The sequence below is a fragment of the Rhodococcus sp. JVH1 genome, assembly GCF_000280725.2.
Taxonomy (GTDB): Bacteria; Actinomycetota; Actinomycetes; order Mycobacteriales; family Mycobacteriaceae; genus Rhodococcus_F; species Rhodococcus_F jostii_A.
The window spans coordinates 7,345,357-7,455,274 of sequence record NZ_CP166289.1 but is presented as its reverse complement, the minus strand read 5'-3'; the positions used below and the strand labels follow the sequence as shown (position 1 = coordinate 7,455,274).

The 109,918-nt window shown below is 66.1% G+C and carries 116 protein-coding genes and 4 pseudogenes (1 of these 120 cut by a window edge); 63 read left to right on the top strand and 57 right to left on the bottom strand.

Annotated elements, in window-relative coordinates; genetic code table 11:
• The first annotated feature begins 44 nt into the window (after positions 1-44).
• Together JVH1_RS35060 and JVH1_RS35055 are read left to right on the top strand one after the other, a co-directional pair.
• Positions 45-1,520: an MFS transporter gene (locus JVH1_RS35060; RefSeq protein ID WP_009473172.1), complete on the top strand. Its 1,476-nt coding sequence runs from the start codon at positions 45-47 to the stop codon at positions 1,518-1,520.
• Complete coding sequence (locus JVH1_RS35055; protein WP_009473173.1) at positions 1,517-2,161, top strand: TetR/AcrR family transcriptional regulator; 645 nt, start codon at positions 1,517-1,519, stop codon at positions 2,159-2,161. Before JVH1_RS35060 ends, JVH1_RS35055 begins: the two co-directional genes overlap by 4 nt.
• 24 nt (positions 2,162-2,185) lie before the next feature.
• Here JVH1_RS35055 and JVH1_RS35050 read toward each other — a convergent pair whose 3' ends face one another.
• The 4 genes from JVH1_RS35050 to JVH1_RS35035 all read right to left on the bottom strand — a co-directional run bounded on the left by JVH1_RS35050 (position 2,186) and on the right by JVH1_RS35035 (position 6,019).
• On the bottom strand, positions 2,186-2,587 hold the full coding sequence (locus JVH1_RS35050) for a cupin domain-containing protein (protein ID WP_009473174.1): 402 nt from the start codon (positions 2,585-2,587) through the stop codon (positions 2,186-2,188).
• Between the two features lie 11 nt (positions 2,588-2,598).
• Positions 2,599-3,483, bottom strand: coding sequence for an aldo/keto reductase (locus tag JVH1_RS35045; RefSeq protein ID WP_009473175.1), 885 nt, complete (start codon positions 3,481-3,483; stop codon positions 2,599-2,601).
• Positions 3,484-3,566: 83 nt separating this feature from the next.
• Positions 3,567-4,973, bottom strand: coding sequence for an MFS transporter (locus JVH1_RS35040; RefSeq protein ID WP_009473176.1), 1,407 nt, complete (start codon positions 4,971-4,973; stop codon positions 3,567-3,569).
• Complete coding sequence (locus tag JVH1_RS35035) at positions 4,970-6,019, bottom strand: alcohol dehydrogenase catalytic domain-containing protein (RefSeq protein ID WP_043777786.1); 1,050 nt, start codon at positions 6,017-6,019, stop codon at positions 4,970-4,972. The genes JVH1_RS35040 and JVH1_RS35035 overlap by 4 nt, the downstream gene beginning before the upstream one ends.
• A gap of 101 nt (positions 6,020-6,120) precedes the next feature.
• Here JVH1_RS35035 and JVH1_RS35030 point away from each other — a divergent pair, with 101 nt between their 5' ends.
• Positions 6,121-7,020, top strand: coding sequence for a helix-turn-helix transcriptional regulator (locus JVH1_RS35030; RefSeq protein ID WP_009473178.1), 900 nt, complete (start codon positions 6,121-6,123; stop codon positions 7,018-7,020).
• Positions 7,021-7,102: 82 nt separating this feature from the next.
• Here the strand turns inward: JVH1_RS35030 and JVH1_RS35025 are convergent, their stop codons facing one another.
• Entirely contained in the window at positions 7,103-7,918 is an 816-nt protein-coding gene (locus JVH1_RS35025; protein ID WP_043777789.1) for a bifunctional allantoicase/(S)-ureidoglycine aminohydrolase, read from the bottom strand.
• 705 nt (positions 7,919-8,623) lie between these two features.
• Between JVH1_RS35025 and JVH1_RS35020 the strand changes: the two genes are divergently transcribed.
• The 14 genes from JVH1_RS35020 to JVH1_RS34955 all read left to right on the top strand — a co-directional run bounded on the left by JVH1_RS35020 (position 8,624) and on the right by JVH1_RS34955 (position 24,070).
• Positions 8,624-10,054 (top strand): aldehyde dehydrogenase family protein, encoded by a 1,431-nt coding sequence (locus JVH1_RS35020; protein WP_009473180.1) that lies wholly within the window; start codon positions 8,624-8,626, stop codon positions 10,052-10,054.
• Between the two features lie 23 nt (positions 10,055-10,077).
• Positions 10,078-12,054, top strand: a complete 1,977-nt coding sequence (iolD, locus tag JVH1_RS35015; protein ID WP_371113066.1) for a 3D-(3,5/4)-trihydroxycyclohexane-1,2-dione acylhydrolase (decyclizing) — start codon at positions 10,078-10,080, stop codon at positions 12,052-12,054.
• Entirely contained in the window at positions 12,051-12,836 is a 786-nt protein-coding gene (locus JVH1_RS35010; RefSeq protein ID WP_009473182.1) for an HpcH/HpaI aldolase/citrate lyase family protein, read from the top strand. The genes iolD and JVH1_RS35010 overlap by 4 nt, the downstream gene beginning before the upstream one ends.
• A gap of 55 nt (positions 12,837-12,891) precedes the next feature.
• A complete protein-coding gene (locus JVH1_RS35005) occupies positions 12,892-14,148 on the top strand; it encodes a Gfo/Idh/MocA family protein (protein WP_009473183.1) in 1,257 nt (418 codons plus the stop codon).
• Positions 14,149-14,184: 36 nt separating this feature from the next.
• Positions 14,185-15,117 (top strand): NAD(P)-dependent oxidoreductase, encoded by a 933-nt coding sequence (locus JVH1_RS35000; protein ID WP_009473184.1) that lies wholly within the window; start codon positions 14,185-14,187, stop codon positions 15,115-15,117.
• Complete coding sequence (locus tag JVH1_RS34995; RefSeq protein ID WP_009473185.1) at positions 15,114-16,112, top strand: Gfo/Idh/MocA family protein; 999 nt, start codon at positions 15,114-15,116, stop codon at positions 16,110-16,112. Before JVH1_RS35000 ends, JVH1_RS34995 begins: the two co-directional genes overlap by 4 nt.
• Before the next feature lie 61 nt (positions 16,113-16,173).
• Complete coding sequence (locus tag JVH1_RS34990) at positions 16,174-17,073, top strand: sugar phosphate isomerase/epimerase (RefSeq protein ID WP_043777792.1); 900 nt, start codon at positions 16,174-16,176, stop codon at positions 17,071-17,073.
• Positions 17,074-17,332: 259 nt separating this feature from the next.
• Positions 17,333-18,112, top strand: a complete 780-nt coding sequence (locus JVH1_RS34985) for an SDR family oxidoreductase (RefSeq protein WP_009473187.1) — start codon at positions 17,333-17,335, stop codon at positions 18,110-18,112.
• Positions 18,112-19,119, top strand: a complete 1,008-nt coding sequence (locus JVH1_RS34980; protein WP_009473188.1) for a Gfo/Idh/MocA family oxidoreductase — start codon at positions 18,112-18,114, stop codon at positions 19,117-19,119. Before JVH1_RS34985 ends, JVH1_RS34980 begins: the two co-directional genes overlap by 1 nt.
• Positions 19,116-19,979, top strand: coding sequence for a sugar phosphate isomerase/epimerase (locus tag JVH1_RS34975; RefSeq protein ID WP_009473189.1), 864 nt, complete (start codon positions 19,116-19,118; stop codon positions 19,977-19,979). The genes JVH1_RS34980 and JVH1_RS34975 overlap by 4 nt, the downstream gene beginning before the upstream one ends.
• Positions 19,976-20,956 (top strand): Gfo/Idh/MocA family protein, encoded by a 981-nt coding sequence (locus tag JVH1_RS34970; RefSeq protein WP_009473190.1) that lies wholly within the window; start codon positions 19,976-19,978, stop codon positions 20,954-20,956. Before JVH1_RS34975 ends, JVH1_RS34970 begins: the two co-directional genes overlap by 4 nt.
• Before the next feature lie 144 nt (positions 20,957-21,100).
• Positions 21,101-22,129, top strand: a complete 1,029-nt coding sequence (locus JVH1_RS34965) for a substrate-binding domain-containing protein (protein WP_009473191.1) — start codon at positions 21,101-21,103, stop codon at positions 22,127-22,129.
• A gap of 61 nt (positions 22,130-22,190) precedes the next feature.
• Positions 22,191-23,249 carry an ABC transporter permease gene (locus JVH1_RS34960; protein WP_011594394.1) on the top strand — a complete coding sequence of 353 codons (1,059 nt, stop codon included), beginning with the start codon at positions 22,191-22,193 and terminating at the stop codon, positions 23,247-23,249.
• Positions 23,250-23,254: 5 nt separating this feature from the next.
• Positions 23,255-24,070 (top strand): ATP-binding cassette domain-containing protein, encoded by an 816-nt coding sequence (locus JVH1_RS34955; protein WP_011594393.1) that lies wholly within the window; start codon positions 23,255-23,257, stop codon positions 24,068-24,070.
• An 88-nt stretch (positions 24,071-24,158) separates the two neighbouring features.
• On the opposite strand, the gene JVH1_RS34950 is transcribed toward JVH1_RS34955, so the two are convergent.
• Positions 24,159-25,193 carry a LacI family DNA-binding transcriptional regulator gene (locus tag JVH1_RS34950; protein WP_009473192.1) on the bottom strand — a complete coding sequence of 345 codons (1,035 nt, stop codon included), beginning with the start codon at positions 25,191-25,193 and terminating at the stop codon, positions 24,159-24,161.
• Positions 25,194-25,358: 165 nt separating this feature from the next.
• On the opposite strand from JVH1_RS34950, the gene JVH1_RS34945 reads away from it, so the two are divergent.
• Positions 25,359-25,670 (top strand): hypothetical protein, encoded by a 312-nt coding sequence (locus JVH1_RS34945; protein ID WP_009473193.1) that lies wholly within the window; start codon positions 25,359-25,361, stop codon positions 25,668-25,670.
• Between the two features lie 149 nt (positions 25,671-25,819).
• Here JVH1_RS34945 and lexA read toward each other — a convergent pair whose 3' ends face one another.
• Together lexA and JVH1_RS34935 are read right to left on the bottom strand one after the other, a co-directional pair.
• Positions 25,820-26,482, bottom strand: coding sequence for a transcriptional repressor LexA (lexA, locus tag JVH1_RS34940; RefSeq protein WP_043777822.1), 663 nt, complete (start codon positions 26,480-26,482; stop codon positions 25,820-25,822).
• Between the two features lie 64 nt (positions 26,483-26,546).
• On the bottom strand, positions 26,547-27,836 hold the full coding sequence (locus JVH1_RS34935) for a glutamate dehydrogenase (protein WP_009473195.1): 1,290 nt from the start codon (positions 27,834-27,836) through the stop codon (positions 26,547-26,549).
• 185 nt (positions 27,837-28,021) lie between these two features.
• Between JVH1_RS34935 and JVH1_RS34930 the strand changes: the two genes are divergently transcribed.
• On the top strand, positions 28,022-28,945 hold the full coding sequence (locus tag JVH1_RS34930; protein WP_011593833.1) for a LysR family transcriptional regulator: 924 nt from the start codon (positions 28,022-28,024) through the stop codon (positions 28,943-28,945).
• A 28-nt stretch (positions 28,946-28,973) separates the two neighbouring features.
• Here JVH1_RS34930 and JVH1_RS34925 read toward each other — a convergent pair whose 3' ends face one another.
• Complete coding sequence (locus JVH1_RS34925; RefSeq protein WP_009473197.1) at positions 28,974-29,744, bottom strand: LLM class flavin-dependent oxidoreductase; 771 nt, start codon at positions 29,742-29,744, stop codon at positions 28,974-28,976.
• Here JVH1_RS34925 and JVH1_RS34920 point away from each other — a divergent pair.
• On the top strand, positions 29,735-30,490 hold the full coding sequence (locus JVH1_RS34920; protein WP_009473198.1) for an NAD(P)/FAD-dependent oxidoreductase: 756 nt from the start codon (positions 29,735-29,737) through the stop codon (positions 30,488-30,490). The genes JVH1_RS34925 and JVH1_RS34920 overlap by 10 nt on opposite strands.
• Before the next feature lie 60 nt (positions 30,491-30,550).
• Positions 30,551-32,095: a YdiU family protein gene (locus JVH1_RS34915; RefSeq protein ID WP_009473199.1), complete on the top strand. Its 1,545-nt coding sequence runs from the start codon at positions 30,551-30,553 to the stop codon at positions 32,093-32,095.
• Between the two features lie 162 nt (positions 32,096-32,257).
• Here JVH1_RS34915 and JVH1_RS34910 read toward each other — a convergent pair whose 3' ends face one another.
• Positions 32,258-32,599 (bottom strand): YciI family protein, encoded by a 342-nt coding sequence (locus JVH1_RS34910; RefSeq protein WP_009473200.1) that lies wholly within the window; start codon positions 32,597-32,599, stop codon positions 32,258-32,260.
• A 442-nt stretch (positions 32,600-33,041) separates the two neighbouring features.
• Positions 33,042-33,518, bottom strand: a complete 477-nt coding sequence (locus JVH1_RS34905) for a hypothetical protein (protein WP_009473202.1) — start codon at positions 33,516-33,518, stop codon at positions 33,042-33,044.
• Between the two features lie 183 nt (positions 33,519-33,701).
• On the opposite strand from JVH1_RS34905, the gene JVH1_RS34900 reads away from it, so the two are divergent.
• The 3 genes from JVH1_RS34900 to JVH1_RS34890 all read left to right on the top strand — a co-directional run bounded on the left by JVH1_RS34900 (position 33,702) and on the right by JVH1_RS34890 (position 35,745).
• Positions 33,702-33,968, top strand: a complete 267-nt coding sequence (locus JVH1_RS34900; protein WP_083849701.1) for a YdeI/OmpD-associated family protein — start codon at positions 33,702-33,704, stop codon at positions 33,966-33,968.
• A 197-nt stretch (positions 33,969-34,165) separates the two neighbouring features.
• Entirely contained in the window at positions 34,166-35,122 is a 957-nt protein-coding gene (locus tag JVH1_RS34895) for an NADP-dependent oxidoreductase (RefSeq protein ID WP_009473203.1), read from the top strand.
• Positions 35,123-35,301: 179 nt separating this feature from the next.
• Positions 35,302-35,745, top strand: coding sequence for a DoxX family protein (locus tag JVH1_RS34890; protein ID WP_009473204.1), 444 nt, complete (start codon positions 35,302-35,304; stop codon positions 35,743-35,745).
• Between the two features lie 52 nt (positions 35,746-35,797).
• On the opposite strand, the gene JVH1_RS34885 is transcribed toward JVH1_RS34890, so the two are convergent.
• Together JVH1_RS34885 and JVH1_RS34880 are read right to left on the bottom strand one after the other, a co-directional pair.
• The gene (locus JVH1_RS34885) at positions 35,798-37,090 is read right to left on the bottom strand and encodes a wax ester/triacylglycerol synthase domain-containing protein (protein WP_009473205.1); all 1,293 of its coding nucleotides are present in this window, start codon (positions 37,088-37,090) and stop codon (positions 35,798-35,800) included.
• 118 nt (positions 37,091-37,208) lie between these two features.
• Positions 37,209-38,855 carry an alpha/beta fold hydrolase gene (locus JVH1_RS34880; protein WP_009473206.1) on the bottom strand — a complete coding sequence of 549 codons (1,647 nt, stop codon included), beginning with the start codon at positions 38,853-38,855 and terminating at the stop codon, positions 37,209-37,211.
• Between the two features lie 263 nt (positions 38,856-39,118).
• On the opposite strand from JVH1_RS34880, the gene JVH1_RS34875 reads away from it, so the two are divergent.
• A complete protein-coding gene (locus JVH1_RS34875; RefSeq protein WP_009473208.1) occupies positions 39,119-39,490 on the top strand; it encodes a thioesterase family protein in 372 nt (123 codons plus the stop codon).
• Between the two features lie 80 nt (positions 39,491-39,570).
• On the opposite strand, the gene JVH1_RS34870 is transcribed toward JVH1_RS34875, so the two are convergent.
• Complete coding sequence (locus JVH1_RS34870) at positions 39,571-39,729, bottom strand: hypothetical protein (protein ID WP_009473209.1); 159 nt, start codon at positions 39,727-39,729, stop codon at positions 39,571-39,573.
• A gap of 535 nt (positions 39,730-40,264) precedes the next feature.
• On the opposite strand from JVH1_RS34870, the gene JVH1_RS34865 reads away from it, so the two are divergent.
• On the top strand, positions 40,265-41,608 hold the full coding sequence (locus tag JVH1_RS34865; RefSeq protein ID WP_009473210.1) for an NAD-dependent succinate-semialdehyde dehydrogenase: 1,344 nt from the start codon (positions 40,265-40,267) through the stop codon (positions 41,606-41,608).
• A gap of 124 nt (positions 41,609-41,732) precedes the next feature.
• Here JVH1_RS34865 and JVH1_RS34860 read toward each other — a convergent pair whose 3' ends face one another.
• From JVH1_RS34860 to JVH1_RS34850, 3 genes are all read right to left on the bottom strand, one after another.
• Entirely contained in the window at positions 41,733-41,936 is a 204-nt protein-coding gene (locus JVH1_RS34860) for a cold-shock protein (RefSeq protein WP_005242781.1), read from the bottom strand.
• A 156-nt stretch (positions 41,937-42,092) separates the two neighbouring features.
• The gene (locus tag JVH1_RS34855; RefSeq protein ID WP_043777806.1) at positions 42,093-42,500 is read right to left on the bottom strand and encodes an SAM-dependent methyltransferase; all 408 of its coding nucleotides are present in this window, start codon (positions 42,498-42,500) and stop codon (positions 42,093-42,095) included.
• Positions 42,497-42,778 (bottom strand): methyltransferase, encoded by a 282-nt coding sequence (locus JVH1_RS34850; RefSeq protein ID WP_237735092.1) that lies wholly within the window; start codon positions 42,776-42,778, stop codon positions 42,497-42,499. Before JVH1_RS34850 ends, JVH1_RS34855 begins: the two co-directional genes overlap by 4 nt.
• 329 nt (positions 42,779-43,107) lie before the next feature.
• On the opposite strand from JVH1_RS34850, the gene JVH1_RS34845 reads away from it, so the two are divergent.
• Positions 43,108-44,139, top strand: a complete 1,032-nt coding sequence (locus JVH1_RS34845) for an aldo/keto reductase (RefSeq protein ID WP_041810984.1) — start codon at positions 43,108-43,110, stop codon at positions 44,137-44,139.
• 95 nt (positions 44,140-44,234) lie between these two features.
• On the opposite strand, the gene JVH1_RS34840 is transcribed toward JVH1_RS34845, so the two are convergent.
• Complete coding sequence (locus JVH1_RS34840) at positions 44,235-45,299, bottom strand: LLM class flavin-dependent oxidoreductase (protein ID WP_043777829.1); 1,065 nt, start codon at positions 45,297-45,299, stop codon at positions 44,235-44,237.
• 538 nt (positions 45,300-45,837) lie between these two features.
• Here JVH1_RS34840 and JVH1_RS34835 point away from each other — a divergent pair.
• Positions 45,838-46,347, top strand: coding sequence for a GNAT family N-acetyltransferase (locus JVH1_RS34835; RefSeq protein WP_009473216.1), 510 nt, complete (start codon positions 45,838-45,840; stop codon positions 46,345-46,347).
• A gap of 14 nt (positions 46,348-46,361) precedes the next feature.
• On the opposite strand, the gene JVH1_RS34830 is transcribed toward JVH1_RS34835, so the two are convergent.
• Positions 46,362-47,786, bottom strand: coding sequence for a PLP-dependent cysteine synthase family protein (locus JVH1_RS34830; protein WP_009473217.1), 1,425 nt, complete (start codon positions 47,784-47,786; stop codon positions 46,362-46,364).
• A 230-nt stretch (positions 47,787-48,016) separates the two neighbouring features.
• Between JVH1_RS34830 and JVH1_RS34825 the strand changes: the two genes are divergently transcribed.
• A complete protein-coding gene (locus tag JVH1_RS34825) occupies positions 48,017-48,280 on the top strand; it encodes a WhiB family transcriptional regulator (protein ID WP_272942749.1) in 264 nt (87 codons plus the stop codon).
• Between the two features lie 180 nt (positions 48,281-48,460).
• On the opposite strand, the gene JVH1_RS34820 is transcribed toward JVH1_RS34825, so the two are convergent.
• Positions 48,461-49,156 (bottom strand): GntR family transcriptional regulator, encoded by a 696-nt coding sequence (locus JVH1_RS34820; RefSeq protein ID WP_009473220.1) that lies wholly within the window; start codon positions 49,154-49,156, stop codon positions 48,461-48,463.
• A 193-nt stretch (positions 49,157-49,349) separates the two neighbouring features.
• Between JVH1_RS34820 and JVH1_RS34815 the strand changes: the two genes are divergently transcribed.
• The 3 genes and pseudogenes from JVH1_RS34815 (at position 49,350) to JVH1_RS34805 (ending at position 53,301) form a co-directional block, all read left to right on the top strand.
• Positions 49,350-50,621, top strand: a complete 1,272-nt coding sequence (locus tag JVH1_RS34815) for an amidohydrolase family protein (protein ID WP_009473221.1) — start codon at positions 49,350-49,352, stop codon at positions 50,619-50,621.
• A pseudogene (locus JVH1_RS34810) lies at positions 50,611-52,096 on the top strand (APC family permease). Before JVH1_RS34815 ends, JVH1_RS34810 begins: the two are co-directional and overlap by 11 nt.
• Positions 52,093-53,301 (top strand): amidohydrolase family protein, encoded by a 1,209-nt coding sequence (locus JVH1_RS34805; RefSeq protein WP_009473224.1) that lies wholly within the window; start codon positions 52,093-52,095, stop codon positions 53,299-53,301. Before JVH1_RS34810 ends, JVH1_RS34805 begins: the two are co-directional and overlap by 4 nt.
• Before the next feature lie 24 nt (positions 53,302-53,325).
• Here JVH1_RS34805 and JVH1_RS34800 read toward each other — a convergent pair whose 3' ends face one another.
• Positions 53,326-53,994 carry an anti-sigma factor domain-containing protein gene (locus tag JVH1_RS34800; protein WP_043777814.1) on the bottom strand — a complete coding sequence of 223 codons (669 nt, stop codon included), beginning with the start codon at positions 53,992-53,994 and terminating at the stop codon, positions 53,326-53,328.
• Positions 53,981-54,538, bottom strand: a complete 558-nt coding sequence (locus JVH1_RS34795) for a sigma-70 family RNA polymerase sigma factor (RefSeq protein WP_009473226.1) — start codon at positions 54,536-54,538, stop codon at positions 53,981-53,983. The genes JVH1_RS34800 and JVH1_RS34795 overlap by 14 nt, the downstream gene beginning before the upstream one ends.
• Positions 54,539-54,746: 208 nt before the next feature.
• Between JVH1_RS34795 and JVH1_RS34790 the strand changes: the two genes are divergently transcribed.
• Genes JVH1_RS34790 through JVH1_RS34780 form a run of 3 tightly spaced genes read left to right on the top strand, consistent with a single transcriptional unit; the run spans position 54,747 to position 56,914 of the window.
• On the top strand, positions 54,747-55,205 hold the full coding sequence (locus tag JVH1_RS34790) for a hypothetical protein (protein ID WP_009473227.1): 459 nt from the start codon (positions 54,747-54,749) through the stop codon (positions 55,203-55,205).
• Positions 55,198-56,301, top strand: a complete 1,104-nt coding sequence (locus JVH1_RS34785) for a catalase family peroxidase (protein ID WP_009473228.1) — start codon at positions 55,198-55,200, stop codon at positions 56,299-56,301. The genes JVH1_RS34790 and JVH1_RS34785 overlap by 8 nt, the downstream gene beginning before the upstream one ends.
• Entirely contained in the window at positions 56,291-56,914 is a 624-nt protein-coding gene (locus JVH1_RS34780) for a cytochrome b (RefSeq protein WP_009473229.1), read from the top strand. Before JVH1_RS34785 ends, JVH1_RS34780 begins: the two co-directional genes overlap by 11 nt.
• Before the next feature lie 274 nt (positions 56,915-57,188).
• Here the strand turns inward: JVH1_RS34780 and JVH1_RS34775 are convergent, their stop codons facing one another.
• Positions 57,189-58,073 (bottom strand): class I SAM-dependent methyltransferase, encoded by an 885-nt coding sequence (locus JVH1_RS34775; protein WP_043777819.1) that lies wholly within the window; start codon positions 58,071-58,073, stop codon positions 57,189-57,191.
• A gap of 326 nt (positions 58,074-58,399) precedes the next feature.
• Here JVH1_RS34775 and JVH1_RS34770 point away from each other — a divergent pair, with 326 nt between their 5' ends.
• Positions 58,400-58,549, top strand: coding sequence for a hypothetical protein (locus JVH1_RS34770; RefSeq protein WP_009473232.1), 150 nt, complete (start codon positions 58,400-58,402; stop codon positions 58,547-58,549).
• A gap of 391 nt (positions 58,550-58,940) precedes the next feature.
• Here the strand turns inward: JVH1_RS34770 and JVH1_RS34765 are convergent, their stop codons facing one another.
• Positions 58,941-60,746 carry a zinc ribbon domain-containing protein gene (locus JVH1_RS34765; RefSeq protein WP_371113065.1) on the bottom strand — a complete coding sequence of 602 codons (1,806 nt, stop codon included), beginning with the start codon at positions 60,744-60,746 and terminating at the stop codon, positions 58,941-58,943.
• Between the two features lie 266 nt (positions 60,747-61,012).
• On the opposite strand from JVH1_RS34765, the gene JVH1_RS34760 reads away from it, so the two are divergent.
• The 4 genes from JVH1_RS34760 to JVH1_RS34745 all read left to right on the top strand — a co-directional run bounded on the left by JVH1_RS34760 (position 61,013) and on the right by JVH1_RS34745 (position 63,719).
• Positions 61,013-61,513 carry an NAD(P)/FAD-dependent oxidoreductase gene (locus JVH1_RS34760; RefSeq protein WP_371113101.1) on the top strand — a complete coding sequence of 167 codons (501 nt, stop codon included), beginning with the start codon at positions 61,013-61,015 and terminating at the stop codon, positions 61,511-61,513.
• 96 nt (positions 61,514-61,609) lie between these two features.
• Positions 61,610-62,314, top strand: coding sequence for a hypothetical protein (locus JVH1_RS34755; RefSeq protein WP_009473238.1), 705 nt, complete (start codon positions 61,610-61,612; stop codon positions 62,312-62,314).
• A gap of 177 nt (positions 62,315-62,491) precedes the next feature.
• Positions 62,492-62,899 carry a YciI family protein gene (locus tag JVH1_RS34750; RefSeq protein WP_009473239.1) on the top strand — a complete coding sequence of 136 codons (408 nt, stop codon included), beginning with the start codon at positions 62,492-62,494 and terminating at the stop codon, positions 62,897-62,899.
• A 187-nt stretch (positions 62,900-63,086) separates the two neighbouring features.
• Positions 63,087-63,719: a GyrI-like domain-containing protein gene (locus JVH1_RS34745; RefSeq protein ID WP_009473240.1), complete on the top strand. Its 633-nt coding sequence runs from the start codon at positions 63,087-63,089 to the stop codon at positions 63,717-63,719.
• Positions 63,720-63,761: 42 nt separating this feature from the next.
• Here JVH1_RS34745 and dapA read toward each other — a convergent pair whose 3' ends face one another.
• The gene (dapA, locus tag JVH1_RS34740) at positions 63,762-64,667 is read right to left on the bottom strand and encodes a 4-hydroxy-tetrahydrodipicolinate synthase (RefSeq protein WP_009473241.1); all 906 of its coding nucleotides are present in this window, start codon (positions 64,665-64,667) and stop codon (positions 63,762-63,764) included.
• A 236-nt stretch (positions 64,668-64,903) separates the two neighbouring features.
• Positions 64,904-65,056, bottom strand: coding sequence for a hypothetical protein (locus tag JVH1_RS34735; RefSeq protein WP_009473242.1), 153 nt, complete (start codon positions 65,054-65,056; stop codon positions 64,904-64,906).
• A 259-nt stretch (positions 65,057-65,315) separates the two neighbouring features.
• On the opposite strand from JVH1_RS34735, the gene JVH1_RS34730 reads away from it, so the two are divergent.
• Positions 65,316-65,948 carry a hypothetical protein gene (locus JVH1_RS34730; protein WP_043777836.1) on the top strand — a complete coding sequence of 211 codons (633 nt, stop codon included), beginning with the start codon at positions 65,316-65,318 and terminating at the stop codon, positions 65,946-65,948.
• A gap of 80 nt (positions 65,949-66,028) precedes the next feature.
• Here JVH1_RS34730 and JVH1_RS34725 read toward each other — a convergent pair whose 3' ends face one another.
• Together JVH1_RS34725 and JVH1_RS34720 are read right to left on the bottom strand one after the other, a co-directional pair.
• Positions 66,029-68,269, bottom strand: a complete 2,241-nt coding sequence (locus JVH1_RS34725) for an NADP-dependent isocitrate dehydrogenase (protein WP_009473244.1) — start codon at positions 68,267-68,269, stop codon at positions 66,029-66,031.
• Between the two features lie 306 nt (positions 68,270-68,575).
• Positions 68,576-69,448: an LLM class F420-dependent oxidoreductase gene (locus JVH1_RS34720; protein WP_009473245.1), complete on the bottom strand. Its 873-nt coding sequence runs from the start codon at positions 69,446-69,448 to the stop codon at positions 68,576-68,578.
• Positions 69,449-70,484: 1,036 nt separating this feature from the next.
• Between JVH1_RS34720 and JVH1_RS34715 the strand changes: the two genes are divergently transcribed.
• Complete coding sequence (locus tag JVH1_RS34715; protein WP_009473248.1) at positions 70,485-71,012, top strand: hypothetical protein; 528 nt, start codon at positions 70,485-70,487, stop codon at positions 71,010-71,012.
• 385 nt (positions 71,013-71,397) lie between these two features.
• Here JVH1_RS34715 and JVH1_RS34710 read toward each other — a convergent pair whose 3' ends face one another.
• The 5 genes and pseudogenes from JVH1_RS34710 to JVH1_RS34690 all read right to left on the bottom strand — a co-directional run bounded on the left by JVH1_RS34710 (position 71,398) and on the right by JVH1_RS34690 (position 74,717).
• A complete protein-coding gene (locus tag JVH1_RS34710) occupies positions 71,398-73,464 on the bottom strand; it encodes an FUSC family protein (protein WP_009473250.1) in 2,067 nt (688 codons plus the stop codon).
• A 293-nt stretch (positions 73,465-73,757) separates the two neighbouring features.
• Complete coding sequence (locus tag JVH1_RS34705) at positions 73,758-74,003, bottom strand: hypothetical protein (RefSeq protein WP_009473251.1); 246 nt, start codon at positions 74,001-74,003, stop codon at positions 73,758-73,760.
• Positions 73,994-74,170 (bottom strand): hypothetical protein, encoded by a 177-nt coding sequence (locus JVH1_RS34700; protein WP_009473252.1) that lies wholly within the window; start codon positions 74,168-74,170, stop codon positions 73,994-73,996. The genes JVH1_RS34705 and JVH1_RS34700 overlap by 10 nt, the downstream gene beginning before the upstream one ends.
• A 73-nt stretch (positions 74,171-74,243) precedes the next feature.
• Positions 74,244-74,351 (bottom strand): annotated as a pseudogene (locus JVH1_RS34695) (transcriptional regulator); the annotation flags it as partial.
• Positions 74,352-74,387: 36 nt separating this feature from the next.
• Positions 74,388-74,717 (bottom strand): helix-turn-helix transcriptional regulator, encoded by a 330-nt coding sequence (locus JVH1_RS34690; RefSeq protein WP_337460141.1) that lies wholly within the window; start codon positions 74,715-74,717, stop codon positions 74,388-74,390.
• A 231-nt stretch (positions 74,718-74,948) separates the two neighbouring features.
• Between JVH1_RS34690 and JVH1_RS34685 the strand changes: the two genes are divergently transcribed.
• Both JVH1_RS34685 and JVH1_RS34680 read left to right on the top strand, forming a co-directional pair.
• On the top strand, positions 74,949-75,194 hold the full coding sequence (locus JVH1_RS34685; protein ID WP_009473254.1) for a nuclear transport factor 2 family protein: 246 nt from the start codon (positions 74,949-74,951) through the stop codon (positions 75,192-75,194).
• 167 nt (positions 75,195-75,361) lie between these two features.
• Positions 75,362-75,510: pseudogene (locus JVH1_RS34680) on the top strand (acyl-CoA desaturase); the annotation flags it as partial.
• Between the two features lie 107 nt (positions 75,511-75,617).
• Here JVH1_RS34680 and JVH1_RS34675 read toward each other — a convergent pair.
• Positions 75,618-76,361 carry a cutinase family protein gene (locus JVH1_RS34675; protein ID WP_009473257.1) on the bottom strand — a complete coding sequence of 248 codons (744 nt, stop codon included), beginning with the start codon at positions 76,359-76,361 and terminating at the stop codon, positions 75,618-75,620.
• Positions 76,362-76,852: 491 nt separating this feature from the next.
• On the opposite strand from JVH1_RS34675, the gene JVH1_RS34670 reads away from it, so the two are divergent.
• Positions 76,853-77,143, top strand: coding sequence for a DUF4193 domain-containing protein (locus JVH1_RS34670; protein WP_009473259.1), 291 nt, complete (start codon positions 76,853-76,855; stop codon positions 77,141-77,143).
• A gap of 106 nt (positions 77,144-77,249) precedes the next feature.
• Here JVH1_RS34670 and JVH1_RS34665 read toward each other — a convergent pair whose 3' ends face one another.
• Positions 77,250-77,798 (bottom strand): RES domain-containing protein, encoded by a 549-nt coding sequence (locus tag JVH1_RS34665; RefSeq protein ID WP_237735095.1) that lies wholly within the window; start codon positions 77,796-77,798, stop codon positions 77,250-77,252.
• 65 nt (positions 77,799-77,863) lie between these two features.
• Positions 77,864-78,388 (bottom strand): hypothetical protein, encoded by a 525-nt coding sequence (locus JVH1_RS34660; protein WP_192817810.1) that lies wholly within the window; start codon positions 78,386-78,388, stop codon positions 77,864-77,866.
• 369 nt (positions 78,389-78,757) lie between these two features.
• Here JVH1_RS34660 and JVH1_RS34655 point away from each other — a divergent pair, with 369 nt between their 5' ends.
• The 4 genes from JVH1_RS34655 (at position 78,758) to JVH1_RS34640 (ending at position 81,611) form a co-directional block, all read left to right on the top strand.
• Positions 78,758-79,768 carry a zinc-dependent alcohol dehydrogenase family protein gene (locus JVH1_RS34655; protein WP_043777835.1) on the top strand — a complete coding sequence of 337 codons (1,011 nt, stop codon included), beginning with the start codon at positions 78,758-78,760 and terminating at the stop codon, positions 79,766-79,768.
• A 664-nt stretch (positions 79,769-80,432) separates the two neighbouring features.
• The gene (locus JVH1_RS34650; RefSeq protein ID WP_009473265.1) at positions 80,433-80,753 is read left to right on the top strand and encodes a hypothetical protein; all 321 of its coding nucleotides are present in this window, start codon (positions 80,433-80,435) and stop codon (positions 80,751-80,753) included.
• A 120-nt stretch (positions 80,754-80,873) separates the two neighbouring features.
• Positions 80,874-81,083, top strand: a complete 210-nt coding sequence (locus JVH1_RS34645; protein WP_009473266.1) for a hypothetical protein — start codon at positions 80,874-80,876, stop codon at positions 81,081-81,083.
• A 60-nt stretch (positions 81,084-81,143) separates the two neighbouring features.
• Positions 81,144-81,611, top strand: a complete 468-nt coding sequence (locus JVH1_RS34640; protein ID WP_009473267.1) for a hypothetical protein — start codon at positions 81,144-81,146, stop codon at positions 81,609-81,611.
• A gap of 419 nt (positions 81,612-82,030) precedes the next feature.
• On the opposite strand, the gene JVH1_RS34635 is transcribed toward JVH1_RS34640, so the two are convergent.
• Both JVH1_RS34635 and JVH1_RS34630 read right to left on the bottom strand, forming a co-directional pair.
• Positions 82,031-82,480 carry a nuclear transport factor 2 family protein gene (locus tag JVH1_RS34635; RefSeq protein WP_009473268.1) on the bottom strand — a complete coding sequence of 150 codons (450 nt, stop codon included), beginning with the start codon at positions 82,478-82,480 and terminating at the stop codon, positions 82,031-82,033.
• A 360-nt stretch (positions 82,481-82,840) separates the two neighbouring features.
• Complete coding sequence (locus JVH1_RS34630; RefSeq protein WP_009473269.1) at positions 82,841-83,239, bottom strand: hypothetical protein; 399 nt, start codon at positions 83,237-83,239, stop codon at positions 82,841-82,843.
• Positions 83,240-83,405: 166 nt separating this feature from the next.
• Here JVH1_RS34630 and JVH1_RS34625 point away from each other — a divergent pair, with 166 nt between their 5' ends.
• From JVH1_RS34625 to JVH1_RS34615, 3 genes are all read left to right on the top strand, one after another.
• Entirely contained in the window at positions 83,406-83,567 is a 162-nt protein-coding gene (locus JVH1_RS34625; RefSeq protein WP_009473270.1) for a hypothetical protein, read from the top strand.
• On the top strand, positions 83,548-83,787 hold the full coding sequence (locus JVH1_RS34620; RefSeq protein ID WP_009473271.1) for a citrate lyase subunit beta: 240 nt from the start codon (positions 83,548-83,550) through the stop codon (positions 83,785-83,787). The genes JVH1_RS34625 and JVH1_RS34620 overlap by 20 nt, the downstream gene beginning before the upstream one ends.
• 805 nt (positions 83,788-84,592) lie before the next feature.
• Complete coding sequence (locus JVH1_RS34615; RefSeq protein ID WP_009473273.1) at positions 84,593-85,192, top strand: glyoxalase; 600 nt, start codon at positions 84,593-84,595, stop codon at positions 85,190-85,192.
• A gap of 526 nt (positions 85,193-85,718) precedes the next feature.
• On the opposite strand, the gene JVH1_RS34610 is transcribed toward JVH1_RS34615, so the two are convergent.
• Both JVH1_RS34610 and JVH1_RS34605 read right to left on the bottom strand, forming a co-directional pair.
• Positions 85,719-85,997, bottom strand: a complete 279-nt coding sequence (locus JVH1_RS34610) for a hypothetical protein (RefSeq protein ID WP_009473274.1) — start codon at positions 85,995-85,997, stop codon at positions 85,719-85,721.
• A 164-nt stretch (positions 85,998-86,161) separates the two neighbouring features.
• Positions 86,162-86,305 (bottom strand): hypothetical protein, encoded by a 144-nt coding sequence (locus JVH1_RS34605; protein WP_009473275.1) that lies wholly within the window; start codon positions 86,303-86,305, stop codon positions 86,162-86,164.
• Between the two features lie 852 nt (positions 86,306-87,157).
• Between JVH1_RS34605 and JVH1_RS34600 the strand changes: the two genes are divergently transcribed.
• The 3 genes and pseudogenes from JVH1_RS34600 to JVH1_RS34590 all read left to right on the top strand — a co-directional run bounded on the left by JVH1_RS34600 (position 87,158) and on the right by JVH1_RS34590 (position 89,549).
• Complete coding sequence (locus JVH1_RS34600; protein ID WP_009473277.1) at positions 87,158-88,105, top strand: hypothetical protein; 948 nt, start codon at positions 87,158-87,160, stop codon at positions 88,103-88,105.
• 285 nt (positions 88,106-88,390) lie between these two features.
• Positions 88,391-88,936 (top strand): annotated as a pseudogene (locus JVH1_RS34595) (aldehyde dehydrogenase family protein); the annotation flags it as partial.
• Between the two features lie 220 nt (positions 88,937-89,156).
• Complete coding sequence (locus JVH1_RS34590) at positions 89,157-89,549, top strand: hypothetical protein (RefSeq protein ID WP_237735096.1); 393 nt, start codon at positions 89,157-89,159, stop codon at positions 89,547-89,549.
• A 33-nt stretch (positions 89,550-89,582) separates the two neighbouring features.
• Here the strand turns inward: JVH1_RS34590 and JVH1_RS34585 are convergent, their stop codons facing one another.
• Positions 89,583-90,503 (bottom strand): S1C family serine protease, encoded by a 921-nt coding sequence (locus tag JVH1_RS34585; protein ID WP_009473280.1) that lies wholly within the window; start codon positions 90,501-90,503, stop codon positions 89,583-89,585.
• A 132-nt stretch (positions 90,504-90,635) separates the two neighbouring features.
• Here JVH1_RS34585 and JVH1_RS34580 point away from each other — a divergent pair, with 132 nt between their 5' ends.
• The gene (locus JVH1_RS34580) at positions 90,636-90,965 is read left to right on the top strand and encodes a hypothetical protein (RefSeq protein ID WP_029538206.1); all 330 of its coding nucleotides are present in this window, start codon (positions 90,636-90,638) and stop codon (positions 90,963-90,965) included.
• 23 nt (positions 90,966-90,988) lie between these two features.
• Here the strand turns inward: JVH1_RS34580 and JVH1_RS34575 are convergent, their stop codons facing one another.
• Entirely contained in the window at positions 90,989-91,294 is a 306-nt protein-coding gene (locus tag JVH1_RS34575) for a hypothetical protein (protein WP_009473282.1), read from the bottom strand.
• 232 nt (positions 91,295-91,526) lie between these two features.
• Between JVH1_RS34575 and JVH1_RS34570 the strand changes: the two genes are divergently transcribed.
• Together JVH1_RS34570 and JVH1_RS34565 are read left to right on the top strand one after the other, a co-directional pair.
• Positions 91,527-92,519 (top strand): TrkA family potassium uptake protein, encoded by a 993-nt coding sequence (locus JVH1_RS34570; RefSeq protein ID WP_009473283.1) that lies wholly within the window; start codon positions 91,527-91,529, stop codon positions 92,517-92,519.
• Positions 92,520-92,636: 117 nt separating this feature from the next.
• Positions 92,637-93,326 carry a ZIP family metal transporter gene (locus JVH1_RS34565; RefSeq protein WP_009473285.1) on the top strand — a complete coding sequence of 230 codons (690 nt, stop codon included), beginning with the start codon at positions 92,637-92,639 and terminating at the stop codon, positions 93,324-93,326.
• 511 nt (positions 93,327-93,837) lie between these two features.
• Here JVH1_RS34565 and JVH1_RS34560 read toward each other — a convergent pair.
• Together JVH1_RS34560 and JVH1_RS34555 are read right to left on the bottom strand one after the other, a co-directional pair.
• The gene (locus tag JVH1_RS34560; RefSeq protein ID WP_009473287.1) at positions 93,838-95,811 is read right to left on the bottom strand and encodes a potassium transporter Kup; all 1,974 of its coding nucleotides are present in this window, start codon (positions 95,809-95,811) and stop codon (positions 93,838-93,840) included.
• Positions 95,812-96,246: 435 nt separating this feature from the next.
• Positions 96,247-96,651 (bottom strand): YciI family protein, encoded by a 405-nt coding sequence (locus JVH1_RS34555; protein WP_009473289.1) that lies wholly within the window; start codon positions 96,649-96,651, stop codon positions 96,247-96,249.
• A gap of 273 nt (positions 96,652-96,924) precedes the next feature.
• Here JVH1_RS34555 and JVH1_RS34550 point away from each other — a divergent pair, with 273 nt between their 5' ends.
• Positions 96,925-97,386 (top strand): ubiquinol-cytochrome c reductase iron-sulfur subunit, encoded by a 462-nt coding sequence (locus JVH1_RS34550; protein WP_051033647.1) that lies wholly within the window; start codon positions 96,925-96,927, stop codon positions 97,384-97,386.
• Between the two features lie 259 nt (positions 97,387-97,645).
• On the opposite strand, the gene JVH1_RS34545 is transcribed toward JVH1_RS34550, so the two are convergent.
• The 3 genes from JVH1_RS34545 to JVH1_RS34535 form a co-directional block, all read right to left on the bottom strand.
• The gene (locus tag JVH1_RS34545) at positions 97,646-97,978 is read right to left on the bottom strand and encodes a toxin-antitoxin system HicB family antitoxin (RefSeq protein WP_009473292.1); all 333 of its coding nucleotides are present in this window, start codon (positions 97,976-97,978) and stop codon (positions 97,646-97,648) included.
• A gap of 1,096 nt (positions 97,979-99,074) precedes the next feature.
• Positions 99,075-100,061 carry a DUF916 domain-containing protein gene (locus tag JVH1_RS34540; RefSeq protein ID WP_237735097.1) on the bottom strand — a complete coding sequence of 329 codons (987 nt, stop codon included), beginning with the start codon at positions 100,059-100,061 and terminating at the stop codon, positions 99,075-99,077.
• Positions 100,062-100,160: 99 nt separating this feature from the next.
• A complete protein-coding gene (locus tag JVH1_RS34535; RefSeq protein ID WP_009473295.1) occupies positions 100,161-100,691 on the bottom strand; it encodes a hypothetical protein in 531 nt (176 codons plus the stop codon).
• Between the two features lie 333 nt (positions 100,692-101,024).
• On the opposite strand from JVH1_RS34535, the gene JVH1_RS34530 reads away from it, so the two are divergent.
• The gene (locus JVH1_RS34530) at positions 101,025-101,171 is read left to right on the top strand and encodes an acyl-CoA synthetase (RefSeq protein WP_237724011.1); all 147 of its coding nucleotides are present in this window, start codon (positions 101,025-101,027) and stop codon (positions 101,169-101,171) included.
• A 78-nt stretch (positions 101,172-101,249) separates the two neighbouring features.
• On the opposite strand, the gene JVH1_RS34525 is transcribed toward JVH1_RS34530, so the two are convergent.
• Positions 101,250-101,516: a hypothetical protein gene (locus JVH1_RS34525; protein ID WP_009473298.1), complete on the bottom strand. Its 267-nt coding sequence runs from the start codon at positions 101,514-101,516 to the stop codon at positions 101,250-101,252.
• Positions 101,517-101,831: 315 nt separating this feature from the next.
• The gene (locus JVH1_RS34520) at positions 101,832-102,005 is read right to left on the bottom strand and encodes a hypothetical protein (RefSeq protein WP_009473299.1); all 174 of its coding nucleotides are present in this window, start codon (positions 102,003-102,005) and stop codon (positions 101,832-101,834) included.
• Between the two features lie 127 nt (positions 102,006-102,132).
• Here JVH1_RS34520 and JVH1_RS34515 point away from each other — a divergent pair, with 127 nt between their 5' ends.
• On the top strand, positions 102,133-102,492 hold the full coding sequence (locus JVH1_RS34515; RefSeq protein WP_237726843.1) for a hypothetical protein: 360 nt from the start codon (positions 102,133-102,135) through the stop codon (positions 102,490-102,492).
• A gap of 143 nt (positions 102,493-102,635) precedes the next feature.
• Here the strand turns inward: JVH1_RS34515 and JVH1_RS34510 are convergent, their stop codons facing one another.
• The gene (locus JVH1_RS34510; protein WP_009473302.1) at positions 102,636-102,893 is read right to left on the bottom strand and encodes a hypothetical protein; all 258 of its coding nucleotides are present in this window, start codon (positions 102,891-102,893) and stop codon (positions 102,636-102,638) included.
• 211 nt (positions 102,894-103,104) lie between these two features.
• Here JVH1_RS34510 and JVH1_RS34505 point away from each other — a divergent pair, with 211 nt between their 5' ends.
• Entirely contained in the window at positions 103,105-103,362 is a 258-nt protein-coding gene (locus JVH1_RS34505) for a three-helix bundle dimerization domain-containing protein (RefSeq protein ID WP_009473303.1), read from the top strand.
• Here the strand turns inward: JVH1_RS34505 and JVH1_RS34500 are convergent.
• The 3 genes from JVH1_RS34500 to JVH1_RS34490 form a co-directional block, all read right to left on the bottom strand.
• Positions 103,359-104,450: an IS630 family transposase gene (locus JVH1_RS34500; RefSeq protein ID WP_043783116.1), complete on the bottom strand. Its 1,092-nt coding sequence runs from the start codon at positions 104,448-104,450 to the stop codon at positions 103,359-103,361. The genes JVH1_RS34505 and JVH1_RS34500 overlap by 4 nt on opposite strands.
• Before the next feature lie 143 nt (positions 104,451-104,593).
• Positions 104,594-104,881 (bottom strand): hypothetical protein, encoded by a 288-nt coding sequence (locus tag JVH1_RS34495; protein ID WP_009473304.1) that lies wholly within the window; start codon positions 104,879-104,881, stop codon positions 104,594-104,596.
• Between the two features lie 18 nt (positions 104,882-104,899).
• Positions 104,900-105,154, bottom strand: coding sequence for a hypothetical protein (locus JVH1_RS34490; protein ID WP_009473305.1), 255 nt, complete (start codon positions 105,152-105,154; stop codon positions 104,900-104,902).
• A 284-nt stretch (positions 105,155-105,438) separates the two neighbouring features.
• Here JVH1_RS34490 and JVH1_RS34485 point away from each other — a divergent pair, with 284 nt between their 5' ends.
• Entirely contained in the window at positions 105,439-106,092 is a 654-nt protein-coding gene (locus JVH1_RS34485; RefSeq protein ID WP_043777845.1) for a PAS and ANTAR domain-containing protein, read from the top strand.
• Positions 106,093-106,203: 111 nt separating this feature from the next.
• Here JVH1_RS34485 and JVH1_RS34480 read toward each other — a convergent pair whose 3' ends face one another.
• The 4 genes in view from JVH1_RS34480 to JVH1_RS34465 are tightly spaced (each overlapping or abutting the next) and all read right to left on the bottom strand, a layout consistent with a single transcriptional unit that may run on beyond the window.
• Positions 106,204-106,980: a GvpL/GvpF family gas vesicle protein gene (locus JVH1_RS34480; RefSeq protein WP_043777846.1), complete on the bottom strand. Its 777-nt coding sequence runs from the start codon at positions 106,978-106,980 to the stop codon at positions 106,204-106,206.
• Positions 106,980-107,366, bottom strand: coding sequence for a gas vesicle protein GvpJ (gene gvpJ, locus JVH1_RS34475; protein WP_009473308.1), 387 nt, complete (start codon positions 107,364-107,366; stop codon positions 106,980-106,982). Before gvpJ ends, JVH1_RS34480 begins: the two co-directional genes overlap by 1 nt.
• The gene (locus tag JVH1_RS34470) at positions 107,363-109,594 is read right to left on the bottom strand and encodes an SRPBCC family protein (RefSeq protein ID WP_371113064.1); all 2,232 of its coding nucleotides are present in this window, start codon (positions 109,592-109,594) and stop codon (positions 107,363-107,365) included. Before JVH1_RS34470 ends, gvpJ begins: the two co-directional genes overlap by 4 nt.
• Positions 109,591-109,918: the 3' portion of a hypothetical protein gene (locus tag JVH1_RS34465; protein ID WP_043777852.1), read on the bottom strand. It continues 305 nt past the right edge of the window; the window shows 328 of its 633 coding nt (coding positions 306-633); its start codon lies off the right edge, out of view — the gene reads right to left on this strand; it ends in the stop codon at positions 109,591-109,593. The genes JVH1_RS34470 and JVH1_RS34465 overlap by 4 nt, the downstream gene beginning before the upstream one ends.

Below are 109,918 nucleotides of genomic sequence, written 5' to 3'. Positions count from 1 at the left end.
TTCTCCGCATGCGGAGTGAACGCTCCGCTTTGTTGGGAGAATCTATGAAAACCGCTTCACGGCGGACGCACCATCAGTTGACGTTCGCCGTTCTCACCGTGGGCGTCGGCGCCTATGCCCTGCTGCAGTCCCTGGTGATGCCGGTGTTGCCCACCCTCGAGTCCGCGCTGGGCACGACACAGACCGATATCACCTGGGTGTTGACCGCCTACCTTCTGTCGGCGTCGATCTTCACCCCGGTCATGGGACGCCTCGGGGACATGCACGGCAAGAAACGGGTGTTCGTGATCGCGCTCGTCGCACTGGCCGCGGGGTCGCTGCTCGCGGCCCTGGCCACCTCGCTGTCCGTGATGATCGCCGCCCGGGTGATCCAGGGCATCGGTGGCGGTGTGCTGCCGTTGGCGTTCGGCATCATCCGCGACGAGTTCCCCGAGGAGAAGGTGGTCGGAGCGGTCGGCATCATCGCCGCGCTCACCGCCGTCGGCGCCGGTCTGGGCATCGTCCTGGCCGGACCTATCGTGACCGTGCTGGGCTTTCACTGGCTGTTCTGGATTCCGCTGATCATGGTCGTCCTGGCCGGGTTGGCCGCGCAGATCCTGGTCCCCGAGTCGCGTGTTCGCACCGCCGGGAAGATCAACTGGCTCACCGCACTGCTGCTGTCCGGCTGGCTCGTCGCGTTGCTGCTCGGGGTCAGTCAGGCACCGACCTGGGGCTGGGGCTCTCCGATCGTCATCGGACTGCTGGTCGCCGCCGCCGTCCTCGCCGCGACCTGGGTGGCCGCCGAAGCGCGATCCGCCAACCCGCTGATCGACATGAGAATGATGCGGATCCGCAGCGTCTGGGCCGCCAACCTGGTGGCCCTGCTGATGGGAGTCGGGATGTACGCCGCGTTCGGCTTCCTCCCGCAGTTTCTGCAGACACCCCCCTCGGCCGGATTCGGCTTCGGCGCCTCGGTCACCGAATCGGGCCTGATGCTGCTGCCGTTGAGCGTGGGAATGTTCCTGCTCGGACTCGCCTCCGGCCGCCTGGCGACTCGACTGGGGTCGAGAAACCTGGTGATCGCCGGCTCGATCGTCAGTGCGATCGGCTACTTCGTGGTGGCATTCCTCCACGAGACCGAGACGGACATCTACCTCGCCACGGCCTTGACCGGAATCGGTTTCGGCCTGGCCTTCTCGGCGATGTCGAACGTCGTCGTCGCAGCGGTGCCGTCGGAACAGACCGGTGTCGCCAGCGGCATGAACGCGAACATCCGCACGATCGGCGGCTCACTCGGCGCCGCGTTCATGGCCAGCGTCGTCACCGCCGGGGCGTCCACGTCGGGGGTGCCGCAGGAATCCGGCTACACCAACGGCTTCGTCATGCTGGGTGTGGCAGTGGCCCTCGGCGCCGTCGCGGCCCTGTTCATCCCGGCGATGAAGCGGGACGAGACCACGAATCTCGAACCGTCGCCCGAGCTGCGGCACCCGGAACTCGCGCTGGTCGCCGGCGGCACACTGGTGGGCGACGAATCCGAATGAGGTCCGACATGAGCGATCCGGCAGGCGGCAAGGCACTGCGCCGCGACGCCGCGGAGAACCGGCAACGGCTACTCGATGCGGCAGCGACCGTGTTCAGTGCCCGTGGCCTCGACGTGGGGGTCGACGAAATCGCCCGGGTCGCCGGCGTCGGCATCGGCACCCTCTACCGCCGGTTCCCCACCAAGGATGCACTGATCAGTGAACTGGTTCGACAGGTGCTCGAAGACTTCCTCACCCTGGCCCACGAAGCCCTCTCCGCGCCGGAGGGCGAGGGCCTCGAACAGGTGCTCTACGGCAGCGGTGCCATCCTCGCGTCGAACCGCGGATGTCTCTCTCGCATGTGGAACGACGATCAGACCACAGTTCTGAGGAACGACTATCGCCGGATCCTGTTCGAGTTGCTGGCGGGGGCCAAGCAGCACGGCCGCATCCGCGAAGACGCCACCGAGGCCGACCTGGACCTCATCTTCTGGTCCCTCCGCGGCGTCGTCTCGACGACACGCGGCGTCACCGACACCGGCTGGCGCAGAATCCTCGCGGTCATGATCGCGGGATTGCGGCCCGGCGCGGAAAGACTCGATGCGGCACCGCTGAGCGCACAGGACGTCGCACAAATCATGGAAAATTTGTGGCCTCGATAAGGTGCGGCGGGTGGCGAGGGAACACTACCCCGTCAGGTATTCGTCGTCGGTGACGTGCTCGAGCCAGGTCGTGGTGGTGGCCGGGTCGTCGGCGTTGTCGAGCATGGCGAGGTGTTCCATGAACGAGTCGGCACTTGCTCCGTGCCAATGTTGTTCGTTCGGTGGGCAGTAGAGGGTTTGACCGGCGTGTGCTTCGACCTTCGGTCCGCCGCGGGACTTTACCCAGGCAGTTCCTTCGGTGATGTGCAGGGTCTGACCGTGGGCGTGCGAGTGCCACGCGGTGCGGGCGCCGGGCGCAAAACGCACTTTCGCCACTACCATTCGCTGACCGGGGTCGCGGGGAAAGGCGATACGGTCGAGCCAGACGTCACCCGTGAATTGCTCGGGCGGGTTCTTGGTCGTCGGGGTGTGGGGATCGATCTGCATTGCTGTACTCCTCAGGCTTCGGGGATCTCGAGGCCGTATGTCTTGCGGGTGATGTCGTCAGGTTCCGGGCCGCCGCGCACACCGGTGTCGAGAGCGTCGATCGCGGCGAGTTGATCGGCGGTGAGCTCGAAGTCGAAGACCTCGAAGTTCTCGGTGATCCGGGACGGGGTGACCGATTTCGGGATCACCTGACGTCCCTGCTGCAGGTGCCACCTCAGCATCGTCTGGGCCGGCGTCTTGCCGTGTGCCGCTGCGATCGACTGGAGGGTGGGATCGTCGAGTGTGGAGCCGTGGGAGCCGTTGCGGTAGAAAGTGATGCCGCCGATCGGGGACCATGCCTGCGACACGATCCCGTGTTCGGCGTTGGCCGTGAGCACGTCGGATTGGCGGAAGTACGGGTGTACCTCGATTTGGTTGACCGCCGGCACCACCGATGTCTCGTCCCGCAGTCGCGTGAGGTGGTCGGACATGAAGTTGCTGACACCGATGGCGCGGACGCGTCCGTCCGCGAGCAGCGTCTCGAGCGCCTTGTAGGCCTCGACGGTGAGGGCGAACTCGCCAGGGAGAGCCTGGTGCAGTATCAGCAGGTCGATCTGCTCGATTCCGAGTTTGCGGGCACTCTTGTCGAACGCGTGCAGCGTCGCGTCGTAGCCGTAGTCGGTGATCCAGATCTTGGTCTCGACGAAGATGTCCGAGCGATCGATGCCCGAACGGCGTATGGCTTCGCCGACCTCGCGTTCGTTCTGATAAGCAGCTGCGGTGTCGATGTGCCGGTATCCGGTCTCCAATGCCGCCTCGACCGCTGCAACGGTGTCATCAGGCGGCGTCTGGTACACACCGAAACCCAGTGCCGGCATTGTGATTTCGTTGTTCAAGGTCAATTGGAGGATGGTCATGTTTCAACCTTAGGTTCGGTCTGCGCGCGCTGGGAGTGCCTGTCGAACCAGGTACCGGCAGTACCTGGTTCGACCAGCGGATGTCATTCGACGGGCCGGTGTCGTGCAGCGGGCACGATCACCATGAGGACGACGACCAGTGCGAGGACCAGCAGTACGGTGCCGCCGGTGAGCGCGGCGCCGACGTGCTCGGTCACCGCTGCTGGTCCGTCGAGGTTGGCGCCTGCGTCGGCCGCGAGTGCAGCGAGAATGCCCAAACCGAGTGCCATTCCGAGTTGGTGCGCCGTGTTGACCAGTCCGGATGCCGCGCCGGCGTCCGCCGAATCCACACCGGCGATTCCTGCGTTCGTCAGCGGCCCGAACGCCAGGCCTTGCCCGGCGCCCACCAGGACCATCGGTAGTGCAACGTCCATGAGATACGTATCGAGTGGGCCGATGCGGCTCAGCCATGCCATACCGGCCAGGGTCAGCGCCGTCCCGGTAGCGAGCAGAGTCCCGTTCGACAGCCGGGCGCCCAGCCGGGGCACCATGAGTGCGACGACGAAGTTGACGAGGGTCATCGGCAGGAAGCCGAGCCCGGCGTGCAGTGGGGAGAAGCCGAACCCGTCCTGGAGCAGTTGGGTGGTGAAGTAGAAGAATCCGATCATCGCCCCGAGGTACAGCAGGCGAGCCGAATAGGCGCCGGCGCGTTCGCGACTGCGGAACAACCGCAGCGGCAGGATCGGTTGCTGCACCCGACCCTCGTGAACGACCAACCCGACCAGCAGGAGAGCCCCGAGTGCCAGAGCGGCCTGTACCCGTGCCGATCCCCAACCTGCCTCGGCGGATTCGATGATCCCGAAGATCACGGCGCCCATGCCGAATGTCGCACCGAGAGCACCGATCACGTCGAACCTTCCGGTTCGCCGTGGTGTTTCGACGAGCACTGTGCGAGACCAGACAATCAAGGCGACCGCGATCGGGACGTTGACCAGGAAGGCCGCTCGCCAGGAGATCCACTCGGTGAGCGCACCTCCGACCAGAAGGCCGAGGCTGGCGCCGATACCGGCCGTTGCGGCATACCAGGCAATGGCCCTGTTGCGGGCCTCGCCGTCGAAGTAGGTCGTGATCAACGCCAACGAGGTCGGTGCGACGATCGCCGCACCGATTCCCTGCACCGCGCGGGCGGCGATCATCCACCATCCCGCGGGCGCGATTCCGACGAGCAAGGATGCGGTTCCGAAAATCGCGAGACCGATCCTGAACAGTCGGCGCCGCCCCACGATGTCCCCCGCGCGGGCAGCCAACAGGAGCAGACCACCGAAGACCAGGGTGTAAGCGTCCTGAACCCACGACAACGCCGCCGATGACAGGTCGAGTCCGGATCGGATGCTCGGCAACCCGGTGAAGATCACCGAGTTGTCCAGCAACACCATGAAATAGCTTGCCAGGATGATACCCAGAATCGCGGTCCGGGAGGTCGTGGCCCGACCGGACACAGCGGTGGTCACGGCCGGACCGCGACCTTGAGCGCGTCGCGGGCATCCATCGCGGCGTAGCCCTCCGGCGTCTGGCCGAGACCGACGGTGCGGTCGAACACCTTCCCCGGCTGGACAGTGCCGTCCAGGACCGCCGGAAGCAGCTGCTCGATGTAGGCGCGCACCGGTGCCGGACCACCGGTCAGCGTGACGTTCGGCCCGAACAGGCTCCCGAACCCGACTGGCGCGTCCTCGTACTGGGGCACCCCCACCCGACTGATCACTCCACCCGCGCGGACGACGCCCACCGCCTGGTCGTAGGCCGGCCGGTAACCGACTGCCTCGAGGACGACCGCGCTGCCCAGTCCGCCGGTCAGCTCACGAACCTTCGCGATCCCCTCCTCGCCACGCTCGGCAACCACATCGGTCGCGCCGAACTCGCGACCGAGATCGGTCCGCCCCTGGTGCCGCCCCATCAACACGATCTGCTCGGCACCGAGCAGGCGAGCCGACAGCACGGCCGACAATCCCACCGCCCCGTCACCGATCACGGTCACGACACTGCCCGCGCCGACGCCGCCGCGGACCGCGGCATGCCAGCCGGTGCCATACACATCCGACAACGTCAGCAAGGAGTTGAGCAGCGCATCGTCGGCGTCCTCGCCCACCGGCACCGTCACCAGCGTGCCGTCGGCCAGCGGCACCCGGACCGCCTCGGCCTGACCACCCGCCGTACCCAGCGAGGCGTCGTTCCAGAACCCGCCGCGCACGCACGAGGTCTGCAGACCCGCAGTGCAGAACACGCACGTGCCACACGACACCGCGAACGGTGCGATGACGAAGTCGCCGACCCGTAACGTCCTCACATCCGAACCGATCGCTTCTACGACACCGATGAACTCGTGGCCCATCGATCTGCCCGCAGGTTCGGCGTCCATGGAGTGATAGGGATGCAGGTCGCTGCCACACACGCAGGCCCGCACGATCCGTACCAGAGCGTCGGTGGACGACTGGATGGTGTGATCAGGAACATCGATGACGCGGACGTCGCCCGCGCCGAACATGTACGTCGCTTTCATGCCACCCAGTTGAGCTCCATTCGGGCCGCCCGGGGAGTCACGGACGTTCCGGGTACTGCCAGTACCTCCCACATCCGGCGGCCACTGCCTACCGTGGACTCATGAGTTCGACCGACCTGCGCACCGAAATCCGCGAGTTCCTCAGCACACGGCGCGCACGCATCACCCCGGAACAGAGCGGACTACCCGTGTTCGGCGGCAACCGCCGTGTCAAAGGACTGCGCCGCGAAGAGGTCGCCATGCTCGCCGGTGTCTCGGTCGACTACTACGTCCGCATGGAACGCGGCAACCTCGCCGGCGCCTCCGACAGCGTCCTCGACGCCCTCGTCTCCGCCCTGCAACTCGACGACGCCGAACGTGACCACCTCTTCGCTCTCGCCCGGCAAGCACAGGCAAGCACCACCCGCCGCCCCCGCACTCCGCCGGTGACGGTCCGCCCGGCAATCCAGCAAGTACTCGATGCCATCACGGACGCACCGGCCTGGGTCCGAAACGGCCGCCACGACATCATCGCGATGAACGACCTCGCGCGCGCCCTCTACTCCCCTGTGCTCGCCGACCCCCGCCGCCCCGCCAACACAACCCGATTCGTCTACCTCCACCCTCAGGCAGCCGAAGAATTCTTCGTCGACTACGACACCATCGCCAGGGACGCCGCCGCCATGCTCCGACTCGAAGCAGGCCGCAACCCCCACGACAAGGCGCTCATCGCGCTGGTCGGGGAACTGTCCACCCAGAGCGAACTCTTCCGCCAACGCTGGGCGTCACAGGATGTCCGATTCCATCGCAGCGGTCGAAAACGCCTGCGCCACCCCGCCGTCGGCCAACTCGACCTCGACTTCGAAGCACTCGAACTGCCCTCCGAACCCGGCCTCCAACTCAACATCTACACCGCAGCCGCCGGCACACCCTCCGCCGACGCCCTCAAACTCCTCGCCTCCTGGGCCGCCAGCCAGGATCAGCTCGGCACCGAACACGACGCTCCCAGCAGGCCGCATTGACCCCTGCGCACAGGCGATCGGTGGGCCGCCACCCTTGCGACAACGGCAGCGGCACACAGGATCATGACCAGATTCAGGAGAGTCAGAGTTGGAGGCCGGCGTGCCGGTTGGTGTCTTTGTAGAGCAGATAGCGGAAGCGACTCGGCCCGCCCGCGTAGCACGCCTGGGGGCAGAAGGCACGCAACCATAGGAAGTCGCCCGCTTGCACTTCGACCCAATCCTTGTTGAGCAGATACACCGCCTTGCCCTCGAGGATGTACAGGCCGTGTTCCATGACATGCGTCTCGGGGAACGGGATCGCACCTCCCGGTTCGAAGGACACGATGTTGACATGCATGTCGTGGCGGATGTCGGTCGGATCGACGAACCGCTGGGTCTTCCATGCGCCATTCGTGTCGGGCATCTCGACGCCCTCGATATCTTGCTCCCGGGTCACGAAGGACTCGGGCACCTCGATGCCGTCGACCTGCGCATAGGCCTTGCGGATCCAGTGGAACGTCGCGGTGGCCGGACCGTGGTTGTGCAGATTCCACCGGGCGCCGGGAGCGAGGAAGGCGTAGCCGCCCGCGTCCAGCACATGCTCGACCCCGTCGAGTGTGAGAGTCAGCGCACCGTCGACAACGAACACGACCGCCTCGGCGCCCGGATCGGCATCGGGACGGTCACTACCGCCACCGGACGAGACCTCGACGATGTACTGCGAGAAGGTCTCCGCGAATCCGGACAACGGCCGCGCCAGCACCCACGCCCTGGTCCCGTTCCAGTGCGGCAGCAGACTCGCGGTGATATCGCTCATCGTGCGACGCGGCAGGACTGCGTAGGACTCCGTGAAGACCGCGCGGTCGGTGGTCAGATCGGTTTGCGGCGGCAGGCCGCCTCGCGGAACGAAGTAGTTCATGCTTTCCTCATCGGGTTGTCGGGACAGCGGCGGTGGCGAGCCACCGGTGATGTCGATCGTCCGCCTGTGGATCCCACACCAGAATATTCGTCGACCACACGTCCCTCTCACCCGCCGTTGTGGAGAGGACCGGTAGTCGATGCCGACGACGTCGTTGGAAACGGGCTGTGGAACGCCCGGCACGTGCGCAATTCGCGGCACCGGTACGCACCGCAGTAGGAACATCCCGTCTGCGGGGTCCGAGTGTTTCGGCGCTACACCAGCGTTGCCCTCGTCGGGCCTCACTCCGCGTGAGCAACACTTCCCCGACGTTCACCCCGGCGATTCCAACCCCAGGATGAAGCTCCCTCGAAATGAGGGATATTTGATGGATTATTCGTCTTGATTGAGGCATGGATCACAGCAAGACTGGGCTGCATGAGAACAAGCGGCACTTCCCGAGCGCGCCCCGCTTCAGCCGTCCCGACCGGCGGGCGCCCATGGGCCCACCACGGTCGGTGGCAGCACCCGCGCTGACCGGTTGCCGGGCGTCACCGACGATCTTCTGCATCCCGCGTCAGATCCGGAACTGGCGCGGGCACACGACCTTTCGCTCCCGAACCGAATCGCCCGCTATCAGGTTCGGCAACAAACGTTTTCGCTTGCAATCACTGTCACTCTCGGCAAATGCGGGGTGACCACGAACTCGACGTATGGAGTCCTGACATGGATATGTTGCTCGCTGGTGAATGGCGGACCGCGGCAGACGGCCGCACGGAGACCGTCCGGTCACCGTTCGACGGCCGCGCGGTCGACACGGTGCCCGTCGCCACGGCCTCCGACGCCACCGCTGCCCTCGATCGCGCCGAGGTCGGTGCGCGGGTGTTGCGGTCGATGCCCGCGCACGAACGGGCCGCCATCCTGATGAGGGCCGCCGATCTGGCAGAACAGCGTGCCGAGGACATTGCGCAGACCATCAGCGCGGAGACCGGCAAACCGATCAGCGAAGCGCGCGGTGAGGCGAGCCGGTCGGGCAGCATCATCCGACTGGCAGCCTTCGAAGGCAGTCAGCTCTACGGCTCGTCGTTGCCGCTCGACGCCAACCCCGGAACCGGGCTCGAGAAGGTCGGCTTCACCCTGCGCCAGCCCTGCGGCATCGTCGTGGCGATCACCCCGTTCAACTATCCGGCGCTGCTGGTGTTGCACAAGATCGCTCCCGCACTGGCCGCGGGTAATGCGGTGGTACTCAAGCCGGCCCGCACCACTCCGCTGACCGCACTGAAGCTCGCCGAGTGCTTCGTCCACGCCGGCCTCGCGCCCGAGGCGCTGTCGGTGCTCACCGGGCCGGGCTCCGTGCTCGGTGACGTCCTGGTCACCGACCCCCGGGTGCGCAAGGTGTCCTTCACCGGCTCCACGCAGACCGGCACCAGGTTGGCCTCGATCGCGGGGATCAAGAAGCTGTCGTTGGAGTTGGGCGCGTCCTGCCCGGTGATCGTGCTCCCCGACGCCGACATCGAACTCGCCGCCTCGGCGGTCGCTGTCGGCGGCTACATCAATGCCGGTCAGGTGTGCATCAGCGTGCAACGCGTGATCGTCGACGAAAGTGTGGAGGCCGACTTCCTCGACGCCCTGGTCCCGAAGGTTGAAGACATCGTCATCGGGGATCCCGCGAACGCCGACACCAAGCTCGGCTCGTTGATCTCGGAAACCGAAGCGACACGAGTGCATTCGGCCATCACCGAGGCCGTCCTGGCCGGTGCGAAGGTCCTTACCGGTGGTGACCGGGACGGCGCCGTCGTCTCCCCCACCGTCGTTGCCGGTGTCGACCCGGGCTCCTCGTTCAGCCGCGACGAATTGTTCGGCCCCGCGGTCGCCGTCTCTTCCGCCCCCGACATCGAATCTGCGATCGCCCGCGCCAACGACAATGACTACGGTCTGGGCGCCGGACTGTTCACCTCCGACGTCAGCGCGACGACTCGGGCGATGCGCCAGATCGACGCCGGCAACATCCACATCAACTGGACTCCACTCTGGCGCGCCGACCTGATGCCGTACGGCGGTCTCAAGGGCAGCGGCATCGGCAAGGAAGGTGTCCGGTCCGCGGTCGAGGAAATGACCGAGGAAAAGACCATCATCCTGCACGGCCGCCCCTGGTAACCGTCTCCCGCTCACACACATTCGTGGCACTCACAGAAAACGACGACATGACACCACTGAGCACACACAAGACAGTCCGGCTGACCACGGCCCAGGCGGTCGTGAAATACCTCGCCGCGCAATACTCGGTCGCCAACGGCGACCGGCGCCGCCTGATCCCCGCTGCACTGGGCATCTTCGGTCACGGCAACGTCGCCGGCCTCGGACAGGCCCTCGACGAACTGTCCGATGACCTGCCGTTCGTCCAGGGTCGGCATGAGCAGTACCTCGCGCACATCGCCACGGCCTATGCCAAGGCCAGTCGCCGCCGCGCCACCCTCGCGGTGACCGCGTCCATCGGTCCGGGTGCGCTGAACCTGGTCACTGCCGCCGGGTTGGCGACGATCAACCGGCTTCCGTTGCTGCTGCTGCCCGGTGACACCTACGCCACCCGCCATCAGGGACCGGTGCTCCAGCAACTCGAACACGCCAGCGAGGCCGACCTCACCGTCAACGACACCTTCCGCCCGGTCGCGCGGTTCTTCGACCGCATCACCCGCCCGGAACAGTTGCTGACCGCACTCCCCCAGGCCATGCGGGTGCTGACCAGCCCCACCGATACCGGCGCTGTCGTACTCTCGCTGCCGCAGGACGTCCAGTCCCACGCCTTCGACTTCCCGGTCGAGTTCTTCGAACCCCGCGACTGGAAGATCCGGCGCCCGCTGCCCGACCCCGCGGAGGTCGACGCGGTCGCCGCCCAGATCCGCGAGGCGGCGCGTCCGGTGATCATTGCCGGTGGCGGCGTGCACTACTCCGACGCCACCGCGGCACTCGAGCGGCTCGCCGAGCAGGCCGGTATCCCGGTCGTCGAATCGTTCGGCGGCAAGGGCGCGGTCAGCCGCGACGAGTGGTGGCAGCTCGGCGGTGTCGGACTCGAGGGCAACTTCGCCTCCAACATCCTGGTCAAACAGGCCGATCTCGTGCTCAGCGTCGGGACCCGGCTGACCGACTTCGTCACCGGATCGCAGTCGATCTTCGAGAACGAGAACGTCCGGTTCGCCTCCCTCAACGTCGTCGACGGCGACACCCGCAAGCAGGGGGCCACCGGAATCCTCGCCGACGCCCGCCTCGGACTCGAGGCCCTGACCACCGCGCTCGCCGGGCACACCACCAGCACGGCCTGGCAGGACACCGCGCGGACGGCGAAGGCGGACTGGGCCCCGATCCGGGCGGCCGCTCTCGACCCCGACACCGCGTTCGTCCCGGCCGAGCACCCGCACGCCCCGGTCACCGGCGCCATGCTCACCCAGCCGCAGCTGATCGGGCTGCTGCAGGAACACGCCCGCGGCGGCGACACGATCATTGCCGCGGCCGGTGGCCCGCCCGGCGACCTGCAGAAGGTTTGGGACGCGACCGGGAATCGGCACTGCCACCTCGAATTCGGGTTCTCCTGCATGGGGTACGAGATCCCGGCCGCGATGGGTGTGCGCCTCGCCGAGGGCAACCAGGGACAGCGAATCGTCACCTTCATCGGCGACGGCACGTTTCTGATGGCACCCACCGAGCTGGTCACCGCCGCCCAGGAGGGCCTGGACGTGACCGTCGTGGTGTCCGAGAACCACGGCTACCAGGTCATCCACCGGTTGCAGATGAACCGCAACGGCCGCGAATTCGGCAACGAGTTCCGCTACCGCACCGACGGTGACACCATCGCCGAGACCGGCGAGAAGGCACGCCTCGAGGGCGACTACCTGAAGGTCGACCTGCGGCAGATTGCCGAAGGACTGGGCGCGCGGGCCATCCGCGCCACCACCGCCGACGAGGTGCGCACCGCCCTCGACGAGACCCGGACCGCGCCCGGTCCGGTCGTAATCGTGGTGCCGACGGTGCCGCACGTGGACCTGCCCGGTGGGGACGTGTGGTGGGATGTCGCACCCGCAGAGGTGTCCGATCAGGAATGGGTTCAGACCCTGCGCGCAGACTACGACAACGCCGTGGGACGGCAGAGGTGGTTCGGATGAGCAACACTCCACTCGACAAGGGCACGCTCCGTCAGCGATTGGCCAACGGCGAGACCACCGTCGGCACCTTCGTCGGCATGGCGTCCTCGACCGCAGCCGAGGTGTGCGCCGCCGCCGGCGCCGACTGGATCCTCATCGACCTCGAACACGGGTCCGGATCCGAGGACGTATTGCGCGACGGCATCCTCGCCGCCGGCAGCTACGGCGTTCCGACCGTCGTGCGGATCGAATCCGGTGAACGGATCCGGATCGGCCGGGCCCTCGACCAGGGCGCGGCCGGGATCATGGTCCCGCGGCTGGACAAGCCCGACCAGGTCGCCGACGCGATCACGCATCTGGTGTACCCGCCGCACGGGGACCGCGGGGTAGCCACCTACAACCGCTCCTGCCGGTGGGGCATGGACCGCTCCGCGCTGCTGACGGACGAGCAGTCCGCGCTGGGCGTCATCCAGATCGAAACGCTCGCCGCCCTCGACTCGGTCGACGAGATCGCCGCACAGGACGGGGTCGACGTGCTCTTCGTCGGACCGTTGGACCTGTCCTTCGCCCTCGGGGTGCCGCTACAGTTCGACGGCCCGGTGTTCACCGCCGCGCTCGGCCGGGTCCTCGAGGCCGCCTACCAGCACGGGAAGGCGGCCGGCATCCTCGCCGCCAACGCTGCCCTGGCCGCCGGCTACGTCGAACTGGGATTCCGCTTCGTGGCCATCGGCTCCGACTCGACCATGCTCGCCGCCGCCCTCACCGAGGCCATTGCCACCGCCCGGCCCGAGCAGACCGCCTAGCCCACTCGGGCAGAACCACCTAGCCCGCTGGGGCAGAACCGAAAGAGGTAACACCGTGAGCACGAACGCACGCACCGTGGGCGTCGGCCTGATCAGCGTCGGCTGGATGGGACAGCTGCATTCGCGCGCCTACCGCGACGTCCCGATCGTCTACCCTGAGCTCGGGATCACCCCGAAGCTGGTGATCGCCGCCGACACCGCACCCAGCCGCGTCGATTTCGCTCAGAACGTCCTGGGTTTCGCCGAGGGCACCACCGACTACCGTGACGTCCTCGCGCACCCCGACGTCGAGGTCGTGTCCATCTGTGCACCGAACTTCCTGCACGCCGAAATCGGTATCGCCGCGGCGAAGGCTGGCAAGCACTTCTGGATCGAAAAGCCGGTCGGGCGTAGCTATTCCGAGACCGCCGCGATCGAGGACGCCGCCACCGAGGCCGGGGTGATCACCTCGATCGGCTACAACTACCGGCACGCCCCGGCAGTCGAGCACGCCCGGACGCTGATCGCCGACGGCAAGCTCGGTCGCATCACCAACGTGCGTGCCTCCTTCTTCTCCGGCTACGCGAACGAGCCCAATGGTGCCCTGTCGTGGCGGTTCGACCGTGAACTCGCCGGCTCCGGCGTGCTGGCGGACCTGTTCAGCCACGCCAGCGACCTGTGCCAGTACGTGGTCGGCCCGATCGCGGAAATCAACGCGCTCACCAGCACCGTCTACACCGAACGCCCGAAACTGGAAATGGGATCGGGAACCCACTTCGCGGTCATCGAGAACGGGGACATGCGGCCGGTCGAGAACGAGGACTACGCCGCCGCCCTCGTGCGATTCGGCTCGCAGTCCCCCGGTGCCGGCGCGGTAGGCACCATCGAGGCGTCCCGGGTGATCGTGGGCCCCGAGTGCGGATACCGGATCGAGGTCTACGGCACCGAAGGGTCCGTCAGGTGGGATTTCGAGCGGATGAACGAGCTGAAGGTGTGCCTGGGTCGCGCAAACGCCGAACAGGGTTACACCACCGTCAACGCCAGCCCTCAGCACGGCGACTACTCCCGCTTCCAGCCCGGACCCGGCAATGCCCTCGGCTTCGACGACCTCAAGACCATCGAGGCCAAGAAGTTCCTGCTCGCCGTCTCCGGTGGACCGCAGGAGAACTCGAACGTCCACGACGCCGTCTCCGGTGGACCGCAGGAGAACTCGAACGTCCACGACGCCGTCTCCGCCGCAGCGATCGTCACCGCCGCTGAGGTCTCCGCCTCGACCGGGCAGTGGCAGAAGCTCGACGACATCGCCGGCACCACCGCCTCCCGCACGGCCTGATCCCACCCGCACCTCTCGACACCTGCAAGGACTGCGATGACTACGACCACCTCGACTCAACTGTTCGTCGGCTTGGGCCCGCTCGATCGGGAGCTCGTCGACCCGTATCTGGCTGAGAATCAACAGCTGGTCCTCGACCCGACCGAGGAGCAGTTGGCCGTCGCCGAGGCGGCGATCGTGCGGGCGGCGTTCACCGTGGACGCCGCGTTGCTCGACCGTATGCCGACGCTGAAGGTCCTCGCCCGTACCGGTGTCGGAACCGACCTCGTCGACGTCGCCGAAGCACAGCGGCGCGGCATCCCGGTGGTGATCACTCCGGGCAGCAACACGGTGTCGGTCGCCGAAGGGGTGTTCGCGCACTTGCTGTCACTGGTCAAGAGACTTCCTACGCTGACCTGTCTGGTCCGGGGCGGGCGGTGGAACGACCGGGGTGCAGTCACGGTTGGTGACCTCGAAGGCGCCACCCTCGGCGTCGTCGGCTTCGGGCGGATCGGCCGCAAGGTCGCCCAGATCGCCGAGGCGTTCGACCTGCAGGTGCGGGCGTACGATCCGTTCGCCGACGTGCCCGAGCAGTATCGGTGCGCCGGTATCGACGAACTTCTCGAAGCAAGTGACTTCGTCACCCTGCACCTGCCGCTCACTGCCGAGAATCATCATCTGATCGACAAGTCCCGGCTGGCCGGGATGCGGGCGGGCAGCATCCTGGTCAACTGCAGTCGCGGCGCGCTGATCGACCTCGACGCCGCGCACGCGGCGATGCAGTCCGGGCACCTCGCCGGGCTCGGACTCGACGTATTCGATCCCGAACCGCCCGCGTATCACCCGGTGTTCGACCACGCCAATACCGTGTTGAGCCCGCACCTGATGGGTTTCACCGATCGGGCGATGGCGTTGACCATCCGCGCCGCGGTCGAGGGCGCGGTCGCGGTCCTCGACGGGCGGGCGCCGGCCGCGGTGGCAGCGTCGTGAGCATTCGGGTGGGGTTGATCGGCGTCGGGGTGATGGGCGCCGATCACGCCCGGACCCTCGCTCGGTCGGTGTCGGGTGCGCAGGTGACGGTGGTGACCGATGTCGACGCGGCCCGTGCGGACGCTGTCGCGAAGGAGGTGTCGGCGCGTACCGTCTCGACCGCGACTGAGTTGATTACCGCCCCGGACATCGACGCGGTGGTGATCGCGTCTCACGACTCCGCCCACGCCGAGCAGGTGGCGCTGTGCCTCGAACACCGCAAGCCGGTGCTGTGTGAGAAGCCGTTGGCCCCGACGCTCGCCGAATGCGTCGACCTGGTCGCCCGCGAAGAGGCTCTGGCACTGGCGAATCCGCTCGTGTCGGTGGGTTTCATGCGACGGTTCCACGCCCCGTACCAGGCGCTGGTGCAGGTGATTCGGTCCGGTTCCGTCGGGGCCCCACTGCTGGTGCGCAGCTCCCACCGCAATGTGACGTCGTACCCGGGTGGCGACTCGGCAAGCACCATCACCAATTCAGCGATCCATGAAATCGACATCACCCGTTGGCTTCTCGGGGCCGATATCGTCGAAGTCAGCTGGCATGCACCGAAGCCCACCTCGTTGGACACCTCACGTCACGACCCGCAGGTACTGATGCTGCGGACCGCCGACGGTGTGCTGACGGTGGTCGATGTGTTCGTCAATGCCCGATACGGCTACGACGTGCGCTGCGAGGTAGTCGGCGAAACCGGTGCCGTGAGTCTGGCACCGAGCCACGCCCTGACGGTCGACTCGTCGCTGCATTCGGCGGCGACGTACCCGGAGGACTGGCGGCCACTGTTCGCCGACGCCTACCGGCGCCAACTGCAGGCCTGGGTCGACGCCCTCGACGCACAGGCGGCGTCCCCGCTGGCGTCGGCACGCGACGGGTTGCGGGCCACCCAGGTGGCCGCCGCCCTGATCGACTCGATGAACAACGACGGTGCCACCACCAAGGTCGAATACCACCGGGAATGACGCACCCCCGCCGCATTCATCTGCGTTCTACGATCGAGAAGACCACTGAGGGGTACGAGGAATGATTAACTCACCACGTCCGGAACTACTGGCCGCATGCTGGACGTCAGCCGGTGACGTGATGCCGGCACGGGGTCCGGACCGTAGCCCGGTCCCGATCCGGGAACGAATCGAAGCCGTCGCACGAACCGGCTACACCGGATTCGGATTGACACACCCCGACCTCGTCGCCGCGCGCGAGACGACCGGCCTCGGCGAAGTCGCGAAACTACTCGCCGACAACGGCATCACCCACGTCCAACTCGAGTGGATCACGAACTGGTGGACCACCGGCGAAGCCCGCGCACTGTCGGACCAGGTCCGCCGGGACCTGTTCGAGGCCGCCCCCGTCCTCGGAACCGACAACATCAAGGTCGGCGCCGATGACGACGGTGTCGCCGTCTCCCGCGACCGGCTCTGCGAGCAGTTCGATGCTCTCGCGACCGACGGCGCCGCTGCGGGCGTGAAGATCGCGTTCGAGAACACGCCGTTCTCGCACCTTGTCAGAACCACTGAACAGGCTGCGCAGTTCGTCAAGGATGTCGACAACCCCAACGGTGGGCTCATCCTCGACATCTGGCATGCCTTCCGGGGCGGGACAGACTACGACCTTCTACCGGAGCTCATTCCGTCGCGCTTCGTGTTCGGAGTCGAACTCGACGACGGTCGCGCCGCCGTGCGCGGTACCGATCTGGAGGACACCTTCGACAATCGAGTTCCCTGCGGTGAGGGCGTATTCAACGTCCCGAAGTTCATCAATGCGGTACGCCGCATCGGTTTCGACGGCCCGTGGGGTATCGAGCACATGTCGGAGGAATTCCGGCAGCTGCCCGTCGCCGATGCTCTCACCCGGGCACGGGACGGGGCACTGCGGTGTTTCGAGATCGCCGACCAGCCGGCTGCGAAACGGGACAACATCTGATCTACAGCTCTCCGTTCATCATCGGGCCTGTCGTTACGGGCATGGCCGACCACCTCCAGCGAAGCCGCCTCGAGGTGAAAATGATGGAAACTTCGTATTGATTGAGGCGTACGTCACAGCAAGACTGAACAGAGCACACGGACAGCCCCCGCCGACGCACACACACCGCTTCCGGATTATCCAGCACCACGCGGACCGGCCGTGTGCATCAGCGACCTACCGGCACCGATGCCGGGAGTCACAGAACGAAAGGAATGTAGTGGCCACCTTGTTGAACGGGAAAGTCGTTCTGATCAGCGGAGGGACGCAAGGTGTCGGCGCCGGCGTCGTCCGCGCCGCCGCCCGGGAGGGCGCCACGGTGGTCTTCACCGGCCGCCGAGCCGAAGCCGGCAAAACCCTTGCCGCCGAACTCGAAGCGACGGGGGCGCAGGTTCGCTTCATCCAGGCCGACCTCGCCGATCCCACTGAGGCGAAGGACTCGGTGACTCGGACGATCGAGGAGTTCGGCCGGATCGACGCTCTGTGCAACGCAGCAGGTCTGACCACCCGCGGCACCCTCCTGGATACGACACCCGAGCTGTTCGACCAGCACATGGCGGTCAACCTGCGTGCGCCCTTCTTCACCATGCAAGCCGCCGTGGCGGACATGGTCGAACGTAAGGCACCGGGGACGATCGTCAACATCATCTCCATCGCCGAACACGGCGGACAGTCCTACCTGGCGCCGTACGTGGCGGCGAAGGCCGGGCTCGCGGGGCTGACCCGCAACGCGGCCTACGCGCACCGCTTCGACCGGATCCGGATCAACGGCCTCGACATCGGGTGGACCGAGACCGAAGGCGAGACCGCGATCCAGCAACGCTTCCACGGCGCCGACGACAACTGGGCGACCGAAGCCGCGGCGAAGGTGCCGATGGGCAAGCTCGGGCAGGTCGACGAGATCGCCGACATGGTGGTCTTCCTGCTGTCCGAGCGCAGCGGCGTCGTCACCGGCTCGGTGATCGACTGGGACCAGACCGTCATTGGAGGACAGGACTGATGGGATCGACAATCGGCGTGATCGGCCTCGGACGGATCGGCGCATTCCACACCGACACCCTCGCGCAGCTGCCGGGGGTCGACGGACTGGTGGTCACCGACGAACGACCCGACGTTACCGCAGCGGTCGCCACCAAATTCGGCGCACGCGCGGCCGACGATGCCGCTGCCGTTTTCGCCTCGGGAGTGGACGGAGTAGTGATCGCGGCTGCCACCCCAGCGCACGCCCCCTTGATCCTCGCTGCCGTCGACGCCGGGATTCCGGTCTTCTGTGAGAAACCTGTCGCGTTCACCGCCGACGAGAGCTACGAGGTCGTCGAGCGCCTGAAGTCGTCGACGGTGCCGGTGCAGATCGGCTACAACCGCCGTTTCGATCCCGCATTCGCCGCAGCACGCAACGCTGTCATCGGCGGGGAACTCGGCTGGCTGCACACTGTGCGCTCGACCACCCTCGACCCGGCGCCGCCGCCGGCGGAGTACGTGGCCGCATCCGGCGGGATCTTCCGCGACTGCAGCGTCCACGACTTCGATATCGTCCGCTGGGTCGTCGGCCAGGAAGTCGTCGAGGTCTATGCCGCAGGCACCAACCAGGCTGGCTCGATCTTCGCCGACTGCGGCGATGTCGACACCGCCACCACCACACTGACGTTCGAGAGCGGAACCCTCGGTGTGGTGTCGAACACCCGCTACAACGCCCGCGGCTACGACTGCCGTCTCGAGGTCCACGGCTCCCAGGACAGCGTCGTCGCCGGCTGGGACGCAAGCGCGCCCGTCCGCAACCTCGAACCGGACGTCGCGTTTCCCGACGGCCCACCGCACCAGTTCTTCATGGACCGCTTCACCTCCGCCTACCGCGCCGAACTCGGTGCGTTCCTCGAGGTGATCGCCGGCACCGCGCCCTCGCCGTGCACCGCCGCCGACGCCCTCGAGGTGGCCTGGATCGCCGAGGCGGCCACGCTTTCCCTCTCCGAGCACCGCCCCGTACAGATGAGTGAGGTTCGACGATGATTCGTATTGCAGGAGCGCCTATTTCGTGGGGTGTCTGTGAAGTCCCGGGCTGGGGTCACCAGCTCGGCCCCGAGCGGGTGCTGTCGGAGATGCGCGATGCCGGTCTGGAAGCCGCCGAGATCGGCCCCGACGGATTCCTGCCCGCCGACCCGCAGGAACTGGCGGCCACCCTGGCCTCGTACGACCTGAAGGCGGTCGGCGGCTTCACCCCGGTACTGCTGCACGACCCCGGCCACGACCCGGTCCCCGACATCACCGGCACCCTGGCCGCGTTCACGGCCGCCGGCGCCGAGGTTCTGGTGCTGGCCGCGATAACCGGCACCGACGGCTACGATTCGCGACCCGACCTCGACGACGCCGGCTGGAAGACCCTGCTGTCGAACCTGGACCGGCTGCACGACGTCGCCGCCGAGCAGGGCATCCGCGCCGTCCTGCACCCGCACGTGGGCACCATGATCGAAAAGAAGACCGAGGTCCAGCGGGTCCTCGACGGCTCCTCGATTCCGCTGTGCCTGGACACCGGGCATCTGCTCATCGGCGGCACCGATCCGCTCGAACTGGCACGCGCCGCCGCGGACCGGATCACCCACACGCATCTGAAGGACGTCGACGCCGAATTCGCCGCCCGCGTGCAGGCCGGCGAGCTGAGCTACAAGCAGGCCGTCGCCCAGGGTATGTACACCCCCCTCGGCACCGGTGACGTCGATGTCGCAGGCGTGGTCCGACACCTCGTGGAGTCCGGTTTCGACGGTTGGTTCACCCTCGAGCAGGACACCATTCTCGCCGGGGAGCCGGACGGCGAGGGACCGGTTGCGGACGTCAAGACCAGCGCCGCATTCCTGCGGAGTCTGCAGCTGTGACCGAGCTACGGATCGGCGTCCTCGGGGCCTCGCGCATAGCGGAGCTGGCGATCGTGGAGCCGGCACGGGCCCTCGGGCACCGGCTGGTCGCGGTCGCCGCCCGCGACCGTGGCCGTGCCGCGACGTTCGCGCAGACGCACGGGGTAGAACGGGTCGTCGACTCGTACGCCGAGCTGATCGCCGACCCCGAGGTCGACGTCGTCTACAACCCCCTGGCCAACGCCTTCCACGCCGAATGGAATCTGAAGGCGATCGAGGCCGGTAAGGCTGTCCTGACCGAGAAACCGTTCGCGCGCAACGCCGCCGAAGCCGACACGGTGCGGCGGGCGGCGCGTGAACGGGGTGCGCCGATCATGGAGGGGTTCCACTACCTGTTCCATCCGATCATCGGGCGGATGTTCGATCTGCTTGGTGACGGCACGCTCGGCGAGCTGCAGCGGGTCGAGGTCATCATGCGAATGCCCGAACCCAAACCGGACGACCCGCGCTGGAGCCTCGAACTCGCCGGCGGGGCAGTCATGGACCTCGGCTGCTACGGCCTGCACGTGCACCGACAGCTGAGCAGGTTCGCCGACGGCGCCCCGTCCGTGGTGGCGGCCCGCGCGGTCGAACGCACTACGGGAGTCGACGAATCCATGGACATCGACCTCGTATTCCGCAACGGTGCAACGGGTTCGAGCATCAACTCGATGAACTGGGATCGGTTCGAGATGACGCTGCGGCTCGTCGGTGACCGAGGTCAGGCACTCGCCCACGACTACATGCTCCAATACGGCGACGACCGGATCACCGTCAGCACCGACGCCGGAACGACGACACTGCACGTCGGCACCCGCTCGACGTACACGTACCAGCTCGAGGTATTCGCCGACCACCTGCTCTGCGGGACGCCCTTCCCGATCGATACCGACGATGCCGTGACGAACATGCGGTTCGTCGACGCCGCATACATCGCCGCGGGTCTTCCCCCGCGGTAATCGAAGCCTCCCGCCAGGCCGGGAGGACCGACTTCCGACGCCGGCCTGGCGCGCACGTCTACTCCCCTCGTTGCTTCCCCCTCCACTCCTCCCAGCTGCCACCCCACAGCTGGATAGTCGCGGCATCCCGAAAGGCCAATCACGATGTACACGAACAAGCGTCGGCTCACACCGGCCGAACGAACCACATCTCGCCGGGTGACCACCCTGGCGGTCGGTGTCGCTGCAACGGTACTGCTCGCCGGATGCTCGGGCACCGGCGGCAAGGCGGAATCGGCGGGTTCCGGCATGGGCGCCGGTTCCGCGGACACGCCTCACGCCACCATCGCCATGATCACACACGAGGTTCCGGGCGACACTTTCTGGGACCTGATCCGCAAGGGCGCCGAAACCGCGGCGGCGAAGGACAACATCGAACTGCGCTACTCCTCGGACCCCGAGGCACCGAATCAGGCCAACCTGGTCCAGAGCGCCCTCGACAGCCAGGTCGACGGCATCGCCCTCACCCTCGCCAAGCCCGACGCCATGGCTCCGGCCGTGCGGGCCGCTGTCGACGCAGGCACCCCGATCGTCGCCTTCAACTCGGGTTTCGACCAGTACCAGGCCCAGGGCGTGTCCCAGTACTTCGGTCAGGACGAGAAGCTCGCCGGCATCTCGGCCGGGCAGCGTCTCACCGCTGACGGTGCCAAGAAGGCGCTGTGTGTCATTCAGGAGCAAGGCCAGGTCGCGCTCGAAGCACGCTGCGCCGGCGTGGTCGAAGGGTTCGACGGGCAAACCGAGATCCTCAACGTCAACAGCAAGGACCTGCCTTCGGTCGAGGCGACGATCACCGCAAAACTTCAGCAGGACCCGTCGATCGATCACGTCGTCGCGCTGGGAGCACCGATCGCCCTGACGGCCATCCAGTCCGTCGCCAATGCTGCCAGCCCCGCGAAGATCGTCACCTTCGACACCAATGCAGCCCTCGTCGACGCGATCAAGGCCGGAGACATCCAGTGGGCAGTCGACCAGCAGCCGTTCCTACAGGGCTACCTTGCCGTGGACTCGCTGTGGCTGTACCTGAACAACCGCAACACCATCGGTGGCGGTACACCGACCCTGACCGGTCCCGCCTTCATCGACCAGTCCAACATCGACTCGATCGCCGAGTACGCGAAGAGCGGAACCCGCTGAGCGCGGTGCCCGGCGCACCACTGCGTGTGCCGGGCACCCGTCCGGCCCCGGAAGGAACGTCATGTCCACACAGCAAGATCTGGACCTTGCCAGTCACAAGGTCGTCCACGACGAGCGGGTGAAGGAGCAGAAACGCCTGCAGCGTCTGCTGGTCCGTCCCGAGATCGGTTCCCTGTTCGGTGCGATCGCCATCTTCATCTTCTTCATGGTCGTTGCACCCCCGTTCCGCAGCCCCGAAGCCCTCGCCACGGTGCTCTACGCCTCCTCCACGATCGGGATCATGGCGTGCGCGGTCGCGCTGCTGATGATCGGCGGGGAATTCGACCTCTCCGCCGGCGTCGCCGTCACCACCAGCTCCCTCGCGGCGTCGATGATCGCCTACAACCTGCACCTGAACCTGTGGGCCGGCGCCGCCCTCGCCCTCGTCGTCTCGCTGGCGGTCGGGTTCTTCAACGGGTACCTGGTGATGAAGACGAAGATCCCCAGCTTCCTGATCACGCTGAGCTCGTTTCTGATGCTCACCGGCATCAACCTGGCGGTCACCAAACTGATCACCGGGCAGGTCGCCACCCCCAGCGTGTCCGACATGGCCGGGTTCGACTCGGCGAAGAAGGTGTTCGCGTCCTCCTTCGAGGTCGGCGGGGTGTCGGTGCGGATCACCGTGCTCTGGTGGCTGCTGTTCACCGCGATCGCCACCTGGGTGCTGTTCAAGACCCGGATCGGGAACTGGATCTTCGCCGTCGGCGGCAACCAGGACTCCGCCCGCGCCATCGGCGTCCCGGTCACCAAGGTCAAGATCGGGTTGTTCATGACCGTCGGGTTCGCCGCCTGGTTCGTCGGGATGCACCTGCTGTTCTCGTTCAACACCGTCCAGTCCGGGCAGGGCATCGGCAACGAGTTCCTCTACATCATCGCCGCGGTCATCGGCGGCTGCCTGCTCACCGGCGGGTACGGCACCGCGATCGGTGCCGCGATCGGCGCGTTCATCTTCGGCATGACGAACCAGGGCATCGTCTACGCCGGCTGGAACCCGGACTGGTTCAAGTTCTTCCTCGGCGCGATGCTGCTGTTCGCGGTCATCGCCAACAATGCCTTCCGCAACTACGCCGCCAAGAGGTGACCGGTATGAGTACCATCGAACAACTTCCCGTCGATACCGAACCCGGTGGTGGCGACAAGATCCCGCTGATCGAACTCAAACACGTCGGCAAGCAGTACGGCAACATCATCGCCCTGCAGGACATCAACCTGCGGGTGCGGGCCGGGGAGGTCACCGGTGTCCTCGGCGACAACGGGGCCGGCAAGTCCACCCTGATCAAGATCATCGCCGGCCTGCACCAGCAGAGTGAGGGGGAGTTGCTCGTCGACGGCGAGGCCCTCACCTTCGGCTCGCCGAAGGAGGCCCTGTCCAAGGGCATCGCCACCGTCTACCAGGACCTGGCGGTGGTGTCGCTGATGCCGGTGTGGCGGAACTTCTTCCTCGGCCAGGAACTGCGGAAGGGACCGTTCAAGTCCCTCGACGCGAACGGGATGCGCGCCACCACGATGTCCGAGTTGTCGAAGATGGGCATCGAGCTGCCCGACGTCGACGCCCCCATCGGCTCGCTGTCCGGCGGTCAACGCCAGTGTGTGGCGATCGCCCGGGCGATCTTCTTCGGCGCCCGCGTCCTGATCCTCGACGAGCCCACCGCCGCCCTCGGCGTCAAGCAGTCCGGGATGGTGCTGCGCTACATCTCCGCCGCCAAGGAGCAGGGCTTCGGGGTCGTGTTCATCACCCACAACCCGCACCACGCCTACATGGTCGGCGACCACTTCGTCCTCCTCAACCGCGGCCGGCAGAAACTGGACTGCACCTTCGACGAGATCAGCCTCGAAGAACTCACCCAGCAGATGGCCGGCGGCGACGAACTCGAAGCACTCACCCACGAACTGCGGCGCTGAATTCCCCGTCCCCACGCGTCGCTCGACACCGCACCGCCTCGGAACCATCGGGGCGGTGCATTCGTGCGCCGATCTTCCGGAACCACCGTCAGGGCATGTTGTAGGGGGTGATGATCCGAATCGGTGACATCAGCGTGGTCACGCCCGACAGCCCGCCACGCCCCTGAATCAGTATCCGGCAGGCCAGGTTTGCGTCCGACCGAAGGTCGTGATCGAGAACGGCCGAGATCTTCTTGTCACGCAGCAACTGCTTGTTGTCCCGATCGAGGTCGTGGGCGATGAAAACGCGGCAACTGCGGCCGAGCTTCTCGAAGGCACGCACTGTCGCCGTGTTGCCGCCGCCGATCGAATAGACCGCCTCGATGTCTGGGTTGCGTTCGAGGGCCGCGAGGACGAGATGTTCGACCGTCGTATCGAGGCCCTCGCTCTCGGAGATGTCGATCAACGTGCGCTGAGATCCGATTCCCCCCACGTTGCCCGACCGGCGCAGCGCGCCGCGAAATCCCATCTCACGCTCCTCTTCACCGCGAAACGCGTTGCTGCTCAGCGTGACCAGCACACTCGCCGGTGAGTCGTACAGCCATTGTTCGAGCAGGTACGCGGCTGTTTCACCGGCGGCCCGATTCTCGATACCGACATAGCCGACCCGACTGCTGTTCGGCACGTCGGTGGCATAGGTGACGACAGGGATCCCCGCCTCGGTGAGCCGGTCGATGGCATCGGACACCTCGGTGGTGTCGGGAGCCTTGACGATGACACCTTGCGAGGGGCGTTTGACGAGTTTGTCCAGCACCTCGACCATGGCCGGTACCGAGCCGGTCTCCCGGAAATGGAACCGGGTCCGGACCACGGCAGGAGCGAGGAACGGCAATTCCGCCTCCACCGCCTCGCGGAACGCTCCGGAAAAACGCGGCGGAGCCTGCATCACGATATCGAAGAGGTATTTCCGCCCTGCCAAGCGCAGCTGGGAACGCTGGTTGTCCAGGTCGATGATCGCTTGCGCGACTTCCGCACGCGTTCCTTCCCGCACCCCTGGGCGGTTGTGAAGCACGCGGTCGACCGTCGCCTCGCTGAGCCCCGCCTGCTGGGCGATCTCCCGCACCTTGTAACGACTGTGCGCCACAACTTCTCCCTCGAGGTGAAAATGATGGGCAATGCCTGTTGATTGAGGCATGTATCACAGCAAGACTAACAGGGGAAAGCGAAATATGCTCCTGACAAACAACTCCCACAACATTCTTCGGGGAGCCGTTGCGCTTCACGTCGGCCCCCATTCGATCGGAGACCCATGTCAGAGAAAATTGGTGACGCCCTCATCGAGTACGCGCTGCGTTGGGCACCCTTCGGTGGCCCGCACGACGACGACCTCCTCGTCGAATTCGGCATGACCTCGCGCACCTACTACAACAGACTCGCACGCGCGCTGCGGGTACGACCTTCTGTCGAGGTCGGCGAGGACATCCACAGCGCACTCCTGGATCTGTGCTATCGGCGAGACCCACCTCTCACGGGCCCGACCCCGACCCCGACCACATCACCGCGTCCTCTCCTCGCCAACATCGACAACGACATCGTGGAGCTCGACGAAGTTGCGTTCTGATCAGGGTCGACGGCACCGCATCGTTCCGTACACCCGACCGAGGAACCCTGTGACAGAACACATGCCGGTAACCAGTGGGTCCCGGTTGAGTCGCCGTCATTTCCTCGGAGGGTTGCAGCCGCAGGCGCGGCCGCCAGAATGGTCGATCCTCAGATCCGCCGCATCACCGATACCACCTTGCCCAGGACCACTGCGTCGTCGCCGTCGATCACGGCATACGCGGGATTACGGGGCTCGAGGAAGACGTGACCATCGCGGCGCCGGAGCACCTTCACCGTGGCCTCGCCGTCAATCATCGCGGCGACGATCTCGCCGGAATGCGCTTCGTCCTGGCGGCGCACCACAACGACATCGCCATCGCAGATTGCGGCGTCGATCATCGACTCGCCGCGCACCCGCAGCCCGAACACGGTGCCGGAGCCGACAAGTTCGCGAGGGAGCGTCAGCATCTCATCGACGTGCTCCTCCGCGAGGATCGGTGCGCCGGCGGCGATATCGCCGACCACCGGTACCGTCACATTGTTTTCGGACGAGCGACCTTGCTTCCCCTCGGGGAGGAACGGGCGCACGTCCAATTGCCGAGCCATGGCCGTGCCTCTTCGGAGAAAGCCCTTTTCCTCGAGGCTCTTCAGATGCTTGGACACCGACGACGCGGAGCGCAGGCCCACCGCGTCCCCGATCTGTCGGGTGCTCGGCGTGCATCCGTGTGCAGCCACGCAGTCCCGGATCGCTGCCAGAATCCGCTGCTGGCGGGATGGCAGGGTGGAGGCATCGAGGCCACCGAACATGTCGAGATCGTCGTAATCGGTCACCGAAGAATCGTAGGGGGTGACGACAGCGCCCTCGAGCACGGCGTGGGCGCTGATGGCTCACCGTTCACGGGATGGTGAGCGCCGGCACTGCCAGAGGATCGGCCGGAGCCGGGGCGCTGCGGTTGGCCGTGACGAGGTCCCACGCGGTCTGCCGTGGCGCCACGCCGTCCAGTTTCCATTGCCCGAGCAGCAACGCGACCTTGGCCAGCATCTCGGTACGCAACCGCAGGAACGAGTCCTCCGGGTCGGTGCCAACCTGACTCAGTAGGACCCACCAGGCCCAGGCGACTGCTCCGGCATTGGCGACGAAGTCTGGGACCACCGGAATGCCGCGGCCGGTGAGCACCGCCTCGGCCCGCGGGGTCGTCGCGGCATTCGCAGCTTCGATCAGGACTTTCGCTGCGACCTGGTGGACGTTATCCGAAGTGATCGCATACGAGATCGCGGCCGGGACGAGGATGTCTGCCGCGGTGGCGATCACAGCCGTGCTCGGCAACCGCTGAACATGCGAGGGGACGTGGGAGCGGTCGATCTCGCCGTAGCAGTCCCGCAGGTCGAGCAGCGCGGGAACGTCCAGGCCGTCGGGACAGTACAGCGTGCCGAAGGCGTCGGCGACAGCAATCACGCGCATACCGGCCTCGTACAGATACCAGGCCGCGCCGCCCCCCATGGTGCCGATGCCCTGGATTGCCACCGTCGTGTCTGCCGGAGTCCAGCCATATGCGTTCACCGTACCGATGCAGGCCTGCGCGACTCCGTAACCGCCGATCACATCGCCCAGCAGAAAACCGCTGGGCACGGGGGCGTTCAATGCTGCCCGTACCCGGCGTAGAGTCCTCTGCGGATCTTCGGCACGGCTGATCGCCGCATGGTAGGACTGCTGAAGGCCGAGTCGCGCGAAGACGTCGTCGAGCAGATGCTGCGGCACCCCCAGATCCTCCGCGGTCACCCAGTGCGCGGCCAGCCACGGGCGCATCGCCTGACAGAACCGCTCCAGAACACCGATGGCGCGGGGGTCCTTCGGGTCGAAGTCGATGCCGCCCTTCGCGCCGCCGACCGGCAGGTCGAAAACCGCGGTCTTGGCGGCCATGCCTCTGGCCAGATCCTCCACCTCCGACATCGTGCAGCCTGCGCGCATTCGGGTGCCCCCGGTTGCCAGGTCGGACACCAACGTGTGCACGACGAGGTAACCACGAGCTTCGGTGACCGGATCAGACCACGTCACACGTAAGAGGGGCTCACCGCCACGCACGGTCGCCGCATCGACCCGAGGTTGCGTCGCAGCGTTCTCACGGTAGTCAGACTCTCGGTGCTCGGGGGTGCGCCCGAACCCGCATTCCGTTGTCGTGGTCACCTCGAGTTACCCCAATCGCCGTCAGAAATCTTCGCCTCCACGACCACTCAGCCGATGACGCCAGAGTGCGCGCGCTGGTGACCAGGCGTCCAGTTAAGAATCTTGAAGGATTGAGTTCACGCTTTCTACACAGCGGAGCGCGTGGTCCGGTTGGACGGTTCGGAATGGATGCATAGGCTGGCGGCATGGAGCTGTCATTGCGCCGGTTGCGGATGCTTCGGGAGTTGCATCGCCGAGGCACCGTGACCGCCGCGGCGCTGGCCTTGCACTACACCACATCCGCGGTATCCCAACAGCTCACCCAGCTCGAACGCGACGTCGGCGCAAAGCTATTCGAGCGGCGCGGTCGGCGGGTACAGCTCACCGAGATCGGCCTGCTCCTCGCCGAGCACGCTGAGGACATCATTCGATCGGTGGAGCGCGCGACGACCGCTCTCGAACAAACGCAGGACGGGGTCACCGCCCGATTGACCGTCGGCGTGTGGGCGTCCGTCGCGTCGAGCCTGGTGCCGAGTGCGCTGACGTTGCTCGCCGCCGAACATCCCGGCATCGAGGTGCGAACGAGGGAGCTTGCGCCGGAGGACACCGCAGTCGCGGTACGGGACGGGTCGCTGGACTTCTCGTTCGTGATCGACTATTCCGACTATCCGATGCAGTGGGACCCGGAGTTGACCAGGGTGGTGATCGCAGTGGAGCGACTGCACGCAGCGCTGCCTCCGGGAACGGTTTCCGCCAAAACGATGGCGCTGGCGGATCTCGCCGAGCATCCCTGGATCCTTGCGGGGCCCACGTCGCATTTCGGCCGCGCGGTGCGCTTGGCCTGTCAGCGTTGCGGATTCGAACCCAGGATCAACCATGAGGTCGGCGAGCAGGCTACGGCACTCGCGATGGTTGCCGCGGGCCTGGGAGTCACCCTTGTCTCCGATCTCGGACTGACGCTGCGCCCGCCGGGAATGGACGTCGTCGCGCTCACCGAACCACTCATGCGGACCATTTCCATCGCCCATCGGGGGACGGAAGCGCACCGACCGCCGCTGCAACTGGTGATCGACGCAGTGCGTGCCGCGGCGGCCGCACGGGGGCTCGCGGCGCGCTCGCCGTACCCGTAAGCGCGTTCACCCCCCGCAGGACGGAACGTCAGGGGTGTGGGCTCATGGTTTCGAGCATGTAGTCGAGTTCGGCGATGGTGCGGTCGGGTGGGAGTGTGAGGATCGGCAGCTCGGCGCCTGCGGTGTACCAGTGCTGGAGTTGGTCGCGAGCGGTGTCCGGTGCGCCCCAGACGGTGAGCTCGTCGAGCAGAACACGGGCTTCGGGCGGCACGTCGGTGGTGTCGTGGGTCGGGTTGCCGGCGAGCACGCCTTCGACCTGGTCGCGGTGTCCCCGTTCGCTCAGCGAGCGGCGGTAGAGCGAGCCCATGCTGGTGAGGTAGAACGCGACCCACCAGGACGCGATCTCGCGGGCGGTTGCGTGATCGGCCGCGACGGCGGTGGGGACGGCCGGGCACACCGAGGAGCGTGTGGCCCGACCGGATCGAGCCCCCGTCTGCTGGAGCAGGTCGATTCCGCGGGGCAACCACGACCGAGGGACCAGGAAGGGCGTCCAGCCGTCGGCCACTTCGCCGGCGAGTTGGATGGATTTGTTGCCGAGTCCGGCGAGGTAGATCGGCAGGCCGGTGCGCGCGGCGACACCCAGCCGCAGGGGCCGGTGGTCGTGGGTTGCCGTCGGGCGGACCCGGTCGCCGTCGAGCAGTCGACGGACCTGTGCGGTGACCGCGCGCAGCATGGCCACCGGTGCGGTGAACGACTGGTCGTGCAGTCCTTCGACGATCGAAGGGCAGACAGCCGCATACTGCACGCGGCGGACCGTTCTCGACACGGTGCTGGTCGAGGCGGCCGTCGTTGCGGGCACCGCTGGTCGTCGGGGCGGATGGCCTGCACTCGACCGTCGCGCGGCGAGTCGCTGTTCGCGTCTACAACCACCATCCACAGCTGACGTGCGTGTACTACTCCGATTGGAGTGGCCTCGGCGATGTGCGCGCGTCGTTCCACGCCAGAACCGGCCAGCTGATCCTGGTCTGGCCCACCAACGACGGGCTCACCTGCATCTACGTCGGTTGGCCCCGCCGGGAATTTCCGCGCGTCCGCACTGACCTCGACCGAAGCTTTCACACCACCCTCGACCTGGTGCCAGGACTGCGTGACACGGTCGCCTCCGGCCACCGTGAACAACGTTTCGTCGGTACCGCCGACTTACCCAACCAGTACCGAACATCGGTCGGACCGGGCTGGGCACTCCTCGGCGATGCCGGCCACCACAAGGACCCCTCCACGGGGATGGGCATCGCCGATGCGTTCCTCAGCGCCGACCTGCTCGCGGAGGCCATCCACAGCACGCACGCCGGCCGTCCCGTCGATGACGCCCTCGGCGACTACCAACGTCAGCGCGACCAGCTCACCGCCAACGGCTTCGAACTGGCGCTCAGCACGGCCCGCCTCGCGCCGCTCTCGAACGGACTCACGGCGTTCTACAGAGCGGCAGCGGCCCAACCGGAGGTAGTCGAGCGAATCTTCGGCGTCCTCGGCGGGTCGGTGCCCATCCGAGACGTCTACTCCGCGCCGAACATCGCGTCGGTTCTCGCACAAGCCAACTCTTGAACACACGTTCCTTTGCGCGTGCGCACCAGGCCGGCCTCGCGGTGGCACCGGTGCCATCGGGTGCGCGGCGGTCCGTGCGGTGGTTACCCTCGCAGGATGACTGCAATTCCGGATTCCACGGTGGGCACGAACACAGCGGTGGCCGGCCTCGAGAGCACCTTTGCCGACGAGCTGGGCGCCCTGACGGTGCCGTGGCAGGGTGCCCACGCCCCGGACCCCAAGTTGCTCGTGCTCAACGAGCAGCTTGCGGCGTCGCTGGGGTTGGATGCCCAGACGCTGCGAAGCGAGGACGGGGTCGGCGTCCTGTCCGGATCGACGGCGCCGGCCGGGGCCAAGCCGGTGGCGATGGCATATGCGGGCCATCAGTTCGGCGGATACGCACCGCTCCTCGGGGATGGCCGGGCGTTGCTGCTCGGCGAGCTGACCAGCAGTGATGGGCAGCGGGTGGATCTGCACCTCAAGGGCTCGGGGCCCACGCCGTTCTCCCGGGGCGGCGACGGGTTCGCGGTAATCGGCCCGATGCTGCGCGAATACCTGGTCAGCGAGGCCATGTACGCCCTCGGCATCCCCACCACGCGCGCACTGTCGGTGGTCGCGACGGGCCAGAACGTTCATCGATACGGCGCCGAGCCCGGTGCCGTGCTCGCCCGGGTCGCGGCCAGTCACCTGCGGGTGGGCACCTTTGAATACGCGGTGCGGCAGGGTGAGGTGTTGCAGCCGCTCGCCGACTACGCGATCGCCCGCCACTACCCGGAGCTGACCGAACCGCCGCCGGGGCGTGACGGTAATCGCTACCTCTCGTTCATCGAGGCGGTGGTGGAGGCGCAGGCGTCACTGGTGGCGAAATGGATGCTCACCGGTTTCGTACACGGGGTGATGAACACCGACAACACGACCATTTCGGGCGAGACCATCGACTACGGTCCGTGCGCCTTCCTCGACGCGTTCGACCCGGCCGCAGTGTTCAGTTCGATCGACCACGGCGGCCGGTATGCGTTCGGCAACCAGCCCGTTGTCCTGAAGTGGAACTTGGCGCGCCTCGCGGAAACGCTACTGACGCTGTTCGATTCCACGCCGGATGACGCGATTACCGCGGTGTCGGCAGTCCTCGCGACCTTCGACGAGCGTTACGACGGCCACTACGCGGCCGGGATGGCGGCAAAGCTCGGTTTGGCCGGCGAACTCGTCGACCGAGCGCTGGTCGACGACCTGCTGACGCTGCTGGAGGAATACGGTGCCGACTGGACGGGCACCTTCCGTGCTCTCGCGGACGAACTACGCGGACATTCGACGCCTCTCGACGGCCTCGTTCCGCGCGAGCACATCGGGCCATGGCTGGAACGCTGGCGCGGCGACCTGACGAAACATAGGCGCGGGGCAGCGGAGACCGCGGACGCGATGGACTGCGTCAACCCGCTGTACATCCCGCGCAATCATCAGCTCGATGCTGCGTTGCGCGCCGCGACAGACGGGGAGCTCGCTCCGTTCGAGAAGCTATTGGAGGTCGTCACGCACCCGTTCGACCGCCGCGACGAGTGGTCCGACTACACCACACCCGCCCCACTGTCATTCAGCAAGTCCTTCCAAACCTTCTGCGGCACTTAACTTCCAGGACGGAGTTGCACGGCGACGTTCGTGTCGAGGAAACTTCTCGCCGACGATTCGTCGCCGGAACGACTTCGGTTGGTGTCGCCGCGACGGGATGCCGCCGTGCGCAGTTCGCGGCCGGCCGAAGCCGAATGCGATTGCCCGAGACGTCGAACCCCGTCAGCTGGCGGGATCGTAGTGGAACGCGCGCACCTCCTGCGCGCACCGGCAGGCAACCGCGATCTTCGCAGCCCATTCCAGTGCCGCCTCGCGGGAGGGCAACTCCAGTACCGCGTAGCCGCCTTCGAGCTGCTTCGTCTGCGGGTACGTGCCCTCGGTCACCGTGCCATCCCCATCGACCAGGACAGGCGGAACGCTCTCGTCGATTCCACCGCCGAACACCCAGACACCGGCGTCCTTCGCCTCCTCCACCACCGCGTGCGACGCATCCGACACTGCCTGCAGATCCTCGTCGGGAAGGACCATGGCACCACTAGGGAAAGAGATCAGGTACTTCGTCATCGCGTCGACTCCCTTCTTCTCACGTCAGATCGGAACCCATCCTCGCCGAGACGGGCGCGGCGCGCACAAGATTCGCCCGCCCACCCCAAACGGTCGGAACAGGCCGTCTCCACCACCGCGCTCACCGCGGGCATCAGGCACTTGATCAACACGCCCGAGTGCGCGTGGGGTAAGTAGTGTGACGGTCGTGTTGTGGCGAGCCCCTGCACAGCGCATTATTCTGCGGACTGCCGTCCAAGGGCTGGAGATGATGGTGGTCGAGAACGTCACGTTCTCCGAGAGTCCGTCCGGCGACGATCGGATCGGCTTTTCGGGCACACTCGAGAGCAAATTCTTGACGACATCGCTTCCGCAGCAACTACGGGCGCAGACGAGTTGATCCTCGACCTGACTGGTGGCAGAACACACGTCAGATGCTGAACGCGGCACTCGAATTCGGGAGCTAGTCTCGGCGGCGAGAGTCTGAGGAGGTGGCGGCTATCGGTTTACGGGCCATCCTTCCCCCGACTTCGGCGTGGATGGCTCTGCGAAGACTCACCATGGCCGATATCAAGCCCGATGCGACCACAACCTGCCCCAGCATCAGCGACGCCGGCAGTATCAACAACTCCCACCCCGTCGAACCATACGTCTGCGACCACACCACGATCACGATGGCCAGAATCCACGTCAAAGCCTGCCCCAGCGTCATCAACGCGCCTGCCCACGTCCGATCAGCGCGTCGGACGAGCCCGATCGTGCCCGCGACCGCCCCCACCAACGCCGCGATCAATCCGACCGGGGTCGGGAGCAGCACCATCAGACCGAGAAGCGGTCCAGGCTCGATTATCCCCGTGGTGACCAGTTGCGGCACTACGAACAGCCACACCGACACAGCGCACAGCACCGAGACGACCGATGCGCTCGTGGATACCTTCATCGCATCAACCTAGACCAGACGTCGGGTTCACCCGGCCGTCCACGATTGCAGATGAGACTCACCATCACGCGGTCTCGCTTGCGGCGACCGCGCGACAACAGAGCGGGCCCGCCCCTGAATCAACACCAAGACTCCGGTGGCTACGACCCGCCCTACCTCTGCGACAGTCGGTAGACTCCAAACATGGGCAAGCGCACGGTCCCGAGCGGCACGGTGCATAGAGTGCCGGCAGACCTACGGACGGCGTTGGCCGATGACGGGCCGGCGCTGAAAGCGTGGAATGACATCACACCACTGGCACGCAATGAGTGGATCTGCTGGGTCGAGGATGCCAAGCTCGACGAAACGAGAGCGCGTCGAATCAAGCGGACGCATACCGAACTGGCTGAAGGCAAGCGCCGCCCATGCTGCTGGCCTGGTTGTAGCCACCGGGAAAAGACCGGTAAGTAGAACCCTTCTACTCAGCCGCAGCCGACTTGTCCGATCCGGGACCTTCGGCCTCGCGCGGTCGTCTGCGCGACCTTGACTCCACGGCCCCTTGTTTCTGGAGACAACGAGGTCGCGCACATATTCGCCGCAGTGGACAATCGACATAGCTTCAGCGCGTGGAAGCTGGATGTAGTCGTATACGACTCGAGGAGCATCACATGAAAGCCGTTCGCATCCATGAGAATCGAGGTCCCGCGAACCCGGAGCTACTCGTGTTCGAGGATGCCCCCGACCCGCACGCCGCCACCGGTGACGTGATCGTCCGAGTGCACGCCGCATCCTTCGTGCCCGACGAGCTCGACTGGCCAGGAACCTGGACGGATCGGGCCGGCCGCGACCGCACGCCGTCCATCCCCGCACACGAGGTGGCCGGCGTTGTCACCGAAGTTGGCTACGGCACCACCGGTTTCGAGGTCGGTGACCGTGTCTTCGGGTTGACCGACTGGCACCGCGACGGTGCCGCCGCCGAATATGTCGCCGTCGAGGCACGCAACCTGGCTGCGATCCCCGACGCCGTAGGATTCCAGGCGTCCGCGGCGCTGCCCCTCGCAGGTCTGACCGCCTGGCAGGGACTGTTCCGACACGGCGGCCTGGAGTTCGGCGACGCCGCCGACCGCACCATCGTCGTACATGGTGGCGCGGGAGGGACTGGTTCCCTGGTTGTCCAGCTCGCGCACGCGGCCGGATCGCGGGTCGTCGCGACGGGACGGCGTGCAGCCGAGGAACGCGCCCGAGCCCACGGCGCAGACGAATTCCTTCCCCTCGACGGGGAACGCGACCTGGACCAGCTCGCACCGGTGGATCTGGTGTTCGACACCATCGGCGGCGATTTGCTCGCCCGATCGGCCGCGATCGTCAAGCCGGGCGGCGTGCTGGTCTCGATCAGTGCGCCGCCCCCGGTGACACCACGCGGCGGACGAGCAGTCTTCTTCATCGTCGAACCCGACCGATCAGAGCTCGTGAAACTCGCACAGCTCACCTCGCAGGGGTACCTGCGCCCGCACGTCGGCGCCGTCCACCCGCTCGCCGAGTCACGGGCAGCGTTCCTGTCCAAACGGAGGGGCGTGCCGGGCAAGGTGGTCCTCGACGTCCTGCCTGCGGGGTTGCCGACCTAGGAGGGCCCACGAACGGAGATCCCTCGAGCGCCGCGGTGAGTTTTCCCGTCACCTCTGGTCTGTACTGGTGTGAGTAGACACGAAGCGTGCGGGAGCAGTCGATTTGCCCGCGTGACGCCGTCGGGCAGGTGCCATCGGTCAGCGGTGTACCGCTTCATGAACAGCAAGGAGAAAGTCTCATGACATCGACACCACCCTCTACGGGAACCTCCAACGCGACACCGGCGCCGACGGGCGGAACCACGAAGAAGGCCAGAATCGCTGGACTGGTCGTCAGCGCCCTCGTGGTGCTGTTTCTCCTGTTCGACTCGCTCATCCACATCGCGAACACGCAAATGGTGCGCGAGGCGATGGCCGAGCTGGGTTTTGCCGAGAACCTCAACCGTGTCATCGGGGTCGTTCTGTTGGTGTGCCTGATTCTCTACATCGTGCCCGCCACGGCGATTCTGGGCGCGGTGCTGCTGACCGGATACCTGGGTGGAGCCGTCGCTACCAACATGCTCACCGAGCAGCCGATCGTCAGCACCACCCTGTTCCCGATTTACGTCGGAATCTTCGTGTGGGGCGGTCTGTACCTGCGGGAGGCGCGGGTGCGATCGATCATGCCTGTCCGACGCACGTGAACCACCACCCGACTGCTGGCCTCGAATGCCCTTGGCACCGAACGGATCGATGTTAGGTGATCGCGGCGTCACGCAATTCGGCGTACGAATCGTCCATCGCCACCGCCAGCCGGGCAACGTCGGGCAGCGCCTCGGGGTCTGTGCAGAGCCCGATACCGACGATCCCGGCGCAGGAGATCGCCGAGATCCGCAGCGCGTGGTGAGCTGCGGGCTCGGAGGAGGAGAAGAGCCGCTCGACCCGACGTCCGGAAACGCTGACCGGCACGGGCGGGCCGGGGACGTTCGAGATCGACAGGCAGAACTCGCGCGCGCTGCCGGCGAGTCGTTTTGCGGCTTCCTCGACGCGTTTCACGCGTCCGAGAGCGTGGAAGAGATCGAACAGCTCTTCGGCGTCGTCGAGGAGCTTGCGCTTGCTGGTCTCGGCGCTGATCCGGTCGAGTCGGGTGAGCGGATCCGCCTCAGCGAGCGGCAGATCGACATTCAGGAAGGAATCACGGTTTCCGAGTTCGCCCGCTCCCTCGTCCCGGTGGTGCAGGCTGACCGGAACTTGAGCACGAAGACGCGGCAGGGCCGCCTGGCCGGCGCCGAGCCAGCTTCGCAGGCCGCCGGCGACGATCGCGAGGAGTACGTCGTTGACGGTTGGTCGACCGGGGCGTGAGGCGCCGATTGCCTTCAGCTCCGCGAGTGGGGCGACGGTGAAGGCGAGCTCGCGGGCGGCACTGATCGGGCGGTCGAAAGGCGAATGTGAACCGCGATGGCCGAGTTCACGATGCACAACCGCAGGCATCCGCAGTGCCTCGTCGATTCGCGACCGTTGCGGCGAAGCGGCGCGAAGGCCCGGCCGCGTTCCTCTCAGGGGCGGTTCGATGTGCCGATCCCAGAGGACGTCGTCGAGGAAGCGAACCGCGCTGATCCCGTCGGCCATCGCGTGATGGATCCGGACCGCGATCGCCTCGCGCCCGTCGCCGAGTGGACCGATCAGATCGAACGTCCACAATGGACGCTCGTGGTCGAGGTGCTCGGACATAAGCTTACTGACGGCCCGCCACAGATCGTCGCGCGAGGCACACCCGGGCTCTTCCCGGCGCCGGACGTGGTCACTGATCTCGAACGCCGTCGCCTCGACCCAGCGCGGCTCCGGTCCTGAGGTATCGATCCGTTGCGTCGCTCGCCGCTGGCTCGAAAGCCGCTCCGCCACGGCAGTTCGCAGAGCCTCGACGTCGAGCGGGGAGGTGGCCGGCCCGAGAACGACGAGCTTGAGCGTGTGGCCGGTTATCACCGCCGATTCGAGCCCCAGGATATGTGCGTCGTCGGCGGACAGCCGATCGGGATCCTCGCGGCTCACCTCGGCAAGTCTATTCGGGTCGGCACCTTTTCGAACCAGGAACGTCGGTCCCGCAGCTCAGCACGGACCCAGAGTGCTGCTTGCCTACGTCACTTCGTCCGCGGCCCGGCCCCGGCCTTCACAGCGGTGCGGTGATCGGCGCCTCAGGGGTGTGGGTGACAGCGGTGCGCCCGGTCTCGAGGTACTCGGTGACGGTCTGGTCGACGACGACGTTGCCACCCTGGATCCCCGCACCGTGATCTCCTCCCTCGACGGTGACGAGGTGCGCCCCCATGTCGTGGGCGAGCTGAACTCCCCCCTGATAGGGGGTCTGCGGGTCGCGCATTCCCTGCAGGACGAGCGGGGCCGTCGCCAGTCCTCGATTGCTCAACGTGGGCAGCGCGACAACGGGCGGCGCACCGGTACATTCGGGCCCGGCGCTGTAGCTGTACCCGATGAGGTCGAAGAGATCTCCGGTGACCAAGGTGGAGAAGAGCCAACCCGGAATGCGGTCCGGCCGAGCAGCGACATTGTTCTCGTTGCACAGGACCAGTGACTGCATCATCTGGGCCTGGGCAATCCGCTCGTACTCTTGCTCCGTCAGGTCGTCCATCGTGGTGCCGTCGGGAATCGCATCTCGACCGTCCCGGATCACCCGCGCCATGAGCGGCCAGCTGTTGCGGGCGGGAAGCACCTGCCGCGTCATCACGTAGATGCTGGACGACATCTGGGCGTGCGACGGGTCGGCGAGACGACGGACGAAGGCCTCGAACTGAACGCGTGCCGGTCCGGTGAGATCGACCCCACCGCGATAAGCGTCCGCAGCGGCCTGCAGGCCGGGCGGTACGTCACCGATCTGGGCGGGTGGTGGCGCGAGGGTCGGGTTCCCGCCGGCTTCCTCGACGATCCGGTTCGACCACCGCTGATACACTTTCAGCGGAGTCTCACCGAGCCCGTACGTGTCGTCGTGGGCGGCGATCCAGTCCATCAGGTCGTAGAAGCGATCCTTGTAGCCGTCGTTCTGCTGCCACAACACGTCGTTCCACAGCCACTTCTGGTCGACCGCAGAATCGAGGACCATGCGACCGGTGTGCTGAGGGAAGAGAGTCGCATAGGTGGATCCGAGAATTGTGCCGTACGAGAGGCCGTAGATGTCGATGACGTCCTCGCCGAGTGCGAGCCTGACTTGCTCCCAGTCCTTCGCGGTGTTCTCGGTCGTCAGGTGCGCCGTGGTGCCCGGCGCAGCGGACTCACATGCGTTACGCGTCGCAGCACCGCCGAAGCCGAGGCTCATCGCCGTCGTCTGTTCAGGGGCCAGCACGCACTCGACCGCGCCGGCGTAGGGAAGACCGCGCGGTTGGACACCGATCACGTCCCACTGTGTGCGGACCGCGTCGGGCAGGATCTCGACGAACATGCTGTTCGAGCCGATCGCGTCTCCGCCGGGCCCACCGGGATTGGTGAACAGCACGCCGCGGCGCGAGCCGGGATCCTCGGCGCGGTGGCGGGTGACGAGCACGTCGATCGTGCCGGCGGCGGGGTCCGCGTAGTTGCGGGGAACGGTGACCGAGGCGCACTGATCGGATGCCGGGTCCAGCTCGTATTCGGCCGGGCAGGACCCCCAGCGAAGACCGTCACCCGGTGCCGGCTGTGCGGTGGCCAGCGGTACCGGCCCCAGGGCGAGTGTGGCGGTGAGGCCGCCGACGAGGGCGACAAATCGCGTACGCCGTGCAAACCGCGCCCCCGCGCGTTGCCTCGAGTCCAAGTGCCCATCGATCCCCGGCATACTGTCGCGATCCCCCTCGTAGTCCCGTGTCGTGACGATCGTGGCGCCTGGGCCGCTGCGCAGCCAGCCCGCTCGCTCTCGCCTCAGCAGCCAGTGTCTCAGACGCACCACCGCGACGACCGGTATCGGAGATGTCGCCACGGAATGTCCGGGTGCACACGTCTTTGCGGTGCTGCGTCATCGTGCACCACCGGCGGGACCGTGAAAGCCGGAACCGGAAGCGCCGACCAAGGGTTCGGCCGCGCCTGGCGTGCTGTATCGGTGTGCGCTACGAGGTAGTTGAGTCCGATACCGCGACCGCACTGGGCAGCGGTGACGTTCCTGTGCTGTCGACCCCACGGCTGATTGCGTGGATGGAGGCGGCCACCGTCACCTGCGCTGCATCGTTCATCGGTGCGGGCCAGACGACAGTCGGGACCGCTGTCCGAATCGAGCACCGCGGCCCGACACCGGTCGGTGCAACCGTCGAGATCGCGGCCGAGCCACAAGCCGCCGCTGTCGGCCACCGCCTCACCTTCACCGTGCGGGCTACCGATAGCTCGGGGAAGGTGGTCGCGTCGGGCGAGATCGACCGGGCGATCGTCGACCGAGACCGGTTTCTCGCGGCGGCGTCACCCGCAAAGCCTGACCGCTGACCGCGCTTGTCGCGCACTCACCACTGACTGCCACGCCACGACCGGCCCGATCCCCCAGCCCTGACGGCGGGCACGGTTACTCACTCGTCGCTGAAGAGTAACCGGTGGATCTCGGCGGATGTTTGCGTGGGGGAATCGCCGGTGCGCGGCGCGTCGGAGACGGGCTCCGGGGTGCTGTGGGTCAGCGTTCGCTGCGCAGAGAAGAGTGGGAGTTCGGATTTGTCGTGATCGATGGTCATTCTGTTCCTTGATTCAGGTGTATGTGGGCGCGGCCGGCTGGGGTGATGGCGACCGCGTAGATCATTGTCGAAATGTGTCGCGTCCGCATGATGTCGTGGGCGGCTCATTCGGCTCGCCATCAGGCGTGGTGCACACCCTGGGAGATGGTCGCGCGGTGCGGATCTGCGCGGCGCCTGGGCGTGCGGGCCTGTAGCGCTTGGCATCAAAATGGACGCTCCTTGCATCGGCCGCAAATCGGCCGGCATTCTCTCGAATCGGGAACGCGTGAGCCGACTCGCTCGATGCGACAACCATTCCGATGCACCAAGCCTATACCCCCATACCATCCGCCTGCTCAACAGTGAACGATCTCACTGCGTGCCGCCCCGAATAAGCGACCTGCTGAGGCGGCGCCGCCCCCACCTCGTGTCTCGAGCGCACGGCCTGTTGCCGGCCGCTCGAGGTGAAGATCGGGCGATCTACTCGTGTGGACCACCCCGGGCGCCCATCGCAAGCGATACTGAAATGCCCCACCCTTTCCGAGGAGACGTGAACATGAGCCTGTACGCAGTTGTGGACCCCGCCACCGGAAAGACGGTGCGCGAATATCCGACCGCGACCGACGAGCAGATGCAGGCGGCGTTGTCCGCGGCGGAGAAGGCGCACCGCGAGTGGTCGCGCGGCTCGACGGTGGTTGAGCGCGCCGAACTGCTCCGGAAGGTCGCCGAGTTGCACACCGAACGCCGCGACGAACTGGCCAAGATCATCCAGCGGGAGATGGGCAAGCCGCTGGACCAGTCGTTGGGGGAAGTCGACTTCAGCGCCGCGATCTACCAGTACTACGCCGACAACGCCGAGAAGTTCCTGGCTGACGAGCCGATCGACCTGGTCGAGGGCGAGGGTACCGCGCTGATCCGCCGCAACTCGATCGGTGTGCTGATCGGCATCATGCCGTGGAACTACCCCTACTACCAGGTCGCCCGGTTCGCGGGTCCGAATCTGGCACTGGGCAACTCCATTGTGCTCAAACATGCACCGCAATGCCCGGAATCGGCGGCGGCACTGCACCAGATCTTCACCGACGCCGGATATCCGGAGGGCGCCTACGTCAACGTCTACGCCACCAACGAGCAGATCGCCGACGCGATCGCCGACCCGCGGGTCCAGGGCGTGTCATTGACCGGGTCCGAGCGTGCGGGCGCAGCGGTCGCCGAGATCGCCGGCCGCAACCTCAAGAAGGTGGTGCTGGAACTCGGGGGTTCCGATCCGTTCATCGTGCTCAGTTCCGATGACCTCGACGCCACCGTAAAAGCGGCAATAGAAGGTCGTTTCGAGAACACCGGGCAGGCGTGCAACGCCGCGAAGCGATTCATCATCGCCGAGGACCTCTACGACGACTTCGTCGGCAGATTCACCGCGGAGGTGCTCGCCACCGCAGACGGACTCGCGCCGCTGTCGTCGGTCGCCGCCGCCGACCGGCTGTCCGAGCAGGTGCAGCAGGCGATCGCCGAGGGCGCCACGCTGGTGTCGGAGGGTGAACGCCAGGGTGCCTTCTTCCCACCCGCCGTGCTGACGAACGTGTCGCGGGATTCACGAACCTACCGGGAGGAACTGTTCGGGCCGGTTGCGACGATCTACAAGGTGCGTTCCGAGGATGAGGCCGTCGAGCTGGCGAACGACACTCCGTTCGGTCTCGGCTCGTATGTCTTCACCACGGACCCCGATCAGGCCTACCGCGTCGCCGACTCACTGGAGGCCGGCATGGTGTTCGTCAATGCCGTTGGCGCCGAAGGAGTCGAGCTGCCGTTCGGCGGCGTGAAGCGCTCCGGTTTCGGTCGCGAACTCGGCAAATACGGGATCGACGAATTCGTGAACAAGAAACTCATCCGCGTCAGCTGACCCGACGATTCCAATATCTCAGCGCCCTCGGCGTGCAGTTCGATACCGGCGCCCTCACCCGATACCCATCCGGCGACAGAAGTGGGGACCGCACCCACCGGATGCGGTCCCCACGTTGCGCTGGTCAGACAGAGCGCACGTTCGTGGCCTGCGGGCCCTTCTGGCCCTGGCCGACCTCGAACTCCACACGCTGGTTCTCGTCGAGCGACTTGAAACCGCTGCCCGAGATTTCCGAGTAGTGCACAAATACGTCCGGAGTTCCGTCGTCGGGTGCGATGAAACCGAAGCCCTTCTCACCGTTGAACCACTTCACAATGCCCTGCGCCATGCCGATACTCCCTAAATCTCGATCCGGACCCTCACATCGAGGTTCCGATCTCGATGACCTGATCCTGCCATCCTCGATGTAGTCGCGAAGAACCGGTCGCCTTCGGGTCGACGTTTTTGCACACACCGAGCGCGGTCAGCGGACCATCACCCAGCGCTAGTGTCCCGTCAGCCCGGACCTTTGCGTCCCACGAGGTGAAAGACGCGGCTGAGTTGACGGTAGGAGTCTCATCGGCTCCACGCCGCGGATCCGCACAAGTTCGCGGAGTTCCTCCACCGTGTCGGCTCGAGTCGGCACTCCCAGCACCCCGATCTCCCCCCTGGTGTCAAACGATGCCAGGGCGTCGTCCCACTGTTGTTCCAAGGCCGGGCGCACTGCCATCGCCTTCGCGTTGCCCGTCGTGATCGATACGACGCCACCGGCGGCAGTGCACCGGCACAGCTGGTCGACGAGCGGCTCCGGCTGCTCCAGGTACCCGAGCACGCCGTGACACAGCACGGCGGCGAACCGTTGACCATTCACCGCCTCGTCGGCGTTCTCGCCGTCGGCTTCCACGAGCGTCACCCGTCGCTGGGCCTCACCAGGCAGTCGCTGGAGTCGCTGTCGAGCTTGTCCAGCATCACCGACGACGGGTCGGGCACCGTCACGTCGTAACCGGCTCGGGCCAGCGGAAACGATTGATTGCCCGCGCCGCCGCCGACGTCGAGCACTGTCGCTGGGGGCGCCGGCAAATGCTCCAACAGCTGCTGGTGCAGCACATAGATGCGCACGCGTCCCTTCACCGAGGCATACGCCTCATCGGCAATTTGGTCGGCCACACCGGCCCAGGTGTCATCGCCCACAGCCCCAAGATAGTGATTCGAACTTCTCGACGATGGGCGGGACCTCGGGCCGTTGTCCACATTATCGATCGGATCGATTCGAGATCGGGTCAAACGATCCGCACTCTGCCCCGCTTCTGCTGTGTCTCGTCGCGCATGTGGTGCCGGCTCGACAGTCTTTTCAGAGAATCTGCACGATCTCAACGATTCACTTTCCATCGCCGTCCGGTGACAGTGTTTGTATGGAGCAGACTCGATGTTGCGCCGTCTCTCCGGCACCGGGCGACACCGCGCGCCAGTCTGTGACCGACCCGCGACAACAACCGAACAGAACGGAAGAGACGACACCGATGACCGACAGCCCCCTCGATCTCACCTACGCCGCGGCCGAAGACCGCTACGAGAAGGTCCCGTACCACCGAACCGGAAACTCCGGACTCGATCTGCCCGCCTTCTCGTTCGGCCTGTGGCAGAAGTTCGGTAGCGACTACGCATTTGCGACTCAGCGGGAGATCATCCTCCACGCGTTCGACCTGGGCATTACCCACTTCGACAACGCCGACCGCTACGGCCCACCGCATCGCGCAGCCCAGAAGAACTTCGGCGCCGTGCTCGCCAAGGACCTCGCTCCTTATCGGGACGAACTCATCCTGTCGACCAAGGCAGGCAACCCGATCGGTCCGAGCCCGTATCTCAAAGGCGGCTCGCGCAAGTCGATCCTGACCTCGCTCGACCACAGTCTGCGCGACCTCGGCACCGACTACGTCGACATCTTCTACCACCACAGCCCCGACCTCAGCACGCCACTGGAGGAATCCGTCGGGGCTCTGGTCAGCGCGGTGGAGCAGGGCAAGGCGCTCTACGTCGGCATTTCCAACTACCTACCCGATCGCACACACGAAGCCGCCGAACTGCTACGCCAGGCCGGCGTTCCGCTGCTCATCCACCAGGCGCGTTACTCGATCTACGACCGTCGTCCCGAACAGAACGGCTTGCTGGACACCGCCCGGCAGGACGGATTCGGGCTGATCGTGTATTCACCCCTGGCGCAGGGTCTGCTGACGGACAAGTACCTGGAGACGATTCCCGAGCGCGCACGAGCACAGAACAGCGCGTTCTTGACGCCGGATGTGATCGACGAGACCTACCGGCAGCGCACGGCCGAGCTCAACAAGATTGCCGAGGCTCGTGGCCAGTCACTCGCACAGCTGGCACTGCAGTGGGTGCTGCGGCGGCAGGAGGTCACCTCGGCGCTGATCGGAGCGAGTTCGACCGAGCAGCTCGACCACAACATCGCGGCCCTGAACTTCCCGCCGCTCACCGACGAAGAACTCGCGCTCATCGAGGAGCACGGGGTGCACGGAACCGGACTCAGGCTCTGACAACCACTCACCCGCTCGCGCCGACAGCGCGGGCGGGTGACTGTCACTGTTTGCGCAAAGCTGTTGCGGGGAAGCGCAAGTAGGGCTCCCCCGGCTCATTCGCGCAGTAACGGCAGCAGTTGGTTGCCCTGGCGCTCGATCTCCGGCAGATACGGGGTGTCGGAGAGCACGAAGTGGGTGATGCCGAGATCCTGGTACTTGCGCAGCGACTTCGCGACGTCCTCCGGGGAGCCGACGAGCCAGGTGGTGCCGGCGCCGCCGCCACCGACCTTCCCGGGTGCGGTGTACAGGTTGTCGTCGAGTACGTCGCCACGGGTTGCCAGGTCGAGGAGTCGCTGCTGTCCCACGGCGGTCTGGCGATGCGGGTTCTGTGGAGGCGCACCCTCATTCTTCGCCATCTCCGCGACCTTCGCCTCTGCCTCGGCCCAGGCCTGCTCGGTCGTGTCCCGGACGAAGGTGGTGATCCGCAGGCCGAACTCGAGCGGCGCATGCTCGCGGCCGAGTTCCTGACTCAGTGAGCGCAACCGCTCGATCCGCTCCTGCACACCCGCGAGCGGCTCACCCCAGAACAGCTGAACGTCGGCCTCGGTCGCCGCAACACGCTCGGCGGCTTCGGACGCGCCACCGAAGTAGAGCTTCGGGTGCGGTCGATCTTCGCGCGGCAAGATCCGGGGCAGCACCGTGGAATCGGTGACCTGGAAGTGCTCACCCCGGTAGGTGACGTTCTCCTCGGTCCACAGCTTGCGGACGAGCTGGAGGAACTCCTTCGTGCGGGCATAACGGTGCGCCTGGTCGCTCTCGTGTTCACCGTACGCTCCGAGGTTGTCCTTCCCGGACACGATGTTGATCCGAACCCGGCCACCGGTCAGATGATCGAGAGTAGCGACTGCGGAAGCGAAGTGAGCCGGTCGCCAGTAGCCGGGCCGGATCGCGATGAGCGGCTCGAACGTCGCCGTCCTGGCCGCAAGGGCGGCGGCGACGGTGAGGGTGTCCGGCCGACCCCAACCGGTGCCGATCAAGGCCCCCTTCCAGCCGTGTTCCTCGAGGGCCTTCGCCTGCGTCGTGAGGGTATCCAGGCTGTTGTGGTCAACCGTGACGGCGTCGCCGCGGTGTCCCGGGGTGACCTGATTCGGTATGTACCAGAGGAATTCGAGACTCATGGTATGTGATTCCTGTTCGATGGCGGTGATCAGCGGGCGATCTCGGTTGGCTGAGACCGGCGAATCCTGCTGTCCCACCGATTCGGCGGAGAGTATGTCCGGACCGACCGTGTGCGCCGCTGTCATCGTGTTCTTTCCCTACTTTCCCAGAGAGATGCCTCAACGCCCGACCGGATCACGTGACCAGCATCCAGACCTCGCGAGACTAACCTCGATTGCGCCCGTTGGACGTCCACGCCTTGTGTCCTCCACGACGGGAAACAGGACCTGACGTGCGATAGTCCGTCACAACTGGAGATAGATTCCTCCAGATCGAAAAGATCCAGCGCACCTTGTAATTCAGCGATCACTTTTCCGGGGCCACTCCCGAGCGCTGGGACTGCGGTTGCGAGCAGAAGGCGGACCTCATCCCGATACAGCAGGGGCAGTGAGCAGAAATAGGGACACTCATTGGCGTCACCATGATTTCAACCCTCGCAGCCAGAGTGAAAATGGTGGAGCATCGACCACATCGCGGTTTCATCGACGGAGAATGTACATGCCTTCTGAACTAGCACTCTCGACACATCACGTACGTGAGGTGTCGTGGTTCGATCCCGATGCGGAGGCATTGCGAGCGGCCATGGCCGACGAAGTGGGGCCGCGATACTCCGACCGAGTATCGACTGCAGACCGCGCCGCCACCAATGCGGTTGACCCGACGTCCGTTTTCCTCACAGTGGTCGTGTACACCGCCGCGGGGGCTACCGACAATCGAGAATCGGTCGGTCACGCCGCGCTCAGGTGGAACGGCGACGACCTGGAGTTGAAACGGATGTTCGTCACAGTGGAACATCGCGGAACCGGAGTGTCCACAGCGTTGTTGAGCGCGGTCGAGGATGCCGCCAGGAAGGCGGGGCGCCCACGCCTGATTCTCCAGACAGGCGACCGGCAACCCGATGCGGTCAGGTTGTACGAGAAGAGTGGCTACTTCCGGATTCCGATCTTCTCCCCATACGAGATCTTGCCCTTCTCGAATTGCTTCGAGAAGGTGTTCGATCAAGGGTGACGGATCACCGCACTTCACGCGACGGGCGAGGTGCGGACGACGTCGGCGTCGGCGTCGGCGTCGACCAACACTACGGCCCGCCCGTTCTCGGACACGACGACCGGCCCCCGGTGCCCCCCGATTCGTCGCACCGCCACCGACAACTCTTCGGTGACTCCCACGACGGGCAACGGCTGATCGACGTGCACGCCGATCAGGTCGTCGTCCGGAGCGTGTGACAGCGCCGCGGCACTGATGGACCCCAGAATCTCCGCGACCACGACCGGACCGGTGACCGGCCGCGCCAGCACGACGGGTAGGGCCGGGGCGTCCGCGAGCACGCCACGTGCCTCGGCGACGGTCGCGGTGGACGGCACGGCCCGGGGTGCGATTCCCCGGCCGCCCAGTGCGTCACCGACAACGGGTCCGGTCGCTGCGTGGTAGAGCGGGAAGCCCAGCCGTCCCAGCCACTCGTTGTCGAAGTACTTCGACAGGTAGGCCCGGCCCGAGTCCGGGACGATCACGACCACGACGTCGTCTGGACCGAGGGTCCGCGCGACCCTCAGGGCGGCGGCGACCGCGGTACCGGCGGAACCGCCGACGAGGAGGCCTTCCTCCCGGGCGAGACGGTGCAGCACCGTGAGCGCCTCGATGTCCGGGATCCGCTCGAGTCGATCGACGACGTCCGGGTGATAGGAATCCGGCCACTCGTCCTGCACGGTCTGCGGGTGCAGGAAATGCCCCACGGATTCGATGTACCAGGCCCGTCCGTCTCCCCCGCCGTACACGGAGGTCTCGGGATCCGCACCGATGATCTGCACGGCCCCGCCGGAGATCTTCGTCAGGAACTCCCCCGTCCCCGTGATGGTCCCACCGGTTCCGACACCGGCAACGAAATGACTGACTCGGCCCTGGGTCTGACGCCAGATCTCCGGTCCGGTCGTGGTGCGGTGCGCGTCGGGATTGGCCGGGTTGTCGTACTGGCCGGCGAGCCAGCCGCCGGGAATCTCCGCCGCGAGTCGAGTGGCCACGTTGCGTACGAACTCGGGATGATGGCTGGGCCGGCCGCCCGGTGTCACATGCACCTGCGCCCCGTGCGCCCGCAGCAACGCGATCTTCTCGACGCTCGTCTTGTCGGGGACCACGACCACGGAACGGTATCCCCGAGCGGCGGCGACCAACGTCAGCCCGACCCCGGTATTGCCCGACGTGCCCTCCACGACGGTGCCTCCGGGCAGGAGTTCCCCGGATTCCTCGGCCGCGTGGATCATGGCCAGGGCGGCGCGATCCTTCACACTTCCGCCGGGGTTGAGGAACTCGAGCTTGGCATACACCGTCGCGGAGATGCTTCCGGTTACCCGGTTCCACCGGACGAGGGGTGTGTTGCCGATGGCGTCGGTGATCGAGTCGTAGACTCCGAGGCTCGCAGCGTCGACTGTAGGGGGATCGAGGATGGTCATGCGTCTGCCGTTCGAGGCCGCCCGGGTGTCACTCGGTCAGCATCGCAAGAGCAGTCGTCGAACAACAGGATTCGGGTCACGCCGATCAGATCTTCAGTGGCTCACCACGAACGGCGCAGCGACTTCACCCCGGAAATCCTGGAGATTCGAATTCTTCTCGTGTGTTGCCGAATGGGCTGTAATTCGGGGCGACCGAGAGCGAAGGGGGTAGTCGAAAGATGTCGACACCGGTGACGACACTGCAACCTCACGACACCGAGTTGTGGCAGTGGCGATTGTCTGCGCGTTGCCATGAAGCGGACGCGGAGATCTTCTTCCCGGCTGACGCCGAACGCAGGAACGCTCGCTCCGAGCGGGAAGATCTCGCCAAGGAGTTCTGCCGCGGCTGCGCGGTGGTGGAGGAATGCCTCGAGTATGCCCTCCACACCGGCCAACAGCACGGCGTCTGGGGTGCGACGACACCGGGCGAACGGCTGGCACGACTCGGCCGGTGAACGAATGCCCGCGCCGGCATTCTGACACGAGCGGCTCGGCCCGAGCGTCCTCAGCGGAGGAGAAGCTCGAATTATATTCGCGGCGAGTAGATTTGGTGTCCTTGATCGGATAGCCAGGTGCGTTGGGGTCGTCGCAGTCGTGGGAGAGACCGTGGTTGCCCGCTTGCTACGCACCGACCCTCAGGTCGTCTCGGTTTCGGCGGCCAGGGAGCGGAGGGCCTCGACCCGGGTGCCCACGACGTGTCGCCGGGCCAGTTCTTCCGCTCCGTCCGCGTCTCGAGCTCGGAGCGCCTGGTAGAGCTGCTCGTGCTCGCCGCACATGGTGTCGCCGTCGTCGCGGGTCGAGGTGAGGCGGAACAGCCGTCGCAGTCGCGCGTCGAGTGGCGCCATCAGATCTTGCAGCAGGGGGTTGTGGGATGCCTCGACGATCGTCCGGTGGAAGTCCGCGTTGAGCGCGACGACCTGGCGGGTCTTTCCGGTCTCCGCGGCGGCGCGGGAACGGGCCACGATGGCACGCAGGGCATCGAGTTCGTCGGCGGTGGCGTGCAGCGCTGCCAGCCGCGCCGCCAGCCCCTCGAGGCTCTCACGCACATCGAACAGGTGCTCGGCCGCGGCCGCGTCGAATTTCGCGACCACGGCGCCGCGTCGTGGTGCCACCGTCACGAATCCCTCGGATTCCAATCGCTGCAGCGCCTCGCGCAGTGGGATCCGTGACAGGCCGAACTCCTCGGAGAGTTCCCGCTCGACCAGCCGGAACCCGGCCGGATATCGGCCTTCGATGATGCGTTCGCGCAATTCGATGTAGGCGCGATCTCGCAGTGACTGATGGGTGCCCCCGATCGAGGCGGAGCGCTGCGCGGTGCGGCGGGTGGTCATTGCGCGACTCCAGGTTCGAGGGATGGGCCTGCTCGGTCGCAGACTCTCCCTCGCATCATTGCAGGCTTCGGTGATCTCTTCCGCACCCGGGTCATTTGGTATACCGTAGACCAAACTTCGTCCCGGACATTCGAAACAAACCAACTCTGACCTGCACATTGATACCCCTATGCCTACACCCGGAGACACACTGATGCATCACTCGATCGGCACCGTGCACGATCCCACCGCGCCCGACACCGCGACACCCACGGCGTTGGAAGACGTCACTCTTCCCTGCGGCCGACGCGCCGACGTCGTACTCCACGGCGATCGGATCGAATCCGTCGACGATCACCGGCCCGGCCACCACCGGCCCGGCGCCTATCGCCTCGGCGGCGCCCTACTACTCCCCGCGCTCGTCGACGGACACTGTCATCTGGACAAAACCCTGCTCGGCTCCCCGTGGCAGCCTCACCGAACCTCACCGACGCTGCGCGAACAGATCGCCACCGAGCGACTATCGCGCCGCAACACGCAGGCGCCGGCCACCGAACGCGCCGCAGCCCTCGCCCGGCGCATGGTGTCGCTCGGAACCGGGCACGTGCGCTCCCACGTCGACATCGACCCGGACGTGCAACTCACAGGACTGCACGCACTCCTCGCGGTGCGAGAACAGTTCCGCACGCGACTCGGTATCCAACTCGTCGCCTTTCCCCAGAGCGGGGTCGTCACCGCCCCGGGAGTGGCCGACCTCCTCGATGCCGCACTCGCCGACGGCGCCGACGTCATCGGAGGACTCGACCCCGCCGGATTCGACGGCGATGTCGACGGTCAGCTGAACGTCGTCTTCGGGCTCGCGGAGCGGCACGGCGCCGGTGTGGACATCCACCTCCACGACGGCGGTGAGGCAGGCGCCCACCAGCTACGCGAAATTGCCACGCGAACAAAAGCATTGGGTCTGGGCGGGAAGGTCACCGTCAGCCACGCCTATGCGCTCGGGCAACTCGACGACCACGACCTGGACCGGGTGGCCGAGGCGCTCGCCCGAGCCGGAGTCGCGATCATGACCAACGGCCCGAGCCGGTCGATGCCTCCGGTGCTCCGTCTGCGTGAACACGGAGTCCGGGTCTTCGCCGGATCCGACAACATCCGTGACACCTGGTGGCCGTACGGGACCGCCGACATGCTCGAACGCGCAACCATCATCGGCCTGCAGGGCGAGCTGATGACCGACGACGACCTCCGGTACGCCGCCGCCCTCGCCACCGACGAGGCGGCAGCCGCACTCGGCCTGACCGATTACGGGCTGGCTCCCGGCAAACGCGCCGATGTGGTGGCCGTCGCCGCGGGCAGTGTCCCCGAAGCCGTTGCCTCCCATCCCGAACGACTTCTCGTCCTCCACGGGGGCCGGATCGTCGGCCCGACGCCACTCACCACCATCCGCATTCAGCCACCGACCTTCGAGGATTCCCGTGATCACTGACCGAAACGTCTCCCAAGCCGAGGCCCCCGCGCAGAAGACCACCGACGGCCGGCTCGCCGCCGGTCGAATCGGTACGTTCGACCTCGTTTTCTTCGTTGTCGCCGCCGCTGCCCCGCTGACCGTGCTGGCGGGAGTCGCGCCCTTTGCGATCGGGATCGGAGGAGCCGGTGCCCCACTCGCCTACCTGATCGCGGGTGCGCTGCTCACGCTGTTCGCGGCCGGCTTCACCGCGATGAGTCTCTATGTGCGCAACGCCGGCGCCTTCTACGCCTACGTCGCGCGGGGCCTCGGCCGCAGCCTCGGCGTCGGAATCGCATACATCGCCGTCATGTCTTACAACCTCATCACACCGGGGGTCGCCGCCGCCTTCGGCTACTTCGCGGCCGGGACTATCCGCAGTGCGACGGGCGCCGACATCCCGTGGTGGGTGTTGTCGGGCGTCTGTGTTGCCGCCGTCGGTGTGCTCGGCTGGTTGAAGGTCACACTCAGCGCCAAGGTTCTCGGTGTCGCCCTGATCCTGGAGGTGGCGTCGCTGCTCGTCATGAATGCGGGGATCCTCGGCGAACGCGGGTTGGCCGCACTCGATGTGAAGTCCTTCGATCCGGGCACGCTCGCGACCGGAGGGGTGGCCGGGATGTTCGTTCTGGTGATCGGCGCATTCACCGGTTTCGAGGCGACGGCGATCTACGCGGAAGAGGCACGATCCGAAGCGGACGGTCCCGCGCGCCACCTACATTGCCGTCGGGTTCCTCGCACTGTTCTACGCTGGTGGGGTGTGGCTGATCATGGGCGCCTTCGGCACCGACACCGCGGTCGCGATGGCCGGTTCGGCGGCGGGGCCCGATCTCACCTTCGAGGCGGGTGAACTGTTCGTCGGTGCGTGGCTGGCCGACACCATGCACGCTCTCATCATCGTCAGCGCGTTCGCCGCGGCTCTGGCCTTCCACAATGCCGCCGCCCGTTACCTCTTCGCCCTCGGCCGGGAAGGGCTCCTGCCGCGGTTCCTGGGAAGGGTGTCTGCGCGCCACGGCTCACCGAGTGGCGCCGTGATCGCGCAGACCGCGTTCAGCGCGGTGATCGTCCTTGCCGGCGCTGCGTCCGCGGTGGATCCGTACTCGGTGGTGTTCTTGTGGACCAACAGCATCGGCGTCCTCGGCATCATGGCGATGCAGGCATTCGCCGCACTCGCGGTGTACGCCTTCTTCCGCCGCGACCGGCGGGGTCTGTCGGCGGCAAGAGTGGTGTGGGCGCCGCTGATCTCCTGTGCCGGACTCACAGTTCTCACCATGCTCGCGAACGTGCACTTCGACCTGCTGACGGGACGCTCCGGGTTCGTCAACGTCCTCCTGCTCGCACCGTTGCCGATTGTCGCGGCGGCGGGCCTGTACGTCGCCCTGCGCATCCGCCGCAGCGATCCGGCACGCTACGCATCACTCACCAGCGTCGACGTGGAACGGGACCGAGAAACACGATGACCGTCGAAGACACCACCGTCACCGTCTTCCGCGACGTCCGCCCCTTCGGCGGCGCGGCGAGAGACCTGATCGCCGTGAACGGCATACTGGCACAGAGTATTCCCGACGGAGCCGCCGTCGACTACGTCGACGGCCTCGGGAAGACCGCCGTGCCGACCCTGGTCGACGCCCACATCCATCCGGACAAAACCGCGTGGGGCGAGCCGTGGTACAGCAGGCGGACCGCGCACGCGATCGAGGAACTCGTTGCCGGCGACGTCGAACTCCACCGCGCCCAACCACCCGTCGCGGACCGAGCCCTCCAGCTGATGTCGCACGCCGCCACCCTCGGGACACGAGCGATGCGGGCGCACGTGGACGTGGCGCCCGCGTACGGGCTCGCCGGGGTGGAAGCGGTGGCCACCGCCCGGGATGCCCTGCGCCACGCGATGGACGTCCAGATCGTCGCGTTCCCACAGCACGGTGTCGACCGGACCCCGGGCGCCGCGGGACTGCTCGAGGTGGCCGCCGAGAGCGGGCTGATCGACGTGATCGGTGGCATCGACCCCGCCGGTTTCGACCACACCCCCGGCGGAACGGGACGAGACCCCCGCCAACTCGACATCGTCTTCCGGATCGCCGAAAGACACGGATTGCCGATCGACATCCACCTCCACGACACCGGCGAGACGGGTGCCGCGACACTCACCGACATCGCCCAGCGCACCAGAGCGGCCGGCTTGCAGGGCCGGGTCACGGTCAGCCACGCCTTCTCCGTAGCTGAATTGTCTTGCCACTCACTGGAGTCGACGGCGGACCTGCTGGCGGAGGCGGACATCGCACTGACGACGGCAGCGCTGTCCGCGACAACGGTATTGCCCTTCCGCCACCTGTCGCAGCGCGGTGTCCGAGTCGGGCTCGGGTCGGACGGCGTTCGCGACAACTGGAGCCCATTCGGTAACGCGGACATGCTGCACCGCGCGTGGCTGCTCGGCTGGGCACTCGACGCACGCCTCGACGCGGACCTCGAGGCGTGTTACACGCTCGCCGCCGACGGCGGTGCTGCCGTCATGGGGCTACCGCGGGCCGACCTGCAACCGGGTTCGCCTGCCGACTTCATGTTGCTGGACGGAGAATGCGTGCCGCAGATCGTCGTCGACGTCCCCCGTCGAGACACGGTGGTGCGGGCAGGCCGGGTCGTGGCTCGCGACGGCCTGCTCCTCTAAATCGTCCACGAGGGTTGGCGCCGGTCAGGACCGCAGGGGCGCTTGCAGCAGGGTCCGGTCGTCGCCCGGGGCGCTCACTCCGAGCATCGTCGCATCCGACATCGGCAGCCCCACCGCCAACTGCATCGACATCGTCTTGTCGCCGCCGGCGATGAAACTGCCGGCATTCATGCGACTTCCGTCGGAGCGTTGGAGCCAGACGTTATAGGTGCGGCCCTGCGGGAGTCCGGCGACGTCGAGGCTGATTCCGGTTCCCCACGCCCTGTTCTCCACCCGCGCGGAGGCATCCACACCTGCGGCGAGGACCGTGAAGGCCACCGGCTGCCCGGGCGGGGCCGTCGGGGTGCCCCCGCGCAGGAAGAACCCGCCGGCCACCAGGCCGACGGCGATCACGACGGCCGCGGCGGCGACCGCGATCCGGTGGTACCGCTTCCGCCCGCGTTCGCGGTCGACCGCCCCGAAGATCGCGTCGGGCAGCGTCGACGACGGCCGGGGTGCAGGTTGGGTGATCCGGTCCGGGTCCGCCGCCGACAGAGCAGCCGCCACCGGCGTCAGCAGACGCAACTCGGTGCGGCACCCCGGGCAGCCATCCAGGTGGGCGCGAAGCGTGATCGTCTCGCTGTCGTCGAGGCGACCGAGCGCGTACATCCCCAGCATGGTGCGCATCTGCTGGCAGCGGTCAGTAATCACCATGCCACCCCATTTCTTCGAGTACGAGTCGGAGAGCCTTCAGCGCGTAGTACACACGACTGCGGACGGTGCCCACGGGAATGCCGAGCTGTGCGGCGACCTCGGCGGCGGGCCGGTCGCGCAGGTGAATCTCGACCAGGACCGCGCGGTGCTGATCGGACAGCCGCCGCAACGCCTCCTCCATCTCGAGCCCCACCAGCAGTTGTTCGAGGGGTCGTTCGGGCGCGGGAAGCTCGGGCGGTGCCGCGTCGGCCAGCTCGGGTCGGGCGGCACGAGCCCGGATCGCGTCGATCACCACGTTGCGGCAGATCGCATACAGCCAGGTCCGGAGCGTAGCGCGCTGCGGGTCGTACCGGTCCGCGCGCCGCCACGCCCGCAGGAACGTCTCCTGCACCGCCTCCTCCGCGCGGCCCCGGTCTCCGAGGGACCGGTAGGCGAGGACGAACAGTTCCCTCCCGTGTTCGTCGTAGGCGGCCCGCAACACCGTCTCGTCATCCAAGCCGCCCTCGGACTGGTCCCCGCGTGTGCGCACGATACGAAGCCGCACCACTCACCTCCCGAAACACCGGATACGGCGTCGGCCCGCCCGACACCCACCGAGGAGTACGGGCATCGGCGGCGCGGCGTTCATCTCGAATTCTGCCACTCGGATGCGCGGAGGTGACTGCGGCCGCTGAACGTGTATCGCCGACCATCCGTACTCCCCAGCGCCGAACGATCCGGCACACGGAACGAACGAATGGAGACCCACGACGATGCTGAAGAAGTCGATTCTTGCGGCGGCCGGCGCCGGCGCCACGATCGCGCTGATGTCGGCGTGCGGCGCCGCCACCGACGACGCCCAGCGCCCGATGCCGCCGTCAGCCTCCGCGGCCGGACAGGTGGAACTCGGCACCTGGGACACCGCCCTCGGTACAGTGCTCACCGACGAAGACGGTTTCACGCTCTACCGATTCGACGAGGACACCCCGGGCACCATCCGGTGCACCGGCCCCTGCGCCGAGATCTGGCCGCCCTCGCTCGGAGCACCCCAGCCCGACGCCACCCTCTCCGCCCGCGCGGGTGCCACGATGCGGCCGGACGGGGCCGAGCAGATCACCTACGACGGCCACCCGCTGTACCGGTTCGCGAAAGACACCGCCCCCGGGCAGACGAGCGGCGACGGCGTCAAGGGAACCTGGCACGTGGTGACGGTCGACTCCGCCCATGGATGACGCCACCCCACCCCCGGTCAGGGCGCCGCGCCCCGCGGTCAGTCGGCGCAGTGCGCTGCTCGGCCTGGCCGCGGTGGGCGCCATTGCGGCAGTGGACGTCGGCGGGTTCCTCTGCGCGGCGGGGACACTGGACGCCGACGCGCTGACGCCGGCACGGCTGACCGACCGGTTCGAGGAGGTCGCCGGGCATCACGACGGATTCCGGCGCAATCACGCCAAAGGAGTCGGCGCGACCGGATATTTCACCGCCACCGGCGCCGGGTCCATAGTCTCCACCGCCAGCGTTTTCCGGGCCGGACGCATCCCGGTGACCGGCCGGTTCTCACTCTCGGGTCAGAATCCGTCCACTCCGGATGCCGACGACACGGTCCGGGGGCTTGGGTTGGCGTTCGACCTCCCCGATGGCGAGCAGTGGCGCACCGCGATGATCAACACCCCGGTGTTCCCCGACCGGACACCCGACGGCTTCTACGAGCGGTTGCTCGCCTCGAAAACGGACCCGGCCACCGGCAAACCCGATCCGGATCGCATGGCGGCGTTTCTGTCCCGCCATCCCGAGACCGCGGCGGCGATGAACTTCATCCGACAGCATCCACCGACCTCCGGGTTCGACAACAGCACCTTCTACGGTCTCAACGCCTTCCATTGCACCAACGACGCCGGAGTCATGGTTCCGGTTCGGTGGACACTGGTCCCCGAGCAACCGGCCCGCTCCCCCGGCCTGCCGCCGCTGGGGCGCGACCATCTCTTTGACGCACTCACCGCGGCAGTCTCGCGTGCGACGTTGCGGTGGCGGATGCTGCTCACCATCGGCCAGCCGGGCGATCGGACCGACGACGCCACCCGGCCGTGGCCGCCGACCCGGCAGGTCCTCGACGTCGGCACAGTGACCATCGAGGCGGTCCGGACCGAAGCGCCGCACAACGCGCGGGACCTCAACTTCGATCCGCTCATCCTCCCCACCGGTATCGCACCCTCGGACGATCCCCTGCTCAGCGCCCGCTCCGCGGTCTACACCGAATCGTTCACCCGCCGGTCCGGGGAGCCCGAACCGCCGGCCCCCGTCGACGTGGATGGGGTGCGCGATGACCGCTGACCCGACCGACCGCCCACTCCGGTTCGCGCCGACCGTCCGGTTGCTGCACTGGGCGATGGCGGTCATGGTGATTGCACAACTGCTCGTCGGCGCCGTCATGGTGACGACACTCGACCACTACCATTTGCTGCGCGCGGTGCACGTCCCGTTGGGCGCCGCGATCCTCGTCCTGGTGATCGTCCGCATCGGCAACCGGCTGGTGTTCCGCACGCCCGCACCACCCGCCACCATGGGACAGGTCGAGCGCCGGGTCGCAACCGCGTCGGAGTACCTGCTCTACGGGCTGCTCGTGATCCAGCCACTCACCGGGTGGGCCATGCTCTCGGCCGGTGGCAACCCGATCACCCTGTACCAGCATCTGCACCTGCCCACCCTGCTTGCACCCGATCCCACCGTCTACGCGGTACTGAGGCGGGCTCACACCGCATTCGCCTACCTGCTGTTCTTCACCTTCACCGCACACATGACCGCCGTCCTCTTCCATGTACTGGTCCTGAAGGACAGGCTCCTCGACCGGATGGCCCCGTGGCGCACTCGCCGAAATCCCTCCCCTACCGCTTCCCGACAGACACCGGCGCGGATCGTCGATGACGTTGCTGCAGAGCAGGATTGAGAATAGTGATGCTCACAGCACCGATGCCGAGACCGGCGTGCGACTCGTGCCAACCGCGTGATAAAGCACCAGTTCGACCAGGTCGGTGAGCGGGAAAATGCCCCAGACAGGGGTTCGGCCGGGAATGCTCTCACATTCTCGGCCGGATCTCTGCTTCTCGATTGTTTCACCGTTGCCGATTACTCTCTCGATCCGCAACTTCCAATGTACGCGCGGATGGCGGCCCACCGCAATGGCACGTTTTTCCGTTTATCGCCGCGAGCTGGACCTTGGGTTACTTGACCGCCGTCAGGTACGTCGACCGCTCCGATAGATCGACAAGTTCGTCGGGGAGATCCGCGACCGGCCGGCCGTAGGCAGCCGCCAGCTCGAGCGAAGTGGACCACCGCACCGACCAGCCGTGCCCGGTCAACCACTGCACCGGATCGGCCCGCTCGTCACCGTAGAACAGTTCGGAGATGTCGAGGTCGCCGAACGGATTCTCGGCGAAATACTTCGCCCTGATGGCGTCGAGGCGTTGCATATCGGTTCCCGCCGCGAAGTTGTCCACGGCAACGTGGCTACCGGGGCCGGAAAGCTCGTCGATCCGCTCGAACAGCGCGTCGTGCGCCGCGCCCGGGAGATAAGCCAGCAGCCCCTCCACCGACCACGCGGTCGGCTTACCGGGGTCGAAGCCTGCGGCTTCGAGGGCGGCAGGCCAGTCGTCTCGAAGATCGACGGCCACCGGGCGACGATCAGCCTTCGCCGTGGCCACATGATCGGCGAGGACCTCCGCTTTGAATTCCAGCACCTTCGGTTGGTCGACCTCGAAGACCGTCGTGCCGGTCGGCCAGTCCAAGCGATACGTCCGTGCGTCCAACCCGGCCGCGAGGATCACCGCCTGCGAAACCCCCGCACTCGTGGCTGACGAGAAGAACTCATCGAAGAATCTGGTCCGAGCACCCATGAAGCCCGAGAACGGCATGTCCCCGAGTAACGACGGGTCGGCCAACAGCCCGGTGAAATGCGGTTCACCCGCCGCTTCGACGAACCACCGCGCGTAGTCGTCCTGAATCAGCGCGTCGGGGCGCACTGTCTCCAACGCCCGAAATGTCGCCACTCCCAACGCGGTCAGGCCCACGCTACTGACGATGTCCCAACTGTCTCCATCGGTTCGCATCGCTGAAATACCTTCCCGATCTCGTCGCAATTCGGAGCCGACGACCGAGCAGCGCAGACCGGCGACGAGGCCGGAGAAGTTCGGTAAGGCCTCACCGAAATCCGGGCCCAGCGTGATCGACCGAACCCGCGCAATTCTACGCTCGGGCCATCGCAATCAGCCGGACCTCGCACCCGCTCGGTCACATTCCCACTCACCGCCGAGGTGACCAGGCCGAGTGGCACGGGACCGAACATGTGGTGTACAACATAGTCGGCCACGATGTGAACCAGATCACAACCGTGACCGTGAGGCACACATATCGGTAACCGACGAAAGCAGGACACATGGCGACAACCTCGATTGCCCCGACGACTCCCACCGGACGGCAGACGCCCCGGCGCAGCGGCACCATGAGCACCGCGGAGATCAAGTCGAGGATCGAGGCCATGTTCGCCGACGACCGCAGGCCCACCCGCCCCGCGGTCACGAACTGACGAAGCTCGCCGCCGCGGACGAGGACTCTCTAGCGGATCAGTTGAATCGCTCGATGGAAATTGACGATTGGCGTGTTCGAGACCGTCAGTTCCGATGGTTCACCTGGAGATTTCGACAATTTCAGGAATGGGGCCTCGTCTTCGCTCGAACACAGATGGAAGAGGCTCCCGCACGTCGTCCGTAGTGTTCGGAATCATGGTCGAGAACGTCGCATCGGTGCACATCAACGGACCGTCAGACCCTCGCCGGCTAGGTCAGCGTGTCGAACACTCGAACAGGGTTTCCGCAGGGTGCACGGGCCGTAACCGGCGAGCTCGACTGATGCTCATCCAATCAGTTCCTTGATGAGCGGCTTGATCGGTGCCTCCTCGGTGTGTTCCTGGGAAGCGTCTACGTAGATCTCACACTATCTACCACTTGCGTGGCGGGCGTGGGAGATGGACGTGTGTCACGGCTACCCGCATCACCGTGCGGCGGTACGGGTTTGACCGTGTCCCACACCGACGCTTGTGGTGCAGGAACATGCTGTTTCGGAGTCACCCCCATCCGCTGTGGTGCGATCGGCAGGCTGTGGCGGACCCGGCGGTGTCGCGGCCGACGCGGTGTGGGACTTTTCTTGTGGCGGCACTGGCGCACCGGCGCGTGCTCGGCGACCCGGATCGCGGGCAACTGCCCACGCCGGGGGGTGACGTTGTTCTTGCCGAGGAGCGCGCGTTTGGCCAGGTTCACCCCGGCGATGTGGTCGCGGTTGCCGCCGACCTTGCAGCGAGTACACCACGCGTCGTGGTAGCCGCCGGGGCGTGCAAGTGGTTCGTCGCAGCCCGGACACAATGCGGACGATCCTCGGGCGGGCACCGAGACCACGGTGATGCCGACCTCCGCGGCGGTGTGGGCGAGGGCGACCACGGCTTGGCGGCGGGCGGACTGCGCGGCCCGGTTGTTGTTGACGTGTCCGTGTCCGCGGGTCTCGAGGGTGGTGAGATCTTCCACTGCGATCAGCTGCGCCTGGGCGTCGACGGCGTAGTCGGTGGCCTGGCGGGCGAAGTGGAACGCCAGTTCCCGGTTGATCTTCCCCCGCTTGGCACCCACCGCGGTGCGGTGCTCGTCGAGGACGGCGATCTTCGCCTCCAGCTCGGCGCGGACCTCCGGTGGGGCGGTGGCGGCCAGCCGTGTCAAGCGAGCAGCTTTGCGGTGCAGCATCTGCCCTTCGGTCTGTAGGCGGGCCAGCTTCGCCCCGAGGCCGCGGTCGTCGTACGTGAAACCCCGATAGTCCGAGACCAGACCATCCGGGGTTTCGGTGGCGACGGCAGCAGCACCGAGTGTGGACGGGGACCAGTCCACGCCCACCGCCGTCGTTCCCGATCTCATATCCGCGGCGGGGACTGCTTCGGTGGCAGCGCACCGCAACAGCAGACCTCGGTGGTCGAGATGAAGGGTCGGGAGATGCCACTCGCTGATCGGCCGCGCGTGCAGGTGCGGTGGGATCGCGGCGGTCACCCGGACTCGTCGCCACTGCGCGCGTCCTTCCGGGGCGGGAGTGGTGGGTAGTGTGACGGTCAACGTCATGACGGCGTCGGTGACGGTGAGGTGTGCGAGTTGTCGATCCGCTGCGGAAAGCCGAGCCATCGCCGAGGTCTGGGGTGGTGCTTGCACGTCGGTGATCCGCAGGCGCTCCGCGGCCACGCCGGCGGTGCGGTGTGAGCGCGCGGTGAGCTGCCGCACCACACCACGGGCGTATCCGCACGGGACGTACTCCGCAGCAGTAGTGGGTGCGGCGATGCGGCCGGTGGCCGGGTCGAACCGGGCCGACAGTGCGGTGATCGCGGTGTCTCGGTAGGCCAGCGCCCGCAAAGTGCCTACTGCCTGCGCGGTCACCACCCGCGTGACCCGCGACGGGACGTAGACACCGTCCGGGTAGTGCGGGGTCCAGCCGAGACGCGCAGCAGCGACATGACCTTGCATCGGCAGTTTTCGGCCTCGGCTGTCACATCCGGCGGCCAGGACATCGAAGGTGGCCGGTTGCCACAGCCGCGACAGCAGGTGCGCTTCGGCGCCCCAGATCAGGTCGAGCAGCCACCCGACACGCACGTCGAGGTCGTCGAGCCCGATCGGCGCACCGGTCGCGTCATCGACAGCCAGGTAGGGGCGGGTGGTGAACGAGAACTGCCGCAGCGCAGTGAATCCGGTATCGGCCATCAGCTAGTCCCTCTCCCATCGTGCTGCCGCATCGCCGAAGAAGTCGACGTTGACTCTGCATCGACCGCAACTGGTAGAAACGGCCGGAAACTAAGCGAGCACTGCCATGAAGTCATCCATCAGCTCCTCCACCAGCGACGTGTCCCCATGCTCACGCAGGACCTCGACCTTAACCCCGAGCACCGACAGGTAACGCTCGATCCACGCCACCGCCAAACCGCGCCAACCGATCCCGCCACACCACTCGCCCCACCGTAAAGTGACCCCTGACTGCGTCGTCGAGCATCCGATTCAGTCCCGGCCGGGTCTCCCGCACACCTGAACCACGATCCTCGGAGATCGACGTCCGGGGAGCCGGCACTTCCCCACGCCATGCGCTGTACCTGATGGAACCCAAGCTGGGACTGAGCCCGTACCACGACGCGATACGCATCGCCGGCGCATTCGAACTACCTGCCCGCGACGAACGGGTCCCCGAGCGACGGATCCGACGCCTCGTGGACCGGGTACACCCGTACTTGGCAGGATGGACCCCCGACACGAATGTCGAAATTCGGTCCGGTAGAGCCGGATTACGACCCGCCACACCCGACAGCTTGCCGTTCATCGGCCCGGTTCCCGGTCACCGCGGCCTCTACCTTGCCGCCGGCCACGGCATGTTGGGTGTCACGCTGGCACCTGCCACAGCTGAGGGGATCGCCGACATGGTTACCACCCGTCGAATCCCGGAAGCGATGCTTCCTTTCCAGTTGGCAGGACGCATCTGATGACAGAATCAGGTGCACGACGGTTCGTTGCGGACGCTGATCACGCCCGGGGCGCACGGATGACCGTAGGGATCGCGAGGGGGAGGACGTATTCGAATGCGACGCGTCGTACGGGCCTTCTGGGGGCCGCGGCCGGAGCCGGTCGAAACGCTGGCAGGACGGTGGCGGCAGACGTTGGAGCACGTCACGGAACTGCTGCCGGCGGCCGCGCCACCGGTGCGAGGCGAGTGGCGGCAGGTTCACACGTCGGGACCGGACACCACCTGTTCGCCGGACGACCTGACAGCGGTACTCCTGGACGCGCAGCGCGCTGAAGCGTGGTCGGATCTGACGGGAACCGGATTGCGGCTGATACACACCGGTGCGGACGGGTGGGCGGTCGAATTGTCCGGCGTGGCGGGTGGTGTCCCGCAGTTTCTCCTGCAGTCGCTGGTGATGGCGGTCGACGCGCCCGACGGCGCCGTCGTCCCCGAATCCGAATTACTCGCAATGCTTGCGTCGGTGTGGGAACCGGACTTCGGTGACGTGAGCGACGACGACATTCTCGATGCCCTCGAAGACGACGCCGGGTTCACCGTCGGCGATCCTGTCGTCGGCCGGTTCGGCTATCTGTCCGCGGCCCGCGCCGTCCTGGTACCCGACGGCCCGGAGGCGGTCCGTCAGGACACGCTGGACGGCGGCGTGCTTCTGCACATTGCAGCACCGGACGACATCGACACGATTGTTCGCGTGTACGGCCGACTACGGGACGCCGGCGCACTCGCGCCACTCCCACGGCCGGCGGACCGGCCGACACTGTGACGAGGTGCGCCGCGAGCGCTGTGCACGACGCGCCCGGATACCGCAACCAGCCCCCGCCCCGGGTTCGGACGAGACCCGAAAAAATTCTTCGGGTGGCATGTCGAGAAATTCCGACCGGCTCCGTCTCCACAATGAACGCGACCACAATGGGCCGCACCACCACCGAGGAGAAACACGATGGCCAAGTATCTTCTGCTCAAGCACTACCGCGGCGCCCCGGCTGCGGTCAACGACGTGCCGATGGACCAGTGGACGCCGGAGGAGATCTCGGCCCACATCCAGTACATGCAAGACTTCGCGGACCGACTCGAAGGCAGCGGCGAGTTCGTCGACGGTCAAGCGCTCGCCCCCGACGGAATGTTCGTCCGCTACGACGGCGAGGGTCGCCCACCGGTCACCGACGGCCCCTTCGCCGAGACCAAGGACCTCATCGCCGGCTGGATGATGATCGACGTCGACAGCTACGAACGCGCCATCGAGCTGGCAGGAGAGCTCTCCGCTGCTCCAGGGGCGGGAGGGAAACCGATCCATGAGTGGCTCGAAGTACGCCCTTTCCTCACCGAGCCGCCCACCATCGCTGACTGACCCCCTCCCCCGGCCAGTACCCCGAAGGTGCTCGCCGATCCTCGGCCGCCGCGGACTCCACCCCGCGGCGGCCGAGGCGGTGCGAGACGGAACCGCACCCCGCAACCGACGCATGAGATGTTCTTCTATTCATCGAGCCTCTCGGAGGCAGAAAGGTGGTGGCTCGCTACGCGAGTCCAGGTGCCCGATGACGGACAAGACCGACTTCAAGAAGACCCTCGCCGCCTACCAGGCCCCACGCGGCGAGTTCCGGATCGTGGATGTGCCCGACCTGCAATACCTCATGGTCGACGGTCACGGCGACCCCAACACCTCACCGGCATTCAGCGACGCCGTCGAAGCCCTCTACCCCATCGCGTACAAGCTGAAGTTCGCCAGCAAGCGCGACCTCGGCCGCGACTATGTCGTCCCTCCGCTCGAGGGCTTGTGGTGGGCAGACGACATGGACTCCTTCACCACGGTGCGGGACAAGTCGCGATGGGACTGGACGATGATGATCATGACCCCGAACTGGGTCGACCAGGCTATGTTCACCGCCGCTGTCGAACAGGCCGGTGCCAAGAACCGCCCGATACGCCTCGACGTCCGACTCGCGGATCTGAGCGAAGGGCGGTGTGTGCAGACACTGCACGCCGGCTCCTTCGACGACGAAGCATCCGTGCTCGCACAACTGCACGACGATTTCATCCCGAGCAACGGACTATGTGTGTCCGGCAAGCACCACGAGATCTACCTCAACGACTTCCGCAGGATCGCGCCCGAGAAGCAGCGCACCATCCTCAGACAACCAATCACCACCCGCGCCGCCTCCGGCGCCTGACAACCATCAGCACGTGACGCACTTCCGGCATACTCCGCTTTGTCAGTGCAGTAACCCCGACGCGTGCAGCCCCGTCCGCAACGCCTCGTACTCGCCGTCGTCGAGGGCAAGGAGCGGGGACCGCACGATTCTGTTCTGGAGCACACCGAGCAACTGCAGTGCCCCCTTGACCGTCGTCGCGCCGTAATTGGGGACACCCATGACCGCACGCAACGCCGGCTGCAGGCGGGCATTGATCTCCCGTGCGGTTTCGACGTCCCCCGACACGAAGGCGTCGATCATCGTGCGGATCTCGTCGCCTGCCACGTGCCCGAGAACAGAGACAACCCCGCAGGCCCCATACGCCAGGAACCCCAGGGTGAGGCTGTCGTCTCCCGAGTAGACCGCATAGCCCAATTCGCGCAACATGATCGCCTGAGTGGGGTCTCCAGCGGCATCCTTCACCGCCACCACGGACGGCCATTCCGCCATCGTCTCGAACGTCGACGGCGCCAGCTTGGTACCGGCCCGGCTGGGAATGTCGTAGACCATGACAGGAGCATCGACTGCCTCCACTACATACCGAAAGTGCTGCAGTACACCGCCCTGGCTCGGCTTGTTGTAATACGGCGTCACCAGCAGCAGCCCGTCAGCACCGTGCATGACAGCCTGCCTCGCCAATTCCAGCGTGTGCCGTGTGTCGTTCGTTCCCACCCCGGCAACGATCTTCGCGCGGTCGCCCACCGCATCCTTGACCACTTGCAAGATCCGACCGTCCTCGGCGGTGGTAGTCGTGGCCGCCTCACCGGTCGTCCCCGAGACCACAAGGCCGTCGTGCCCATGATCGACCAGATGTACGGCGATCCGAGCAGTCGCCTCCTCATCGATCTCGCCATCCACGGTGAACGCCGTAGCCATCGCTGTAAGAACGCGCCCGAACGGAGCCACCGGCGCTGACGAATCGGTCATCGCCCTAGTGTATGCGCGACGAACCCGCGTAAACCCTGACGAGGCAAGCTTTCGGCAGGACGATCTCGGCGGCCTTGTCTGCGTCTGTTCATCGCGCAGTCACCGTGCACCTTTCGCGGTGCGGCTGACGGGAACGGTGCATGATCGGCAGGTGCACGCGGCGAGTGCCCCGTGTCGGCGAGGGCTCGAACGGTCCGGTCCCGGCGGGTGATCCAGCCCAGTCAACACATTCCCGGTCACTCGCTGGGAGGGATTCGGCGTTCGAGCAGTTCAGCCAGCTCGGCGATGGTGACCTCGACGGTACCGAACAAGGGATCACCATCCATGGCGGCACGGGCGACGGCCCGGCCCAAACGTTCTATGAGGTCGGCATGCAGTTGATCGGTCATGACTGATCAAGCTCCAGGAAAACCCGCATCGAGCTGCCCATTAATGCGTCTCGCGGCCCCGTCGCCGCCGCCACTCATACTCGCGCCGTGCCGTACCCGCCGAATCCGTCTCGGCACCAGCACCACACCACACAAGACCTCGCCGGCGCAGCCCAACGAGGAGCAGACGCTTGCGGAGACAAGCGCAGATCAGCACGCGCCGCACCCGCAGGAAGGTGATCGTACGGTTGAGGTCTGCGACGCCGGGTATCCACCGGTCATGACCACCGACCATCTGCAGCGCCAGTGTTCCTCACGGGCGGAGGATTACTCCACCGTTCGGATAGTCGCAGCCCGCGAAGCCCAGCTGATGCGGACGCTGGGGCGGGCGGTGAACATCCTCTCGACCGCCGACGTGCCGTTCGCGGTCGGCGGGGACTGCGCCGTGTACGCCCGCGGCGGACTGCCGGCCGAGCACCAGGTGACCACCATCGCCTCGGACAATCACCTGACTGAGGCGAGGACCGCGTTGGCTGCGGGTGGGATGCGGTCCATCGTTTCATCCCAACTCGGGTCACGGCAGGTCGTCGGCGGTGACCTCCGGGTCATCCTGCTGTATCCGGCCTCTACCACCGGGACCGGGGAGGGACTCCTCGAACGGGCCGAGACGATGCGGATCGGGCAGATCTGGGCACCGGTCCTCAGCGGAACCGATCTCATGATCGACAAACTCCGTCATCTCGGTTCCCATCGGTGCGATTTCGTGCCGATGCTGCCCGTCGCCCGCGCATTGCGCGAGCAGGTCGACTGGCCAACCGTGGCGGGGGCCACTGCCGACCTCCCCTGTGCCCGAGCATTTTTGGGGCTGCTCGACGACCTGGCGGTCACAGGGCCGCTGGAGGGGCAGCCCTGACCCACAAGGGCCAGGGCCCTGCCCCGCACCAGTGTTCGACCCGTGCACAGTTCCCGAACCGGCGGATCAGTGGTTGGGGCTCACTGTTGCGCGGCCGCCAGCGTGGTGTTCAAAGTCTTGCTCGGCCTCATCACGGCGTCGGCCTTCTCGCTGTCCGGCTGGTAGTAGCCGCCAATGTCAACCGGCGAGCCCTGCACCTCGATGAGCTCCCGCACGATGGTCTCCTCGTTTTCGGTCAACGCCTCGGCAAGCGTGGCGAAACGTTCCGCCAGTTCCTTGTCCTCGGTCTGCGCGGCGAGTTCCTGTGCCCAGTACAACGCGAGGTAGAACTGGCTGCCCCGGTTGTCGAGCTCGCCGGTCTTGCGCGACGGGTTCTTGTTCTCGTCCAGCAGCTTGCCGGTCGCCGCGTCGAGCGTCTTGGCCAGGATCTTGGCGTGCTCGTTGCCGGTCTTGATGCCGAGGTCCTCGAAGCTGACGGCCAGCGCCAGGAACTCACCGAGCGAATCCCATCGCAGGTGATTCTCCTCCACCAGCTGCTTGACGTGCTTGGGCGCCGACCCACCGGCGCCCGTCTCGTACATGCCACCGCCGGCCATCAGCGGCACGATCGACAGCATCTTGGCGCTAGTGCCGAGTTCCAGGATCGGGAACAGGTCGGTGAGGTAGTCACGCAGGATGTTGCCGGTCGCGGCGATGGTGTCCATCCCGCGGATCAGCCGCTCCAGTGTGTACCGCATCGAGCGCACCTGCGACATGATCTGGATGTCGAGGCCCTCCGTGTCGTGATCCTGCAGGTACAGCTCGACCTTCTTGATCAGCTCGTTCTCGTGCGGGCGGTACGGGTCGAGCCAGAACAGCACCGGCATGCCGGAGTTGCGTGCCCGGGTGACCGCGAGCTTGACCCAGTCGCGGATCGGCGCGTCCTTGACGGTGCACATGCGCCAGATGTCACCCGCCTCGACCTGCTGGGTGAGCAGAACCTCACCGGTCTCGACATCCACGAAGTTGGCGTCGCCGTCCTCCGGAATCTCGAAGGTCTTGTCGTGCGAGCCGTACTCCTCGGCCTTCTGCGCCATGAGCCCGACGTTGGGGACGGTGCCCATGGTCGTCGGGTCGAACGCGCCGTTGGTCTTACAGAAGTTGATGATCTCCTGGTAGATACGCGCGAACGTGGACTCCGGCATTACCGCCTTGGCATCCTTGAGTCGCCCGTCGGCGCCATACATCATGCCGCCCGAGCGGATCATCGCGGGCATCGAGGCGTCCACGATGACGTCGCTGGGCGAATGGAAGTTCGAGATGCCGCGGGCGGAGTCGACCATGGCCAACTCCGGACGGTGCTCATGGCAGTCGTGCAGGTCCTGAATGATCTCCTCGCGCTGCGTGCTGGGCAGCGTCTCGATCTTGTCGTACAGGTCGACGAGGCCGTTGTTGACGTTGACGCCCAATTCGTCGAACAGCTTCTGATGTTTGGCGAAGGCGTCCTTGTAGAAGGTCTTTACCGCGTGACCGAAGACGATGGGGTGCGAGACCTTCATCATCGTCGCCTTGACGTGGAGGGAGAACATCACGCCCGTCTTTCGCGCATCCTCCATCTGCTCCTCGTAGAAGTCGAGCAAGGCCTTCTTGCTCATGAACATGCTGTCCATGATGTCGCCCTCGCCGAGGGCGAGCCCCTCCTTGAGAACGATCGTCTCGCCGCTCTTGGTCACCAACTCCATCCGGACCGTGCGCTGCCGGTCCAGTGTCATCGACTTCTCGCCGTGGTAGAAGTCGCCGTGCCGCATGTGCGCGACGTGGCTGCGCGAGGCCATCGACCATTCACCCATGCTGTGCGGGTGCTTGCGGACGTACTCCTTCACCGCCCGGGGTGCGCGGCGGTCGGAGTTGCCCTCACGCAGGACCGGGTTGACCGCGCTGCCGAGGATCCTGCCATAGCGCTGCCGGATATCGCGTTCCTCGTCGGTCTTGGGGGCTTCCGGAAAGTCCGGAATCTGGTAGCCCTTGCCCTGCAGTTCCTTGATGGCGGCCAGGAGCTGCGGCACAGACGCGCTGATGTTCGGCAGTTTGATGATGTTGGTCTCGGGCAGTTGCGTCAGCCGACCCAGCTCGGCAAGGTTGTCCGGGACGCGCTGCTCCTCGGTGAGGCGGTCGGGGAACTCGGCCAGGATCCGCGCCGGTACCGAGATGTCGCTGGACTCGACCTCGATGCCCGCGGCACCGGCGAAGGTGCGCACGATCGGCAGGAAGGCGTAGGTCGCGAGTAACGGCGCCTCGTCGGTCAGCGTGTAGATGATGGTTGGATGCTTATCGGCGCTCATGGTTGTTCTCCCGCGTCAGTTCGTTCCGAGGTCGATAGGCTCCTCGTGAGGCTATCGGTCTCGCGTCGAATCCAGGTTAGGTGCGACATCATCAGAGCATATTCAAGCGCCCTATTTGGATTCACTGCGACCATTTGGTTCACCATGCGAACACTCCGCGGTCAAGTGCGCATCGATCGCGTTCACCTCATTTCCGGCAGCGATCACCGACCCCACCACCGCCGGACCTTCCCCACCATGCGCTCCACCGAGGCCGGGCGGCGCAACCGCGGACGACCGGATCCGGCGATCCGTGCGTCGGACGGATCACCAGTCCGCGATCACCGGAACGACGCGGTCGCCCAAGAGTTCGAGGGGCGTGATCGACGCGACGCCCGGTACCCATCCGTGGACGTGGGTGACTCCCAGCTTCGACAAGTCCTCGAGCTGACCCAACAGTGTGTCCACGTTCTTTCCGCCCGCACCCGGGTGGAGTGGGAACATCACGGTCTTCTCGATGGCGTCGTAGTCGGTTCCGAGAGCGTCGCAGTGGCTCTTCAACACCTCCAGCTTGTGTGCGACCTCGGGTCCCCCGAACAGGTTGCAGGCCTGTGCGTACTGCGCGACCAGCCGAAGCGTCTTCTTCTCACCCCCGCCGCCGATCAGAATCGGCGGGTGTGGGCGCCGTAGCGGCTGCGGCACATTCATCGTGCGGCCGAGCTGGTAGTGCTTTCCCTCGAACGGTCCGTCGTTCTCGCTCCACATCTGCAGGCAGATCTGCAGTGTTTCCTCCAGTCGTTCGAAGCGTTCGGCCGTGGGCGGGAAGTGGAGCCCGAGTCCCACACTCTCGTCCTCGTTCCAGGCGGCGCCGATTCCCAGGTACGCCCGCCCCTTGGACAGGACGTCGAGCGTGGTCACAGCCTTGGCGAGAAGGCCTGGCTCGCGGTAGACAGTGGCGGTGACCCAGGCCAGCAAATCCACCTTCTTCGTGACGGCAGCGAGGTAGCCGAGAGTGGTGTAAGCCTCGAGCATCTCGGTATCGATCGGTCCTACCGGTTCGATCTGCCAGAGGTGATCCATGACGCTGATCTTGGCGAAACCCACGTCCTCGGCGGTGACGGCAATGCGAGACAAGTCGTGCGCGAGGGTCGACGGTCCGTCCGGAAAGGTGAAGTCGGCGATGTGCAGTCCAAGTTCCATAGCTCCACGTTAGGCTTGTCGGCTACGACTACCCAGGGATCGTCGATACCACCTTGGCCTGCCGATCGCCTGGTAGAGGGTCTCGGAGTCCTGTGGCTGTGGACGGTCCGAGGTGTGCGACGTGCTCGGTCTTGTACTCTCGCAGCGAGTTGCACGGATGAGGGGCGAACTGGATCTCCTGTCCACAAGGATCTCCTCCTAGCGACCACCCCGAATGGCGTCCACCTGCAGGCGAATTCGACCGTATCGGAAGAATGTCGAGCGATCCGCGCCCTGTTCGACCGATTCTCGTGATCGAGCCCACCGCGTTGTCGCACTCGCCGCCCACACACCGGCTTCTGACTGCAGCACAGTGCTGGATACGGATACACTCGAGCCGATCACTCGAAATCGCTGTGCGCCAACGACTAACACCCGCCCGGCTGCGTCCAGACCTGCGCCGACACCAGCACTGAACACGACTGCGCCTACTGATCACTTCCACCAATCCCGTCTGCGATGCGGGACAACGACGTCGTCGAAAGCCGAAGTGTCACCGGCACCCCACCGGCGACGCCCGTCCGCGAGACGACGGACAGTACGGCGACGCTCGCGACGGAGATCACGAGCATGGCCCTCACCGTCGTGGCACAGCGAGCACGAGCAAATCCCGGTGCCCGTGTACGCGAAGGCCCAGAAGCACTTCGTCGCGGGCAACCAGGCCCGACCTCCCTGAAACCGCTCAGGGAGGTCGCAGACGTCATGGCAGTCGGCGTGCCACGGTTCAACGGCAAGTTCGCCACGGCGAAGGCGAACCCAAACAGGAGAATGTGCATCGGTACGGGACAAGGCAGTGCCTTTCAGCGCTCATGCGCCCCGGCCCGCTACCCCCGAATGAGGACGGACCGTGGCGGCGATTGGAGCACCGCATCCCTCGCCCGCCGAAGCGGGCGTCGCCATCCATAAGAACTCATGCACCCATCCTTGCATTCACGTACGACAGACCCGAGCCGCCTATCACCCCGTACACCGCCGATACCTGTGATTCAATCGCGTCATGCGCAAATCACTGCTGGTAGCCGCGTTGATAGCGTCCGGAACAGTTGTCGCGGCCATGCCCGCGGGGGCGGCACCGACGCAGCCGTCCTGGTCGGGCGAGTACTCCGTGAAGCGCTTCGCCGCGACGAAGGACGGCACGAGCTTGGCCGTGCGGCAGTGGGAGCCCGACTTCGCCGATACGTACACATTCGAGACCAGTTGCGCGGACGACACCTGCGTGGCCACCGTGACCGATGGGCCCACGCCAGCCAACCCGACACTGCCGCTGCCGCCGCAGTACACCTGGGACGGGACCAGCTGGGTCCACACCTACGACTGGGAGTGGGACTGCTACCAAGGCGAGGGGGTGCCGAAGGTGTGGGCACCGGCGCACTCGGTTGCGTACTACACACCGCAACCAGACGGGACGCTGACCGGTTCCTGGCGTACCGATATCGACAGCGGCCCGTGCGAGGGCTCGGTGATCATGGACGTCGCGGCCTACCCCGTCGCGCCGCCTCCCGGACCATTCGGCAGCAGTTCATAGGCACAGACGCCTGTACCACCCCCGACATCGGGGTGGTCACCCATAGGGGCCTGTTGTGTTCACCCGTTGGCCCGGCGGTGCCGCGGGATCGGGAACAGCAGAGCGCTTCGCTCGCATCACCGCCGTGGGCGGTGCCGCAATCGATGCGGCCGAGTCGCATCCGAGGTCGGCGTGACCGAAACATGCGCCAATGATCCAGCGCGACCGATTCTTTGCCGTGATTGAGCCACACGAGATGCGCCATCGTACGCACCGCCGATGGGTAATCGAGCTCCCCGCCCTCCTCGCGAAGACAGCCCACCATTGCGGGTCAGCGCCGGACTTCGACAGGCTTCCCCCTTCGACCGGCTTGCTTTGTGCTTCGCTCGGGAATATGTACGAGCCATCAGACACGCGTCAATGCCTCCCCCATCGTGCGGTTGAGGGTGCTGAGCGAGCGGACGGCACTGCGAACCGGCCCCGGCGTGGTGGTCGACTGCAGCATGACGTCGGGTGCCGAGGTTTCGGTGAGTTTCTCTGGAGGCTCTACGTGCTCGCCGGCGAGTGCGCGTTTGACGTCGGCGATGGTTGCCTTGGTGACATGGGATGCTTGGCGCAATGCCTTCGTGGTCTCCTGCGACGGTTCGCTGTCCGGTTCGCCACGGGAGGCGCTTACCCCTGCTCGGGCGAGTGCATGAGACGACCGATTGCTGACCGTCATGATCCGCAACAACCGTTTCGCTCCCCGACGAGTCCGCGTCGTCGGTCCCATTTCCAAGGGTTTGCCCGCCGTGACAAGGTCCTTCAGCGCGTTGTCCAGCTTCCGGATGTCGGCGACGAGGTCAGTCTCGTGGCCTGGTTGGACGACGGCTCCGATAGCGGTGTCGATGATGACACTCATCTGATCGAGGTAGTCGTCGATCTTCGAGATCAGCGTCGATCTCGTTCCGGTGGAGAAGATGAAGTACGCCGCCGCTATTCCGACCAGTCCCCCGGCCGCCGTTTCGTAGATGCGCAGTTCGAGTACCTCGATGCTGAATGTGCCGAGCAGTCCGTACAGCATCGCAAGCATGACCGTGACGAAGAAGGAGAGCAATGCGTAGGCGACCGTGACGAGGTAGAACGCGAAGAATACGCAGACGACGAGCAAGAGCAGCTGCAACGGCTGGTTGTTTCCGACCACCGCGGACAGCACCACTCCTGCAAGAACTCCCGCGATGGTGCCGACCACGCGGTGGCCTGCGCGCGAGAGAATCTCACCGCGGGTAGACGCTCCGGTGAAAACGAGGAAGGCCGTCAGGACCGCCCAGTACCAGCGGTCGGGCGAGATGAGCTCACCGAGAATCGTTGCAGCGCTGGTCGCGACGGCTACCTGGATCGCCGCTTTGGTGCTCGGATTCCATCCGGTGTCCGTTTCTTCGTCCTCGTCCGGCTTCTTCCTCGGCTCGGAATCTGTTCGCAGGGCATTGTTGGTGATGTGATGGATCGCGATGTGTGCCTGCACTGCTCGCATCGCGACGGCGGTCGCGATACCCGCCTGAGTCGATGGATCGGACTTGTCTGCGGCCGCAGCGGCGAGGCGTCGGGCAGCGCGGAGTTGGTCGTCCGACGGATTGTTCTGCAGGCACGATCCCAATGCCGTGGTCGCCTGCCCCAGCGAATTCGGCCACGACTTGTTCGGGTCGAGCGCCCACAGCGCGCTGACGAGTTGTTCGGTAGCGATTTGCGCATCGAAGATACGAACGGACAGATCATCATTCGTGACGCTCAGGAGCCGAGCTGCATCGTTGCGGTCGAGCCAGTCGTCGATCATCAGCGCGGTGCTTCCGAGCCGATCGAGTTTCTTGCGGAGTAGATCGAGATTCCGATCACCCCTGTTCAGCGCCACCTCCAGCACGTCGATCGACGCGGCCCGCAGCGCCCGAACCAACCGTTTGAGTTCGAGCCCGGGCCGGTCCGGCAGGATCACCGTACGGACGAGGAGCGAGATTCCGACGCCGGCGACGACGGACACGGCGAGGATGGGAATCTGCCCAGGCTCGGCCCGAAGGAAGAGCGCGAAGAAGTAGCAGATGAACGCGACCATCCCGAGAGCCGTCCCTCGCGGGCCGTAGCGCCGCACCCAGACGGCCGCGAAGAGCACCGCGATGAAACCCACATCGGCGACCTTCCCGAACTGTGACAGCACCGCGGACATCGACACCGCTGCGATTGCCGGGAACACGAGCAGCAGTGTCGTGATCACCCTGCTGTGCTGATCCCTGTCCTTGACCGCCGCCGAGGACTGCATCGCGACGACCGTCCCGAGCAGCGCGACGGTGAGTGGCTGACCGATCACGTCGGAACCCGGTAACAGCACCACCATCGCGAGCACGACGGTGATCGTCGTGGCGGTTGCGGCACGGAGCCGCAGCCTGCCGGGATCGGAGACCGCGAGAAAACGGACAGTCTCCTGTACGAACCGAAAAGCCATTCACCGATTGTGCGCCTTCGGCACCCGCGCATCCGTCATGACACCCCTACACATCGTGGTGCTCTGCGATATCTCCCCGAAGTACTTCCTGTCGACCGTTAATCCTATGCACTGTAGGTTGATTCGGTACGTATTCGCGTCTTACCTATCGCGGTCAGTCTCGGAAGACATCGCCACCGATCTCTTCGAGATCTACCGCGCCTTCGAGGAAGAGCAAACCCGGCCGGCGAACGACGCTTGGACAAGCAATGAACCGTCCTACGCTGCGCCGTGTCACCTCCTCCATGCGAGTCTCAGCCATTCACCCACCGGTACCGCATGTCGGAGGGGCGGGGCATGAGGAACTTATCGAGCTCCGAGGCCACCAGCGCCACCCGCTCTTCCCGGGGGAAGCCGAAACCCATGACCGTGTCGTCCTGGTAGAACGCCGCGTCGACCAGGCGTCCGACCCGGAACCTCACCTCGTCGCGTACGAGCGCCTCATAGGAACGAGGCAACGTGGCGGCGATCGCCCGGGCCTCGTCGATCGTCACCCCCATCGGCGGCGCAGCACCTCGGCGGTGCCGTGGTCAGCGGGCAGGAACGCCTCGAGGTGCAACTCGGCGAGCGTCACGTCGGCGGCGGTCGCGAACGACGTGAGCGTCGTGATGAGCCGGAGGTCGCCATCGGCCGAGCCCAGCTCCAACGGCACCGCGAAGCCGAGCACCTCGGCCCCCTCGGGCAGCGGCGGAAAGGTAGGACGCGAGCTCGGCGAGCAGCGCCTCCAACGCCGGGTCGGGGCTCTGCGCCAGCTGAGCCCGCAGGTGCTCGGTGATGTGCCGGCCCCACTCCGGCAGGTTGCGCACCCGGGGCGCGTTCGCATCGGGGTGCAGGGCCAGGCGGAACACGTTGACCGGTGGCGCGAGCAACGCGGGGTCGACGTCTTAGTAGAACATCTCGAACGCCCGGTTGGCGGTGACGAGGATGATGCCGTGGGGCCGCACGACCATCGCCGGGTACGGGAGATGACCATCGAGAATTGTCTCCAGCGGCTGGCGAACCGGGCGGAGCGCCTCGTCGTCGAGCGGTGATTCCGGGAACGCCGGGGCGAAGCCGGCAGCGAGGAGCATCTCGTTGCGCTCCCGCAGCGTGAGCTCCATCGACTTCGCCAGCCGCAACACCATGCCCCGACCCGGGCGGGAGCGGCCCTGTTCGATGAAGCTCCCGTGCCGCTGGATGGTGCCCGCCCGAAGCGCGAGATCCAGCTGACTCATCCGGCGGGCCGTTCGCCAGCGCCGGAACTCACTCGGAAACCGCGCCATCACCGATCAATCTTCGCTCACCCCCGGGGGTCGATGCCATTACTTCCAGGTAGTTGCCGGTAGTGACTCCGCGGCAGACGATACGGCCATGACCGACACAGCAGCAGTCATCGATCAATACAACGCCGCGTTCCTCGAACGGGCACCCGACAAGCTCGTCGACCTCATCGCCCCGACTGAGTGATGGAGGGCACCGGCCCGGAGCCCGACGGCAACCGAGGGACGGACTACGACGAATGCCTCGCGGGCTGGCAGGGATTGGCCTCCGATCCCGCCATCGGGTTCACGGTCGAGCACGTCGACATCGACGGCGACCGAGCCGTCATCCGCTGGAGGATCACCGGCACCGCGAACTATCGGGGCGTGAATCTCATGCGCGTCCGCGACGGGAAGATCGTCGAGGCGCTCGGGTATGGCAAGCGGCCCTAGCAGGCCGTGTCGAGCCGCCGGGTGGTGCCCTGCTCGGCGGACCCGCGACAAACGGCGAACGCCACCGTCACGGGACATCCTCGAAATTCGAGGAACGTTTCGGACAGTCCCAAACCCACCCAGCAGCAGCCGCCGCAGGAGCCGTCCTCGGCGCCGGTCCCGACCAGCTGAGACTCGGCGGCCGCGCGATGCTCTTCGGCTCCCGCGAGCGCTCACTGTGGGTGCTGGGCACCGGGATGCTCTCGTTGTCGAGAGCATCGAGAACATGGAGCTCGGGCACAACGTGATGCACGGGCAATGGGACTGGATGAACGACCGTGTCGGTGTGCTGCGTCCGACCTCACTGTCGCGAGTCGGCTCCGGCGCGGCCGGCGAGCGCCAGCCCGATCCTCAATGAGGCGATGCGCCGGGCACGCGGACCGGCTAGAGGCGAGCGGCGGCGAACTGTGCAGCCGCGATGGTCATCCCGTTCGCGGGATACAACGCGTGCGCGACATTGGGGCGTCCCAGAGGGGCCCCATCGCAGATGTTGTCGCCGGGAGCGCACAAATCGATTGTCTTGGGCCCGAACAGCGGCCCGACAACGATCGGCGGACTGCCTGCATCATGCATAAACCGATCCGAGGGTTTTCCGAAGAAGACGACCGCGGCAACGTGGCTCGCCACATCCGGCGACAACGGCCCGGGTAGGCCTAGCTCGGTAGGTAATCCGGCTGGATTTCCGTCCGCGGTGACGAACCCTGCCACAGCCGCGCCCTGAGAGTAACCGCCGACCACCATCCTTGTGTTGGGGCAGCTTGTCGCCATGAACTGAATCCGAGAATGCATGTCCCGCATCCCGTCGACGAAGGTGTGGAGAAACGCTTGCCTGTCATCAAAATTGCTAGCGGCAGGGTAGTTGACGGCGTACACCCCGATGGACCGCGCGCCCGCGAACAAACGAAGCGATTCGACGAATGAGACTCCTGTGATGCCCACGCCATCCGGTTGATCGGTACCCCGGGCGAACGCCACCTCGACATCGGGACACGGCTGGGCGGATGCGGGCGGGGATTCGACGGGTACGCCGAGCAGCGCTGCAAACGTCAGCACCGCCGTGCACAGGAATCGAGCGAGCGTGCGTGTCGCCATGAGGTAAACAGTACATTCAATACCGGACGCGATCATGCTTCATTACCGACCCCGGGAAATTATTCTCCCCCGACCGGTCGATCACCGCATCTCGACCGCGATGAGAATTGAGGGTTGAAGCAGGTGTGGAAGGTCCGTCGCCTGCTCAGCCATCCCAGTCGATCGGATTGCCAGAACTACAGGGTCAAGTGCCCGCACAACCTATTTGCACCCGGCCAAAAGTATTGCGTTGCTGCAACGTCCACACTGCCGTCTAGGCGAATGACATTGGCAGACAATAACCAGCGGGCCGGCACACCAACGCCTTCCAAGGCCGGTTGAACCCAGAGGAGATGGAGGCGTCAGGTACACCGAACTTCCGGCCCGCTTCGTTACAACAACGCATCCGCATCGGCACGGTGGCCGTCCGAGAGCGAGCGCGCCACACACGACGTCCCCACCTCACGGGCCGACCCCGGGAGCGTGTTGCGGCACCGGATCCTCTAACCTGTCGGGTCCGAACACGCAGAGCACGAGGTAGAACAACTATGGCCACCGACTACGACGCACCGAGAGTCACCGAATCCGACGAGACGGACTCATCCCTCGAACAGCTGACCGCCAGCCGGAAAGACACCCAGTCTCCGGTCGTGGACGTCGAGGACACCGACACCGCGGAGTCCTTCGAGCTGCCCGGCGCCGACCTGTCCGGCGAAGAATTCACCGTCCGCGTCATCCCGAAACAGTCTGACGAATTCACTTGCACCAGTTGCTTTCTGGTCCATCACCGCAGCCGCCTCGCCGACGATCGGGAGCTGATCTGCCGGGACTGCGCCTGAGAACGTCGGCACATCCGACGCCCCGCCCTCCACTCGCCCCGCCTCCACTAACGGCTGATGTGTCCGGCTTCGACGCACATCGCCCATCGAGCGCCGGCCAGGATGGTCAGGTCGGCGGGTCGAGGACCCGCACCGACCGCGGAAGCGGCTGTACCGCAATACCGCAACGCCTCGCCGCCGCCGCGAAAGACTCCGGGCGGGGATCCACCGGCCAGGACACCTCACCGGCCGGACCGAATACCGCGGCCGCATTCGCCGCCGCTCCCGTGGTGAACCGCGTCTGGTACCGGATGCCGTCGAACTCGACGTCGAACGCCGTCGCCCACGCCCGAGGAACGTCGTACGGAGTCATCGAAGACAACTCGCGGGTGAGCCCGAACGCGGCAGCCGCGTCAGTACAGGTGTCCGCAAGGTCATGGGTGCCCGGTACCCGCAGAGTCGACAGTGCCCGCTCGGCCGCGAAGTCGTGGGCGATCACCCCGAGCGATGCCAACGCCTCCCCCACCGTCTCCCGGATCGCCGTCGTCTCATCGAATCCGACGTAGCAAGTACCCCGCGGCGCGAACAAATCGAAGCGTCCGCCACCGGACGAGGAGAACCACCACGGCCCATTCGAGACCCGGTGACCCCGCTTGACCTGCCTCCTCCCGGTCAACCGCCAACCAGGAAACCTGGTAAGTGTACGTCGTCCGGGCGCTCGCAGGGCAACGCCCTCCCGGGTCACGCCGCCCACCGCTGCACGTCCGCGCGGGCCGCCGCCAGGACCGGGTCGACCCGGCCACCCTCGGCCAACCAGCCCACCGCGGCCTTACCGCCGAACGCATCCTGCGGTGCCCGCAGCCACAGCGCACACGTCCACGGGTCCGCCCCCGCACGCAGGACACGCCACACCTGCACCAGCGCCGGGTCCACCGTGCCACTGCTGGTGAACTGCCACACCGGATAGACCCATTGCCCCTCCTCGAGTTGGCACGCGATCACCGCGTTGGTAGCGACCTTCTTGCTCACCGCCTGCCGACTGACACTCCACCACCGAGTCAGGCCGGCCGTGTCGTAGAACGGGCCCACGACCTGGTCATAGACATGATGGGTGGGAAGCGCGGCCGACATCGCATCCGCGATCGCCTGCACGTCCGCGAACGCATCGGTGGGCACACCGGCCGCAGCCGCCGCAGCGAACGTACGGTGCACCCGCCGCGAGAGCTCCTCCATCAATTGCTTCTCCTGCTCCACCAGCGACGTCATCACCACTACCCACCCTTCGCGTCAACCTTGTCAACCACAATGATGTGACTCTGAGTCAACCGCGTCAACCAGAGTCCGAGCGGTCCCGGTGCACATGCACGATCGGTTTCGATCTCGAACACCGCCGCTCAGCGTTCGGTCGAGTCCGTGAGCGGCGTGGCCGGCGCTCCTGCGAGGCTGCAGAGCGCCGGGCGGTCCGAGGTCTAGACCCCCGACAACTCGGCCGCGGTGGCAGCATGAGAGCTAGTAGGGCTGGAAGTGGGCCGCGCTGATTCGAATCTTGGCCGTCTAACGGCGAGGCCGACGCCATGGACACGGAACCGTGTGAGATCTGAATCCGAATGAAGGAGCGCCAGGAAGATGACAACCATGAGGTCTGTCGTTGCCGACATGTTGGGCGAACCGTCCGAGGTTCTGCACCTGCAGACCCGCCCGCTTCCGGAGCCCGGTCCCGGCCAGGTCCGGATCCGGGTGACAGCAGTACCTGTCCATGCCAGCGATCTGCATACAATCCGCGGCAGATACGGATTCACCCCGGAGTTCCCCACCGTGCCCGGAATCGAATCCGTCGGTGTGATCGACGAACTCGGTAGCGGCACAGTCGGTCTAACCGTCGGGCAACGCGCCATCACGATCGGAGTCACGGGCACGTGGCAGGAGTATGTCGTCGCCGATGCCGGGCGGGTCTTGCCTGTTCCCGCCGGCATGAGCGAGTCCACGGCCGCCCAGATTCTCGCCAATCCGCTCACCGCCGTGATCTTGACCGGTGATGAGCTCGATGTTCGACCGGGTGAATGGCTCCTACAGACCGCGGCCGGTTCAACCGTGGGCCAGTCGGTCGTCCAACTCGGGGCGTACGTCGGCTTCAAGACCCTCAACGTGGTCCGTCGTCGATCCGCTGTCGAGGACATCCTCGCGCTGGGGGGCACCGCGGTGATCTGCACGGAGGATGAAGACCTGCGCGAACGGGTGGCCGACATTGCGGGCCACGACGGCGTGGCCAAGGCGATCGACTGTGTCGGCGGTCAGGTAGGTGCGGACGTGTCGCGTGCGCTCGCCCCGAATGGTGAGCTGGTCGTCTACGGTGCGCTGTCCACGCATCGCCAAACCGATCCCGACAAACTCACCATCCCGATCTTCGCGCGTTCACTGATCTACGAAACCAAGACCGTTCGGGGATTCTGGCTGTTCCGCTGGCTCACCGAGACCCCGAGGGAACGGATGGCCGCAGCAATCGACCGGACAGTTCAGCTCGCCGACAGCGGCGCGCTGCGCGTGCCCGAGGGCCGGCCGATCCCCGTCGAAAATTTCAGCGAAGCCGTCTATCTGGCCGAAGCCCCCCAACACGGGGGAAAGCCGTTGCTGGTATTCGAACGGTAGGAGGCAGACGCCGCCCTTCGACGAGTAGGCGCGGCCCACCTCACGGGCGGGGCGGCGGCCCGGGAGGGCGCGCCGGGCACACGTACCCCGAGCCGACGGAAAGCCGTAGGACCGTCCGTTGAAGATCTTCATCCCGGGGCGCTCACCGGTGGCACGTTCACGTGTGCGACTCGGGATGCACACGATCTGGGACCACTGGCCGGAGCGTTGGCCGAGTGGGAGTCACGTCTCGCGCCTCAGCCTTCCGGTTCCTCGCCCCTTCCCAAGTCACCTGTCGACGACCTTTCGCACCACGCCGTCGATCCCACCGATCCACCCTCGACTCAGTCGCGTAATCCGCGCAGGCGCAGGCTGACGAGCGCCGCTTCTCGACCAGGATCTCCGCGCACAGCAACAGATGGACCGCAGGAACGATCAGGACGACGGTGCTACATCGATCCCGATCCGCCGCAGTCACCTGCTTCGGCGGAGGGGGTCGCCGCTACGAAAGTGCAACGAGCGACTTCGTGCCGTCGACCCGGGAGATCCAGCTACCCTCCCAGCAGTGACGCAGGTCACACCAATCCGGGGTTCGGTCGGCGTAACGCTTCCGGCCCTCCCCGACACCGTTCGAATAGCCGCAGACGCTGGGCCCGCGGCACCCGAATGAGGACCACCGATCACCATGAGCACCACACAGCTCCACCCGAACACCCACCCCGCCACCAGCACCTCCCCCTGGAAGCGACTCGCCACCGCCGCCGCCGCGACCGCCGCACTCGGCCTCGTCCCGGTCGCCGCCGCCAACGCCACCACCGCACCGCCGAACGCCGCGCAGCCCGTCGCCGCCGCCGTCACCCACGACAGCCCACTCGACCGCGACAACGACATGCAACAGCAACACCAACACGACCGTCAGCGTGACCAGCGGCAGGACCGCCGCGCCGACACCATCGTCCTCGACCAGATCCTGCTCGACGGCTGGAACAGCAGCACCCCGATGTAGAGCAACCCGGCCGCCGTAACACCCAGGGGAACCGAACAGCGCACAGCTGTTCCCCAACCTGGATTGACGGCCCGCATCCGACATCCCCCGCGTTTTTCGAGACCCCGCGAGAAGGCAACCATGAACACCATCGAACCCCCCTCCACCGAGGCGGTCACCACCACGGCAACAACATTCGGCAGCACCGCCGACCTGACCACCGCGCTGATTCGCGCCGCGACCGCCCACGGTCAACACGAAACGCGCACCGGCACAGCCGATCCGAACTGGCCCGACTGGTACGCCGCCTACATGGTCGCCGAACAGGCAGGGACGGAGCCGCCCCTCTAACCACCCTCCACACCATCGACCGACCCCCCGTCCCCCGCACCACCCACCAAGGAGAACGTCATGTCCACGATCCACCTGCACCAGACCACCACCGCGACACCGGAACAATTCCTCGACGCACTCACCGACTTCGGGCCCGGCCGCCAGGCGATCTTCGGCAACAGCGCCGACGACCACCTCCAGGTACACGAACTCGACACCACCCACGCCGACGTCACCGAAGGCTCCGGCGGGGCCTGGGAACGCCTGCACTACGACTGGACCGACCCCCACCGCATCGTCATGACGACCACCGACTCCAACCTGTGGGGCGCCAACTCCGGCCACACCTACACCCTCACCCCGCGCCCCGACGGCACCACCGACATCGACGCCGTCGTGGTCCGCGACGGCAAAAACCTCAAAGGACGAGCACTCGCAGCCGTGCTCGGCGCCTTCGGCACCCGCGTCCTGGGAAAGGCGTTCGACAACACCATCGCCGCCATCGAAGCCCGCAACCACACCCCACGGCCGGCAAACAACACCTAACCCAGAGGGCGCCGTCGAGCACCGCAAACCCCGGCGCTCGGCGGCGTTCAGGGTCTGGCCTTCGGCCAGCTGGATCGATTCGTCGATCACTCTTGTGCTGCCGGGATTGACCCCGACACGGCAGCCGCTGTCGAGTCCGAAGACGACCGCGGGAACGAGGTCGGTCGCGCAAACCCTATCCAACAGTCTGTGTGCGAGACAGTCTGGGTCACGGTGATCTCGGGTCGGTCCTGAGAACGCGATGTGTCCCAGCACCCGGGGCTTGGAATCTATCGGTCGAATACCCGACAGTTCAGGATCACGGTGGGGCACAGGTGTCCACGGCAGGGGGCGACGCTGGACACAGGGGGTACATCTGCAGGGTCTCCTAAATCCTGCCCGCTCCGTCGGTAAGCGTTCCGTGGCTTCCATGACGGTGTCTATTCGCCGTCGGACCAGCTGACGTGCTGGGTCAGACTCTCGATACGCCAGCCATCCGATGTGCGGAGCATGTAGTTGGTGTACGAGCCTCGCAGCAGGAAGAACCCTCCCTCGGCGCCCTCGCGGTAGTGCTGCGCGTACATATACGAGTAGCAGAGCGCCCGGTCGGAATCGTTTTCATCGAACTCGATGACGTGGTTGGTGCTGAGGTGCTGAGTTGCCGTGTAACCGCCGAGCGCCTCGCGAACAATGCCGACCAAGTCGTCGCGGGCGAAATCTGCTGCAGGCATCCCGTTCTCGGAGTAGTCGGCGTGCACGGGATCGGTGAAGCAGTCGGCGAACATCTCCCAGTCGGCACGGTCCACGGCCATCGCGTATTTGATGACCCGCTCGCTGATGAGGGCGCGGTCTTCGAGCTGGCGAATTCGTGATTCGAGATCGGTGGTCATGGGAAGTCCCTCCAAAGGATCACGCCATTTTCTTCCAAGGCCCCAACCGTACGACTCGAGGACGACTTCGATGCCCGCCCAGCTGCGGCTTCGCGAGTAAGCCATCGAACCTCGACCTCCTCACGTCAATGCCGAGGTCATGGAATTCCTCCCGCTGCGCGCGCGAACCCGATCCCCCCGTCTGCAGCGGCTTGCCGAAGAGGTCGTCACAACGACCATTTCAGTGACTGATCGCTGATCGATGAACGACTGGCGGCAAAGTCGGGAGGGCGCAGTGATGTCGAGCAGACGAGAACCAGCGTGTGGGGTTCGAGGTGGCCAGGGGCAGAAGGGCTCGCAGGCCACGAATGCGCGGGGTGTCTAACTTGTCCGCGGGGCCGCATCCGGCGAGTGCGGTCCTCTGACCAGGTCGGCAGCGCCGGCGGCCACCCACGGAGCCACTACCGCGACGGCCTTGATCGCACCGGACCGTCCGATCAGGCGGGCGCTGCAGATCCCCACCAGGAGGTCGCCGGTGTCACTGGCGAGCCCGGCCCCCGCCCAGCGGCGGAACTCGTCGCGTCGGCCCCGCATCCGGGCGAGAACCGCACCCCCACCGAGGACGAGGTCGCGGACCCCGACCGTCCGCATCAGCAGGGCGTTCGTACCGTTGCCGGCGTCCTCGCGAGGCAACACGACGGTCGGCGCCGCGATGAGCAGCACGCCGACGCCGATCCGGGCGGACGCGAGAAGCAGCGAAATATCGACGCGCGCAGTCATGATGAGGACAATATCGCCAACCGCAACAAGGTGGCGTCGTCGAGTAACCTCCGCAGTAGCCACCGACAACCGTCGTCCTGAGACCAGGTGCGGGCCGAGGCTCGGAATCGCAGTCGCCGCAAGCCGCATCGGCTCCGCCGCCAGCACCTTCCTGCTCCCGATCGTCGTGGCCCAGTACGACGTCAACGTGGCGCTGATCGCGTGCGGCGTCGTGTTGACTCTCGGTGGCCTCATCTGCTGGGCCTGGGCCCCGGAAACCGGTACCGCGTCTCTCGGTGAGGTCGCCGAACAGGCGCAGAAGGAATCCGATGACCACATCCACCACTGACCCGGCCACCCGGCAGCCCGCCCGGATCGGCGCGGCCGCCGCCCGGTCGTGGCTGCTGGTCCCGGCCGACAAACCGCAACGATTCGCCCACGCCGAGCAGGCGAGAACGGACGCGATGATCCTCGACCTCGAAGACGGGGTCGCTGCCGGGCTGGACCACAGCCGCGCCATCGCCGACGCCACCGCACGACTGGCGTTCGGGGTAGGTGACTACCGGTAACACCGGAATCGGCTCCGACCCGCTCGCCCTTGCGCTCCCCCGCTCGGTACTATGTCAGCGAGCAGTCGGAGTGTCCGGTCGGCGATCGTCGGCGTACATAGCTTCGATTCTCGCCTTGATTTCGGCGGTGCTCATCGCGCTGGTCCGCCTCAGCGTTCTAGGTGCGGACACGGAAATCGTCGGAGTCGAGGGTGTCGCCATGAGAATTCTGCCTTCGTCGCTTTGTGGGGGCGCCGCCGTGAGCGGTCGCGTGGTTTTCAGCAACCACGCACACATGTGATCTGATTCACACGCAGATGCGTTACATCTTCCGGTACCCCGCGACGACTGAGTGCATTCGTACACCGGGCCTTCGCCGCCCCGGCACTCCGTGCAGCACGCCAAGAGCACTTCCGCACTGTTCAGGGACCTGAATAGGCCGGGACATCGGCGGTCGCCCGTGAAGCCGGCGATCGTCGCCGGCATCATCTTGCTGGTCGTGGCGCACCCGGGTGAGAGCTTGTCCGATCTCGAGCGACCAAAGGGGTGGGACCTGCCGAGTTCGAGAAGGGTCCGCAGGTACGCGACTTCCGCTTCGGTCGTCACTTCGTCGAGGTGGGCACCGATAAACTTCGTAATGTGCCATCCCGCAGCATCTTTCAAGTAATTCGATCACGACGCCCCCGAAGTGCTCCCACCCCCGAGCGTGCCCGTCCAGCAGTCGCGCAAGCTGGCTACGCCTACGTCACGCACAGAGTAACCATCGAGCTCAGACTGATCAGGAATCGAGAAGCGACCACCCACGTGCGGCATTAACGTCACTCGCATGAACATCGAATCCCTCGCCCTCGAATCCCCCGACCCCACCACCGCGAAAGTCTTCCTCGCCGCCCTAGGCGTCGACGAACACATCAGTGCCCGCGACACGGACGCACCGACCACCGGCTTCCGCGGTTACACCCTCTCGCTCGTCGTGTCCCAGCCGAACATTGTCGACGCCTACATCGGGGCTGCCCTCGAAAATGGCGGAACCACAGTCAAACCAGTCAAGAAAAGCCTGTGGGGGTACGGCGGTGTCGTGCAGGGCTCCGACGGAGCGCTCTGGAAGGTCGCGACATCGTCGAAGAAGAACACCGGGCCGGCGACCCGGCACATCGACGACCTCGTCCTGCTGCTCGGCGTCGAAGACGTCAAAGCCAGCAAGCAGTTCTACCTCGACCACGGGCTGGAAGTGACGAGAAGCTTCGGTCGCAAGTACGTCGAGTTCGCCACCGGCCCGAACGTCACGCTCGCACTCTACGGGCACCGCGCCCTCGCGAAGGACGCCGGCGTCTCCCCCGACGGCACGGGCGCCCACCGGATCGTCATCGGCGGCGACGCCGAACCCTTCACCGACCCCGACGGCTTCACATGGCACACAGTGTGAATCGGAGAAGTTCTCGGGTGCGGGCGCGACCTGGAACCGGTGCTTGTCGTCACCGGTCCAGGCCGCCGACACCGACCACCCCAAGCCTTTCCACCGGAAGCGCGCGACGGCAGGTGCCACCACGCATCCAGTTCGGTCGACACGGAAAAACGCATGTGGCGTGGATCACATACCCGCAATGCGACCGACCGGCCGATTTACCATTTCCTCGCGCCAGTACAGACCGAGGACAGATCGCCGATGCAATCTCCGACGCCCGAGAAGACATTGGCCAAGGCAAACCACCCAGGCGCACCGGCGCGGACCCGGCCGTCCGATGGAGAGCGCGGCGGCGGCTTGTTGCACGTCCCGGCGAGGCCCGGCCGGAGCGGAGAACACTCCGACCGGGCCGCTTCGGCTCACAGAGGGGTTCACCGCACTCCCGGACGATTCCAGGACGCGCATGCCACGGCAGTCGAGAGGCTCCGGAGACACGGAAGCTGGATAGCCCGAACCAGAGTTCGCGCGGTCCCGGTCTGCGCCGTCCTCACCCGATACAGATGAGTACACCCACAACCACGACTGCGACCAGCGAGGCTCCGCCGCAGATCAGCCACGCCCGCGTTGCGAGCTGCCGCCACTGATCGCACCGACCAGCCACTTCCGCGACCGCGACCGATCGCCCCATGTCCGCGTCGGAAGGCTGCGGCCCCGAGAGGCGGCGGGCCTTCGCATCCGCCCGTGCCGCCACAGCGAACGAGACGGGGACCACCAGCAGCGCAATCACCAGTAGGCCAACCATCGCACCCGTACTCGTCCCGAGCATTCCCATTCTTCCTTCCACACCACACGACGCCCGTGCCTGGTGCCGTAAATCGATCACCGGCCCCACGGGCACAACCAATCCCCCGTCAGCTATATCGCCGAACCGCCGCCCGGTGTTGCACTCCGGCCTACCGGCACCGGCGAAGGACCATAGGCCACAGGTGCCTATACACCCGGTATCGGGAACTTCCACATCGCCAGGACGATTACGCCCATGACCAGTCCGGCACACACCACGGTGCCAACGACACTGACACGCAACGCATCCAGTAAATCGGCTCCCAGTTTCTTGCTGATCCGTGCCATCACGATTCTTCCTTCACGTGCAGAGATTCCCGACCGCCACGTCGATGACGGTGCACCACACACAATCGTCCGACGTCGACACCTGCACAACGGCCGAATCACCTACACCCATACCCGCTTTTGGGTCCCATGCAGGGGTGTAACCACACCTCATTCCCGATCACCATGCTTCCCGAGAGAATGTGCCGTGTTCTACGTCACACCGCTGTGCCTGTTCTTTGCATACCGAGCAGTACGCTGCGCAGGCACCGAATGATCCGCGAGCAACTCGCCGCGTGCCTCGATTCCGCAGACAGCTCCGAACGACGGCCGGACATACTGCGGCACAGCCGCATCCGCGTACCGATATGTTGAATTCCCACACGATGAATTGAGAATTTCGTCCGATACCGCAGGACTCCCGCCGATCAGAATTACCAATTCACGCATACGCCTTATACAAACCCGAAAACACTTACTGGTCGGTAATACTGAGTGAAGAAAATTATGCAATGGCGTAGATCACACTCCCTGGACTTCCGCGCCCCGGCTCACGAAGATCACTAATGCGCCGCTCGTCACTACGCGCGGTTTGTCCGTGTAGCGCCCCTGCCAGCTGACACCGATCGTTGGCGGGGGCTGCGCTTGGCTGCGCCACAAGATATCCGGCGTCGCCACGCTCCCGGACACCCCCTTTACCCGCGCGACTCCTGGACAACGAACCAGTCACCGGCGCCCGCAATCACGTCCTGCTCACTCCTGCCCGCATGCCCTGCCTCGCGCCCAACACCCCGTCCGCGTTTGCCCGGTACGCCACCGGGGGATGCTCCCGGGAAGGACGACCCCGTCGTCGAATCACGCGAGAGAGGCAGTTCGATGAACGCTGTCACGACCGGCATCGTTGCAGGTGCCGCAGGCACCACGATGCTCGACGCCGTCACTTACCTGGACATGGCGATCCGCGGCCGCCCCGCAAGCACCATTCCGGAGAAGACGGTCGAGTCCGTTACGACCGCTCTGGGCGTCGCGATACCGGGTCGCGGTGACGCGCTGGCGGCGCGACGGTCGGCGTTCGGTGCGCTCGGTGGGATCGCCGTCGGCACCGGACTCGGCGTTGCCGCCTCCCTCGTCCGCCGCGCCGGCGCCCATCTGACCCCTGCCGCCGGAACGATCGGGATCGGTCTCGCCGCGATGGCAGCCACCGACATCCCGATCGCCCTGCGCGGCATCAGCGACCCGCGGCAGTGGACCGCCCAGGACTGGCTCAGCGACCTCGTGCCACATCTCGTCTACGGCGCCACCGTCACCACAGTCCTGCGGCAACAGGACGTGGCGACGGGACACCAGAGGGACCGGGCGGCGGAACGGTCGAGCACTGTCCGGTCGGCCGTCATCGGCGTGGCCAGCGGTCTCCGCAGTTCCACGGGCATCGCGGCGGCACTGCTGTCGGGCGCCCCGGGCTCGGCGCACCGGGCCCGCCTCGTTGGCGCGACGGCGCTCGTCGGCGGCGAACTGGTCGCCGACAAGAACCCGAACGTACCGTCGCGCCTCTCCCAACCCGCGCTCACCGGACGCCTCATCGCAGGCGGCGGAGGCGCCGCGGCGCTGGCCCACCGCGACCGGGTCGACACGGCGTCAGCCCTGATCATCGGAACCGTCGGTGCCCTCGCCGGCTCCTACGGCGGCGCATGGTGGCGGCAGTGGGCAGGCCGGCGGATGCCGGACTGGCAGGCCGCGCTCGCCGAGGATGCTGTGGCGCTCACCATGGCGGCGGCCGCACTCCGACGTCCCGCGCGGTCCTCGTCGGTCAGCGCGTCGAGGTAAACGCCGCACCATCCCGCCGGACAGGGCTCGGCTTCACGCTCTGATCGTCGATATCCCGCATCGTGACGTCGGACAAAGCCGGTCATTCGTGCGGGGATGGATCGACCACCTCGCATTCCTATCGCTCGATCCGAAATCACCGTTGTCCCCCGATTGGGGGACAACGCATTTATCCTCCAATGGGCCCGGCCGGCGGACAGACGGCCGAGCTGCGGCGAGTCATTGTTGTCAGGCGCCGGAAACGTTCCGACGCATACCGGCCAGGGCCCGGGATGCGACAGCGGTGCAATTGCGATCGCGAAAGCCGCCGCCGCGTCGATCGTGGTCGGACAACCCGAGGCCGAGGGGACGACCGTGGGACCGCCGGTGTCACAGACACAGTTCGACAAGGTGCAGCGCCTGATCCAGACCGGCATCGATGAGGGCGGCACACTCGTCGCTGGTGGGGTCGGTCGCCCGGCAGGACTGTCCACCGGTTACTTCCTCCGGCCCACCGTCTTTGCGGACGTGACGAACGATATGACCATCGCGCGCGAGGAGATCATCGGCCCGGTCATGATGCTCATCGGCTACGACGACGAGGCCGACGCAATCCGCATCGCGAACGACACCGCCTATGGGCTGTCCGGGATGGTGTCGTCAAGCAATTCGGAGCGGGCGCGGAATGTGGCCCGACAGCTGCGGACGGGAATGGTTCATCTCAATGGTGCTCCGCTGGCCTTCGATGCGCCGTTCGGCGGTTACAAACAGTCAGGCAACGGCCGGGAGTTCGGCAAGTTCGGCCTGATGGAATACCTCGAGGCCAAGACGATCTTCGGCGACAACGACTAACCAGAACCGGCCGTGAACGGCGCCCGCCAGAGTGTCCGGGAATGAGTAACGCGGAGGCGGCGGGATGTGAACACGGGTCTTCGGCACGAACGCAAGAAGAGACGGGAGGCTGATCGTGAATGCGATCATGTGGATGGGCGTGGCCGGAATAGTGGGCACGGCCCTCTCATCGTGGATCACCGAACGGTTGCGCAGCAAGACTGCGCGGCGAGACCAACTCGTGAAGCTGCTGCTCGCGATCTACGCCGACCTGCTGAGAGCGACGGCCCGCCTCGCCACAACCGCAACGACTTCGGCTGCATCGCACCCGAATGACGCCGGACAGATCGGCGGTGACGAATTCGATTCTCTACTCGGCCAGGCGCGGGTCGTCGCCAGCGAGGATGTCTACCGACGACTCACCGAGCTGTCGCAGCTCAGGGAAATGTTCAACCAACACCTCGTGGAGGCCGAGCCGCGCCCGGTCTTCCCCCACCGGCAACACCTGCACGATGGCGCAGTGAACGGCCCGTTGCGTCTCCAGCATCGGAAAACGCTCACCGATATCGCGGGCGGTATCGCGGTGGCTCACGGGCGAGTCCAGGACGCGATCCGTCACAAGATGAATCGGTGACCGTCGATCCGATCCCACATCGCTGGGTGGTCGTCAGCTCGCGAGCTCACGAGGACGAGCGAACACATCCACCAGCGCACCGTTGCGCCATACCGTGATCTCGATCTGCCGGTCGATCGCATCCTCGACCATCAACCGCTGAACGGCAGTCGTCGTCACGATCGGCTTGCCGTCGAGTTCGACCATGATGTCCCCACGTCGCAACCCTGCCTCGGCGGCGGGGCTGCGCGGGGAGACACCGGCAACCTGCAAACCGGTCTTCGACCCGATCCGCCCCTGTAGCTTCGGGGGCAGCGGAACCTGCATGCCCGCGATCCCCAACCAGGCCCTACGCACCCGGCCCGCCGATACCAACGCGACGATGATCTGCCTCGTCGTCGAGTTGATCGGCACCGCCAGACCCACCCCCATTCCGGCGACAGCGGTGTTCACCCCGACCAGCCGGCCCGCACTGTCGGCCAACGCGCCACCGCTGTTCCCCGGATTCAGCGCCGCATCGGTCTGGATCACCTCATCGATCACCCGCCCCGACTCCACCGGCAACGAGCGTCCCAGCCCGGACACGATGCCCGCCGTCACACTGCCCGCCAGACCCAGCGGGTTCCCCAACGCGACGACCAACTGCCCCACCCGCAGCGACGCGGCGTCACCCAACTCCACCGGAGCAGGCACATCGCCCCGAGCACGCAGCACAGCGAGATCGGACAACGGATCGCGCCCCACCACGTCGGTGCGGACAACAGTTCCGTCGGTGAACGCCGCCTCGGCCCCGCTCGCTCCCGCAACCACGTGCGCACTCGTCAGCAACAGCCGGTCATCGGTGATCACACTCGCGCTGCCCGACCCGCTCCCTCGTGACGTCCGCACAACCAGGCTGGCCACACTCGGCAACACCGCATCGGCAACCGAGATCACCGTCCTCGAGTACCCGTCCAACTCCTCCAGTTCGCCCATACCCACTACAGCGCCGGCACACGACCACCTATGCCCCTGTTCGCTCCCAGCTGACCACCCGACGAAACTCTCCGCGCGTTTCCTCCACGAGCGCTAACATCCCCGATCGTGACAACACTGCGCGACGTGCCGATGACACTATTGCGAATCAATTACCAATTACTACGTATCCCTTTACAATTCGTGGAGCACATCGCGATCACGCAACTCGACGAACGGGCACCCGCGCGCCTCGCCTACGAACAGTTGCTCATTCAGTGCGATCGAGCGGCCGGCTACTTTCTCGACGACGAGAACGCCAACGGCCGTGCAGCAGAACTGCACCGACATACGACTGCCGTCCGGGCCGGAATCGCCCGTCGACACCGCCGAGTAGACGCCGAGAGCGCGACCCTGCTGGATCTCCAGCGTGCACGGTTCCACCGGCGCCGCCAACCCCGCAGAAACACCGACCCCGCGTGACCGCGGGGTACGAGGCCGACCACTCACCGGCAGAGGCTGCGTTCGGCGGCGGCGATCAGGGTGCGGGAGACGTCGTCGACGGGGAGATTCCGCCCGGTGTAGAGCTGGTCGAAGCTGTCGAAGCTCGCCAATAGCCAGAGGAGGTCTGCGGCCTCGTCGACGGTGACCTCCGGCCGCAGAACCTCGTGCTTGGCCAGTCGCTGGGCGAGGTGGGCCATCCCGCCGGCCCGGTTCTCCTCGATCCGCGCGATGGCCCCGCCGACCGCATCCGCGTCGAGTTGGGCCATCGAGAACAGTGCCCGGAAGACGTCGCGGTGGGCCGCGAACATCCGGACACCGGCGTCTGCTGTGCCGGTTCGCGGCGACCGAATTCCGGACCACCCTCACGCTGCATGCCGCGAACGCCGACATCCACCTGGCTAAGAATTCGCGGTCGCGATCCCATGAGACTTCTCGGACTGGTCTCGCCCCAGCCAGGTGCTCTGTCCTGCGACCGGCGTGAGGGCAGAGCGCGTCGATGCATGAAATGCCTATCCCGCCGACCGAGATGGGAGAACAATCATGTTAGTGAGCCCACTGGGACGGATCGGCCGAGCGCTCCTCGCGTTCGCGCTGGTGGTTGTCATCGGGACGGTCGGCTACATCGACCTCGGATTCGGGATCCTGGATGCGCTCTACCAGACCGTCACGACGATCACGACCGTGGGATTCCGCGAAGTGCACCCGCTGACCGGGATCGGACAGTTGTTCACCATCATGCTGATCCTGGCGGGTGTGGGTACCGCGCTCTACATGTTCGGCGTCCTCCTCGAGGCGCTCATCGAAGGCCACTTGCGCCACCACATGGAAAGACGGCGAATGGACCGACGCATCAGCCGGATGACCGGCCACATCATCATCTGCGGATGGGGCCGGGTGGGCACTGCGAGTGCGCAGTATCTCGACTCGCTCGGCCGGGAGATCGTCGTCGTCGACCGCGACCCGGAGAGGCTGCGAGATCTCGATCACCCCACCGTGATCGGAGACGTCACCGACGACCGCATTCTCGAAGCCGCCGGCATCGCGCACGCGCACGCGTTGATCTCCGCACTCGACACCGACGCCGACAACGTCTACGTCACCCTGTCTTCCCGGGCACTGCGCCCCGACCTCACCATCATCGCCCGCGCCCGCAACGAGGGGTCGATGTCGAAACTGCTACGCGCCGGCGCCAACCGGGTAGTCAACCCGCAGCTGATCGGCGGGCGCAGAATGGGATCCTTCGCACTGCAGCCGCATGTGGCCGAATTCTTCGACGTGGTGATGCACGACGAAAGCCTGGACTACCGTATGGAAGAGATCATCCTCTCCCCCACCTCACCGTGGGCGGGATCCACGCTCGCACAGATCGGTGTTCAACAGGCGAGCGGCGCGCTGCTTCTCGCGATACGAACTGTCGCTGGACAATTCATCGCCAATCCGGTGCCCTCGCTCCGAGTCGAGCCCGGAACAATCCTGATAGCCCTCGGCACACCCGACGAACTCGATGCGGCGCGCCACCACGTCAATCCGTGATGCCGGAAACGCGTTCTCACCGTCCGCCGGCCACGAGGGCCACCCGCCGCTGTGCCTGACCGGCACCCGCTCAGTCGGCCGGTAATCGCCAAAGGTCGGCCCGGATACCATTCCCGCATGCTCACTGCCGTGTTGTATGGACTGGGAACTGCACTACCTTTGCTGATCGGGGCCTGCGTCGGCCTCCGCTACAATTTGCCCAGACCACTACTCGCCGCGCTGATGGCCTTCGGGGCCGGCACCATGGTTGCAGCGGTCTCCACCGAGCTGTTCCAGCCCGCCTTCGAGACCGAAGGCATCTGGGGCGCAGGCGCGGCACTGTTCGCGGGCGCATTGGTCTACGTACTCGCAGACCACCTGATCGAGAACAAGCTCGGCGCTGGTGCCCTCGGGTGGGCTCTGATGCTCGGTGCGCTGCTTGACGGCGTACCGGAAAATACGGCGCTGGGCGTCACCCTCGGCGGCACCGGCGGAGTTGTGCTGCTCGTCGCGGTCGCGGTCGGCAACGTCCCCGAAGCCGTCGCCGGGGCGGCGTCGATGCGTGCCCAGCCCGGTTTCAACCGTCGGCGGGCCTTCGCCGTGTGGGCAGCGACCGCAGCGCTACTCGTCCTCGTGGTGATCGGGGCGAACCTGGTGTCCGACCGGATCTCCGATGGTGCGATCGCCACCATCCAGGCGTTCGCCGGCGGCGCGACGATCGCCGTGCTGGCGGATTCGTTGATGCCCGAGGCCTATCGGGAGGGTGGTTGGTGGGTTGGTCTTTCCACCGCGCTGGGATTCCTCGTGGCATTCGGCCTCGGGGCGTAGGCCACCGCCACGTCGGACCGGGGCAGGACGGTGCCCATGCAGCTCCGTTCTGGGCTCGCAACAGATCTCGGGCCCTGGAGAACCATCACCGAGGCGGCTCCCCCAAGCCGAGTGGTCCGTCGCCGAACCGGTGTTTACGATACTGCCGTCCCGGCAACCACTGACGGTATGGAGCATCGCTGTTTGCGGCGATCGCCGATGTCACCAATGCCGCTCGCCGAGTGTGCCGTCAATACGGCCGGCATAGTCCAATAGTCGGGCCCCGCCGAAGGGGCCGATTCTGCCCCCAGCACGGACATTGACTCGGTGGCCGGCGACAATATCGTGTGGTTCGTCCCAGCACCCATACCTCAACGTAAAAAAAGTGAACGCGCAATGTGGCTAGCTGCACGATCGGCGTATTCACCCGCATGATTACCCGCGCATGCACGGCTGATCGCACCGAGCCGGCGACCCTCGGCGTTCCACCGTCCGGTGACGAGTGGGCACACGAGACGGCGATCCACTCGCCCTAGACGTCGATTCGAGAACCCATGATCACAGTCCGCTCTCCCGGAAGGCCGAAGTACTCGGCAGCGTCTGCCGTGATGTAGGAGGTGGCGATGAACAGACGCTTGCGCCATGTGGCCATCGTCGGTGCCGTCCCCATCGTCAACTCGATCTTCGACAGGAAGTAGGAGGCGCTATCGACCGCGATCGGCCCCTCGGTCTCCGCGGGGTCGAGCAGTCGCAGTACATCCGGGATGTTCGGCGCATCCATGTACCCGAAAAATGCTGTCACGTGGACGATCCCGTCTTCGGCGTAGCCGAGCTTGTCGATCTCCGTCCGCTCGGTGTCCGGTACGCGCGGCACCGGCAGCGTGTTGATCGACATGATCACCACGTGTTGCTGCAGCACGCGATTGTGCTCGACATTGGCCCGCATCGCCAACGGCGCCGTCTGCTTTCCGCGGTTGAGAAACACAGCAGTGCCAGGGACCCGCACCAGCGGCGGCCGATAGTCGTGCAGCTGGCCGACGAAGTCCCCTAATGATCCCTCCGCTCGCTCCCGTGCGCGGGTGACGATGGCGCGCCCACGTTGCCAGGTGGTCATCACGGTGAACGCCGTGAGCGCGATCAGCAGGGGCAGCCACGCCCCGTGCACCAGTTTGGTCAGGTTCGCCGCCAGGAACAGCAGGTCGACCGCCAGCAAGCAGCCGGCGCCGCACACCACCAGCCACAACGGCGTACACCACCGGGTCCGGACGATGTAGAAGAACAGCAGCGTCGTGATGGTGATCGTTCCGGTGACCGCCATTCCGAACGCGTACGCCAATGCCGCCGAGCTGCGGAATGCGAAGACCAGCGTGAGCACCGACACCATCAGCACCCAGTTGATCCACGGGACGTAGATCTGTCCGATCGTCGACTCCGAGGTGTGTGCCACCCGCAACCGCGGCAGGTAACCGAGCTGGGCCGCCTGTGATGCCACCGAGTAGGCGCCGGTGATCACCGCCTGGGAGGCGATCACCGTCGCCGCGGTGGCCAACAGCACCATCGGCCACCGCGCCCATCCGGGGGCGAGCAGGAAGAACGGGCTGCTCACGGCACTCTGGTCGCCGAGAAGCAGCGCACCCTGCCCGAGGTAGCTCAGCACACACGCCGGCAGAACGAGCACCAGCCAACCCCGGGTGATCGCCCGCCTGCCGAAATGGCCCATGTCGGCATACAGTGCCTCGGCGCCGGTGACCGCCAGCACGACCGCGGCCAGCGCGAAGAAGGCAATCCCGAAGTGTCCGAAGAAGAAGCTGAGGGCATAGGTCGGCGAGAGCGCCTTGAGGATTTCCGGATGCCGCGCGATGCCGCTCACGCCGCAGGCCCCGATCGAGACGAACCAGACGATCATCACCGGCCCGAACAGTCGCCCGACCGCCGCCGTGCCGCGGCGCTGCACGGAGAACAACGCCACGATGATCACCGCCGTGATCGGCACGATCCATTCTTCCAACCCCGGCTCGACGACCTTCAGTCCTTCCACCGCGGACAGCACCGAGATCGCCGGTGTGATCATGCTGTCGCCGAAGAACAGGGCGGCACCGAAGATTCCGAGCCCGGCCAGCACCGCGGTAACACGACTGCCCCGCACCGCACCCATACGTCGGAGCAGCGTGATCAGCGCCATGACCCCGCCCTCGCCGTCGTTGTCGGCGCGCATCACCAGCAAGACGTAGGTAGCGGTGACGATCAACATCACCGACCAGAAGATGAGCGACACAACGCCGTACACGTTGTTCGTGCTGATCGGCACGGGGTGCGGATCCTCCGGGTTGAACACCGTTTGGATGGTGTAGATCGGGCTGGTTCCGATGTCGCCGAACACCACACCCAGTGCACCGACCACGACGGCGGCTCGAACCGTTTCTCGACCGCCCACCGTGCGCCTCGGCGGACTGACTCCGGGCTCTGTGTCCACAGTGTGCTCCTCGTCTGCAGGACCGGATCCCATTGTCGGCCTTCCTGGACGCGGTGACCGTGGAAGTCGAGTTTCTCGTCCCGCGGGTCGAAAAACCCCAGGCCACCGCTCACCGGTGCAAGCGGCCGCTCGCCGCAGCGTTGGAAGCGGCGGTGCTCCAACGGCTGGTCGAAGGTGTCGAAGGCTAATGCGAATACGGCGTGCCTTCGCGATTCCGGACGCCCAGGTGATTTCACCGAGGCTCGTGCCCTCGAATCCCAACCTATCGAGCATCTCTGCGGCGCCACGCACGATCTGCCTCAGAGGCCGCCGATGGCGATGATGGCGATGGACATTCCGAAGCTTTGCGCGACGACGGCAACAGTGGCGGCCCTGGTTGCGGACATCGAAGATCCGGTCCAGATCGTCGCTAACGAGCGCGACGCGGTGCCGGTTGGCGCAGCAGGTCCTCTACCGCGGAGTCGGACCTCACAGATCGATCTCCGGTGCGTCCATCACCTGCCGGACCTCGATCGGCTGCGCGATCGGCTTGCCACCCGGGCCCGGGGCAGCCGACGACTTCGCAGCGACCTCGAGTGCGCGCGCCTGCGACTCGACGTCGATCGTCCGATAACCGGCGAGCAGTTCCTTCGACTCCGGAAACGGGCCATCGGTGACCACCGGGACGCCCGAGCCGTCGAACGTCACCCGCTTCGCGACCTCCGGGCCCGCCAGACCCTGGGCATCGACCAGTTCACCCGCCGCGGCGAGCTCGACGTTCAGGTCCTGCTGGAACCTCACGTGCGCGGCGATCTCTGCTGGGGTCCACTCTGGCATCGGCACCGTGCAACCCGATCCACCCTCGTAGTTCTGCAGCAACATGAACTTCGGCATCGTCTCACTCCTCGTCGTGTGGTGCGCCCATTCTGGCGCTTTCTCAGTAAGGACGGAGTCTGGTTGCAGTTCTCGGCATCCCCACCAAAACATTCTCGGGAGAATTTTTCTTTAGTGGGCGCCCCGCAAGGAGGCAGTCCTCGAACACGCCGCGCACGCCGAGTCGGGCACAGCCTGCCCGGTGTGGCGCGTGTGAACCAGTCATCCCCGTCCCTCGTTATAACCAATGAGAGGTCCGCATCGACCCCACCCCAGACAAGGGAGCGACCCGACATGCCGTCCGACAAACGTGACCAGCAGCAGAGCCTGCGGAGCGATCAACTAGCGCTTCCCCGCCGTACAGTTCTCGTCGGTATCGGCGCTGCGGCAGCCGCCTTGGCCGCCGGTAGCGCGCTGTTCCGTAGAACCCGCGCGTCGGCTGCGCCCGGCACCGGCGCCAGGCCAGCTGCGAATCCCGCGACTGCAACCGTGCCGACCGGCGACGTACCCGTCGGTGGCGGCACGGTGCTCGGCGATGTTGTCGTCACACAGCCCACCAGTGGTGACTTCCGCGGGTTCTCGTCGACATGCACGCACGCGGGATGCACCGTCTCCGACGTCTCCGGCGGCACCATCAATTGCCCGTGCCATGGCAGCAAGTTCAATCTCGACGGGTCTGTGCACACCGGTCCGGCGATCGCTCCGCTCGTCCCACGAAGTGTCTCCGCTCAGGGTGACTCGGTCGTGGTCGGCTGAGGTGTGTGACCCATATCGGGACGTCGCCGACGAGGTGGGTGGCCCGTTCATCGACTGGCAAATCCCGTTCGGAAACAATCCGAGACTCCAAGCCTGTATGTGCCTGACGAAACATCACTGTGCCGGATCAGCACTGAACGCCCAGCGGTGATAGGAGATTGGAGCATTGAGTGTTTCATGGCGAGCGTGAACGATGAGGGGCTACGGTCGGTCCGGTGCGTACTCGCGGGTCGAGTTGGAACCCCACCTCACCCTGCCTTCACTCGGGGGTGACGCGGTCTGCAGCCGGGGCGGAAAGTTTCTGGTTGACCAGCAGATTTAGCGAGACACCCTGCTCGTCGGCCTCGACCGCCAGAGTGCGGTGCACCCGCGGAGAGGTTCGCACGGTGAAGGTGCCGGTGTAGGAAGGGTCCGCGATCGGCACGGGCGGCTTCTCGCCGGTGCTCGCCATGTCCCCGAGCACATCGCGGACGAAGGGGATGCCGAATCCGAATCCGCTCGGAATGTCCGCACCATTGGTCCGGGCCTCGACGGTATTGAGTCCGATAGTCCATGCCGGGATCTCGTCCGTGGTGTCTTCTCTTGTCCACATGAGTGAGCTGTACTTGTCGAATTCGCTGAAGCACTGAGTATCCGGCCGACTGCACGGCACGCCTAGACGAAATGAGTAGGTGCGTCGGTGGCATCTCGGCATTGAGGTTAAGTCGCCACCTAGGCTTTCGCGGCACCGGTGGTTGAGGCCACGCCTGTGTCGCTTGGTACAGCAAGTCTTTCGGAGCGTCTGCGGCGGATTTCTTCCACTCGAAGTCGATCAGATCGCCGACACTGAGTTCGAAGGCGCTTTCCTCCGCTTGAGTAGCCGTCAGGACCCGCACTGCCGCAGCGGTAACCGGCTCCTGGGTGGATCGTTGGTGCGGCCACTAGCGTCAAGGTGGGAAACTGACGACCGACGAGCCGAAGCCGTGTCGAGAGTGCCAGGGTGTCAGGCGACGGAGTGTGTGACTGATGCACGGTATGTGTCGGCGACGGCGTCCGGGGGAATGGACACATGGATGGTCGCTGTCCATTCCGTGGGGCACGGCGAGATGCGGGCGGTTTGGACGACTACGGGCGTAGCTGCCAGCGTGCGCGGGCCGGGCGAGGTACTGCATCCGATGGAAGTGGAGGCGTACACGGCCGCGCCGGCTGGGATTATTCGTCCCGTTCTTGTGCCTACGAAGTCCGTCATCTGCACGGTGGAGATCCACGTCGGCGCGGTGAGCAGACGCAGGTCGGTTATCGCTACCAGCGTGGAGCCTTGCACCGTGGTTCCCGGATTCGATGCCCCCATAACGAATCCGCCGACCGTGGTGATGGCGAGCAAGCCCGTTTCCGCGGCTGCCACCATCGCTCCCGGTGCGGGTGCGACTGCTGCTGGTGTGCTGGTTGTCGACGGCGTTGCAGTTGCCACGACGGGCGGCGTGCTGGCCGCTGCATCGCCGGCGGTGGGCACCACCGTGGTGCTGGCGGAGACTGACGTCGGCGCCGGGGTCGTCGTGGTGGTGGCTGGGACTGGTGTCGTCGTCGCAGGGGTAGCGAGGGGCGTCGTTGCCGGGGGTGTCGTTTCCTGCGCGTGGGCGGCGGCTGCACCGGCAACGAGGAACGCGACCGTCAGTAGAATAATCGCTGGACGTGTCATTGCGGGTTCCCTACGTGTTCTGGCGACTTCTCTGCCGCAACAGAAGTACGACGGTGACGATCAACGCAACCAAGAGAACCGCGAAACTGATTACCCAAGGAAATCCGCTCCCGTTGTCGCCGGTGCCGACGGGTGTACCGACGCCGGAATCCGGGAAGGTCACGGACGCAGACGTCAGGTGATTCACCAAACCGCTGCGCAATGTGAGGTCCGCGGTCCAGGGTCCGTTCGGTAGGTCCGGGCTGAGGTCGATGGTGACGAGAGCAGTCGCTCCGGGTGCGATGGTGGTGCCATTGACGGCGTTGAACGGGCCCGCTGACAAGCTCCCAGGCCCGCCGCTCAAACGTACTTCACCCGCCATATCGAGGGCCCGCCCACCGGTGTTCTCCACTTCGGCCACGAGCTGGGCGATCCCTTCCGAATTCCGTTGCGGGGTGACCTCAGCGATGCTGAAGTCAGCCGGAGGACCGTTGCCCGGTCCCACACTGAGGTACAACCGGATCCCGACCCGGCTCACCAGTTGAGTGCCGGTTCCCGTCGGGGGTGGTCCGGTGATCTGCGCCCAGACCACGGCGTACTGCTCGCCCTCGGGGGCATCTTCAGGTACTGCGACCGTGACGACTGCGTCGGTGCTGGTGCCGTCGGCGAGCTCAGCTTCCTTCGGGTCGACTGTGGTCCAGGTAGTGAGCTCGTTGACCGCCCGGCCGTCTTCGATGGTGAACTGGGAATCGGTGAGGTTGGCCGCCCCGGCGTATAGCTCAACCTTCTGCGGGGCACCGGTGTGGTTTTGAATTTCGATGCGCCGCTGGATGGTGGTCCCCGGATTGACGTTGTCGACGATGTACGACAGGGCGCGCGGGTCGTCCTTGAGCTCGACGGGGACCTCGGCCAGCCGGATACCAAGTCCGGTCTGACCAGCCGGGTCCTGGGCGTGATGCGGGGTGGCATAGGCCAGGGTCGCCACCGACCATGCAGCAGCCAGAACAAGCAGACTCATCACATAACGCACGGATCGGTCCTCTTCCTACAACGCAAGTGGCAAACGCGGACGAGACGAATCCACTGGGCTTCGCCTCTTCTCGTCAGAGATCTCCGCTCAGGCGACGGAGTGGGCCAGCACTGAGGTGTAGACACCCGCGGTCACACCGTCCTGCGGCACGGCCACTGCGACGCTCGCCGGCCAGGTGGCGGTGTTGTTGCCCGTGACGCCCGCCGCCGTCATGACCGGCTTGGCGGTATCGATGACCGCCGGGCCGCCAGGGGTGAAGGTGGCGATACCGGTGCGAAGGGTCGGCGCGGACGCCGTGTATGTGACACCGGAAGCAGGAATGACCGAACTTCCGAGAGTTTGGGTGAAATCGGTGATTGCGGCGGTCGCCGTCCAACCTGCCGTACCGCCGCGAAGATCGGTGACGGAAGGGGGCACGGTCGTCACCAGTGTGACCGTCTCGCCCGGAGCCACGGTGCCGCCGGCGTACGGTCCGGGTGCCAGGATGCTGAGCGGACCGCTCAAAACCGAGAAGGTTGCCGGACCCGACGCGGTAGGGTCCGCATTCGCGGTGACGCCCGGCATCATCAGGCCCAGGGTTGCCACGGCGCTTGCTACGGCAAAGGTGGTCTTGCGCATCAGTTCTCCTAGTTGATCTTGCTATGTACCGATCACTGTAGAGAGGCGAATGTCTTTCGTACACGAATTGAATGATTCGGTTGCGAGATAATTGCCACACCCGAAATATGATTGAAGCTTGTAACAAAATCTCGCTGAGTGCGATGCGGAAACAACGATCAATTCGCTCGCCGCGACTGGGGCAGGATCGGTTTCTGTCCGAGCAGCAACCACGGCGGTCACCTGCCGCACCCTGGTCGCCGTTCAAGGCCAGGTATGGATTAAGTGTTGCGCTAGACGGGCGTCTGCGGCGGATCCCTGACCACGCAGGCCCAATGCCGCATCCATATGCGGATGCCCGAGTACCTCGGTGCCCGACTGGCCAACTACAAGGTCCCCCGACTCATCGTCCTCGACCCCGAGCTTCCTCGGGACGAATCAGGAAAGCTGTTCAAACGCAAGATCAAGGCCCAGTACTGGCACCAGACGTCGCGCGTTTAGGACCATCGACCCTCTCGAACAATCGGACTCGCCGTCCAAGAACGACGGCCGGACGGTCCCGGCGCACTTCCGCCGGGATCAGGCACCGTGTCGTGCCAGCCGCCAGCCGCGGCGTGCGGCGATGAACCCGGAGACCGCCCCGAGGACCGCGCTGAAGATCCGGCCGGCCGCAAGAAAGGGTATGGGGTCCACGGCGTCCATGCCGGTGGTCCCTTCGGCGCCGAGCGGTTTGTGGCTGCCGACGTAGAAATGCACCGGGTACGACAGCCACCAGGCGAACAGGCTGGTACATACCAGGCCCGCGCCGAGTCCGAAGGCCGTTCCGATCAGTATCAGTGTTCGCACAAGATCAACTTTGCGATCATCGGCTGTGCTGTTACCAAGTGTCCGCCGGGAGCTGGCTCGTCACGGACACTTCGGCCTCCACCTGCGCGAAATCCGTGGCCGAGGCGCTCCGGCGGCGCTCTGGAGAGCAAAAAGTATGCTCACCTGCTCTTTTAATCGAGACGTTGTGTAAATGTTTGTTTACAGCAGTCACCCGCACAAATCCTGAATGACACGGAGCCGGTCCAGACAGCACCGAACCCCGACCCTCGCCAAGGCTTGACCCGCAGCTTCCCGACGAGCGGTCAGCGGCTACTCAGCCGCGAGAGCCGCCGCTCAGTTCTTCGCCGCTCGCCGGGTCGCCCCGGCGGGGCTGCCGGTCGCGCTGCGGGGAGTCACGCGTTCTCCGGTGAGGGCCTCCACAACTCCGGCCAGATCGTCCGAGGACAGGTGATCGTTCGGCACGACCGCGCCACTCTCACGCGATGTTTCCTCGCCGGGCTTCTTCATCGGATGCCGCCTCCCCCTCTGTTCTTTTGACAGGACAAAGCATATCGCGGCTTTGTTACCCATGCGTATATCTCGTCTTACGACGTTGTGCTTGCGGCGGCCCTCGCGGGGGTGCTCCATCGGGGTCGTGCGCAGACCCCGCTGGCCCGCGACCGCCCCACCGGCATGTGGCGGTGTCCAGGTGCACGGCCGCCGGCTCTTGGCCGCGGACATTCAGTTGACCCTGGAGCTGTTGCGGGTCGTGGCGTATCCGTCCGGTCTCGCGCACCTGACCCTGACCGCCACCGGCTGCCCCGCCGAACGGGCCCGGCATGAAACCCGGCCGCTCACCGATCCGGCGGAGCCGTCGGCGCACTGGTCGTATCTGGATGTGTGGGCTGGGACGGACGACCTCGCGGTCGCGGACACCCGTGCTTCCACCGCCCCGATCGGAAGGACTGGGCCGCGGGGACATGCCGTTACCGGACCCAGCCGATGTACTGGCTGACGGTCTCGCCACCGGTACGGAGGTGGCACTGACCGCCGAATGGCCGCAGATCGGTCTCCCCGCAAGCGTGACCACCGTGGCATTGTTCCCGGCCGAACACACCTCAACACCCGCCGCGGGTGACGTCCGGATGATGCTTCGGCTCAGTTCCGTTCGACGTCCCAAAGTTCGGGATAGCGGGCGGTGAGCCGGGCGACCAGGTGGTGCGCCTCGGAAAGTTGCTCCTGCAGGGCGTCCTCCTCCGGCCGTACCCGCGCACCCAGCCGGTCCCAGGATCCGGCACGGTGGGCGTCGGCTTCGGTCTCTTCGATGCGGGCGGTGAGGATGTCGATCTCGGTGTTGAGCAGGTGCAGGAAGACCTGTGCCTGGGCGATATCGGGGTCGTGCTCGATCGGTGCCATCCGGTGACCTCCAGCTGGGCGCGACAGGATCGGTGCCGCGGGACTCGAACGAGACTGCGGCGCTGCGGTCCAGCGACACATCGTGCAGCCCGCCGGTCGACACGTCAACCCGCCGATCAGGCGATCGGCGGCGAAGGCGAGCGCGGTCCACCGGGTGGACCCGTGAAAAATGCACTCCACGTGGAGCGCGTGCGGGAGGACAATTCTGGTCATGGACGTCACCGAGAGACAGCATCTCGACGCGGTGCGCGCACAGCTGGTCAGGCGGTATGAGTTCCTCGATCCGCACCTGGTCGGCGAGATGGTCGACACCGCTCATCACCGGTTCGACGGATGCCGGATCCGGGACTTCGTCCCCCTGCTGGTCGAACGAGCCGCGATCAGATCACTGGACGCGGCCCTGGCGGCTGGGGCGACAACCTCCGCCACCTTGCCCGCGGCGGCCCGGGTCGAGCACCACATGCTCTAGTGTCCTGAGTCTTTAATTCTGGCGCAGTAGTGTGCGATGGAGTCGAGGATCTGGTCGGCGGTCTTGACCCAGACGTAAGGTCTGGGGTTGTCGTTCCAGGTCTCGATCCATGCTCGGATGTCTTTGTTGAGCTGTTGGACCGAGGTATGGGTGGAGCGTTGGAGCTTCTTGGTGGTCAGTTCGGCGAACCAGCGTTCGACGAGGTTCATCCACGATGAGCTGGTCGGTGTGAAGTGGATGACGAAGCGCGGGTGCGCGAGGAGCCATCGTTTGACCGCGGGAGTCTTGTGGGTCGATGCATTGTCCATCACGAGGTGGACATCGAGATCGTCGGGCACCTGAGCGTCGATCTTGCGAAGAAATGCGATGAATTCTTGTGCGCGGTGGCGTGAATGGAGTGATCCGATCACCTTCCCTGAGGCGATGTCTAGAGCGGCGTACAGGCTCGAGGTGCCATTGCGGACGTAGTCGTGACTGGCGCGTTGCGGGGTGGTGGGAAGCATCGGGAATATCGGTTGGGTCCGGTCCAGTGCTTGGATCTGAGTTTTTTCGTCGACGCAGAGCACCAGAGCCCGCTCGGGCGGGTTCATGTACAGGCCGACGACGTCACGGACCTTCTCGGTGAACAGTGGATCCTTCGACAGTTTCCACGAGTCTTGTTTGTGCGGGGCCAAACCGAACGCGCGCCACACTCTCGAGACCGTCGATTGCGAAATATCGAGATGCTCTGCCATTGATCGTGTGGACCAGTGTGTGGCATTCTTCGGTGTCGTTTCGAGGGTCGAGGTAATCAGATCCTTGATCTTGTCGTCGTCGATCGTCCGCGGACGGCCCGGGCGTGGTTCGTCGAGCAACCCGTCGCATCGGTCCTCGACGAACCTGTCGCGCCACCGCCGCACCGTGCCTCGGTTCAACCCCAACCTCTGCGCCACTTCGGTATTCGATCCACCATCGGCGGCAGCGAGAATGATTCGCGACCTTACTGCCAAACCTGCAGCGGTCTTGCGTCGCCGCGACCACCCCTCGAGTTCTACGCGTTCGGCCTCGGTCAGCACAATCTCCGTCGGTCGCGGACCACGAGTTGCCATGACCAATCTTAACAACCGATCGCTTATTTATGACTCAAGACACTAGGTACCTCCGGCCGACGATGACGAGGGGTCGGCCGGCCTCACCCGTCGTCGAACCCGCGGCGGTCTCCGGCGCCGAGCCGATCACCTGCGGCCTTCCCCTACTTCGGCTCGACCGCCTTGCCTATTTCGCCCTCGGGGGCGCCAGGTGACGGATCGACCGTGAGGTCCTCTGTGTCGGCGAAGACCAACCGCCCGTCATCGAGGGCCACCGCCCACCGAGGCACCGGCGCCCACTCGTGCCCCCGATCCTGCGCCGGGACCAGGTCGGCGCAGTCCTCGACGGCCGCACCGGTCGCCGCCGTCTCCGACGGCCTGCGGACCAGGACTCGGGCACCGACGCGCAACGCGTCACCGAGTTCCGGTGTCTTCTCGCTCGTCTCGGCCATGTGTCCCCACCCTTCTCCTCAGCTGCCACCCAGCGACGAGCGGCCGCCTCCGGTCCGTTCCCGATAGGTGAAGACCGTCCCGAGATCGTGCGTCGTCGACGCCGGCGGCACGGTGGGCGAAGTCTGCCTGCGGGCCTCCGCCCGATCCTTGCCCACCTCGCTGACAATGAACGCGACCGGGACTGCGACCACCATCGATGCCAGAGCGATACCCGCGTCGACAGCCAGCCCAAGGACTCCGACACCACTGGCAAGGTGTTCTCGGAACTTCATCTGCGACCGCCTTCCCTGCGGGTGTGCGTACGCCGGAGGTTCCGGTTACTTGGTCAGAACATTACTGAGGTCAGTTCTGTACCCACTCCCACCGCTGCCAAAGCGTTGGGTGCTTACGCCTGCGCTTGCCCCCAGCCCCTGAAACGGACACCACCAGTACATGCACTGCCACGACTGTCCCATCGGCGTAGTCGGCAAACGAAGGATTGGCTCCGGCGTGCGCAGTCACGTGGGTCTGGTCACGGCCCGGTCCGTGCAGCTCTCCCGCTACCGATGCGCTAGAAATGGGCGTGGATTCAGAACAGGTGTTCGGCGGCGAGCCGCAGCGGGTGGGCAGCTTCCGGTTCTTGCTGGACGGGCAGCGGTGGGAGTGGTCCGACGCCGTCGCCCAGATGCACGGCTACCAACCCGGCGAGGTCACCCCGACCACCGACCTGCTGCTGTCCCACAAGCACCCGGAGGACCACCCGCGTGTCGCCCGGGTGCTGGACCGGATGGTCACCGACGCCGAACCGTTCAGCAGCAAGCACCGCATCATCGACACCGCCGGCAAGGTTCGCCACGTCGTGGTCGTCGGCGATCATCTGCACGACGACACCGGTCAGGTGATCGGCACGACCGGGTTCTACATCGACATCACCGACACCCACCAGAACGATGTGAAGGACTCCGTCGACGAGGCGGTCGCCGAACTCGCACAGTCACGGGCGGTGATCGAGCAGGCCAAGGGTGCGCTGATGCTGGTCTACGGCATCACCGCCGACCGGGCATTCGACATCCTGACGTGGCGCTCCCAGGAAACCAACACCCGGCTCCGCACGATAGCCGAAGAGATCGTCGCCGGGTTCCGCGAGTTCGACCCCGACACCGGGCTGCGCGCGCGGTTCGATCATCTGCTGCTGACCGCCCACCAACGAGTCGGCACCTGGCGGAGGTGACGGAATCCCCAGCGACGAGTCCACCTGACACGGAAGGTATCCCGGGGACGGTTCCGCTCACGTGCGTAGTTGCAGCGGCAAGGTGACGATGAACGAGAACAGACCCATCCCTCAGCCCTGGCCCTCCGGCTTCGGGGTGACTACGAAGTCGTACGCCGCCTGCGGTCCGAGCAGCTTCATCTCCACCCGCTCGTTCCAGGCCTGGGCCAGCTCGCTGAGCACCTGTTCGAGCTCGTCCTGACGCTCGACGTCGGCGAGGATCGCCACCTGCACGGCCTCCTCCTCATGCGTGGGTTCGCGCACGTTCACGGAAGCGGCGAGGTCGTCGAGCGCCTCGACGACCCTGCGGGTGTCCTGTTCGCGCTTGGCGGCGATCGCGTTGCTCACCAGTTCTCCCAAGGCCATTCGCGCCTGCCGTCCCGCGTCCTCCGACTTGTCGCGGATCTCCTCGCGCAGCGCCGCCGCCTGATCGTCCTCGTCGAGGATCTCCTGCAGGATCGCCTTCTCCACGTACCGGCCCTTCACGATGTACTGGGCCCTGCCCTCCAATTTCTCGAGAGCAGTACTGAACTCGTCCACGTGCGCCGAGAGCAGTTCCTCCTGCACGGCGTCGGCGTCGGTGAGCACCGCGCCGAACCGCAGGGGCAGCACCGGCGCCACCCCGGCCACCGCGTCCAGCAGGTCCGCATGCGCTCGCAGGTCCCCGGGTGCGCCGAGCGCCCGGTCCACCGACAGTCCGCTCACCAGGGCGGCAATGTCACCATGAGTGACCACCTCCACGGTGCCGTCCGCGACCCCGGTCGCATCCTCGGCGACCTCGACGTCGGCCGGGACGATGCCGTAGACATACACACCGGTCGTCTGCTTCGTCTGCTCCGACGTGGCCATCACCGGTCGTCACCTCGAGTCGATTTGCGCGACACTCGTTCTCGCTCAGGTTCTTCCTCTTCCTCCCCACCCCCGAGGAGGCCGCCGAGCTTGTCGCCCGCCGATTCGAGCGCGCCCTTCGTCTTCGACTTGGCACCGCCCTCGGTGGCGCCCGAGACGATCTCGGACAGCCCCTTCGGTTCGCTGCCGATCTCGAGCCGGTTCACCGCCTCCGCGAACCGCAGGTAGGTGTCCACGCTCGCGACGACGACCCGGGCGTCGATGGTCAGCAATTCAATGCCGACCAGAGAGACCCGCACGTACGCGTCGATCACGAGGCCCTTGTCGAGGATGGTGTCGATGACGTCGGCGAGACTGCTCGAGCTGGGTCCACCTGCCGTGGTCATGCGCGTGCTCCTGTCCTACGCCTCGGCGTTGCCTTCTTCGCGGGGGTCCTCTTCACCGGGGCCTTCTTGGCTGCGGCCTTCTTCGCTGGGGTCTTCTTCGCGGGGGCCTTCTTGGCTGCGGTCTTCTTCGCGGGGGCCTTCTTGGCTGCGGCCTTCTTCGCTGGGGCCTTCTTCGCTGGGGCCTTCTTCGCGGGGGCCTTCTTCGCTGGGGCCTTCTTCGCGGGGGCCTTCTTCGCGGGGGCCTTCTTCGCTGCGGCCTTCTTCGCTGGGGCCTTCTTCGCTGCGGCCTTCTTCGCTGCGGCCTTCTTCGCTGCGGCCTTCTTCGCTGGGGCCTTCTTCGCTGGGGCCTTCTTCGCTGGGGCCTTCTTCGCGGGGGCCTTCTTCGCGGGGGCCTTCTTCGCGGGGGTCCTCTTCGCGGGGGTCCTCTTCGCTGCGGCCGTCCGGGGACGACGCCGCCGTGGCTCTGGCTCCTCCTCCTCCTCCTCGGGCTCCTCCTCCGGCTCCTCCTCCTCCTCCTCCGGCTCCTCCTCCTCGTACTCGCCGGCCTCGTCCTCCGGCTCCTCCTCCTCGGGCTCCTCCTCCTCGTACTCGCCGGCCTCGTCCCCCGGCTCCTCCTCCTCGTACTCGCCGGCCTCGTCCTCCGGCTCCTCCTCCTCGGGCTCCTCCTCCTCGTACTCGCCGGCCTCGTCCCCCGGCTCCTCCTCCTCGTACTCGCCGGCCTCGTCCTCCGGCTCCTCCTCCTCGGGCTCCTCCTCCGGCTCCTCCTCGTACTCGCCGGCCTCGTCCTCCGGCTCCTCCTCCTCGGGCTCCTCCTCCGGCTCCTCCTCCTCGTACTCGCCGGCCTCGTCCTCCGGCTCCTCCTCCTCGGGCTCCTCCTCCGGCTCCTCCTCCTCGTACTCGCCGGTCTCCTCCTCGGGCTCCTCCTCCTCGGGCTCCTCCTCCTCGTACTCGCCGGCCTCGTCCTCCAGCTCCTCCTCCTCGGGCTCCTCCTCCGGCTCCTCCTCCGGCTCCTCCTCCTCGTACTCGCCGGCCTCGTCCTCCGGCTCCTCCTCCTCGGGCTCCTCCTCCGGCTCCTCCTCCTCGTACTCGCCGGCCTCGTCCTCCGGCTCCTCCTCCTCGGGCTCCTCCTCCGGCTCCTCCTCCTCGTACTCGCCGGTCTCCTCCTCGGGCTCCTCCTCCTCGGGCTCCTCCTCCTCGTACTCGCCGGCCTCGTCCTCCAGCTCCTCCTCCGATACCTCCTCCGGTTCTTCGTCTTCGGCCGTCTCCTCGTCGGACCGGTCCTGCTCACCGGTGGCGGCGGCTGTCTCGTCGTCGGTCGGTTCCTCGTTGTTGTCCTCGGACTCTTCGGGTTCGACAACCTTGCCGTCCCGAATTTCTCCGCGCCAACCCTCTATCTCGTCGGGATGGAGAACGGACTGGGTCATGACGTGACGTCCGAAGTGCTTCAACTCCAAGCGCGCTCGCCGACCCTGTGCACGCCACAGGTTTCCCGTCTTCTCGAACAAGCCCTTCGGGTGATACTCGAGGATCAGAACGATGCGGGTGAGATCGGGGGTCACCTCATGGAACGTCACCGCACCGTCGATGAAACCCTTGGCGCCCTTCGAGCGCCACACGATCCGCTCATCGGGAATCTGCTCGAGGATCGACGCTTCCCAGGTGCGATGCGAAAGGAAGATCTGTGCCTTCCACTCGAGCTTCTCGTCCGCTTCCTGTTCCACCCGTTCGACCTTCTTCATGAACGACGGGAAGTCGGCGAACTGGGTCCATTGGTTGTACGCCAGTTGAACCGGCACACCGACATCGATCGTTTCGACGATGTTGGTCAACTTGAGCTTCTTGCCCTTGCCGCCACCACCACCGCCGCCGGTGACCGCGTCCTTCAGATTCGACGCAGTGTCCTTCACCTTGTCGGTCAGCCCCGAGAACAGTGACTTGCCGTCGCCCTTCTCGTTCCCGTCACCGTCACCGTTGCCGTTGCCGTTTCCGGTGCCGGTGACCGCGGACAGCAGGCTTCCACCACCGCCCTCGGCGTAGTCGGTCAGCCGACCGGCGGCGCCCTGCACCTTGTCGGAGACGGTGGACATCGCCTTGTCGGTCACAGTGCCGATCAGGCCCTGCGCCGCCTTCTGCAGCGGTGACACCGATGCGGCCTCACCGGACACACCGGAGACGTTCTTGCGCAGCTTCTTCGCTGCACTGTCGAGGTTCGAGGTCATCGTCGTCATCTCCGGGTGCGTCGAACGGGTGCGGAATCGGTCGTTGCCTTCGCGCGGGTCTTGCGGGCCCGGGTGGGGGCCTCGTCCGCGTCGTCGTTCTTCGTCGACGACCGGGACCGGGTGGGACGGGAACCGCCACTGCTCGAGGAGCGGCGGCGCGCGGCGGGGCGCTTCCGGGCGCGAGGTGCCCGCTCGGAATCGTCTTCCTCGCTCTCGTCCTCGTCGGTGCCCGGCCCCTCCTCGACCTCCGCGTCGTCGTACTCGTCATCCGGTTCCTCGGCACGCCGCCGCTTCGACCTCCTCCCGTCCGCGGCCGTGCCGACACTGTCGACG

What these genes read in the sequence shown, in the direction of transcription:
- JVH1_RS35060 (WP_009473172.1), top strand. Translation starts at nt 45, where the DNA reads ATGAAAACCGCTTCACGGCGGACGCACCATCAGTTGACGTTCGCCGTT.
- JVH1_RS35055 (WP_009473173.1), top strand. Translation starts at nt 1,517, where the DNA reads ATGAGGTCCGACATGAGCGATCCGGCAGGCGGCAAGGCACTGCGCCGC.
- JVH1_RS35050 (WP_009473174.1), bottom strand. Translation starts at nt 2,587, where the DNA reads ATGCAGATCGATCCCCACACCCCGACGACCAAGAACCCGCCCGAGCAA.
- JVH1_RS35045 (WP_009473175.1), bottom strand. Translation starts at nt 3,483, where the DNA reads ATGACCATCCTCCAATTGACCTTGAACAACGAAATCACAATGCCGGCA.
- JVH1_RS35035 (WP_043777786.1), bottom strand. Translation starts at nt 6,019, where the DNA reads ATGAAAGCGACGTACATGTTCGGCGCGGGCGACGTCCGCGTCATCGAT.
- JVH1_RS35030 (WP_009473178.1), top strand. Translation starts at nt 6,121, where the DNA reads ATGAGTTCGACCGACCTGCGCACCGAAATCCGCGAGTTCCTCAGCACA.
- JVH1_RS35025 (WP_043777789.1), bottom strand. Translation starts at nt 7,918, where the DNA reads ATGAACTACTTCGTTCCGCGAGGCGGCCTGCCGCCGCAAACCGATCTG.
- JVH1_RS35020 (WP_009473180.1), top strand. Translation starts at nt 8,624, where the DNA reads ATGGATATGTTGCTCGCTGGTGAATGGCGGACCGCGGCAGACGGCCGC.
- JVH1_RS35010 (WP_009473182.1), top strand. Translation starts at nt 12,051, where the DNA reads ATGAGCAACACTCCACTCGACAAGGGCACGCTCCGTCAGCGATTGGCC.
- JVH1_RS35000 (WP_009473184.1), top strand. Translation starts at nt 14,185, where the DNA reads ATGACTACGACCACCTCGACTCAACTGTTCGTCGGCTTGGGCCCGCTC.
- JVH1_RS34990 (WP_043777792.1), top strand. Translation starts at nt 16,174, where the DNA reads ATGATTAACTCACCACGTCCGGAACTACTGGCCGCATGCTGGACGTCA.
- JVH1_RS34980 (WP_009473188.1), top strand. Translation starts at nt 18,112, where the DNA reads ATGGGATCGACAATCGGCGTGATCGGCCTCGGACGGATCGGCGCATTC.
- JVH1_RS34975 (WP_009473189.1), top strand. Translation starts at nt 19,116, where the DNA reads ATGATTCGTATTGCAGGAGCGCCTATTTCGTGGGGTGTCTGTGAAGTC.
- JVH1_RS34965 (WP_009473191.1), top strand. Translation starts at nt 21,101, where the DNA reads ATGTACACGAACAAGCGTCGGCTCACACCGGCCGAACGAACCACATCT.
- JVH1_RS34960 (WP_011594394.1), top strand. Translation starts at nt 22,191, where the DNA reads ATGTCCACACAGCAAGATCTGGACCTTGCCAGTCACAAGGTCGTCCAC.
- JVH1_RS34955 (WP_011594393.1), top strand. Translation starts at nt 23,255, where the DNA reads ATGAGTACCATCGAACAACTTCCCGTCGATACCGAACCCGGTGGTGGC.
- JVH1_RS34945 (WP_009473193.1), top strand. Translation starts at nt 25,359, where the DNA reads ATGTCAGAGAAAATTGGTGACGCCCTCATCGAGTACGCGCTGCGTTGG.
- JVH1_RS34930 (WP_011593833.1), top strand. Translation starts at nt 28,022, where the DNA reads ATGGAGCTGTCATTGCGCCGGTTGCGGATGCTTCGGGAGTTGCATCGC.
- JVH1_RS34910 (WP_009473200.1), bottom strand. Translation starts at nt 32,599, where the DNA reads ATGACGAAGTACCTGATCTCTTTCCCTAGTGGTGCCATGGTCCTTCCC.
- JVH1_RS34905 (WP_009473202.1), bottom strand. Translation starts at nt 33,518, where the DNA reads ATGAAGGTATCCACGAGCGCATCGGTCGTCTCGGTGCTGTGCGCTGTG.
- JVH1_RS34900 (WP_083849701.1), top strand. Translation starts at nt 33,702, where the DNA reads ATGGGCAAGCGCACGGTCCCGAGCGGCACGGTGCATAGAGTGCCGGCA.
- JVH1_RS34895 (WP_009473203.1), top strand. Translation starts at nt 34,166, where the DNA reads ATGAAAGCCGTTCGCATCCATGAGAATCGAGGTCCCGCGAACCCGGAG.
- JVH1_RS34890 (WP_009473204.1), top strand. Translation starts at nt 35,302, where the DNA reads ATGACATCGACACCACCCTCTACGGGAACCTCCAACGCGACACCGGCG.
- JVH1_RS34880 (WP_009473206.1), bottom strand. Translation starts at nt 38,855, where the DNA reads ATGCCGGGGATCGATGGGCACTTGGACTCGAGGCAACGCGCGGGGGCG.
- JVH1_RS34870 (WP_009473209.1), bottom strand. Translation starts at nt 39,729, where the DNA reads ATGACCATCGATCACGACAAATCCGAACTCCCACTCTTCTCTGCGCAG.
- JVH1_RS34865 (WP_009473210.1), top strand. Translation starts at nt 40,265, where the DNA reads ATGAGCCTGTACGCAGTTGTGGACCCCGCCACCGGAAAGACGGTGCGC.
- JVH1_RS34860 (WP_005242781.1), bottom strand. Translation starts at nt 41,936, where the DNA reads ATGGCGCAGGGCATTGTGAAGTGGTTCAACGGTGAGAAGGGCTTCGGT.
- JVH1_RS34845 (WP_041810984.1), top strand. Translation starts at nt 43,108, where the DNA reads ATGACCGACAGCCCCCTCGATCTCACCTACGCCGCGGCCGAAGACCGC.
- JVH1_RS34840 (WP_043777829.1), bottom strand. Translation starts at nt 45,299, where the DNA reads ATGAGTCTCGAATTCCTCTGGTACATACCGAATCAGGTCACCCCGGGA.
- JVH1_RS34835 (WP_009473216.1), top strand. Translation starts at nt 45,838, where the DNA reads ATGCCTTCTGAACTAGCACTCTCGACACATCACGTACGTGAGGTGTCG.
- JVH1_RS34830 (WP_009473217.1), bottom strand. Translation starts at nt 47,786, where the DNA reads ATGACCATCCTCGATCCCCCTACAGTCGACGCTGCGAGCCTCGGAGTC.
- JVH1_RS34820 (WP_009473220.1), bottom strand. Translation starts at nt 49,156, where the DNA reads ATGACCACCCGCCGCACCGCGCAGCGCTCCGCCTCGATCGGGGGCACC.
- JVH1_RS34815 (WP_009473221.1), top strand. Translation starts at nt 49,350, where the DNA reads ATGCATCACTCGATCGGCACCGTGCACGATCCCACCGCGCCCGACACC.
- JVH1_RS34805 (WP_009473224.1), top strand. Translation starts at nt 52,093, where the DNA reads ATGACCGTCGAAGACACCACCGTCACCGTCTTCCGCGACGTCCGCCCC.
- JVH1_RS34800 (WP_043777814.1), bottom strand. Translation starts at nt 53,994, where the DNA reads ATGGTGATTACTGACCGCTGCCAGCAGATGCGCACCATGCTGGGGATG.
- JVH1_RS34790 (WP_009473227.1), top strand. Translation starts at nt 54,747, where the DNA reads ATGCTGAAGAAGTCGATTCTTGCGGCGGCCGGCGCCGGCGCCACGATC.
- JVH1_RS34785 (WP_009473228.1), top strand. Translation starts at nt 55,198, where the DNA reads ATGGATGACGCCACCCCACCCCCGGTCAGGGCGCCGCGCCCCGCGGTC.
- JVH1_RS34780 (WP_009473229.1), top strand. Translation starts at nt 56,291, where the DNA reads ATGACCGCTGACCCGACCGACCGCCCACTCCGGTTCGCGCCGACCGTC.
- JVH1_RS34775 (WP_043777819.1), bottom strand. Translation starts at nt 58,073, where the DNA reads ATGCGAACCGATGGAGACAGTTGGGACATCGTCAGTAGCGTGGGCCTG.
- JVH1_RS34770 (WP_009473232.1), top strand. Translation starts at nt 58,400, where the DNA reads ATGGCGACAACCTCGATTGCCCCGACGACTCCCACCGGACGGCAGACG.
- JVH1_RS34765 (WP_371113065.1), bottom strand. Translation starts at nt 60,746, where the DNA reads ATGGCCGATACCGGATTCACTGCGCTGCGGCAGTTCTCGTTCACCACC.
- JVH1_RS34755 (WP_009473238.1), top strand. Translation starts at nt 61,610, where the DNA reads ATGCGACGCGTCGTACGGGCCTTCTGGGGGCCGCGGCCGGAGCCGGTC.
- JVH1_RS34750 (WP_009473239.1), top strand. Translation starts at nt 62,492, where the DNA reads ATGGCCAAGTATCTTCTGCTCAAGCACTACCGCGGCGCCCCGGCTGCG.
- JVH1_RS34745 (WP_009473240.1), top strand. Translation starts at nt 63,087, where the DNA reads ATGACGGACAAGACCGACTTCAAGAAGACCCTCGCCGCCTACCAGGCC.
- dapA (WP_009473241.1), bottom strand. Translation starts at nt 64,667, where the DNA reads ATGACCGATTCGTCAGCGCCGGTGGCTCCGTTCGGGCGCGTTCTTACA.
- JVH1_RS34735 (WP_009473242.1), bottom strand. Translation starts at nt 65,056, where the DNA reads ATGACCGATCAACTGCATGCCGACCTCATAGAACGTTTGGGCCGGGCC.
- JVH1_RS34730 (WP_043777836.1), top strand. Translation starts at nt 65,316, where the DNA reads ATGACCACCGACCATCTGCAGCGCCAGTGTTCCTCACGGGCGGAGGAT.
- JVH1_RS34725 (WP_009473244.1), bottom strand. Translation starts at nt 68,269, where the DNA reads ATGAGCGCCGATAAGCATCCAACCATCATCTACACGCTGACCGACGAG.
- JVH1_RS34720 (WP_009473245.1), bottom strand. Translation starts at nt 69,448, where the DNA reads ATGGAACTTGGACTGCACATCGCCGACTTCACCTTTCCGGACGGACCG.
- JVH1_RS34715 (WP_009473248.1), top strand. Translation starts at nt 70,485, where the DNA reads ATGCGCAAATCACTGCTGGTAGCCGCGTTGATAGCGTCCGGAACAGTT.
- JVH1_RS34710 (WP_009473250.1), bottom strand. Translation starts at nt 73,464, where the DNA reads ATGGCTTTTCGGTTCGTACAGGAGACTGTCCGTTTTCTCGCGGTCTCC.
- JVH1_RS34705 (WP_009473251.1), bottom strand. Translation starts at nt 74,003, where the DNA reads ATGGGGGTGACGATCGACGAGGCCCGGGCGATCGCCGCCACGTTGCCT.
- JVH1_RS34690 (WP_337460141.1), bottom strand. Translation starts at nt 74,717, where the DNA reads ATGAGTCAGCTGGATCTCGCGCTTCGGGCGGGCACCATCCAGCGGCAC.
- JVH1_RS34685 (WP_009473254.1), top strand. Translation starts at nt 74,949, where the DNA reads ATGGAGGGCACCGGCCCGGAGCCCGACGGCAACCGAGGGACGGACTAC.
- JVH1_RS34675 (WP_009473257.1), bottom strand. Translation starts at nt 76,361, where the DNA reads ATGATCGCGTCCGGTATTGAATGTACTGTTTACCTCATGGCGACACGC.
- JVH1_RS34670 (WP_009473259.1), top strand. Translation starts at nt 76,853, where the DNA reads ATGGCCACCGACTACGACGCACCGAGAGTCACCGAATCCGACGAGACG.
- JVH1_RS34660 (WP_192817810.1), bottom strand. Translation starts at nt 78,388, where the DNA reads ATGACGTCGCTGGTGGAGCAGGAGAAGCAATTGATGGAGGAGCTCTCG.
- JVH1_RS34655 (WP_043777835.1), top strand. Translation starts at nt 78,758, where the DNA reads ATGAGGTCTGTCGTTGCCGACATGTTGGGCGAACCGTCCGAGGTTCTG.
- JVH1_RS34650 (WP_009473265.1), top strand. Translation starts at nt 80,433, where the DNA reads ATGAGCACCACACAGCTCCACCCGAACACCCACCCCGCCACCAGCACC.
- JVH1_RS34645 (WP_009473266.1), top strand. Translation starts at nt 80,874, where the DNA reads ATGAACACCATCGAACCCCCCTCCACCGAGGCGGTCACCACCACGGCA.
- JVH1_RS34640 (WP_009473267.1), top strand. Translation starts at nt 81,144, where the DNA reads ATGTCCACGATCCACCTGCACCAGACCACCACCGCGACACCGGAACAA.
- JVH1_RS34635 (WP_009473268.1), bottom strand. Translation starts at nt 82,480, where the DNA reads ATGACCACCGATCTCGAATCACGAATTCGCCAGCTCGAAGACCGCGCC.
- JVH1_RS34630 (WP_009473269.1), bottom strand. Translation starts at nt 83,239, where the DNA reads ATGACTGCGCGCGTCGATATTTCGCTGCTTCTCGCGTCCGCCCGGATC.
- JVH1_RS34620 (WP_009473271.1), top strand. Translation starts at nt 83,548, where the DNA reads ATGACCACATCCACCACTGACCCGGCCACCCGGCAGCCCGCCCGGATC.
- JVH1_RS34615 (WP_009473273.1), top strand. Translation starts at nt 84,593, where the DNA reads ATGAACATCGAATCCCTCGCCCTCGAATCCCCCGACCCCACCACCGCG.
- JVH1_RS34610 (WP_009473274.1), bottom strand. Translation starts at nt 85,997, where the DNA reads ATGCTCGGGACGAGTACGGGTGCGATGGTTGGCCTACTGGTGATTGCG.
- JVH1_RS34600 (WP_009473277.1), top strand. Translation starts at nt 87,158, where the DNA reads ATGAACGCTGTCACGACCGGCATCGTTGCAGGTGCCGCAGGCACCACG.
- JVH1_RS34585 (WP_009473280.1), bottom strand. Translation starts at nt 90,503, where the DNA reads ATGGGCGAACTGGAGGAGTTGGACGGGTACTCGAGGACGGTGATCTCG.
- JVH1_RS34580 (WP_029538206.1), top strand. Translation starts at nt 90,636, where the DNA reads ATGACACTATTGCGAATCAATTACCAATTACTACGTATCCCTTTACAA.
- JVH1_RS34575 (WP_009473282.1), bottom strand. Translation starts at nt 91,294, where the DNA reads ATGTTCGCGGCCCACCGCGACGTCTTCCGGGCACTGTTCTCGATGGCC.
- JVH1_RS34570 (WP_009473283.1), top strand. Translation starts at nt 91,527, where the DNA reads ATGTTAGTGAGCCCACTGGGACGGATCGGCCGAGCGCTCCTCGCGTTC.
- JVH1_RS34565 (WP_009473285.1), top strand. Translation starts at nt 92,637, where the DNA reads ATGCTCACTGCCGTGTTGTATGGACTGGGAACTGCACTACCTTTGCTG.
- JVH1_RS34560 (WP_009473287.1), bottom strand. Translation starts at nt 95,811, where the DNA reads ATGGGATCCGGTCCTGCAGACGAGGAGCACACTGTGGACACAGAGCCC.
- JVH1_RS34555 (WP_009473289.1), bottom strand. Translation starts at nt 96,651, where the DNA reads ATGCCGAAGTTCATGTTGCTGCAGAACTACGAGGGTGGATCGGGTTGC.
- JVH1_RS34550 (WP_051033647.1), top strand. Translation starts at nt 96,925, where the DNA reads ATGCCGTCCGACAAACGTGACCAGCAGCAGAGCCTGCGGAGCGATCAA.
- JVH1_RS34545 (WP_009473292.1), bottom strand. Translation starts at nt 97,978, where the DNA reads ATGTGGACAAGAGAAGACACCACGGACGAGATCCCGGCATGGACTATC.
- JVH1_RS34540 (WP_237735097.1), bottom strand. Translation starts at nt 100,061, where the DNA reads ATGAGTCTGCTTGTTCTGGCTGCTGCATGGTCGGTGGCGACCCTGGCC.
- JVH1_RS34535 (WP_009473295.1), bottom strand. Translation starts at nt 100,691, where the DNA reads ATGCGCAAGACCACCTTTGCCGTAGCAAGCGCCGTGGCAACCCTGGGC.
- JVH1_RS34530 (WP_237724011.1), top strand. Translation starts at nt 101,025, where the DNA reads ATGCCCGAGTACCTCGGTGCCCGACTGGCCAACTACAAGGTCCCCCGA.
- JVH1_RS34520 (WP_009473299.1), bottom strand. Translation starts at nt 102,005, where the DNA reads ATGAAGAAGCCCGGCGAGGAAACATCGCGTGAGAGTGGCGCGGTCGTG.
- JVH1_RS34510 (WP_009473302.1), bottom strand. Translation starts at nt 102,893, where the DNA reads ATGGCACCGATCGAGCACGACCCCGATATCGCCCAGGCACAGGTCTTC.
- JVH1_RS34505 (WP_009473303.1), top strand. Translation starts at nt 103,105, where the DNA reads ATGGACGTCACCGAGAGACAGCATCTCGACGCGGTGCGCGCACAGCTG.
- JVH1_RS34500 (WP_043783116.1), bottom strand. Translation starts at nt 104,450, where the DNA reads ATGGCAACTCGTGGTCCGCGACCGACGGAGATTGTGCTGACCGAGGCC.
- JVH1_RS34495 (WP_009473304.1), bottom strand. Translation starts at nt 104,881, where the DNA reads ATGGCCGAGACGAGCGAGAAGACACCGGAACTCGGTGACGCGTTGCGC.
- JVH1_RS34490 (WP_009473305.1), bottom strand. Translation starts at nt 105,154, where the DNA reads ATGAAGTTCCGAGAACACCTTGCCAGTGGTGTCGGAGTCCTTGGGCTG.
- JVH1_RS34485 (WP_043777845.1), top strand. Translation starts at nt 105,439, where the DNA reads ATGGGCGTGGATTCAGAACAGGTGTTCGGCGGCGAGCCGCAGCGGGTG.
- JVH1_RS34480 (WP_043777846.1), bottom strand. Translation starts at nt 106,980, where the DNA reads ATGGCCACGTCGGAGCAGACGAAGCAGACGACCGGTGTGTATGTCTAC.
- gvpJ (WP_009473308.1), bottom strand. Translation starts at nt 107,366, where the DNA reads ATGACCACGGCAGGTGGACCCAGCTCGAGCAGTCTCGCCGACGTCATC.
- JVH1_RS34470 (WP_371113064.1), bottom strand. Translation starts at nt 109,594, where the DNA reads ATGACGACGATGACCTCGAACCTCGACAGTGCAGCGAAGAAGCTGCGC.